Source organism: Aerococcus sp. 150760013-2, assembly GCF_053627715.1.
Window position 1 is genome coordinate 57,672 of record NZ_JBSEYI010000003.1, and the last position, 101,315, is coordinate 158,986.

General features: G+C 39.6%; 87 protein-coding genes, 4 tRNA genes and 5 pseudogenes (1 of these 96 only partly in view). 24 read left to right on the forward strand and 72 right to left on the reverse strand.

The window, feature by feature from the left end; translation table 11 throughout:
- Nucleotides 1-1,566: the 3' portion of an alpha,alpha-phosphotrehalase gene (gene treC, locus ACUW85_RS02245; RefSeq protein WP_182023207.1), read on the forward strand. 105 nt of this gene lie to the left of the window's left edge; only the last 1,566 of its 1,671 coding nucleotides appear in the window; its start codon lies beyond the left edge, outside the window; it ends in the stop codon at nucleotides 1,564-1,566.
- Nucleotides 1,567-1,858: 292 nt separating this feature from the next.
- Here the strand turns inward: treC and treR are convergent, their stop codons facing one another.
- The 15 genes from treR to ACUW85_RS02320 form a co-directional block, all read right to left on the reverse strand.
- Nucleotides 1,859-2,575: a trehalose operon repressor gene (gene treR, locus ACUW85_RS02250; RefSeq protein WP_182023206.1), complete on the reverse strand. Its 717-nt coding sequence runs from the start codon at nucleotides 2,573-2,575 to the stop codon at nucleotides 1,859-1,861.
- A gap of 51 nt (nucleotides 2,576-2,626) precedes the next feature.
- Nucleotides 2,627-3,622, reverse strand: a complete 996-nt coding sequence (locus tag ACUW85_RS02255; protein WP_149255893.1) for a nucleoside hydrolase — start codon at nucleotides 3,620-3,622, stop codon at nucleotides 2,627-2,629.
- Between the two features lie 105 nt (nucleotides 3,623-3,727).
- Nucleotides 3,728-4,579, reverse strand: a complete 852-nt coding sequence (locus tag ACUW85_RS02260; protein ID WP_016898043.1) for a prephenate dehydratase — start codon at nucleotides 4,577-4,579, stop codon at nucleotides 3,728-3,730.
- A 132-nt stretch (nucleotides 4,580-4,711) separates the two neighbouring features.
- Nucleotides 4,712-4,990: an arginyl-tRNA synthetase gene (locus ACUW85_RS02265; RefSeq protein ID WP_225968899.1), complete on the reverse strand. Its 279-nt coding sequence runs from the start codon at nucleotides 4,988-4,990 to the stop codon at nucleotides 4,712-4,714.
- Between the two features lie 215 nt (nucleotides 4,991-5,205).
- Entirely contained in the window at nucleotides 5,206-7,743 is a 2,538-nt protein-coding gene (locus tag ACUW85_RS02270; RefSeq protein WP_182023205.1) for an ATP-dependent Clp protease ATP-binding subunit, read from the reverse strand.
- Nucleotides 7,744-7,760: 17 nt separating this feature from the next.
- The gene (locus ACUW85_RS02275) at nucleotides 7,761-8,219 is read right to left on the reverse strand and encodes a CtsR family transcriptional regulator (protein ID WP_026465186.1); all 459 of its coding nucleotides are present in this window, start codon (nucleotides 8,217-8,219) and stop codon (nucleotides 7,761-7,763) included.
- Between the two features lie 403 nt (nucleotides 8,220-8,622).
- A complete protein-coding gene (locus tag ACUW85_RS02280) occupies nucleotides 8,623-9,630 on the reverse strand; it encodes an isocitrate/isopropylmalate dehydrogenase family protein (RefSeq protein ID WP_182023204.1) in 1,008 nt (335 codons plus the stop codon).
- A gap of 51 nt (nucleotides 9,631-9,681) precedes the next feature.
- Nucleotides 9,682-10,998: a CitMHS family transporter gene (locus tag ACUW85_RS02285; RefSeq protein ID WP_048726188.1), complete on the reverse strand. Its 1,317-nt coding sequence runs from the start codon at nucleotides 10,996-10,998 to the stop codon at nucleotides 9,682-9,684.
- Between the two features lie 311 nt (nucleotides 10,999-11,309).
- Complete coding sequence (locus tag ACUW85_RS02290) at nucleotides 11,310-12,002, reverse strand: HAD family hydrolase (RefSeq protein ID WP_259345364.1); 693 nt, start codon at nucleotides 12,000-12,002, stop codon at nucleotides 11,310-11,312.
- A gap of 135 nt (nucleotides 12,003-12,137) precedes the next feature.
- On the reverse strand, nucleotides 12,138-13,199 hold the full coding sequence (locus tag ACUW85_RS02295) for a glycosyltransferase (RefSeq protein WP_259345363.1): 1,062 nt from the start codon (nucleotides 13,197-13,199) through the stop codon (nucleotides 12,138-12,140).
- A 6-nt stretch (nucleotides 13,200-13,205) separates the two neighbouring features.
- On the reverse strand, nucleotides 13,206-13,808 hold the full coding sequence (locus ACUW85_RS02300) for a TVP38/TMEM64 family protein (protein WP_149255887.1): 603 nt from the start codon (nucleotides 13,806-13,808) through the stop codon (nucleotides 13,206-13,208).
- Nucleotides 13,809-14,086: 278 nt separating this feature from the next.
- A tRNA-Pro gene (locus tag ACUW85_RS02305) sits at nucleotides 14,087-14,160 on the reverse strand.
- An 18-nt stretch (nucleotides 14,161-14,178) separates the two neighbouring features.
- A tRNA-Arg gene (locus ACUW85_RS02310) sits at nucleotides 14,179-14,252 on the reverse strand.
- Between the two features lie 12 nt (nucleotides 14,253-14,264).
- A tRNA-Leu gene (locus tag ACUW85_RS02315) sits at nucleotides 14,265-14,349 on the reverse strand.
- 40 nt (nucleotides 14,350-14,389) lie between these two features.
- Nucleotides 14,390-14,461 (reverse strand) — tRNA-Gly (locus ACUW85_RS02320).
- Nucleotides 14,462-15,354: 893 nt separating this feature from the next.
- Between ACUW85_RS02320 and ACUW85_RS02325 the strand changes: the two genes are divergently transcribed.
- From ACUW85_RS02325 to ACUW85_RS02335, 3 genes are read left to right on the forward strand one after another with little or no spacing between them, the layout of a single operon-like run.
- A complete protein-coding gene (locus ACUW85_RS02325) occupies nucleotides 15,355-16,098 on the forward strand; it encodes an ABC transporter ATP-binding protein (RefSeq protein WP_149255886.1) in 744 nt (247 codons plus the stop codon).
- Nucleotides 16,098-16,838, forward strand: coding sequence for a hypothetical protein (locus ACUW85_RS02330; protein ID WP_026465178.1), 741 nt, complete (start codon nucleotides 16,098-16,100; stop codon nucleotides 16,836-16,838). The genes ACUW85_RS02325 and ACUW85_RS02330 overlap by 1 nt, the downstream gene beginning before the upstream one ends.
- 1 nt (nucleotide 16,839) lies before the next feature.
- Nucleotides 16,840-17,538 (forward strand): hypothetical protein, encoded by a 699-nt coding sequence (locus tag ACUW85_RS02335; RefSeq protein WP_182023203.1) that lies wholly within the window; start codon nucleotides 16,840-16,842, stop codon nucleotides 17,536-17,538.
- Between the two features lie 77 nt (nucleotides 17,539-17,615).
- On the opposite strand, the gene ACUW85_RS02340 is transcribed toward ACUW85_RS02335, so the two are convergent.
- From ACUW85_RS02340 to malQ, 4 genes and pseudogenes are all read right to left on the reverse strand, one after another.
- Nucleotides 17,616-18,530 carry an ROK family protein gene (locus ACUW85_RS02340; protein WP_149255883.1) on the reverse strand — a complete coding sequence of 305 codons (915 nt, stop codon included), beginning with the start codon at nucleotides 18,528-18,530 and terminating at the stop codon, nucleotides 17,616-17,618.
- A 105-nt stretch (nucleotides 18,531-18,635) separates the two neighbouring features.
- Nucleotides 18,636-18,916: pseudogene (locus tag ACUW85_RS02345) on the reverse strand (PTS cellobiose transporter subunit IIB).
- Nucleotides 18,917-19,117: 201 nt separating this feature from the next.
- Nucleotides 19,118-21,385 carry a glycogen/starch/alpha-glucan phosphorylase gene (locus tag ACUW85_RS02350; RefSeq protein WP_182023202.1) on the reverse strand — a complete coding sequence of 756 codons (2,268 nt, stop codon included), beginning with the start codon at nucleotides 21,383-21,385 and terminating at the stop codon, nucleotides 19,118-19,120.
- A 63-nt stretch (nucleotides 21,386-21,448) separates the two neighbouring features.
- Entirely contained in the window at nucleotides 21,449-23,023 is a 1,575-nt protein-coding gene (malQ, locus tag ACUW85_RS02355; RefSeq protein ID WP_182023201.1) for a 4-alpha-glucanotransferase, read from the reverse strand.
- A 159-nt stretch (nucleotides 23,024-23,182) separates the two neighbouring features.
- Between malQ and ACUW85_RS02360 the strand changes: the two genes are divergently transcribed.
- Nucleotides 23,183-24,178: a LacI family DNA-binding transcriptional regulator gene (locus tag ACUW85_RS02360; protein WP_182023200.1), complete on the forward strand. Its 996-nt coding sequence runs from the start codon at nucleotides 23,183-23,185 to the stop codon at nucleotides 24,176-24,178.
- A gap of 300 nt (nucleotides 24,179-24,478) precedes the next feature.
- Here the strand turns inward: ACUW85_RS02360 and ACUW85_RS02365 are convergent.
- Nucleotides 24,479-24,838: pseudogene (locus tag ACUW85_RS02365) on the reverse strand (DDE-type integrase/transposase/recombinase); the annotation flags it as partial.
- Nucleotides 24,839-24,993: 155 nt separating this feature from the next.
- On the opposite strand from ACUW85_RS02365, the gene ACUW85_RS02370 reads away from it, so the two are divergent.
- The 3 genes and pseudogenes from ACUW85_RS02370 to ACUW85_RS02380 all read left to right on the forward strand — a co-directional run bounded on the left by ACUW85_RS02370 (nucleotide 24,994) and on the right by ACUW85_RS02380 (nucleotide 27,953).
- Nucleotides 24,994-26,193, forward strand: a complete 1,200-nt coding sequence (locus ACUW85_RS02370) for a DUF262 domain-containing protein (protein ID WP_182023199.1) — start codon at nucleotides 24,994-24,996, stop codon at nucleotides 26,191-26,193.
- The gene (locus ACUW85_RS02375; RefSeq protein ID WP_182023198.1) at nucleotides 26,186-27,094 is read left to right on the forward strand and encodes a hypothetical protein; all 909 of its coding nucleotides are present in this window, start codon (nucleotides 26,186-26,188) and stop codon (nucleotides 27,092-27,094) included. Before ACUW85_RS02370 ends, ACUW85_RS02375 begins: the two co-directional genes overlap by 8 nt.
- Before the next feature lie 197 nt (nucleotides 27,095-27,291).
- Nucleotides 27,292-27,953, forward strand: a pseudogene (locus ACUW85_RS02380) (IS6 family transposase).
- Nucleotides 27,954-28,136: 183 nt separating this feature from the next.
- Here ACUW85_RS02380 and ACUW85_RS02385 read toward each other — a convergent pair.
- From ACUW85_RS02385 to hxlA, 3 genes are all read right to left on the reverse strand, one after another.
- Nucleotides 28,137-29,477, reverse strand: coding sequence for an IS3 family transposase (locus ACUW85_RS02385; RefSeq protein WP_182023197.1), 1,341 nt, complete (start codon nucleotides 29,475-29,477; stop codon nucleotides 28,137-28,139).
- 334 nt (nucleotides 29,478-29,811) lie between these two features.
- Entirely contained in the window at nucleotides 29,812-30,369 is a 558-nt protein-coding gene (gene hxlB / locus ACUW85_RS02390) for a 6-phospho-3-hexuloisomerase (RefSeq protein WP_182023196.1), read from the reverse strand.
- Nucleotides 30,370-30,377: 8 nt separating this feature from the next.
- Nucleotides 30,378-31,013 (reverse strand): 3-hexulose-6-phosphate synthase, encoded by a 636-nt coding sequence (gene hxlA, locus ACUW85_RS02395; protein WP_182023195.1) that lies wholly within the window; start codon nucleotides 31,011-31,013, stop codon nucleotides 30,378-30,380.
- 118 nt (nucleotides 31,014-31,131) lie between these two features.
- Between hxlA and ACUW85_RS02400 the strand changes: the two are divergent.
- Nucleotides 31,132-31,395 (forward strand): annotated as a pseudogene (locus ACUW85_RS02400) (DDE-type integrase/transposase/recombinase); the annotation flags it as partial.
- Nucleotides 31,396-31,551: 156 nt separating this feature from the next.
- Here ACUW85_RS02400 and ACUW85_RS02405 read toward each other — a convergent pair.
- The 17 genes from ACUW85_RS02405 to ACUW85_RS02485 all read right to left on the reverse strand — a co-directional run bounded on the left by ACUW85_RS02405 (nucleotide 31,552) and on the right by ACUW85_RS02485 (nucleotide 53,044).
- Nucleotides 31,552-32,592 carry a Gfo/Idh/MocA family protein gene (locus ACUW85_RS02405; RefSeq protein WP_048729568.1) on the reverse strand — a complete coding sequence of 347 codons (1,041 nt, stop codon included), beginning with the start codon at nucleotides 32,590-32,592 and terminating at the stop codon, nucleotides 31,552-31,554.
- Nucleotides 32,593-33,561: a sugar phosphate isomerase/epimerase family protein gene (locus tag ACUW85_RS02410; protein WP_048729566.1), complete on the reverse strand. Its 969-nt coding sequence runs from the start codon at nucleotides 33,559-33,561 to the stop codon at nucleotides 32,593-32,595.
- A gap of 40 nt (nucleotides 33,562-33,601) precedes the next feature.
- On the reverse strand, nucleotides 33,602-34,315 hold the full coding sequence (locus tag ACUW85_RS02415; RefSeq protein ID WP_182023194.1) for a ThuA domain-containing protein: 714 nt from the start codon (nucleotides 34,313-34,315) through the stop codon (nucleotides 33,602-33,604).
- Between the two features lie 10 nt (nucleotides 34,316-34,325).
- Nucleotides 34,326-35,420, reverse strand: a complete 1,095-nt coding sequence (locus ACUW85_RS02420) for a Gfo/Idh/MocA family protein (RefSeq protein WP_048729562.1) — start codon at nucleotides 35,418-35,420, stop codon at nucleotides 34,326-34,328.
- Nucleotides 35,421-35,531: 111 nt separating this feature from the next.
- Nucleotides 35,532-36,635 (reverse strand): ABC transporter ATP-binding protein, encoded by a 1,104-nt coding sequence (locus ACUW85_RS02425; RefSeq protein WP_048729560.1) that lies wholly within the window; start codon nucleotides 36,633-36,635, stop codon nucleotides 35,532-35,534.
- Nucleotides 36,636-36,764: 129 nt separating this feature from the next.
- The gene (locus tag ACUW85_RS02430; protein ID WP_048729558.1) at nucleotides 36,765-37,613 is read right to left on the reverse strand and encodes a DUF1189 family protein; all 849 of its coding nucleotides are present in this window, start codon (nucleotides 37,611-37,613) and stop codon (nucleotides 36,765-36,767) included.
- A 63-nt stretch (nucleotides 37,614-37,676) separates the two neighbouring features.
- Nucleotides 37,677-38,534, reverse strand: coding sequence for a sugar ABC transporter permease (locus tag ACUW85_RS02435; RefSeq protein ID WP_154837477.1), 858 nt, complete (start codon nucleotides 38,532-38,534; stop codon nucleotides 37,677-37,679).
- Nucleotides 38,535-38,537: 3 nt separating this feature from the next.
- Nucleotides 38,538-39,875, reverse strand: coding sequence for a carbohydrate ABC transporter permease (locus tag ACUW85_RS02440; RefSeq protein WP_048729554.1), 1,338 nt, complete (start codon nucleotides 39,873-39,875; stop codon nucleotides 38,538-38,540).
- Between the two features lie 168 nt (nucleotides 39,876-40,043).
- Complete coding sequence (locus ACUW85_RS02445) at nucleotides 40,044-41,318, reverse strand: extracellular solute-binding protein (protein ID WP_182023193.1); 1,275 nt, start codon at nucleotides 41,316-41,318, stop codon at nucleotides 40,044-40,046.
- Between the two features lie 153 nt (nucleotides 41,319-41,471).
- Nucleotides 41,472-43,289, reverse strand: coding sequence for a glycoside hydrolase family 13 protein (locus tag ACUW85_RS02450; RefSeq protein WP_182023192.1), 1,818 nt, complete (start codon nucleotides 43,287-43,289; stop codon nucleotides 41,472-41,474).
- A gap of 136 nt (nucleotides 43,290-43,425) precedes the next feature.
- A complete protein-coding gene (locus ACUW85_RS02455; protein ID WP_182023191.1) occupies nucleotides 43,426-45,654 on the reverse strand; it encodes a PTS transporter subunit IIBC in 2,229 nt (742 codons plus the stop codon).
- A 307-nt stretch (nucleotides 45,655-45,961) separates the two neighbouring features.
- Nucleotides 45,962-46,798, reverse strand: coding sequence for an endonuclease/exonuclease/phosphatase family protein (locus tag ACUW85_RS02460; protein ID WP_182023190.1), 837 nt, complete (start codon nucleotides 46,796-46,798; stop codon nucleotides 45,962-45,964).
- Nucleotides 46,799-46,929: 131 nt separating this feature from the next.
- Nucleotides 46,930-47,421 (reverse strand): hypothetical protein, encoded by a 492-nt coding sequence (locus ACUW85_RS02465; protein WP_182023189.1) that lies wholly within the window; start codon nucleotides 47,419-47,421, stop codon nucleotides 46,930-46,932.
- Nucleotides 47,418-48,209 carry a MurR/RpiR family transcriptional regulator gene (locus ACUW85_RS02470; protein WP_154837469.1) on the reverse strand — a complete coding sequence of 264 codons (792 nt, stop codon included), beginning with the start codon at nucleotides 48,207-48,209 and terminating at the stop codon, nucleotides 47,418-47,420. Before ACUW85_RS02470 ends, ACUW85_RS02465 begins: the two co-directional genes overlap by 4 nt.
- A gap of 72 nt (nucleotides 48,210-48,281) precedes the next feature.
- Nucleotides 48,282-49,625: a 6-phospho-alpha-glucosidase gene (locus ACUW85_RS02475; RefSeq protein WP_182023188.1), complete on the reverse strand. Its 1,344-nt coding sequence runs from the start codon at nucleotides 49,623-49,625 to the stop codon at nucleotides 48,282-48,284.
- A gap of 145 nt (nucleotides 49,626-49,770) precedes the next feature.
- Entirely contained in the window at nucleotides 49,771-51,462 is a 1,692-nt protein-coding gene (locus tag ACUW85_RS02480) for an alpha-glucoside-specific PTS transporter subunit IIBC (protein ID WP_182023187.1), read from the reverse strand.
- Nucleotides 51,463-52,123: 661 nt separating this feature from the next.
- Entirely contained in the window at nucleotides 52,124-53,044 is a 921-nt protein-coding gene (locus ACUW85_RS02485) for a tRNA dihydrouridine synthase (protein WP_182023224.1), read from the reverse strand.
- A 357-nt stretch (nucleotides 53,045-53,401) separates the two neighbouring features.
- Between ACUW85_RS02485 and ACUW85_RS02490 the strand changes: the two genes are divergently transcribed.
- On the forward strand, nucleotides 53,402-54,502 hold the full coding sequence (locus ACUW85_RS02490) for a glycerol dehydrogenase (RefSeq protein WP_149314959.1): 1,101 nt from the start codon (nucleotides 53,402-53,404) through the stop codon (nucleotides 54,500-54,502).
- A gap of 82 nt (nucleotides 54,503-54,584) precedes the next feature.
- Here ACUW85_RS02490 and ACUW85_RS02495 read toward each other — a convergent pair whose 3' ends face one another.
- Nucleotides 54,585-55,325: an alpha/beta hydrolase gene (locus tag ACUW85_RS02495; protein ID WP_149314958.1), complete on the reverse strand. Its 741-nt coding sequence runs from the start codon at nucleotides 55,323-55,325 to the stop codon at nucleotides 54,585-54,587.
- Between the two features lie 24 nt (nucleotides 55,326-55,349).
- Complete coding sequence (locus tag ACUW85_RS02500; RefSeq protein ID WP_182023186.1) at nucleotides 55,350-55,580, reverse strand: hypothetical protein; 231 nt, start codon at nucleotides 55,578-55,580, stop codon at nucleotides 55,350-55,352.
- Nucleotides 55,581-55,719: 139 nt separating this feature from the next.
- On the opposite strand from ACUW85_RS02500, the gene ACUW85_RS02505 reads away from it, so the two are divergent.
- From ACUW85_RS02505 to ACUW85_RS02515, 3 genes are all read left to right on the forward strand, one after another.
- Entirely contained in the window at nucleotides 55,720-55,917 is a 198-nt protein-coding gene (locus ACUW85_RS02505) for a hypothetical protein (protein ID WP_149314956.1), read from the forward strand.
- A gap of 16 nt (nucleotides 55,918-55,933) precedes the next feature.
- On the forward strand, nucleotides 55,934-57,208 hold the full coding sequence (gene uvsE, locus ACUW85_RS02510) for a UV DNA damage repair endonuclease UvsE (protein WP_149314955.1): 1,275 nt from the start codon (nucleotides 55,934-55,936) through the stop codon (nucleotides 57,206-57,208).
- 505 nt (nucleotides 57,209-57,713) lie between these two features.
- Nucleotides 57,714-58,442: a tryptophan-rich sensory protein gene (locus ACUW85_RS02515; RefSeq protein WP_149314954.1), complete on the forward strand. Its 729-nt coding sequence runs from the start codon at nucleotides 57,714-57,716 to the stop codon at nucleotides 58,440-58,442.
- A gap of 309 nt (nucleotides 58,443-58,751) precedes the next feature.
- Here ACUW85_RS02515 and ACUW85_RS02520 read toward each other — a convergent pair whose 3' ends face one another.
- The 6 genes from ACUW85_RS02520 to ACUW85_RS02545 all read right to left on the reverse strand — a co-directional run bounded on the left by ACUW85_RS02520 (nucleotide 58,752) and on the right by ACUW85_RS02545 (nucleotide 63,721).
- Nucleotides 58,752-58,970, reverse strand: a complete 219-nt coding sequence (locus ACUW85_RS02520; protein WP_048729869.1) for a hypothetical protein — start codon at nucleotides 58,968-58,970, stop codon at nucleotides 58,752-58,754.
- Nucleotides 58,971-59,053: 83 nt separating this feature from the next.
- A complete protein-coding gene (tsaD, locus tag ACUW85_RS02525; RefSeq protein WP_149314953.1) occupies nucleotides 59,054-60,064 on the reverse strand; it encodes a tRNA (adenosine(37)-N6)-threonylcarbamoyltransferase complex transferase subunit TsaD in 1,011 nt (336 codons plus the stop codon).
- A gap of 34 nt (nucleotides 60,065-60,098) precedes the next feature.
- Nucleotides 60,099-60,593, reverse strand: coding sequence for a ribosomal protein S18-alanine N-acetyltransferase (rimI, locus tag ACUW85_RS02530; RefSeq protein ID WP_149314952.1), 495 nt, complete (start codon nucleotides 60,591-60,593; stop codon nucleotides 60,099-60,101).
- 3 nt (nucleotides 60,594-60,596) lie between these two features.
- Nucleotides 60,597-61,220 carry a ribosomal protein S18-alanine N-acetyltransferase gene (gene rimI / locus ACUW85_RS02535; RefSeq protein WP_149314951.1) on the reverse strand — a complete coding sequence of 208 codons (624 nt, stop codon included), beginning with the start codon at nucleotides 61,218-61,220 and terminating at the stop codon, nucleotides 60,597-60,599.
- The gene (gene tsaB / locus ACUW85_RS02540) at nucleotides 61,189-61,947 is read right to left on the reverse strand and encodes a tRNA (adenosine(37)-N6)-threonylcarbamoyltransferase complex dimerization subunit type 1 TsaB (RefSeq protein WP_182023185.1); all 759 of its coding nucleotides are present in this window, start codon (nucleotides 61,945-61,947) and stop codon (nucleotides 61,189-61,191) included. Before tsaB ends, rimI (ACUW85_RS02535) begins: the two co-directional genes overlap by 32 nt.
- Nucleotides 61,948-62,287: 340 nt before the next feature.
- The gene (locus tag ACUW85_RS02545; protein WP_149314949.1) at nucleotides 62,288-63,721 is read right to left on the reverse strand and encodes an MFS transporter; all 1,434 of its coding nucleotides are present in this window, start codon (nucleotides 63,719-63,721) and stop codon (nucleotides 62,288-62,290) included.
- Between the two features lie 396 nt (nucleotides 63,722-64,117).
- On the opposite strand from ACUW85_RS02545, the gene ACUW85_RS02550 reads away from it, so the two are divergent.
- Genes ACUW85_RS02550 through ACUW85_RS02560 form a run of 3 tightly spaced genes read left to right on the forward strand, consistent with a single transcriptional unit; the run spans nucleotide 64,118 to nucleotide 65,972 of the window.
- Nucleotides 64,118-65,044: a VOC family protein gene (locus ACUW85_RS02550; protein ID WP_149314948.1), complete on the forward strand. Its 927-nt coding sequence runs from the start codon at nucleotides 64,118-64,120 to the stop codon at nucleotides 65,042-65,044.
- A gap of 14 nt (nucleotides 65,045-65,058) precedes the next feature.
- Nucleotides 65,059-65,676, forward strand: coding sequence for an alpha/beta hydrolase (locus tag ACUW85_RS02555; protein WP_149314947.1), 618 nt, complete (start codon nucleotides 65,059-65,061; stop codon nucleotides 65,674-65,676).
- 23 nt (nucleotides 65,677-65,699) lie between these two features.
- Nucleotides 65,700-65,972, forward strand: a complete 273-nt coding sequence (locus tag ACUW85_RS02560; RefSeq protein ID WP_016898092.1) for a DUF896 domain-containing protein — start codon at nucleotides 65,700-65,702, stop codon at nucleotides 65,970-65,972.
- Between the two features lie 156 nt (nucleotides 65,973-66,128).
- Here ACUW85_RS02560 and ACUW85_RS02565 read toward each other — a convergent pair.
- The 5 genes and pseudogenes from ACUW85_RS02565 to ilvB all read right to left on the reverse strand — a co-directional run.
- Nucleotides 66,129-66,407 (reverse strand): annotated as a pseudogene (locus ACUW85_RS02565) (PTS transporter subunit EIIB); the annotation flags it as partial.
- A 573-nt stretch (nucleotides 66,408-66,980) separates the two neighbouring features.
- Complete coding sequence (ilvA, locus tag ACUW85_RS02570) at nucleotides 66,981-68,240, reverse strand: threonine ammonia-lyase IlvA (protein WP_182023184.1); 1,260 nt, start codon at nucleotides 68,238-68,240, stop codon at nucleotides 66,981-66,983.
- Nucleotides 68,241-68,279: 39 nt separating this feature from the next.
- Nucleotides 68,280-69,290 carry a ketol-acid reductoisomerase gene (gene ilvC, locus ACUW85_RS02575; RefSeq protein WP_149314945.1) on the reverse strand — a complete coding sequence of 337 codons (1,011 nt, stop codon included), beginning with the start codon at nucleotides 69,288-69,290 and terminating at the stop codon, nucleotides 68,280-68,282.
- 64 nt (nucleotides 69,291-69,354) lie between these two features.
- On the reverse strand, nucleotides 69,355-69,609 hold the full coding sequence (locus ACUW85_RS02580) for an ACT domain-containing protein (RefSeq protein WP_016898098.1): 255 nt from the start codon (nucleotides 69,607-69,609) through the stop codon (nucleotides 69,355-69,357).
- Nucleotides 69,606-71,306 (reverse strand): biosynthetic-type acetolactate synthase large subunit, encoded by a 1,701-nt coding sequence (gene ilvB, locus ACUW85_RS02585; protein WP_165702999.1) that lies wholly within the window; start codon nucleotides 71,304-71,306, stop codon nucleotides 69,606-69,608. Before ilvB ends, ACUW85_RS02580 begins: the two co-directional genes overlap by 4 nt.
- A gap of 385 nt (nucleotides 71,307-71,691) precedes the next feature.
- On the opposite strand from ilvB, the gene ACUW85_RS02590 reads away from it, so the two are divergent.
- Nucleotides 71,692-72,489 carry an ABC transporter ATP-binding protein gene (locus ACUW85_RS02590; protein ID WP_259345359.1) on the forward strand — a complete coding sequence of 266 codons (798 nt, stop codon included), beginning with the start codon at nucleotides 71,692-71,694 and terminating at the stop codon, nucleotides 72,487-72,489.
- 113 nt (nucleotides 72,490-72,602) lie between these two features.
- On the opposite strand, the gene ACUW85_RS02595 is transcribed toward ACUW85_RS02590, so the two are convergent.
- The 9 genes from ACUW85_RS02595 to ACUW85_RS02635 all read right to left on the reverse strand — a co-directional run bounded on the left by ACUW85_RS02595 (nucleotide 72,603) and on the right by ACUW85_RS02635 (nucleotide 82,531).
- Nucleotides 72,603-73,634 carry a serine hydrolase gene (locus ACUW85_RS02595; RefSeq protein WP_149314944.1) on the reverse strand — a complete coding sequence of 344 codons (1,032 nt, stop codon included), beginning with the start codon at nucleotides 73,632-73,634 and terminating at the stop codon, nucleotides 72,603-72,605.
- Nucleotides 73,635-73,836: 202 nt separating this feature from the next.
- On the reverse strand, nucleotides 73,837-75,297 hold the full coding sequence (gene proS / locus ACUW85_RS02600; protein WP_149314943.1) for a proline--tRNA ligase: 1,461 nt from the start codon (nucleotides 75,295-75,297) through the stop codon (nucleotides 73,837-73,839).
- Nucleotides 75,298-75,650: 353 nt separating this feature from the next.
- Nucleotides 75,651-76,160 (reverse strand): acyl-CoA thioesterase, encoded by a 510-nt coding sequence (locus ACUW85_RS02605; protein ID WP_149314942.1) that lies wholly within the window; start codon nucleotides 76,158-76,160, stop codon nucleotides 75,651-75,653.
- A 15-nt stretch (nucleotides 76,161-76,175) separates the two neighbouring features.
- Nucleotides 76,176-76,772: an ECF transporter S component gene (locus ACUW85_RS02610; protein WP_016897275.1), complete on the reverse strand. Its 597-nt coding sequence runs from the start codon at nucleotides 76,770-76,772 to the stop codon at nucleotides 76,176-76,178.
- 83 nt (nucleotides 76,773-76,855) lie between these two features.
- Nucleotides 76,856-77,497: an NUDIX hydrolase gene (locus ACUW85_RS02615; RefSeq protein WP_149314941.1), complete on the reverse strand. Its 642-nt coding sequence runs from the start codon at nucleotides 77,495-77,497 to the stop codon at nucleotides 76,856-76,858.
- A gap of 45 nt (nucleotides 77,498-77,542) precedes the next feature.
- The gene (gene fsa, locus ACUW85_RS02620) at nucleotides 77,543-78,196 is read right to left on the reverse strand and encodes a fructose-6-phosphate aldolase (RefSeq protein WP_048729820.1); all 654 of its coding nucleotides are present in this window, start codon (nucleotides 78,194-78,196) and stop codon (nucleotides 77,543-77,545) included.
- A 65-nt stretch (nucleotides 78,197-78,261) separates the two neighbouring features.
- A complete protein-coding gene (gene tkt, locus ACUW85_RS02625; RefSeq protein ID WP_048729818.1) occupies nucleotides 78,262-80,256 on the reverse strand; it encodes a transketolase in 1,995 nt (664 codons plus the stop codon).
- A gap of 127 nt (nucleotides 80,257-80,383) precedes the next feature.
- Complete coding sequence (locus ACUW85_RS02630; RefSeq protein WP_048729816.1) at nucleotides 80,384-81,190, reverse strand: Cof-type HAD-IIB family hydrolase; 807 nt, start codon at nucleotides 81,188-81,190, stop codon at nucleotides 80,384-80,386.
- Nucleotides 81,191-82,531, reverse strand: a complete 1,341-nt coding sequence (locus tag ACUW85_RS02635) for an alpha-amylase family glycosyl hydrolase (protein ID WP_048729813.1) — start codon at nucleotides 82,529-82,531, stop codon at nucleotides 81,191-81,193.
- A 298-nt stretch (nucleotides 82,532-82,829) separates the two neighbouring features.
- Here ACUW85_RS02635 and ACUW85_RS02640 point away from each other — a divergent pair, with 298 nt between their 5' ends.
- The 4 genes from ACUW85_RS02640 (at nucleotide 82,830) to ACUW85_RS02655 (ending at nucleotide 86,730) form a co-directional block, all read left to right on the forward strand.
- A complete protein-coding gene (locus ACUW85_RS02640) occupies nucleotides 82,830-84,293 on the forward strand; it encodes an NCS2 family permease (RefSeq protein ID WP_048729872.1) in 1,464 nt (487 codons plus the stop codon).
- Between the two features lie 284 nt (nucleotides 84,294-84,577).
- Nucleotides 84,578-85,702, forward strand: coding sequence for an L-lactate oxidase (lctO, locus tag ACUW85_RS02645; protein ID WP_048729811.1), 1,125 nt, complete (start codon nucleotides 84,578-84,580; stop codon nucleotides 85,700-85,702).
- A 207-nt stretch (nucleotides 85,703-85,909) separates the two neighbouring features.
- Complete coding sequence (locus ACUW85_RS02650) at nucleotides 85,910-86,056, forward strand: hypothetical protein (protein WP_165695905.1); 147 nt, start codon at nucleotides 85,910-85,912, stop codon at nucleotides 86,054-86,056.
- A 26-nt stretch (nucleotides 86,057-86,082) separates the two neighbouring features.
- A complete protein-coding gene (locus tag ACUW85_RS02655; RefSeq protein ID WP_149314940.1) occupies nucleotides 86,083-86,730 on the forward strand; it encodes a DsbA family oxidoreductase in 648 nt (215 codons plus the stop codon).
- Nucleotides 86,731-86,816: 86 nt separating this feature from the next.
- On the opposite strand, the gene ACUW85_RS02660 is transcribed toward ACUW85_RS02655, so the two are convergent.
- Nucleotides 86,817-87,590, reverse strand: a complete 774-nt coding sequence (locus ACUW85_RS02660) for a hypothetical protein (protein ID WP_149315448.1) — start codon at nucleotides 87,588-87,590, stop codon at nucleotides 86,817-86,819.
- Nucleotides 87,591-87,803: 213 nt separating this feature from the next.
- On the opposite strand from ACUW85_RS02660, the gene ACUW85_RS02665 reads away from it, so the two are divergent.
- Nucleotides 87,804-88,697, forward strand: a complete 894-nt coding sequence (locus ACUW85_RS02665; RefSeq protein ID WP_149314939.1) for a putative RNA methyltransferase — start codon at nucleotides 87,804-87,806, stop codon at nucleotides 88,695-88,697.
- Between the two features lie 47 nt (nucleotides 88,698-88,744).
- Here the strand turns inward: ACUW85_RS02665 and ACUW85_RS02670 are convergent, their stop codons facing one another.
- The 9 genes from ACUW85_RS02670 to ACUW85_RS02710 form a co-directional block, all read right to left on the reverse strand.
- Entirely contained in the window at nucleotides 88,745-89,104 is a 360-nt protein-coding gene (locus tag ACUW85_RS02670) for a hypothetical protein (protein ID WP_016897290.1), read from the reverse strand.
- A gap of 47 nt (nucleotides 89,105-89,151) precedes the next feature.
- Complete coding sequence (locus ACUW85_RS02675) at nucleotides 89,152-89,934, reverse strand: SDR family NAD(P)-dependent oxidoreductase (RefSeq protein ID WP_048726146.1); 783 nt, start codon at nucleotides 89,932-89,934, stop codon at nucleotides 89,152-89,154.
- A gap of 129 nt (nucleotides 89,935-90,063) precedes the next feature.
- Nucleotides 90,064-90,948: a VOC family protein gene (locus ACUW85_RS02680; protein WP_048726144.1), complete on the reverse strand. Its 885-nt coding sequence runs from the start codon at nucleotides 90,946-90,948 to the stop codon at nucleotides 90,064-90,066.
- A gap of 94 nt (nucleotides 90,949-91,042) precedes the next feature.
- Nucleotides 91,043-91,900, reverse strand: coding sequence for a MetQ/NlpA family ABC transporter substrate-binding protein (locus ACUW85_RS02685; RefSeq protein WP_149255841.1), 858 nt, complete (start codon nucleotides 91,898-91,900; stop codon nucleotides 91,043-91,045).
- A 26-nt stretch (nucleotides 91,901-91,926) separates the two neighbouring features.
- Nucleotides 91,927-93,111, reverse strand: coding sequence for an aminotransferase class I/II-fold pyridoxal phosphate-dependent enzyme (locus ACUW85_RS02690; RefSeq protein WP_182023183.1), 1,185 nt, complete (start codon nucleotides 93,109-93,111; stop codon nucleotides 91,927-91,929).
- A gap of 216 nt (nucleotides 93,112-93,327) precedes the next feature.
- Nucleotides 93,328-94,464 (reverse strand): mannitol-1-phosphate 5-dehydrogenase, encoded by a 1,137-nt coding sequence (locus ACUW85_RS02695; protein WP_149314937.1) that lies wholly within the window; start codon nucleotides 94,462-94,464, stop codon nucleotides 93,328-93,330.
- Nucleotides 94,465-94,908 (reverse strand): PTS sugar transporter subunit IIA, encoded by a 444-nt coding sequence (locus tag ACUW85_RS02700; RefSeq protein WP_149314936.1) that lies wholly within the window; start codon nucleotides 94,906-94,908, stop codon nucleotides 94,465-94,467.
- A 134-nt stretch (nucleotides 94,909-95,042) separates the two neighbouring features.
- The gene (locus ACUW85_RS02705; RefSeq protein WP_149314935.1) at nucleotides 95,043-97,115 is read right to left on the reverse strand and encodes a BglG family transcription antiterminator; all 2,073 of its coding nucleotides are present in this window, start codon (nucleotides 97,113-97,115) and stop codon (nucleotides 95,043-95,045) included.
- A gap of 35 nt (nucleotides 97,116-97,150) precedes the next feature.
- Nucleotides 97,151-98,962 carry a PTS mannitol transporter subunit IICBA gene (locus ACUW85_RS02710; RefSeq protein ID WP_182023182.1) on the reverse strand — a complete coding sequence of 604 codons (1,812 nt, stop codon included), beginning with the start codon at nucleotides 98,960-98,962 and terminating at the stop codon, nucleotides 97,151-97,153.
- Between the two features lie 193 nt (nucleotides 98,963-99,155).
- Here ACUW85_RS02710 and ACUW85_RS02715 point away from each other — a divergent pair, with 193 nt between their 5' ends.
- The gene (locus ACUW85_RS02715) at nucleotides 99,156-99,863 is read left to right on the forward strand and encodes a glucosamine-6-phosphate deaminase (protein WP_149314933.1); all 708 of its coding nucleotides are present in this window, start codon (nucleotides 99,156-99,158) and stop codon (nucleotides 99,861-99,863) included.
- Between the two features lie 353 nt (nucleotides 99,864-100,216).
- Nucleotides 100,217-101,107, forward strand: coding sequence for an SDR family oxidoreductase (locus ACUW85_RS02720; RefSeq protein ID WP_149314932.1), 891 nt, complete (start codon nucleotides 100,217-100,219; stop codon nucleotides 101,105-101,107).
- The last annotated feature ends 208 nt before the right edge of the window (nucleotides 101,108-101,315 follow it).

Consider the following 101,315-nt stretch of genomic DNA (forward strand, 5'->3'; position numbering starts at 1 on the left):
TTAGACTATCTAGAAAAGTTAGGCATCGATATGATTTGGATGAACCCCTTCTACCCATCGCCTCAAAATGATAATGGTTATGACATTTCAGACTACACAGCCATTGACCCACGTTTTGGGACTATGGATGATTTTGAAGAATTAGCCCGTGAAGGAAAAAAACGTGGCATCGACCTGATGCTGGATATGCCTTTAAACCACTCTTCTACTGAACACGAGTGGTTCCAAAAAGCCCTAGCTGGCGACGAATACTACCAAGACTTCTATTACATTCTCCCCGCTCAAGAAGACGGGTCTTTGCCAACAAACTGGGAATCTAAATTCGGCGGCCCTGCTTGGGAACCATTTGGCGACACTGGCAATTACTATATGCACCTCTTCGACGTGACCCAGGCTGACCTAAATTGGCATAATCCAAAAGTGCGCGAAGCCCTATTCGATGTTATCCGCTTCTGGATCGACAAGGGGGTTTCCGGTATCCGCTTCGACGTTATGAACGTGATTGGTAAGAGCGAGGTCCTAGAAGACTCTACTGGCGGCCCAAGTTCTACCCAAGAGAAACGTTTGTATACAGATACAGAAAATTCACACGCTTGGATTCGAGAAATGGCCCAATCTACCTTTGGCGATATTGAAGGCTTTGTCACAGTGGGTGAAATGTCTTCTACCACAGTTGAAGATGGTGTCCGCTATACCAATCCTGATGAAGAGAAATTAGCCATGATCTTCTCCTTCCACCATTTAAAAGTCGATTACAAAGACGGCGAGAAATGGTCTAAAGTTGATTTCGACTTCCAATCTTTAAAAGACATTTTAAACGAATGGCAAAAAGGCATGTCAGATGGCAACGGGTGGAATGCCCTATTCTGGAACAACCATGACCAACCACGCGCTAACTCTCGTTTCGGCGACACCGAAAACTATCCATACGAAACAACTACCATGCTTGCCCAAACTATTCACATGATGCGCGGTACCCCCTACATCTTTGAAGGGGAAGAAATTGGTATGACCAACCCAGATTTCGACGACATCAACGACTACAACGATATCGAAACCTTCAACAACTACCAAATCTTATTAGATAAAGGTGTTTCAGAAGAAGAAGCGATGGAAATTATTAAATTTAAGTCCCGCGATACTAGCCGGACCCCAATGCAATGGGATGATTCAGAAAATGCTGGTTTCACTACCGGTACACCATGGTTAAAAGTTGCCGACAATTACAAGGACATCAATGTTGCGAAGGAATTAGAGAACGGTAAAATATTCCCTTACTACCAAAAGTTAATTGCCTTACGTCATAAACTACCTATCATCCAAGACGGTGCTTACCACGAATTATTGGCTGACCACCCAGAAGTATTGGCTTACTACCGGACTTACGGCGACCAAATCTTGTATGTCTTCTCACACTTCTACCCAGGTACCAGTCAAGTTGACCTACCTGAAAGTGTTGATTTAACCCGTAACTATGACAAGTTATTAGGGAACGGTGATTTAGGCAAAATGACAGCCTCATTCGAGCTAGGACCATATGAAACAGTTGCATTCCTTTCGAAATAGGGTACATAACATCCCTTTAAAATGGGTAAATGAAAAGGAGTTGGATTTTTCCAGCTCCTTTTTTGCGACGACCATTACATGTATACTTTTATCTGCTTTTGAGCGTTTTCTGTGGCAAAATGGCAAATAGACGTGAGCATACTGTACATCATCATTCAAGTAGAGACGATGGCAATCAATAGCCTAAACTGGCATCATCTAAACATTCGCTATCGAAGAAAAACACCCTCAACTTGGCCAAACAAGGCTGGTTGAGGGTGTTTTTCCTATCTATCCCACATTAACGCACGGGTTATTGGGCTGTCCGGCGCGCAAATTCTGCAAATCTAAATTTATCGATACGGTGGTGGGATGAGGTATATTGAAAGAAGGTGGCATCTTCTAAGTACACATGGCTGTTGACCTGGATGATAAAATCATCCGGGCCAATGGCCATTTCTTTTTGATCTATATCATCCGCCTTTTTGGCCACAATTTCCTTATTGGCAAAGGATATTTGCAAGTCCAATTCTTGTTCAAAGTATTGATAAATGGACACTTCCGCAATTTCATCTGGCACCCCGTCTTGGATAACGGATACGCGGAGGTAGTCGTGGTCAACAATGACCGTTTCTCCTTCCATTTCACGGGACCGAATCAGGTGGATGAAGGGTTCGCCCGCTTCAACACCGTCTTCACCGACGAGAAAGTCAGGTGCCGGCACCCGTTTATTACTCAAAACTCGAGTTGCAGTATGAAACTGCTGCGACTCTTGCAATTCCTTGTAGGAAGTTAAACCGGATATGGGAAAAGAAAATCGAGCAAAGTCGAGCACAATCGCCCCTTTACCTTGTTTCTTCTGGATAAAGCCAGTGTCTTCCAATTTTTTCTGTGCTTTTCGAATAGTTTCGCGCGATACGTCGTAAGTCTTGGCCAAGTCATTTTCACTCGGAAGTAACCGGCCTACAGGGTAGATACCCTGGTGGATTTTATCTTGAATGTCTGCGGAAATAAATTCGAACTTGTACATTTCCGTCACCTACTTATCTAGCTTCATTTTGTGTGTCCTTTTCGCTAGAAGTTAATCCAGCATGTCTAGGTATTGATGGTATTTGTCTTCGCCAAATAGGGTTGAAATCACGTGGGCTTTATAAGCTTCAAGGTCGAGATCCATTGCGATGTAGACGTTTTTTGGTCGGTCAGTACGCTCGTCAAAGTCAATGACGGTCTGTCCGTAAGTATACTCACCTTTGGTTTCAATGACCAAGTTAGTATGGTAGACTTCGGTCAAAATTTCTGGGTGCAGGTAGCCAACAACTGCTACTAAGTCATGGATGACGATCCCGATTTTGCCTTCGTTTTCAAATGAGTTCAGGACATAATCATCAAACATTTCACGTATCATCCCGCCTAGTTCACCGCCTGCTTGACGTATAAATTCTAAGTCGTTCATATCTAGTAAGGATGGTCCGGTAACATCTAAACCAACCATTGTAATCGGGACAGATTCACCCAAAGCTTGATAGACGATATCGACTGAAACTGGGTCAAACCAGTAGTTAAATTCCGCTACCGGGTTGGTGTTCCCGTCAAAAGCAGCTCCACCCATAGACATGATTGACCGGACTTGTTTCATGGTCGCTAAGTCTTTTTCAACTGCCAAAGCAATATTCGTTAGTGGTCCTAAGGTAATCAAATCGATTTCACCAGGATATGCTTTAACTTGCTCAAGAATGAAGTCAACTGCATGTTGATCTTGAATCAAACTTTCATCATAAGGGAAATCAACGCCACCCATTCCGTTCGATCCATGGATATTCCCAGTCGCATTCTCTCTTGGTGGTTTGTTCTCTTTTAAAGAGGTATAATCGTTGTCAGCGCCTGGATAGATCTTCACGCGACCATCAAAATAAGTAGATACCCGAACCGCATTCGTGGTGGTCATATCCAATCCCTTATTCCCGGCAACCGTGGTGAAACCTAAAATTTCTAAGCTATCATCCGACAAAGCCGTCATCAAGGCCGCTGCATCGTCAATTCCTGGGTCCGTATCAATAATTACCTTACGTTTATCCATGAAAATTCCTCCTATATCCTATCTGTCTATACAAGTTTATTGTAACATGTAAGCGGTTTATTTTATAATGATATTCTTTTGGAAAAAGGAACTCGTGTCGTTAATCTAACGATTTTGTTTAAATTGCGCTACCACTTGAATGTGGGTTGATAATGCTTTTAAAATTTTCTCTAATGACTCTAAGTCCCCAATCATATTGCTTGGGTCTGCTTCAATAAAGAAGCCGTAACGGAAGGGTTTCATCGGAATTGGACGGGCATTTAATCCTTCCAAGTTGATCCGGTAAACATCTAATACCTGTAGTAACTTGGCCAAAGCACCTGGTTCATGCGGTGTTTCAATATATAACATGATTTTGTCATGGGTATTGGTCATATCGATATTGTCATATCGTTCAAAGACTAAAAACCGCGTCATATTCCCTGATTCGTCGTATGCTGCTGGTTCTAAAGCTTGCAAGCCGTGTAAGTCACCTGCTCGCGGACTGGCAATCGCTGCGATAGTAGGGTCATCTTCTTGCACAATAAATTCAGCAGAAACAGCTGTATCGATATAAGCTACGGGATCCATATTAGGATAGCGGTCAAATAATAATTTACATTGGGTCAAAGCTTCTGGATGAGAGTAAACTTTCGTCACTTGATGAATGTCAGCACCTGGTAACCCCCATAAGACATGGTTCACTGGTTGGTAATGTTCATATTTTGCTAGGACGGGTTGGTAACGGATAATATCCATTGTTCGAGCAATCAATCCTGTTGTCGAATTCTCAATTGGCATGACAATTCGGTCTACTTTTTCAGCCACTAAGTCATCTACCATGGGTTTAAAGTCATCGTAAGAGATGATTTCTAAACGTTCATCATCAATCTCAACATGCAACTGTTCGCGCACAAAAGCAATCGTTGCTGCCTCGCTATAAGCCCCCGGTATGCCTTGATAACCAATTCTCATCATTATTTCACCCTTCTTTTTGAAATCTCATATTTATAAGTGTACCAGTTTCGACAGTTAATGTCATTCTGGACAAAATAAAAAAATACCCCCAACCACTATTAATCATAGCAATTGGAGGTATTTATTTTCGCTTTATTTTGTAAATGATTTCGCTTGGCCTACAGCATAGTCGTAAGCGTCAGCTGCTGAATCTTTTACGCGATCACCGAGTGAACGGTTTGGTAAAAATGATACATCATCAGCACGACGAGCTAAGTCACGACCTGTATGGCGTAATTGGCGACCAGCATCATCGATGAAATCACTGACTACTGAGTTTTTATCTTCTTGGTATAATGCGACAGCGGCAATACCTGCGATTGCAGCAATTGCACCTAAAGCAATTAAACCTTTTTTAGTTGATTGTTCCATGATATCACTCCCCATAATTATTATATACATTATATCATATCCACTACACCAGCGAAAATAATATGGTTACTGGTCAAGCCAGTAAATTAGGCTAAATTTCATACAATTTTGGTGGCTACTCCTAATTCACGTTCATCAGGAGACATTCCAAAAGTATTTAAAAAAGCGGACTGTATCAACGTTACAGTCCGCTTCATACGACTTGTTGTGAAAGCTTATTGACCTGCACTAATCAAGTCTTTGACGTCGTTGCTTTCTTCTTGGCCATCTGGGTGTTGTACACGGATGTATAATTCACCTTGGCGGGCACCGACTGTGACAACGTCGCCTTCGCTTATTTTATCAGCGATTAACATTTCAGCGATTGGGTCTTCAACTTTTTGCTGGATTACACGGCGTAATGGACGTGCACCGTACTCTTTATCAAAGCCTTTACTTGCAATTTCTTTATTAGCACCTTGTGTCACACGTAGTTTCACACCTTGCTCTGCTAATAGTTTGGTTAAGGCTGTAGTAAATTTCTGTACGATTTCAACGATTTGCTCTTCCGCTAATGTATGGAAGACGATGATTTCATCCACACGGTTTAAGAATTCTGGTCTGAAGGCAGACTTCAATTCTTTACGGATACGACTATCCATTTCTTCATGACTATCTGTGGCTTGTTTGGCACCGAATCCGACGTTTTTATCGTCACGGATGGCAGTTGCTCCCAAGTTAGACGTCATAATCATAACTGTGTTACGGAAGTCTACTTTACGGCCTTTAGAGTCCGTAATATAACCATCATCTAAGACTTGTAGTAGCATATTGAAGACATCCGGGTGGGCTTTTTCAATCTCATCGAATAGTACCACTGAGTATGGGTGTTGACGAACTTGTTCAGTCAATTGACCACCTTCATCATAACCAACGTAACCTGGTGCTGAACCAATCATTCGACTTGTTGAGTATTTTTCCATGTATTCAGACATGTCTAAACGGATGATATTGTTGTCTGAACCAAACATTTCACCTGCTAGAGATTTGGCTAATTCAGTTTTACCAACACCTGTTGGTCCAAGGAACATAAATGAACCAATTGGACGGTTTGGATCTTTAATGCCAGACCGCGCACGACGAACTGCACGGGCAACACTTCTCACTGCTTCATCTTGACCTTTAACACGTTTGTGTAAATGGTCTTCTAGATTAATCAGCTGTTGGTTTTCAGTTTGCGTAAGCTGTTGCATTGGCACACCTGTCCACATAGCCACAATATCCGCTACGTTTTGGCCGTCAATTTCAATATCAAACAGCTCATCTTGAACAACTTGTGGGTTGTTTTGTAGGTCGAATAATTCTTGACTTAAACGTTGTTGTTGTTGGTGAACACCAGCAGCTTTTTCAAATTCTTGGGTATTTACATAGTGTTTCTTCAATTCTTCTAGATCAGTTAATTGCTTACGAATGCCTACAATGGTTTGTTGGGTAGTATCTTTATCACTATTGTCTAAACGCGCTGTAGCTGCAGCTTCATCCATAATATCAATTGCTTTATCTGGTAAGAAACGATCAGCAATATAACGGTTACCTAGACGAACAGCAGCTTCAATAGCCTCATCTTTAATCGTCACTCGATGGAATTTTTCATAATCTTTTCGGATACCTTTAAGAATTTCAATAGCATCCGCTTCGCTTGGTTCATCAACTAGGACTTTGGCGAAACGACGTTCTAAAGCAGCATCTTTTTCGATATATTTTTGGTACTCATTTAAGGTTGTAGCACCAATCACTTGTAGGTGACCACGGGCTAAGGCTGGTTTCATCAGGTTAGAAGCATCGATAGCCCCTTCTGCTGCACCGGCACCGATTAGACTATGCAACTCATCAATGAATAAGATGACATTACCAGCTTTTTCCGTTTCCTCTAGTAAGTTTTTCACTCGGTCTTCGAATTCCCCACGGTATTTAGTACCTGCAACAAGGGACCCAACATCAAGAGATACGACACGTTTATTGGCTAGGGTTGATACGACATCGTTGTTTGCAACTGCGATGGCAACTGCTTCAGCGATGGCTGTTTTCCCAACACCTGGTTCTCCTACTAATACAGGGTTATTTTTAGTTCGACGGCTAAGGACTTGCATGATGCGACGTAACTCTTTCTTACGGCCGATTACTTGGTCCAACTGCCCGTTACGTGCTTGCTCAGTTAGGTCTCTAGTTAGTGAGTCTAAGGTTGGCGTTGCACTTTGTGGGCGTTTGCTGCCGCGGTTTGATGGTTTATTATTATTCTCGTTGCTGCGGTTGCGCACTGGGGGACGCTGGCCAATTGAACGGTAGATGTCTTTACGTAATTTCTCGATATCCACGTCCAAGTTTTTCAGAATTCGAACAGCTAGTACTTGGTCAGCGATTAAAGATAGCAAAATGTGCTCTGTGCCGACTAAAGTGACTTGTTGGCGTTGCGCTTCTTCACCTGCAATATATAAAACTTTTCTTGAACGCGGTGAATACACCACGCGATTCAAGTCTACGGGGGCGTCTTGGACTTCATCCTTACCGTATCCGATGACAAATTCAACTTCTTCTTTCACAGCCTCGTAACTTGGCAAGTGGTCAACTAACACGTTATGCGCAACACCCTCGGGCTCACGGTAAAGTCCTAGCAGCAAATGTTCTGTTCCAATGGCTTTATGACGAAATTGTTTGGCTTCTTCGGCGGCGAACAATAAGGCCTGTTTTGCTTTCTCTGTATAAATTTCGTTCATAAGGTCCTCCTATCTGGTTACCTATATTTCAGCTTCACAAGCATCGATCTTAATATTAAGGACCGAACTTCATCAGCGTTAACAATTTTACCTAGGGCATCCTTGTCGACTGCTGAGTGCATGATTTGCGCTTCATTTTCGGTAACAATCTCGTTGACTAATAAATTTTGAATGATGGCAGTAGCATCTCGTAATGTCGTTTTTTGGTGGACAAGGTCAACCATAGCATCAATTAAATCTGCTTCTTCGACAATTTCCAATTTCATAATACGGATATAGCCACCGCCACCACGTTTACTTTCTACAATATAACCCTTTTGTGGGGTAAATCGTGTGTTGATAACATAATTAATTTGGGATGGTACACATTGAAATTGATCTGCTATTTCGCTACGACTAATCTCAACATGCTCTTCTTGTTGTAAGATTTGCTTTAAATAAGATTCAATAATATCAGACATATTTCTATTTTTCATATTCATCACCTCAAGCCTGATTCTTATTTTGACTAACTTTGACTAATTAACCATATCATACGATAACCGCAGTCAAATAGTCAATTCAAAAGCTTGGTAATTGGAGGTGTGACAAAAGTCGTTTAGACTCGACGCACTAGACCAAAAGCCGAATAAACACTGCAAGTGTTTAGCATATTTTGGGAAGTGTCGGAAGCGTTGGACTTTTGGAACCTGGTTTGAAGACGTATCTTAACGAGCGTTATACGCTGTAAAAGAAAAAATTTGAAATATCGCATCTTTATATAACAAAAAGGCAACGCAAAGGAATTGCTGGTCAACTCCTTTACGCCACCCTCAAGTCAAAGCGTGCTTATCTCATTATTCAAATCAAAATCATTAGACGGTTTTAAGATACGCCATCTTATGCTAAGGATGCGATAACCTTGTCGGTGAAGGCTGCTGTTGTTAAATCGCCGCCTAAGTCTCGGGTAAAGTTACCTGCATCGGACAAGACCGTATTCAAAGCGTCGCGCAAACGAATGGCATCCGTCTGTAAACTAATATGGTCTAGTAGGTCTGCAAAGGCTAATAAGATGGCTGTCGGGTTGGCAATACCTTGACCAGCAATATCTGGTGCTGAGCCATGAACGGCCTCAAATATCGCCACATCGTCGCCCAAATTGGCACCTGGCACCAATCCTAACCCACCGATTAAACCGGCCATCAAATCAGATAAAATATCGCCGTATAAGTTTTCGGTGACAACCACATCGTATTGTTGAGGACGCATAACCAATTGCATGGCCATATTGTCGACTAAAACTTCTGTCGCTTCAATTTGCGGATATTTAGCAGCAATTTCGCGAGCGACTTTTAGGAATAAGCCGTCCGATAATTTCATAATGTTGGCTTTAGTGACGATAGCGACCGTCTTGCGGTCATTAGCTACGGCATACTCAAAAGCTGCTGTAACAATCCGTTCTGTTGCCTTTCTAGTGATAATTTTGATGGAATGGGCTTCGTCAGGTGAAATCTGCTCTTCTACGCCCGCGTATAAATCTTCTGTATTCTCCCGGAATAAAACGATATCCACGTCCCGGTGAAGTGCAGGAATTTGGCCTAATACGCGGATTGGGCGGATGTTTGTATGTAATTGATAATGTTTTCTAAGTGATACGTTGACCGATCTAAAACCCTCACCAATTGGTGTTGCAATGGGTCCTTTCAAGGCAACCTTGTGTGTATCGATGGCGTCGTAAACGGCTTTGGGAATCAGTTCACCCGTTTCATCAATGGCGTCTTGGCCAGCGACCACTTCATCCCAAGCAATTGGACTGCCTAGGGCTTTTGCCACTTGTTTGACAACTTGTGTAATTTCTTTTCCAATCCCGTCCCCAGGAATTAAGGCGATTGTATGTGTATTCGTCATGAAACCACTCCTTTTAAAGTCGATAATATAATAGCTTTAATTGATTCATCATTATTGGAAAATGGGTAACAAACCAAAGATGGCAGCAGTAATCACGTAGACAATGAAAATCCCAAGTGATACGACCAAACCTTTTTTCTGCCAGTCGCCCCATTCCACGCCGGTTAAACCAAGTAGTACGTATGAGAAAGGTACTAATGGGCTGAACAAGTGGAAAGATTGACCGATTAGAGACGCAAATGTCAGTTGTAACGGGGTAAATCCGTAAGCATAGCCGGCTTCTGACAAGATAGGCATCATGCCGTAGTAGAAGGCATCGTTATGTAGGAAATAAGTACCTGGCGCTGAAATAATGGCTACGATTAGACCGTAGAAACCACTTAACGACTCAGGGATGATAGCGATTAGGGATGTGGCGATGGCATCTGACATACCGGTCGCGTTTAAAATCCCCATGAAAATACCGGCACCAAATACGGTCATAACCACCTGGTTGGCTTCAGATGCGTTGCTGTCAATTCGCGCTTTTTGGTCTTTAGGATTAGGATAGTTGACTAGTAAGGTGATCACTGTACCTAACATAAAGATAATCGCTGAAGGCACAGACCCTTCAACCAATAAGGCAATGGCTACAAGGACGATAATTGAGTTGATCCAGACATTTTTAGGTCGACGTAATTCAAGGGTTTCTGGGTCGTCGATGACCATCATGGCCTGCATTTCTTGTTCAGACAAGTTGACCACACCAAGCGTCTTCCGTTCTTGTAAACCAAAAACCCAAGCGATGATAAACATATAAATCAAACCAGCTACCATCATCGGCACTAGTCCGCGCATGACATCATTGGTTTCAACCCCCATAACAGCGATAGCACGGGCAGTTGGACCACCCCAAGGTAGTAAGTTGACGATTGAGTGCGACGTCATGGTTAAAACAGCTAGGTTTAGCATGGACATATTTAGTTTCTTGTAAATTGGCACCATAGCGGTACAGACAATGATCATAGTCGCCGTCCCGTCACCATTTAAGGAGACCGCGGCAGTTAAGGCAACAGTTGCCAAGGCGACTTTTAAGGGGTCCCCTTTGGCAAAACGAATCATCGCGTTAGACAAGGGATCGAATAGACCTGCGTCAATCATGATGGTAAACATATATATTGCGAAGAATAGCATAATCCCGGTAGATGATGTGGTCCCCAAGCCATCCATAGCCGCTTGACCAATATCAATTTGCCACAAATTAAGGACTTGTCCAATTATCGCCCATAACAGTGGCAAGAACACCAAACCAATGAAGGGTGACATCTTCTTACGCATAATAACAAACATGAAAATAACAATCAGGGCGTACCCCATAAATGCAATCATTAAAAAAACCTCTTACTTTCTCATCATTTTATATGTGTTTTATCATGTGCTAAATACAATCAATTGTCAATGAAATTTCCGCAAAAATACAAAACGTGTTACATTATCTTACATATTATGATAGTTATGTTTTATTAGGTGCCAAATAAAAAAGCCAACAAAATATAGGCTTTTGCTGGCTTTCTCAAAAATCGAATCGTTCACATCATTTTTTGTCTTTATAATAAATTAAAAACACTTTATTTCTTTAGGTATATTTTCTACCGAAATCCCTCACTCATATCAAGATACCTGACATGACAAGTTGGATTCTATAAATTCCCTAACAAAGTCCGCATTTCTAAGAAATCGTCTGTTGTACAGGTGGCTACTGTGTTTGGGACTTCTGTTTTACTGTAGTGAATGGCTTGCCATCCGGCTTGTATTGCCCCTTCGATATCATTTTGGTAGTCGTCACCGACGAACAAGATTTCTTGAGATGCAACATTTAAATCAGCAGCAATGGCGTCAAATACCTTGCGTTGTGGTTTTGACCCGCCCATACTTTCTGAAATATACCATTTGTCTCGGTCGATCAATTGGTCGACACCTAGGTTGGCCAATTTGTCGATTTGAGCCTCTGTCGTCCCGTTGGTTAAGACAAATAAGGTCATCCCTTTAGATAAGGCTGCTTCCATCAAGGCTACTAAGTCTTCGCTCAAACTTAATTGTTCTTGATAGTGGTTTTTCAGTTGGTTGAATTCTTTTGCAGTTGCTTGGTCAATTTCATGACCGAAATGGGCGTAGGTTTCAATGACCCGGTCGTTTTTGAAGGCAGCTTCTGTCTTTTTGCCAGCCATAAAGGCTTGATATTCTTGCTCGGAGAATTCAGCGTAGACTTGATTGAATGTTTCAAAATCAACGTCTAAATGGTGGTCTGTCGCCTGCATATCTCGGTAGGTTTCCTCATAGATTGTTAATCGGTTGTACAAGGTATCGTCTAAATCAAATCCAATTGCTTTCATATCTATCCCCTTTTCAATCATTTTCATATGATAACAAATGGTGGTCTTAAACGCACATATTACGAAAAAATACGACCCTTGCCTGAAGTTAGACTGGACCGTCAATTTATCTGCATTTTTTAGTAGATTTTGTCATTATATTTTAAAATTTGAAAAAAGGATTTTGCTGAGTTTCTTATCGCTTTGCTTTTCTACTTGGCAGGCACGGGCATATTGGTACTCATAAATGTACTGTTGGCCAATATTTTGAATACTTTTCAAGCTGGCTTGTTGGTAACCATTTTCACTAAGACTCGCTAAATCACCACCTAAAAGTCCTTCTAATTGCACTTTAAAATCTTCAAGTGCATTGGCTTTATAAACATCTCGGTCAGCTTTTAAATAATCAAAGACAGGTAAATCAGATACAATCGTGTTCACCTTGCTTGCTAATGCTTCAAGTAAGACGATCCCTTCTGTTTCCTCGTGGGTCATGAATAAATAGACATCTGCCATTTGATAAGCAACGCGGACCTGGTCACGCGGGATATAGCCGGCAAAAATTAAATTGGGCAACTTGGTGGCAATGGCCTTTTTAACATCTTTAGGTAAGGCGTAAGGATTTGAATAGCCAAACCAAATAAAGGTAACCTCTGGCATTTGCTTGGCCAACTCGACAAATTCGATAATCCCTTTACGCTCAATTTGTAGACCCACTGAAATGGCTACTTTCTGGTCCGGGCGCAGATTAAACCGCGCTCTCATGTTGGCCACTTCTTCTTGGCTAGCTTGCCAATAAGCTAGGTCAATTCCGTTTGAAATGACATGGATTGGTTTATCGATATCGTATTTTTCAAGCAAGTTTTTAGCATACTGACTTGGCGTCAGGATCAGGTCTGCCGAGTTGTAGCAGGTATTGAGCCAATATTTAAAACCGAGTGACGCTTGGTTAGAGAATGTGTAGGAATTCTTGAAATCTTCCATAGTTGAATGGGCATGGTAGATGACAGGTTTACCAGCGGCTTTTGCCTTTCTGGCAACGACAAGGGAATGCGGAAAGACGGTATTGATATGAACCATGTCGAAGTCATCCTTGTAGTTGGTTGTATAGGCAATGCCCGCAGATTCAAGGGCCATTTCCTGGTGCAACTGGGCGCGCCCTACCCCACTTTGTTGAATTGATTTCTTCATATCACTGTGCAATAAAATTTTCATCATAGACTCCTATATCCACTTACTCACTAATTCAACTAAAAAGATGGTTGAATAAGAGTAAATCAAAATGGTAATGGGTTTCCCTACTGCTAAGACTTGAACGAAACGCGACAGAGACAAATTGGTTAAACCAGCCACATAGCAAATCACATCAGCCGGCATAAAGGGCAAAATCAAACCTAAAATCAAGACCCGTTTAAAGCCCGACCGGTCATCCAGCCAACTTAAGGCCTTATTATAGTACTTGTCTCCCACTAGCATATGGACCAAACTTCGGCCATACTTGCGGGCTAAGTAGAAGTTGAATATGGACCCTAGAAAAATGGGCATCAAGTTCCAAATAAAGCCCCAGACATTCCCAAACATGTATACGCCAAGGGGGATGGTAATCGAACCAGGTATGACGGGCACAACCGTTTGGATAAATTGAATCACCACAAACATCAACGGTGCGGCAATCCCAAAGTGGCCCATAAACCTTAAAAAGGCCACCTTATCTATCAACAAACCATTCCGCCATGCCCAAACAATAAAGATTATAGTAGCAACCGTACCCACAATATTCAGTAAATGAATCAATCGCTGTACGAATTGTTTACGATGCATGTCCATAGCCAATCTCCCCTCAATAGTCTACACTATTGTCTGAAATTTTAATCACCTTTAGTATAACCTATTTCTTCAATTTTTATTGTAAACTTTTTATAAGGTAGAATCATAGGCCAAAAGTACTATTATAGATACAGAAAATGAAAAAAGGCGCAAGCATCGACGCCGAGATAGGAAGGTTAATCCCACTCCTGTCTGAACGCCATGTCTCGCACCTTTTTAAAAATACACGAAATTTAAAAATAAACAAAAAAGATAGCCCTATTGAGCTACCCCATTAGTCGGGAAAACAGGATTCGAACCTGCGACCCCTTGGTCCCAAACCAAGTGCTCTACCAAGCTGAGCTATTTCCCGTTATTAAAAAAATAAACATGCACCCAGCAGGATTCGAACCTGCAACCGCCTGATTCGTAGTCAGGTACTCTATCCAGTTGAGCCATGGGTGCATAAATATAAAATGCCGAGGACCGGGGTCGAACCGGTACGAGGTTAACCCTCGCAGGATTTTAAGTCCTGTGCGTCTGCCTGTTCCGCCACCCCGGCATATTATAAAAGTATTTAAATGTTTTGTCTTTGCAGACAAAGCGGAAAACGGGGTTCGAACCCGCGACCCCCACCTTGGCAAGGTGGTGCTCTACCACTGAGCTATTTCCGCGTGTTTTTGTTGTCATCAACTGACGACTAGATAAGAATATCATTTGATAGCAGAGAAGTCAATAACATTTCTGAAAAAAGTTTAAAAAACATGAAAATTTTTTTCTCTATCCGAAAACACACAAAAAAATGTGAACGATAAGAAGATTTCAGTTCGTCTTCTTTCAAGTTATCGCCTTGGAAATGGATTATTCCTCGATCATTTTGTATTTACTTGCTGTTAGATCTACCCTAGTAAACAGGTCTTCCCCTAACTCCTGTCGCACTTCCTCGCAATTGTGGTGGTGTGTATTGGATAAGGCCTTCTTGGAAATAAATTTACCACAATCCTTCAGCCCTTGAATATCCACAATTTAATTCACTTATGCTAAAAACCGAAATTCTTTATTCTATTATAGCAAATTCCTTGATAACGTTACCTTGGATGGTCATTATTCTTTTAAATTCATCCAAATTGTACTGTATTTATTTTTAATCCATATTAACCCCCCCCCGTTAAATCAGCATTTTATTGAGAATTCACATTTTCTTCAATATTTTATCTGAAATCTTCACGGGAAATTCAAAGGTACACGCTATTATATAAGCATACCCAATATAAAAACTTTTCTTCATAAATCTTTCTCCTCCCAAACGAAAGATTATAAAGTAAACCACCTACCGCCTCCCAACGGTAGGTGGTTTTTTTGTGTATAACAAAAAAACCTTTTGATTCATTTTTTGTGTTAAAATTTAGCCAATATAAGTTGATCTGATCAGTTAGCAACCCAATGCGATTCAGCCGCGGCCAAAGACCAGAATGATTTATGGTCTTTTTTCAAAATTGCGTGGCCAATGAATTCCTTAATCTCCTTCCAACAGATCAGCATTTCAACAAAGAAAGTGAATGGATATATGAATACTTTAACTGTTAAAAATCTATCAAAATCTTATGGCAAAATAACGCCCTTTCAAGCAGTCAAAGATGTTTCTTTCAACATTGCCCCGGGTGAAATTGTTTCACTTGTTGGACCAAATGGCGCTGGAAAAACAACCATCGTTTCAATGATCGGCGGTTATATCGAGAAAACTGCCGGGGAAATTTGGGTAAATGGTAAACAAGACCACTATAAGAATGATATTGGCGTTTCTTTTGGAGGCGATTTAGGTTTCTACGGAAATGTTTCGGCCTATGATAATTTAAACTTCTATGCTGATCTTGCAAATGTACCATTTCGACAGCGTAAACATGAGGTCCATAGAGTTTTAGATATCGTTTCGCTGACTGATGTAAAAAATAAACAAGTAAAATTTTTCTCTAAAGGAATGAATCAACGATTACATATCGCTAAATCGCTATTAAATAAACCCTCCTTACTCTTACTAGATGAACCTACTAACGGGTTAGATGTGGAAATCGCTAAAGAAATAAGAGATACAATCAAAAAATTAACTGTAGAAGAAAATGTGAGCATCTTATTGACAAGCCACATCATGGGGGAGATAGAAACCCTATCTAATCGCATTATACTTATTGGTGGTGGCAGCCTAAAATTTGAGGGTCCTGTAGCAGATATTATTCGCTATTCTGGCTTACCTAAAGGCTCCACCTTAGAAGACGCCTACTTATCTATTGCGCCAAGTTTAAGGAGGTCATAATGTTTCGATTTTTACGTTTATTTTTATTCCATATGAAAGTTTATATTAGAAATCAATATTTTTTATGGCTACCCATCATTTCAACAACGACCATCTTTCTCTTACAATATCTTACAGCACATGGCTATGACCGGTTAGATGATCCTTATTTATGGACACGAAGTGCAATATTTGGCTTATGGGCTTCTGCTACAACAGCAACGGGTTCAATCGGATTCCAGAGACACCAGGGTACCTTGACTTATTTAATCAATACGGGCATTAACGATTTTATGTCACTAACCGCGCTCATTTTACCTGCCTCAACTTTTGGATTGATTTCCTTCCCACTTTCTTATGGTTTAGCACGCATTTTCCATGTTCAGGTGACTGACTTAAATTTTGAATTTGTCCTTTTAGTATTGTTGCTATGGCTGAGTGTAGCTGTAATGGATATGTTGATCGCTGCTTTCTTTGTGTTAACACCTAATGCAATTGTCTACGAAGAGCTTATCCATATACCCCTTCTTTTATGCAGTGGTTTAATTGGACAAGGAAAATTTTTTGATCACCTATCCATGTATACTCAGTGGGGGCTCCCGCTAGTCTATCCTATTCGAAAATTACTCTCCAACAACGACGCCAGTTATAACTCGTGGAGCTATCTGCTGTCCTTAATGATCTGGCTAGCCCTTGCAGTTAGCCTAGGGAGCATTCTTTTACGTTGGGCGAAAAAAGACGGTCAAGGGAGGTTGGTATAAATTGCGTATTCAATTTTCATCATTAATCTACCTTCGTGATATCAAAACTTTTATCACTTACTTCTTTATCACACCCATTATTCAGATGATTTTGTTTGTACTCATTAACCAACAATATTCCAGCACCATTGACTATAACATTGCCTTGAGTTCAGTTTTTATTTCTGCCAACGCGAGCGCAATCAATACGATTAATCAACTATTGGTAACAGATAAAATATTAGGCATCCATACTGAAATGATTGTTCATAAGCCTTATGCCATAAAATATTGGTTTGACAAAATAGCGACCGTTTATTTTAGCTCGCTACTTTTATTTTTGATCAATATTTGTATTCTAGCGATATTTGGCGTAACGACCGATCAAATGTATAGCGCAATCGCGTTGTTACCTTTTAGCATTCTCTATAGTTTACTGATCGGAGTCATAGCTTTTTATCTGGCAATCAATATGAGTAATATTTATTTTTTCAATAATATCTTTATGAATATCCTGCCTATCATTTCTGGATTAGCGATTCCAATTGCCACCTATCCATCCATCTTTAAAAATTTCTCTATGCTATTTCCGTATGACCAATTGCTAACTGCTATCCACACCAATCAAGTTGTATTTGTTCCGTTGTTGACACATTTTGTAATTGTCGGGCTAATTAGTGCGCTACTTTATAGATACCGAATTGCCTTTCAGAAAAAGTAATCCGATAGCGCAACGCCTATAACCGTTTATATTAAACCAAAAAAACCGTCCATCGTAAGATAGGCGGTTTTTCAAATCTATTCTTCTATCAACAATTGATATACGGCTCCAATCAGGTTGGCTTCACTACCATATTTACACAAACCAATCTCAATCGGTTCAAATGAGTCGTTAAACCATGGTACGTCACGGCGTAGTGCATCATATTTGTCTTGGATCCCTTTTAACACCAGTGGTTGGGCTGAAATACCCCCACCCAAAACGACCCTGTCTAGGTCTAGCGATATCTGTAGGGTATGGACGATATAAACGATATCTTGGCAATATTGGTCAAATAAGGCTGTAACTTCAGGATTAGTCCCCTTTTCTAAGACTTGGAAAACTTCCTCACCGTCACCAGGCGCTAGCCCTAATAGTTCTCTAGATTTATTCACGAAAATAACCGCAGATCCTCGCCTACCCATAGCATTCTCTGTGGTCATATCGCTAGAAGACGCATACATATAGGACAATTCGCCCGCTTGGAAATGACTGCCTTGGTGCAGTTGCCCATTTAAGACAATCCCTCCACCGACACCTGTCCCCAATAGTAAAACTAAGCCGTTTTCAACATCTGTTAAGTGTCCTTGCCACAATTCAGCTTGAGCTGCTGCCTTGCCGTCGTTAATAGCCGCCGCTGGTAGGCCAAAATTTTCTTTAATAAAGTGTTTGAAATTTAAGCCATCGATAAAAGGAATTGCGCCCCCAACATGGACGACACCTGTTTCTGAAACCACCTGCCCTGGTGCAGAAAAGCCAACTCCTTTTAGCTGGTCGCCCACCTGTGCCTGTGCTTGATTAACAATATCAATGATAGCTAATTTTAAATCAGGCAAGTTCTGTGGCGTTTTCCGCTTATATTGGTTGGTAATCTGACCCGATTTGTCTACCAATCCGGATTTAATATTTGTCCCGCCAATATCAATGCCTAAATATAGTGCTTGTGCTGTCATTAACCCGCCTCCAAAAAATGTAAGTGCTTACGATATATTGCAACCATTTTACGCTAACATGCAGCAAAAAACCAGAAAATACATTCTGGTTATGATCACACACCTTTAAATATGCGCTTCTATCAGGTCTGCCAACATTTGCGTTTGATTGGGTAGTGGTACGTAAGCTTGGGGTGGGATTTTTACAATAGGTTTGGCCATCCGGTGGGCAAATTTGGCTAAGTTGTCAAAATACATCCGGGTCTGTGGGCTGACTAGATATAAATCAAATTGATCCTCTTCAACTGCCTTTTGTCCGGCATAGATGGAGGTGCGGCGACCTCGATGTCTTTACCCTGTGTTTGAAATAGTGCGGTTGCCTTCTTAGCGACTAGTGACGATGACATCCCACCTGCGCATACAATTAATGCTTTTTTCACTTATATACCCTCCAGTCCTACTTGTGGCAAAATAGGTTTTACCCTAAAATGAAAGCCTTTTTATCATTATCCACTTCCCACCCAGAGATACAAGAAAAACCGAGCATGGATATTTCCTACTCGGCTTCTTTTGATTATGCAAATGTGTTCAGTATTTGACAGACAGAATTATTGGTCTAAATGCCAAATATCTTTATTGTATTCTGCAATCGTACGGTCAGCTGAGAAGTAACCAGCGTTCGCGATATTGATTAATGAACGACGGGTCCAGTCGCGACGATCTTCATAGTCGTAGTAAACTTTTTCTTTCACATCAATAAATTCTTCTAAATCAATTAAAGCCATGAAGTAGTCCTTGTTGGTTATGTCGTTATATAGACGGTTCAGACGTTCAGGAATACCGTAAGCCATCAATTCATCTGAGATAATGAAATCAACGATTGGTTGAATACGTTCTTGTTTGTAGTAGTCTTGTGGGTCGTAACCATCTGTTGCGTATAGGTTTACGATTTCCTCACTTGATTTACCAAATGGATAAACGTTCTCTTCACCTACTTGTTCAGCGATTTCAACGTTGGCACCATCCCAAGTCATGATAGTTAATGCCCCATTTAACATGAATTTCATGTTACCAGTACCAGATGCTTCTTTGGAAGCTAATGAGATTTGCTCAGAGATATTGGCTGCTGGAATTAAGTATTCCGCTTCAGACACGTTGTAGTTGTCTACGAATACTACTTTCAAGTGTGGTGCCACGTCTAAGTCATTTTCAATTAATTCTGATAACGACAAGATTAAATGAATAATATCTTTAGCAATTGTGTATGCTGGTGCTGCTTTACCACCGAAAATAATGGTAATTGGCGTTCCAGGAATGTTCCCTGCTTTAATTTCATGATATTTGTAGATGATGTATAGGGCCAACATTTGTTGGCGCTTGTACTCATGAATACGTTTAATTTGAACATCTACAATTGAATGACGGTCAATATTAATGTCACGTGTACGTTGCAAGTGGTCTGCCAAGGCATTTTTATTTTCTCTCTTAATGCGACGTAATTCATCTAATGCCTTATCATCATTTTCGAATGCTAATAAGTCTGTTAAGTCAGCATCTTCACGCCATTTTGTCCCAATGTGTTCATCAATAAAGTTTGTTAACGACGGGTTAGATGCCATTAACCAACGACGGAAAGTAATCCCGTTTGTTTTATTTGAGAATTTTTCAGGATAAATCTCATAAAAATGGTTTAACTCGTTATTTTTCAATATTTCTGTATGTAAAGCGGCAACCCCGTTGATTGAGAATCCAAAGTGAATCGCAATCGATGCCATATGAACTGTACCCCATTTGTCAATAATTTGCACCGCTGGTTTATCCGGAAATTCATCTTTAATGATTTCGTCTAGCTTCGTAATGATTTTAGCAATCTCTGGTATAACTTCATGAATATCAGATAATGGCCATTTTTCTAAGGCCTCTGAAAGAATCGTATGGTTTGTGAAAGCTACTACGTTACGAGTGATTTCCACAGCTTCTTCAAAATCAATACCATGTTCTGTTGTTAATAAGCGAACAAACTCTGGAATAATAAATGTCGGATGCGTATCGTTAATTTGTACAACAACATATTCTGCTAAGTCATGGATGTTAGACCCACGCTCGATCGCTTCTTGAATGGCTAATTGAGCACCATTTGAGACCATGAAATATTGTTGATAGATACGTAATAAGTTCCCATTACGGTCAGAGTCATCTGGATATAAGAATAAGGTCAAGTTCTCTTCGATTTGAGTCTTGTCAAAATTAATAGAACTTTCTTCGATAATTTCTGGATTTACTGTGTCTAAATCAAATAAGCGTAATTTATTGACGTTTGGTTGGTTGTAACCAGGTACATCGATTTCATATAAAGTAGATTGTAAGGTAAATTTACCAAACGGCACCTTGTAAGAAATGTCCGATTTGTTTAGCCACGTTGGATGGTCTAACCACTCATCGGGTTTATAAGATTGTTTATTATCCTCAAAGTATTGGCGGAATAGCCCGAAGTGGTAGTTTAATCCTACCCCGTCACCGTTCAACCCTAAAGTGGCGATTGAGTCTAGGAAGCAAGCTGCTAGACGGCCCAAACCACCATTTCCTAGTGACGGCTCTGCTTCAGCTTCTTCAACTTCAGCAAGAGAAGTCCCATTTTCCGCTAATTCAGCGGCTACATCATCGTATAAACCTAAGTTTAATAAGTTATTTGATAGTAATTTACCAATTAAAAATTCGGCAGAGATATAATAAAGTTTACGTTTACCTTCATTTTGTGGCATTGCGGCTGTTTTTTCTTGAACAAGGTCTAATAAAATTTTGTAGATTTCCGCGTGTGACAACTCGCTTAGCGGTTGATTAAATTGCGCTTGAGCACGTTCGTTTAAATTTAACATGATTGTCTCCTTATCTTTAACTGTGTATCAGTAAGTTCAAAATTTTCCAATTATTACATTCAACTAATCATTGTCTTCAGGTAAAAAGGCCGCCTCCGCTGCTATGCTATTTATACCATTATTTTTATCATCTTGGCTAATGAAAGCTTGATTTACTCTAAAGTATGTTTCAGTGACTGAAAGCAAGCGTTCTTCAAGGTCGACCGTAAAGTCTTCTTGACGGACTCGCCAGTCCCAGTTGCCGCCAATTGTAGACGGGATATTAATCCGGCCTTCAGGTCCCAACCGTAACAAGTCGTTCATCATATAGATAGCTAATCTTGACGGCGATGCAGCGATTCCTCGAACAAAGGCGTCTGAAGGATGTTCGCCCACGCGTCGATTAAGATATTGGTCAGCCTGGTCTCTTTCCGCTTGTGTTGCCTGGTTCATATACCAATCATATGCTTGCATAGAATCATGTGTTGATGCATAGGCAACTGAGTTGACAGGGTAGTGGTGTGGTAAGTCTTCTGAATCTTGACCGTAAAATCCATTTTGCAAAACTTTCATACCAGGATACTCTGTATGATCGCGCATATCATGCACAGCTTGCGTCATAAACCCTAAGTCTTCCGCAATCACTTTGATATCGCCTAATTCTTGCTTGAATTGGTCGAAAATCTTATTGCCCGGCCCCTTTTGCCATGAACCTGAAGCAGCTGTTGGCGAACCAAACGGTACTGCCCAGTAGCTTTCAAAGCCACGGAAGTGGTCAATTCGCACCACATCGTACAACTTGAAGCTTTCTTTCATCCGCAAAATCCACCAAGCATAATCAGTTTCTGCCATATAATCCCAGTCATATATAGGATTACCCCAATACTGGCCAGTAATTGAATAGAAATCAGGTGGTACACCAGCAACCAAGGAAGGGTTCCTCTTCTCATCTGTTAGGAACAATTCTGGTTGGGTCCACATCTCAACAGAATCGCGGGCCACATAAATTGGAATGTCTCCAATGATTTCGATGTGGTTATCATTGGCATATTCTTTTAAAGCTTTATACTGTTGATTAAACCAAAATTGAGTGACTAGATGATAATCATACCGATCTGCATGCGCTTCACAAAATCGATTAATGACAGCTTCATCATAGTTACGTAGATTTGCTGGCCAATCGTACCAAGGTTTTTGCCCATTTTCTTCTTTAACAGTCATATATTGGGCAAAAGGTATCAACCAAAAGCTATTTTCCTCATAAAATTGAATAAATTCCGGATTACTGTAAGCATTTGTTGACACAAAGTTAGCTACAGCCTTTTCAAGTATAGGTCTTCTGTTTTTAAAAAGAATATTATAAGCTACCTTCTTCGGGTTATTACCAAAATTAACCCCTTGATAATCCGTTTTATCTAGGTAACCCTGTTTCGCTAACAGATCAAAATCAATAAAATGGGTGTTCCCAGCAAATGCTGAGAATGATTGGTAAGGCGAGTCTCCAAATGACGTTGTGGTCAATGGAAGGATTTGCCAATATTGTTGTTTGGTTGCGACAAGAAAGTCAACAAATTCATAAGCTGATGCACCAAATGAGCCGATACCAAATTGACTTGGTAGGGAAGATATGTGTAAAACGACACCGCTTGCTCTCTCCATGATGAAACCTCCTATTTTCACTATTTCTTCGTTAAGTCACTTACATTTTACATAAAGCGCTTCCACAATGCAACCGATTTCGTAAACTTTTTAAATAAATTTGAAAGCGGTCCCAATTTTCAGTATAATAAATGCAACAAGCAGAGAGGATAACACTTTATGGCAATTACAATTCGAGATGTTGCTAAAAGAGCGGGTGTAGCGCCTTCCACCGTTTCACGGGTGATCGCTGACAACCCTTCAATAAGCGATAAAACCAAAAATAAAGTGCGTACTGTGATGAAGGAAATGAATTATTTTCCAAACATTTATGCGCAAGGGCTTGCAAGTGCACACTCTAAAACATTCGGCCTTGTCCTACCCCTAGCCAGTGACGCCTTTTACCAAAACCCCTTCTTCCCGACCGTCTTACGTGGGATTAATTTTGAGATGGCCAAACATGATTACTCTATTCTGCTTTCCGTTGGTTTAGATGATGATCAACGGCAAAAGCACATTGAAAAAATCGTGAATGGCAAGCAAGTTGAGGGCCTGATTTTTCTATATGCTTCAAAAAAAGACCCCCTATTGCGCTTCGCTCAAGAGGTCAACTGTCCAGCCGTTGTCATCGGGTCGCCCGACAACACTAAAGTTCATTTCGTGGATAATGACAATGAACTGATTGGTTACCAAGCTACTAAGTCTCTGATTCAACAAGGGTGTGACCGGATTGCCTATATTGGTGGGGATATGAACCAGTTCTTTATCGCCGACCGTCACAAGGGCTACAAACGGGCTTTGGAAAGTGCGGGTATTATTTATGACCCTAGCTTGATTTATAACGATATCAACTTCTTACCAAGTGATGGTTATGAATTAGCTCAGCATAAAATTGATTTTAGCCAAATTGACGGATTAGTTATTTCCGATGAGTTGGTTGCTGAAGGGATTCGGAATTATCTGGATACCCAGGACATTCAAGATGTCCATCTGATTACTTTTTCAGCCTACCGCCAAGGCAATACCCAGTCGATGAATAAGACTTCTTATGTCAACCTGAATTCCCATATTATCGGTTCAAGGGCCGTGGATATTTTATTTGAAGCCTTAGATCCAGACCAAGCTAGCACACGATTCATTCATGAATATGTCGACGCTGACTCACATACAACTTAATCAAACAACGTTAAAGACTGTGATTACTTGCAGTCTTTTTATTATGGTTAGTGACTTAATACTTCGTATTTTTTGAACTTCCAAAATTATTAGATTTTAAGAATGTATTGCTAAGTTTCCTAATTATGGATGTCTTTAATAAAGCTATAACGCAAAAAAAGCCATGAAAACGAATCATGACTTCTTTCGAATTACCCTTATTTAAAACACTAATCTTTGAGTCTTTTTTCAAATGATAAGTTTAGAGGTTCTGTTGCAAAGTTTAAAAACAAATCATACTACTAAGTGTTTTACAATAAATCATGCTGGGATACCCATTAAAACTTTAATTTCAGTACAGACTGAAAAACCGAAGAGATTTCTTTCTTTTCGGCTTTCTTTATATATTCCTCGAATGGTTTCCATGCCCTTAATCGTGGTAGAGGCCGTACGGAGGCTTTGGTAAAATTTACTGCGATGTTTAATTGGACGATAATCTTGTTGAATGAGATTATTGAGATATTTAACCGTTCGATGTTCTGTTTTTAGATAGAATCCGTTTTTCTGTAGCTTTTTAAACGCACTACCTATAGATGGGGCTTTATCTGTAACGAGAACCTTTGGCTCTCCGAATTGCTTCTTTAATCGTTTTAAAAACGCATATGCTGCTTGTGTATTTCGACATTATGTCTACTAACTAATTAAATAACTAAAATATCTGAATTGTATTTTTATTTAAAGTATAAAAATTATGCATTTCTATTTAACTATCTTTAATACTCAATGTATTTGGTATAGAATAAAAGAAATAATAAAAAATCATTCAGGAGGTAGTAATGAGCAATATATCCGTTTCGTTTAAGAAAGATAAATCATATAATTTTATTCCACATTATTCTAGCGATGAAATAGATTATAAATATAAAGCGGGAGAAAAAAGACTTGTTACAGAACAAGGACGTTATCCGCTTGATAGCTTAGATACAATACTAAATAAAAGTATTCAACTTAATCCAGAATATCAGAGAAGTTTTGTTTGGGATAATTTACAAAAATCAAGATTAATAGAATCGTTTATTATGAATATTCCCATTCCACCAGTATTTTTATACGAAGTTGAATTTGCAAAATATGAAGTTATGGATGGTCGTCAAAGATTGACAACTATTAGAGATTTTTATTCAGATGCATTTGTTTTAGAGGGATTAGAAATTTGGAAAGAATTAAATGGTATGACATATAGTCAATTACCTGAAAATATTAAGTTAGGAATTGATCGTAGATATATTTCTACTATTGTAATTTTAAATGAAACTGCTCAAACTGAGGAAGAAGCGTTTGAATTAAAACAATATGTTTTCGAAAGATTAAATACAGGAGGAACTAAACTATCTGATCAGGAAATTAGAAATGCTATCATGAGAGGTCCAATGAATGATTTTTGTAAAAAAACCGCTTTAGAATCTGAAAAATTCCATTCTATTTGGAATATAAAAAAATTAGATGACTATTATTTAAAAGAAAATGAAAATGATAAATACATTCGTATGGAAGATGTTGAATTGATTTTAAGATTTTTTGCGTATCGACAACTTGATGAAAATCCTAGAACTACAGTTAAAGAAATCTTAGATTTATATTTGAAAGAGGCTAATGAACAAATTAATAAATCTGAACAATTTGATGAGATGAGATTATTATTTGAAAAAACTTTAGAACTGCAATTGAATATTTTTGGTGATAAATTATTTAAACTATATACGTATAAAAAGAATGTTGGTGAATTTACTTGGAACAATAAAATCACCAAATTACTGTATGATCCTATGAATATAATATTTAGTAGATATATTCAAGACAATAAGAATGTGTTGATTAAAGCTGATATAAACTTTGAGAAAGAACTTGAAAATTTATTTAGAGAAAATCAAGATACTTTTAACGGAAGGAATAATTCTAAATTAAATGTTCTTGATAGGGTAAAATTATTTGAAGATTTTTTCAAACTTACACTTCAGGTAACAACCAATGAATGATTTTAAAAAATTAAATGCAATAGTACAAGATTTTTATAGTTACTATAGTTTACTAAGGGAATATATAGATTTTAATTTTTCCAATTCTCAAAGTTGTAATTACAGCAAATATAGAAATATAATATATCCCTCTTTAATAAATTCTATGTATGTTGGTTTCGAACATCATGTAAAACAACTATATATATTAGTTTATCAGCATTTAAAGAGCACAAATACTTTTACTTTTAATCCAAAACATTTTAGTTTGAAAGATCTCCCTGCCTATACTGCAGAAGACTTTACTATACAAGATGATAAACTATTACTTAATATGACCGAATCTGTCGTTTCATATACAAAACAAAATATGGATAAAGAAACGATTAATTCGTTGTTCAAAAGGATAGGAATAGAAGATATATTTTCTAAAGTTTCTACATTGGATACTCAAAAATATAATTATATAGAATTTATTTCTGAGGATAATATAGAAAGTAGATTAAAATTTTTTATCAGACATAGAAATACTTGTGCTCACGGGTTAATTGAAGAATACATGGGAAAAGAAATATTAATTGAATGGATAATATTCCTTATCGATTGCTATAACAAAATTTTAAATTCAGTTACTTCAAAAATATTTTCTAATTCCACATGGAATTCATATTTTTTTATCAAAAAAATATATAAAAAAAATATTATCTGTTTTGATAATGATCATAATTTAGATATTACTACAAATTCTATTTTATGTTGTAAGAAAAATAGTAATTTTATGTTTTATCGAGTAAATAGTATTTCACATTTAAATTCAATGATAACTTCAACTAAAAATTATAAAGAGATAGGATTAGATATTAGTTCTTATTATGATAACGATCTTCCTAGAGAAAAAAATCAAATTTTTATCATAAATTAGTTTAGAAATATCAAAATTTTTAGGCTTATTATGTCAGAAAAACACATAGAGGGAAACAAGCGCATCAATTGACGCGCTTGTTTTTTTTGAGTACATACTATAACTCTAAATATAATAAATTAGGTTCTGTTGCAAAGTTTTCTGATAAACCCATTTTAGGATAAACTAGAGTAAAAAGATAGCTTGGAGGGAAGAAGCTGGATCACTTTAAAGGCAAACAATTTCAGAAAGATGTAATTATTGTCGCTGTAGGTTACTATCTTCGATATAATCTCAGTTATAGAGAAGTCCAAGAAATTCTTTATGACCGTGGGATCGATGTTTGTCATACAACCATTTACCGTTGGGTACAGGAATACGGTAAAGTCCTGTATCAAATTTGGAAAAGAAAAATAGACAGTCTTTTTATTCATGGAAAATGGACGAAACCTATATCAAAATCGAAGGAAAGTGGCACTATTTATACCGAGCGATTGATGCAGATGAGCTAACTTTAGATATTTGGTTACGAAAAAAACGAGATACACAAGCAGCTTATCCCTTTTTAAAAAGATTAAAGAAGCAATTCAGAGAACCAAAGGTTCTCGTTACGGATAAAGCCCCGTCTATAGGTAGTGCGTTTAAAAAGTTACAGAAAAACGGATTCTATCTGAAACAGAACATCGAACGGTTAAATATCTCAATAATCTCATTGAGCAAGATCATCGTCCGATTAAACGTCGCAGCAAATTTTATCGAAGTCTCCGTACTGCTTCTACCACGATTAAGGGCATGGAAACAATTCGAGGAATAGATAAGAAAAGCCGAAAAGAAGGAACTCTTCGGCTTTTCAGTCTGTACAGAAATTAAAGTTTTATGAGTATACCAGCATAGTCAAAATAGTACATTAGGCCTTTTATACTCTTTTTTTTAATTTTGCAACAGAACCAACAGTAGTAAAAAAACTATCTAAATACTTTAAAATCTGATTCAGTCAAGAATAAAAAAATTCAATTAGTTATACTGAAACCCTACCGTTAAACTGAACAAATAAAAAAGAGAGTTACGCTACCCACAAAAGATGATCCCGATAAGCTGTCGGGGTCATCTTTTTTAATTTTTTCTGATAGCGACGATTGTTGTAAAATTCAATATAATCTTCAACTGCATACCAAAGATCTTGTAGTGTTTCTGTTCTTTCAGATAATACAACGTCCTTCATATGACCAAAGAATGATTCCATAGGTGCATTGTCCCAACAGTTACCGCGCCTTGACATAGACTGAATTAGCCCCATATTCTCAACTTTTTCCTGGAAAACAGGGTAGGTATAATGAACCCCTTGATCTGAGTGGATATACCTTTCCATTACTGGCATATCCTTAATCACATTATTTAATTTATCTAGCGTTTCATAAACTAAATTCATTTTTAAGCTAGTTGAGAAGTGATGTGCAACAATCTCGCCGGTAGCACCATCCTTAACCGCTGAAAGATAGGCCCATTGTCCACTTCCATAAGGAAGATAAGTGATATCTGTGAGAAATACTTTGTACGGGATACCTTGATCAAACTGACGATTGACAAGGTTTTTCTTGGTAGCATTTTCTTGGGTTGCCTTCATCATTTTACGGTATGGTTTCGCTGCTCGTATTGATGATATGATGTTATTCTTGCGCAAAATTCTTCTGATTTTTTTATGATTCATTACTACATCGTGTTCAGTTTCTAACGCCATTTTTATTTCATCAATCCCACACTTCTTCTTATCCAGAAAAATTCTATATAACAATTGGAAATCTTCCCAATCATTTCGATCACGCTCAGCACGTTTATCGCTACTATTTAGCCAGTAATAGTAGCCACTTTTACTTACCCCTGCAAGGTCGCATAAATGATTCACCATTCCAGCAAGTTGATTCTCACGAATAATTTGGTTAATTAATCTAAAGCGTCCTTGTTTACTTAAGTCGTTTCTTTTGTCGTTTTTCACGCTCCTCTCGTGCTGTTCTAATTTTTTTACTAGTTCAAGATTCCCCTCTAGATAGGCTATACGGGCATTTGCTTTGTCTAGCGCCTCTTGTAACGATAATTGTTCTCTTGGTCCATAGGGACCATTATTTTTTGAACCACGAGTCTCTTGTAACAATACATCTTCTCCGTGATCTTTATATAATCTTTTCCAACGTGATAGTGATTGATCGGATTTTCCTTTTCCGATTAAATGAGAAGGAAGTCCAGCAAGTTCAAATATCTGAGTGGATTTCATGCCTTGTTTGCTTTGTTTAATGGCCTTTATTTTGAATTCTGATGAATAGGTAATACTTTTCTCTGTCACACTTTTCACATTAGGATTGTTTCTTAAAGCTTGAATCTCAGCTTGGCTATATATCTTTTTACTCATCCTGTCCACTCCCTTCCGTATAACTCAAATAGAGTATACCGAAAATTTTGCATAAAAATAACCCGAAAACTTACAACACTCTTTTTTTGAGTGTTCAGTTTTCGGGTTGAGATTCATACTTTGGTATCATTTTCTTTTATGAGTTTATAAAGATAAAGATAAATTTGGATGTAGTATGTAACTTGAGACAACTTTTTTTATTTACCTACTTTTAGTAATAACTGTTTTTCTAATTAGAATTTCGTTTGTCAAATTAAGTTAGATAAATCCTGTCCGTTTGCTTTTATTCTAGTTATTTACTCTATTTGAGAGCAGTATGTGCTGCGTGTTCCGTTTATTCTAAATTAGCATGTTTTCCGTACATTTTATCGCTGTCCAGTTCTTTTTTCTCCATGTAACTTAAAATGATGGCATCATAAAACAGCAACATGGTTTGTTCGAATAAAGATCCCATCGGCTGAACAGTTTGAATGGTTCCTTCACTGTTATCTTTTGTCACACCAGGGAGTTCGACAATGATGTCAGCCAATTCTCCGATAGTCGAAGCGGGTGAAATGGTAACAGCAGCTACTTTTCCACCAATGTCCTTTGCTTTTTGAGCGACTGGAACCAATGTCTTCGTTTCCCCTGATCCTGTTCCAATAATCAGCAAATCATTTTCTTCAAACGTACCGGTGACGGTTTCCCCTACAACATAGGCTTCAATCCCCATATGCATTAAGCGCATGACGAAACTTTTTCCTATCAAACCGGAACGTCCAGCGCCAGCCACAAATATTTTTCCAGCATCCATGATTTCATCGACCAGCTTTTCAGCTTCCTCATCTGAAATTCTAGATGGTGTTTTCTTTAACTCTTCAATGATTGTTGCTAGATGCTCTGTTGTATTCATACTACCACTTAACCTTGTTTGATAATTTCAGATATCTTGCGTGCAGCTTCTTTAGGGTTATCCGCGCTTGCAATTCCACCACCAACGATGATCAAGTCCGGTTTTTGTTCTACAGCATCTTTTAGCGTCTCTAATTTAATGCCGCCTGCAATAGCCGTTTTTGATTTTTTGACTACCTTTTTGACTTTCTTCAAGTCTTCAAATGGGCTCTTCCCTTGCGCCTGTAAATCATACCCTGTGTGTACACAAATATAATCTGCTCCCATTTCATCCAGTTCTTTTGCACGTGTTTCAACATCTCGTACTGCGATCATATCCACAAGAATTTCTTTTCCGTGTTTTTTCGCTTCCTCGACAGCCCCTTTAATCGAAGCGTCTTCCGAAACACCCAGAACTGTAATAATGTCTGCTTTATAATCAACTGCTTGGCCAACTTCAAAATCAGTAGCGTCAATTAATTTTTCATCCGCCAACACTTGTAAATCAGGGAAGGCTTCTTTGACTTCTTTAACTGCTTGAAGCCCTTCTCTGTTGAGGACAGGGGTACCAAGTTCCACTACATCGATATACTCTTTAACCTCTTCCACTAATTCAATGGCTTCTGGTATATCTTTAACAAGGTCAATTGCTAGCTGTAATTTCATTTCAATACATCCTTTCTGGAAAAAAATATTTTTTTTATTATTCATATTAGTGTAAAGCGTACATTTTTATAAATCAAACTTTTCGGCTTGGCGTGTAGTTCTCTAGAGAGGCCTTTGCATAAATAGCGAGATGAGAAAAAAAAACGGATTCTATCTAAAAACAGAACATCGAACGGTTAAATATCTCAATAATCTCATTGAACAAGATCATCGTCCAATTAAACGTCGCAGTAAATTTTACCAAGGCCTCCGTACGGCCTCTACCACGATTAAGGGCATGAAAACCATTCGAGGAATATATAAAGAAAGCCGAAAAGAAAGAAATCTCTTCGGCTTTTCAGTCTGTACTGAAATTAAAGTTTTAATGGGTATCCCAGCATAATTTATTGTAAAACAATTAGTAGTATGATTTGTTTTTAAACTTTGCAACAGAACCGCCGAGTTCTTCAGGGCAGACAGGAAATACATCCTAATTTTAGGAAATGCTAGGAAAAAGCATAGACCTATGGCCTATAAATTAATTCAATTAGTCATGTACTTATTTCAAGATACTATCAATCAATTGCATGACTTGGCGGACTTCTTCGTTTTTAACGATGGGTTCTGCGCCTACTGTGACAACGTCATAGAAGTTGCGGTAGAAGGAAACGTCTGCTGGCTTGCTCTCTGGTAAAGGCAAGGTCTCTGTGACGCCATCAACTGGTGGTGCCATTGTTTTGGTCAAACCGACGCCTGCCCTAATCGGTGATGGTTTATTTTCCACATCATTACCGGTTGCTTTCACAATGCGCCCGTTCATTTCCCAGTCTTCAATGATAGCTGTTCCTTGGTTACCTTTGATATACCAACGAGGCAGGCTAATGAAGTTAGATGTCCCAACTTCAACATGGGCGCGGATGCCGTTTTCAAAGGTGATATAAGCCATGAATCCGTCGTCTACTTCGTCGCCGAGGATATAAGATAAGTCTGAGTGAACGGACTTGATTGGTGAATCTACTAGCCACAATAGTTGATCAAATAAATGGATTCCCCAGTCTAAGACCATACCGCCACCGTGGGCTTTTAGATGGCGCCAGTCGCCTGGAATGCCATTAGCGCCGTGGACGCGTGATTCAATCTGGAAGACATCTCCAACGGCTTGACGTTTTGTGAATATGTCTTTGACTTGTAAGAAGTCTGGGTCCCAGCGACGGTTTTGGTGCACCATGAGTACGCGTCCTGTTTCTTCAGCTACGGTTATCATTTCGTCGAATTCTTCGGTATTCATGGCGACTGGTTTTTCACAAATCACATGCTTACCGGACTTCATGGCACGGATAGCTAGTTCTTTATGACTGTCGTTTGGTGTAGCGATTAAAATTGCATCGACTTCTGGGTCGTCTAAAATAGCTTCAAAGGCTGGGTAGACGTAGGTCCCCGTTTCTTCCGCCACGTCTTTTCGTTCTTGGTCAATGTCATAAATCCCCACGACTTGTAGGTAGTCGGCTTCGGCTGAAATCAGGCCGTGGACATGGTAGGTCCCCATGCCACCGTAACCGATTGTTGCGATATTTAATTTATTATTCACTTGTTTTGTCATCTATGCCCACCACATTTCTTGGGGTTGGTCTCGCATCATGACAGATTTTAGATTGGTAATGGCACGGTCTAGTCCTTCATCTACAGACATAATTGGATCTTCGTGTTCAATTGAAAGCACGTAATCGTAGCCGTAAATGCGCAATTGGGCCAACATTTGTGACCATTCGGACATCGGATGGCCTTCACCAACACTTCTAAAGGTCCATGCACGACTGGCAACATCTTGATAAGGTTGCATATCAGTTAGGCCGTACATGTTGATATTGTCTTGGTCTAAGTAGGTATCTTTGGCATGGAAGTGGTTGATTGCGCCAGCTTTACCTAAAATTTTAATGGCTGCGACTGGGTCAATTCCTTGCCACCACATATGCGATGGGTCAAAGTTACAACCGATATTGTCCCCTGCTTCAGACCGTAAACGTAACATGGTTGCTGGGGTATGGGCTAAAAAGCCACCGTGCATTTCAATCCCGATTTTAACGCCCGCTGCCCCTGCTTCTTGGTTAATGTCCTTCCAGTAAGGGATTAAGACTTGGTCCCATTGGTAGTGGTAGGCGTCTGCATATTCCGTTGGCCAAGGAATGACCGGCCAGTTAACATGGGTATCTGTCGCGTTTCCGCCCCCGACACCTGAGAAGCCATTCACAACTGGCACGTTCATTAAGGATGCCAGTTTGATGGTTTTTCTAAGCAATTCATCGTGCGCTCGTGCTTGATTTTTATCTGGTGAAATGGGGTTACCATGCGCCGATAGGGCTGAAATTGACAGTCCGCGGTCCGCAACTTTTTGTAGGTATTCTTTTCTTGCATCACTAGATGCCAAAAGGGTATCGATTTTCAAGTGTGCATCCCCTGGGCTAGCACCGGTACCAATTTCTACCGTCTCAAGCCCTTTTGCTGCTACTTGATCTAACATCTCTTCAAAGGATAAGTCATTAAATAACGGGGTAAATACGCCTAATTTCATAAAATCCTCCTATACTCATCTAATTTCTTTATTTCAATTTTTAAACTTTACTATTTGTTTCAATAGGAAAGTGACCATATGTAGGCCTTTCAGTTAGGGGTGCTGCCCAGTGGACGGCATTTTTAATGACCTGCTGGATAGTTGGATGATAATAAGTTGGGAAGGTTTCATGCCCGGGCTGGAAGTAGAAAATCTTCCCGTTACCCCGGCGATAGGTCATGCCTCCACGGAATACTTCCCCGTTTGGATAACCGGTAATAAAAATCAGTTCATCCGGCGCCGGAACGTCAAAGTGTTCTCCATACATTTCTTCTTGGTCTAAATCAATCCACTCGCCCACACCCTGGGTAATTGGGTGAGACGGATTCACATTCCACACCTTGGCAGAAAGACCGTCCTCGCGCCATTTTAAGTCACAAGTCGTTCCCATTAATTTCTGGAATATTTTAGAAAAATGACCCGAATGCAAGACAATCAGTCCCATGCCATCCAAAACGCGCTGGTGAACCCGGTCAACAATCTCATCTGCCACTTCACCGTGCGCCATATGTCCCCACCAAAGGAGGACATCCGCTTGATTTAAGACTTCCTCGGTCAAGCCGTGTTCTGGCTGGTCCAAAGTCGCCATATTGACTTGAAAGTCTGCCGTTAAGAAACCGGCTAAAGCTTCATGAATCCCCTCTGGATAGACAGCTTTCACGTCCTCATCCGTCAATTCATGACGAAATTCATTCCATACTGTTACTCGAATCATCAGAATCCTCCTATTGATTTAGAATTACGGGTTGTCCAGTTTTCGCTGATTGATAAATGGCTTCTAGAATTTCAGTCACTATCAAAGCTTCTCGCGGTTTTACAACCGGCTCTGTATCATGAATAATGGCTTGAATCCACTGCTTTGCTTCCAACACTTCGGGGTCATCAGCATCCCCTTCAAAGAAGTCAACTGCACCTGGGTCAACAATGACTTGCTTGTCGAATAATAGGCCATGGTCTTCACCATTAATCGTTAACCCATCGTTCATATCCGCACCACCCTTAGTCCCGTGCAAGGTCGTTTTCGCCTCACCTGACTTAACGGTATTCAAGGCCCACGATGATTCTAGATAAATGCTCGCACCATTTTCCATGACGATATACCCAAAGGCTGAATCTTCAACGTTAAATTCTTTGGGATCCCAAGAACCAAAGGCATTTGCAGCATTTTCTGTATCAGCTAATTTTCTATAAGTATTTCCAACGACGTATTTGGGCTGATAATTGTCCATCATCCATAAAGTTAGATCAAGTGCATGGGTCCCGATATCAATTAAAGGGCCTCCGCCTTGCGCTTCCTCATCAAGGAATACACCCCAAGTTGGGACAGCACGACGACGAATAGCATGCGCTTTAGCATTGTAAATTTCTCCTAATTGACCCTCTTGGCAGATGGCTTTTAGGTATTGGCTGTCCTTTCTAAAACGGTTTTGATAGCCGATGGTTAATTTTTTACCGTTTCGTTCAGCCGCTTCGATCATCGCGCGACCTTCTTCAGCTGTTTTGGCCATTGGTTTTTCGCACATTACGTGGTTGCCTGCATCAAGCGCTGCAATGGATAATTCTGCATGCGTCGCATTTGGGGTACAGACATGGACCACATCTAAGCTTTCTTCAGCCAACATATTCTGGTAATCGGTATATACACTGGATTCGCTGGTCCCAAATTTGGCTTTTCCAGCCAAGGCCCGGTCTTCGACCAAATCACAGAAAGCCACCAATTCTACCCCTTCAACTTGGGCTAAGGCCGGTAAATGCTTCTGCATCCCAATGCCTCCGCATCCGATAATGCCTACCTTTAATTTTGTTACTGATTCTGTCATGTGAATCCTCCTTATAAAATGTCATCTCAAAACAATGCAACCGGTTTCTTTAATTTCTATAGAAAAAGGCACACACGGTTCTTGTTAAGATTCGCATGTACCTTGGTCGTGCTATTTAATCACTTTGCCTGTTTCAACATCGAAGAAGTGGGCCTTATTCATGTTAAAGGCAATCTTGATGGTTGAACCAACTTCATGGTAGTCACGGGCATCTACCACAGCGATGAACTCTTGTCCTTTAACATCTAAATATAGGATAGATGTTGCCCCTGTTAATTCGGATACCGTAATGGTTGGTTCGACAACCGTTTCTGGTGTAGCGTCTAAAGCCAATTGTTCAGACTGCATATCTTCTGGACGAATACCAAAAGTCACTGTTTTGCCGTCATAACCTTTCTCGTCTAAAATACGACGAGTTGGTAAGGTTACTTCAAGTTTCGTGCCACCCTCTAAATGGATTTGGCCAGCTTCATACTTCACGTCCACTAAGTTCATAGCTGGTGACCCCATAAAAGCAGCAACAAAGGCATTTTCTGGGTTGTTATAGACTTCAAGCGGTGTCCCTACTTGTTGGATTTCACCTGCATTCATAATGACAATCCGGTCAGCCAGAGTCATGGCTTCTGTTTGGTCATGGGTTACATAGATAATGGTTGTGTTTAAACGTTTATGTAATTTAGCGATCTCAGACCGCATGTGAACCCGTAATTTGGCATCCAAGTTGGATAAAGGCTCATCCATCAAGAAGGCTTTAGGTTGACGGACTACTGCACGTCCTAAGGCTACACGTTGACGTTGCCCACCAGATAAGGCGGCTGGTTTACGTTCTAATAAGTCCGTTATTTGCAGTAATTCTGCCGCTTCATCCACGCGCGTATCGATTTCTTCTTTGTCTACCTTACGCAATTTCAAACCAAAGGCCATGTTTTCACGCACAGTCATATGTGGGTATAGGGCATAGTTTTGGAATACCATGGCGATGTCACGGGTTTTAGGTGCCACATCGTTAACGACTTGTCCGTCAATGACCAGGTCCCCTTTAGTAATATCTTCCAAACCGGCTACCATCCGTAAGGTTGTCGATTTCCCGCATCCGGAAGGACCTACGAAAACGATAAATTCGTTGTCTTTAATATCTAAATTGAAGTCCGTTACCGAAAACTTCTCCGCATTGTCGTATTTTTTATAAATATGATTTAATTTTATTTCAGCCACAAGGCATTCTCCTATCTTCAAAAATGCACAGTTCAATTGTCATTTTCTTAAACTTGTTGAAGGTGGTACATGATCCATTTAAAGCATCTGGTCTAGGTTCAAACAGGCTTCAAAATCATACTGGATGGATTAAGCTTCCAACAGTTGAAATTCGTCCAAGGTTTGGTCGCGGAATCTTGTTTTCCACATGACTAAGAGCAGCATGGTCACTAGACCGATTGTTTGCAAGCTAGCAATTAAAGATACATCAAAGTTGTATAAACCGTAAGCCATAGCCAAGAAGGTTGGCAATGATAAGGCATTTAGGATTAAATTGATGGACTCTTTATAAGTTTCAATAGACGTAACCGGGCTCCCCTTGGTCATATAGAACATTAGGGCCGCAATCCCAACTAAGAATAGGTTCATGGCTAGGAATATCAAGCTGATCACACTCGAGAAGATCAAGACCACTAAGACGCGGTTTTGGTCTAACCATTGCTGGCTCAAACTTTCCTGAATACCTGCTTGGTCAAGCCCTGTCAAGTCGAAGTCTTTGGTATAAAGGACCGTTGCCGTTGGCGCCCCAGCTTCCATTAAGACGAATTGATTCTCTTGGAAAATGAGTGCCGTTTTCCCGCTAGCTGCCAGTGTCTCTAGCTGATCGTCTGCTAATCCAAAGGCGACGGTTCCTTCAGCGCTTTCTGAAACCACTGGTTGGCCGATCAGCATTTCTCCATTTTCAAAGGTGATTTGCTGGATCTCGGCTACCACTTGGTCATCTACAAGGGCCATGGCATTGGGATAGTAGTCAGTTACGGGAAACTCGGTCATATTGGCATAGTTTAAGGTTACTGGAACTGTCATCAATCCGTTTAAGAAGAGGATGACCAGCAACATTTGCCACCATTTGAGGTCATGGCGATTAAACCAAATTTTGCTTGGTGTCCAAATACTCTTAAAGTAATTGATGGGAAATATTGCTTTTAACACGTTCATCGCCTATCTTTCTATCTGCTAATTGCTTGCTTAATCCGTAAGTTACTTGTGAAAAATCATGTATTACCCTTTCGTACCACCAGCAGTTAAACCAGATACAAAGTTCTTTTGTAAGTAGAAGAACATGATTGAAATTGGTAAGGCGATTAAGAGCGCCCCTGCCGCGAATAGGGTTACCCGTTGTTCACGAGGATTGGTAATAAATTGTTGTAACCCGATGGCTACGGTGTAATTTTCTGGTGAACGCAAGATGAAACGGGCTAGCATGTACTCACCGAATGGGGTCATAAATGCCCATAAGGCTTGCACTGAAATCATTGGACGCACTAACGGTAAGACGATTTGTCCAAAGGTCCGTAAGTGGCCTGCCCCGTCTAATTTTGCGGATTCATCTAGGTCCATTGGCACGGTATCAAAATACCCTTTCATCAACCATGAGTTCATTGGGATTGACCCGCCGACATAGGCGAAAATCAAGAACCATAATTTGTCTAGCCCCCCAACTAGTAAGGCCATAACGTAAAAGGCGGTCAAGGCTGCTGTTGTTGGAACCATTTGAACGATGATGAAGAATTTTAGGGATTGTTTACGACCTGCGAACCGGTATCTTGAGTAGGCATATCCGGCTAAGGTAATAATCGTTACCTGTAAGGCCATGGTAATCACCGCAACGATTAAAGTATTAATATACCACTGACCGTATTGGGTTTCTGTAAACAAGCGTTCAAAGTTACTTAGGGTAAACTGACCTGAGAAGTTCAAGTTAAAGGCAATTAAGTTTCCACCCCTGAAGGCTGATGTAATGGTGATCAGTAAGGGATAGATGATGATGATTGCCATAAAGACTAAGAAGGCATAGGTAAAGAATTGGGTCCAAAAGCGGCCGCGTTTTTGCGTGTTAGCTAATTTTTTCTCAGCCATGGCTTAATCCTCCATTTCAAAAGCATTGCTGTATTTAAAGATGATCAATGAAATCACAATAACTATAGTTGAGATAATGATGGTAATCGCGGATGATACGTTATATTGTGGCGATTGCCCTGTTGTCAACTTGTAGACCCATGAAATCAAAATATCTGTAGTCCCGGCATTGTTCCCTACTGAACCAGGTCCACCTTCATTAAATAGGTAAATCATTGTGAAGTTGTTGAAGTTTCCTGTGTATTGCGTGATTAATACCGGTGCCGCAACTGACAAGATATGCGGGAAGGTAATGAATCGGAATTTTTGGATTGGTGAAGCCCCGTCGATTGAAGCGGCTTCGTACCACTCACCTGGAATAGATTGTAAAATTGACGTGGTCAATACGTAAATATATGGGAAACCAAGCCAACCCTGGATAGAAATTAAGGCCACCTTGGTCCAGAATGGGTCCGTTTTCCAGGCTAGTGCTGGAATTTCCAAGAATGGAATAAAGTTATTGATAAACGGAATGACCTGGGAGTTAATGGCTCCGGCAGATGGGTTGAACATATTTGAAAAGGTTAAGATTGAGATGAAGGCTGGTACCGCCCATGGTAATAGCAAGATAACCCCGAAAAAGCGACGGAATTTGATGAACGGTTGGTTCATCAGAATCGCTAGGAAGATGCCTAGACCTACTTGCAAGGTTGTAGCAAATAGGGTCCAAATGACGGTCCATGAGAATACGGCACCGAATGTTTCTCGGTAGGTTGTTAGGGTAAAGATTGAATTAAAGGTCTCAAACCCTGTCCACTCGATTAATTTAGCGGGTGGAATGTGTTGAAAGTCGTAGTTGGTAAATACGATTAGGATCGTTACCACTACTGGGAACACAATGGCAAATAACATTAAGATATAGGCTGGGATGGTTAATAGATAAGGGAAACCTGATTCGTAAAGGTTATTTAAGATATCCTTGGCTGATCGGTTGACCTTGTCTGGGTTGATGGCGTTTAGTTTAGCCACATTGCGCGCATCCCACATTTGTACGGCGTAGAAAATAAAAAAGATGACAGTTATTAATAATTCAAGTACCCCTTCAATTAATAAGAAGAGGGAATGATCTTCACGAGGTGTTACACCTAGGGTAATTAAGCCATTGAAGGCATCAAACCCAAAGCTGAATAAGTGGAGAATGTATAAGGCAAAAATCACTAAAAAGATGACGCCTTTAAGGACTTGCTTGTTTACAAATTGCCCACCACCAGGGATGATTGAGGCCAAAGTCGCTTGATTGATACGACTCTTTTGCTCAGAAGTGAAGTTCACTTTTTTTCTTTCTTTTGCAGTTTTAACCACTGCAACCAACTCCTTCACTAGAAAACCATGACAAGTATCATAGATTCTTTTTGTTTAATGGTTCATTACTTAAAAATTTATGCCACTTCTTATAATAAGAAGGATGGCTCAGCGATGATTACTAAACCATTAGCTAAACCATCCTCAAATTTTTTAAAGGGGTGTCACTTAGTATTTTTGTGCAATGTTATCTACAATCACTTGAACAGCGTCGTCTGCTGATTGTTGTGCAGATTTGTTGCCTGATACTGCATCAAACATCATTGTTTCAGCACCTGTCCAAACTTCAGCCATTTCTGGAATATTTGGCATTGGTACAGCATCGTTATATTGCTCGATAACAGCGATAGCTAATTCATTTTCACCGGCATCCACAATTGCCTGACGGGCTTGTTGGTTAGCTGGTACTTCTGAGTTAAATTCATGTAGGCTATTCATATTTTCTTCAGTCGTTACATATTCTAACCATTGTTGTGCGGCTTCTTCATTTTCAGTATAGCCTGAAACAATCCAGCCCTTACCACCACCGAATGTTTGGTAAGCTTCCCCATTTGGCAATGTTGGGATTGCAGCAACGCCGTAGTCAACGCCACCTTCTTGGTAAGAAGCTGCAGACCATGGTCCGCCGATTACTGCAGCTGTACTGCCAGAGATGAAGGTTTCATCTACGAAGCTACCAGCTGAAGTTGTATCTAACATACCTTCTGGCCATTTTTCGTACCATGTTTGTGCGTATTCAATCCCTTCAACAGCACCTTCAGTATTTAAACCGATGTCAGCTGTATCAGTACCATCTTGCCCGAAGATGTAGCCACCGTGACCAGCAATTAAACCGTAAGCAGAGTAGAAGTCTACCCAGTTTGCTAAGAAGCCAGTGTTTTTGCCTGATTCAGAAGAGTAGTCATATGCTGAATCTTCTGATAAGGCTTCCAATTCTTCAAATGTTGTTGGGGCAGTATCGATTAATTCTTTGTTGTAGTAAAGGACTAAGGCTTCAACTACATAAGGCATACCGTAAATTTCGTCATTAGCTGTTACTTGACGCTCGTCTGTTTCGTCATAACGACCATCATCTGGCAGTGTTACTGGTAATAAATGTCCTTGAATACCTAGGTTTCCAATCCGGTCGTAAGGGGCGATTGTCACGTCTGGCGCAATCCCTGCTGGACCATCTAATGAAAGTGAATCTAAGGTTTCGAACATTTCACGTTCAACAACTTCAACGTCAATCCCTGTCTCTTCTTCAAAGGCTGGGGCAATTTCGTTTACGTAATCTACATAGTCAGCACCAACTGATACTTGTAAGGTACTACCGCTTGCGCTATCTGATCCGCCATCTGAACTAGCAGATTCTTCACCACCATTCCCACATGCTGCAAGCACTAAAGCAGCTGACGCTGTTACCAAACCAAAGGCTGTTTTCTTCCACTGCAATTTACTCATTTACTTTTCCTCCTAAAATATAAATACCCATTATGTAATCGCTTGCACAGATTATGGCACATGATTTTAATCTTTGCAACCGTTTTCGTATAAGTTTTAAAAATATTTTTTTACTTTTAATATATTGCAAGGTATCTCTTACTGTCGACTAGCTTAATTTACACTAACCATGTAGGTTCCCGGTCTCACTTGAATGTAACCGCCTTCAACTTCTGCAATATTGGTTAGGACAATTTTTGTATTTTTATCTAGACCAATCTGCAGGTCTTGATTACCCTGGTTAAAATAGGCGCGCAAAGTTTGTCCATAATAATCCTTTTTAAAAGCTAATATTCGATCACTTGGCAAGTCGCGTGACCAATCTATGCTGGCAAAGTGAATGAGATCACTATAGGTTTGACGCACTTTTATGAGATCTTTAGTGAACTGTAACATCGCTTGATCTTGCTTATCCTTTTCCCAGACCATACATTTGCGATTATCTGGGTCATTACCGCCATCTAAGCCGATCTCTGTCCCATAATAGATGCAAGGTGTACCCGTTTGTAAGAACATAAAAACGAGTGCCGATTGCACCTTATCTCTGTCATAGTTAGCCCTTGACAGGATTCGGTCTGTATCGTGGGAATCCAGTAAGTTAAATTGAACCTGATTGGTTTGTGCCCGATAAAGCATTCGCTGGCTGGTTATCCTGTCTATAAATTGTCGATTAGTCATAATGTTTTCAATTGTATAATCCTTTACTACTGGTCCAAAGAAAAAGTCTTTGATTTGGTCTGTCAGCGGATAATTCATAATGGCATGGAATTCATCCCCTTCAAGGAATCGTTGAGCTGAATGCCAAATTTCACCTACAATATAGAAATCTGCCTTCAAGTTAACGCAAGTCCGATGGAAATCTTTCCAAAATTGATGGTCTACTTCATTGGCAACATCTAATCGCCAGCCATCGATATCAAAGGTTTGAATATAGTGACGAGCAACCTCTAGTAAGTATGCCTTAACTTGTGGATTGGCTGTATTTAATTTAGGCATATGTGGTTCGAACGCAAAGGTTTGATAAGTTAATTGGTGACGGTCAAACTGTTCACCACCACTGTAATCAACTGCTTCAAAGGCTTTAACAGGGAATTCTTGAACATAAAACCAGTCGCTATAAACCGAATCAGCTTGATTGGTTAATACATCCTGCCATTGATTAGAGGTATAGCCAATATGGTTAAAAACAGCATCTAACATAACCCTCATACCGCGAGCATGAGCTTGACTAACCAGTTCCTTCAATATTTTAGGATGACCAAATGCTGGGTCAATTGTCATATAGTCATTAGTATCATATTTATGATTCGTGTCACCTTTAAAAATAGGCGTTAAATAGATACCCGTAATCCCCAAATTCTCCAAGTAGTCCAGATGATCGATAATACCTTGTAAGTCACCACCGTAGAAATCATCGTGACGCGGATGTTTTCTAGCTCCCCAGGGCAAAGTGTTTTCTGGATCATTGGTAGGATCTCCATTCGCAAACCGTTCAGGAAAAATCTGATACCAGACCGTATCCTTCACCCAAACTGGTGTTTTTACTCGGTCAATTTCATGGAAGTATGGCAGACGAAAATATGCATTTACTTGTTTCAAAATATCATGATCATCTATTGGATAAACCCCTCGATCACAATAAAATACTTGCTCGCCATCATTACCTTGAACACGAAAAGCATATGCCAAACGATTAGGCGCTAATTGCCATTCACACTGCCAATAGTCATGTATATCACTAGTAGCCACCTTAGTCATAGCTTGACCTGTCTGATACCAAGCTTCTGAATAATGTAAATAAGTATCTCCCGCTAATAAATTTACTTTTACCACATCATCTTTCTTTGTACGCAAGCGGATATGAACAGTATCTTCCGTATATAAATAAGCAAATTCACTTTCTGGACGATGGTATAAAGCTGCTAAATCCAATAGTGTCCCTCTTTTCTCTACCCTACTTTGATTTTAATTATTTTCTATTTTAGAAAACGCTTACATTTGTGATTAGAAAAATAGCTAATGGCCTGTTAACCATTAACTATCTTACTACTGTATGTTGATTACTATCTTAAGAAAGAATCTCTCCTGCTTTCTGGCCCCCATCAATTTGTTGATCAGTTTCAGACAAGTCAATTCGATCAATAGCATCTGAGTTGGTTACCACTACGATAACTGTTTTTTCTTTACCTGCTTCTTCAACCGCTCGTAAGTTAATTTCACCAATCACTTGTCCAGCAGTTACTTCTTGATCTACCTTAATTGTTAGACCAAAAATTTCCGGGTCAAAATCATTTGTATCAATACCCATATGCACTAATACTTCTAGACCATTACTTGTTTGAATACCAATTGCATGATGACTTGGGAAAATCGATACAATTTTACCAGCAACAGGTGCGTAAACTTTCGCTGAGGTTGCGCCCTCTTTAGGCTCGACAGCGTAACCATCTCCCATCATTTTTTCTGAGAATACTGGGTCATTTACAACAGAAATATCCAATAATTGCCCAGATACTGGTGCAAAAATAGCTGTTTTTTGACCAGACGCCGTACCTTTTCCAGTATTATTAGCCGGTTTGTTGACCTTTGTTTTCCCTGTCACCTTGTCTGAAGGTTCCGGAACAGGTGCACCTGCCTCTAACAAGTCGTTGATATCAGATTTTAGAATGTCTGATTTAGGACCGTAGATGGCTTGGACTCCGGTACCGCGAACCATTAAGCCCATAGCACCAGCTGCTTTCCAATACTCATCGCTAGCTACTTTTTCAGTGTCCTTAACTGTCACACGTAAACGCGTCATACATGCATCTACAAAGTCGATATTTTCTTTACCACCTAATAGGTAGATAACATCGGCAATTTGTTGCTCGCTCGCATTTGAGGCAATGGCTGAAGTTTGGCCGTCAGCTGCTTTATCAGCTTGTTCAGCCCCCAATCCCTCTTCGTAGTTACCTAAACGACCAGGTGTTGCATATTTAAATTTCTTGATCATGAAGTTTGCAATAAAGTATGTTAATACACCAAATACCAGTGTCACCAAGATGAAGTTGATCACGTCACCCATAATACCGGCTTGCGCTGATAATGGGATACGGGTCAAGAATTCAATAGTCCCGAATGAATGCACCCGTAGGCTTAACACATCTGCCATAGCAAATGCCGCCCCTTGAATCACCGCATACACCACATATAAAGGCATAGCGATGAACATAAACATGTATTCCAATGGTTCAGTCACCCCAGTTAGGAAAACGGCAGCTGCAGCTGAAATAAACATTGGTTTATATTTCTCTTTCTTATCTTGGTCAACATTGCGGTACATTGCGTAGGTTAACCCCATCAAGATACCTGAGGAACCAATCATTTGCCCAACTTTGAAACGAGCAGGCACCCAATTTTCTAGTACAAATTGATAATTTTGCGTGTCACCAGCATTGTTGAAGTTTGCTAAGTCAGTTGCCCAAGCTAACCATAATGGGTCTTGTCCAACTACTTGTGCACCCGCTTGCGCACCCGTTAAAATTTCATAAGTACCACCAAGTTCGGTGTAGTTAATTGGAATAGTTAACATGTGATGTAAACCAAATGGTAATAGTAACCGTTCTAATGTACCGAAGATAAACGGTGCTAAAACAGGCGCAGTATCTTGAGATGTTGCAATCCATTGACCAAATGCATTAATACCTGATTGAATTACTGGCCAAACTACAGCTAATCCTAAAGCTGTTGCTAAAGACCATACAATCACAACAAATGGTACAAAGCGTTTCCCATTAAAGAAGGACAACACTTCTGGTAATTTACGATAGTTGTAGTATTTATTGTAAGCGCTCGCCCCAATAAAACCTGAAATAATCCCTACAAATACCCCCATGTTTAAAGCTGGCGCTTCTAGAACACTAGTAAAGTAGCCATTTATAGGAATCGTTTGACCAAATACCGTGCTTGTCACAGCAGCAGGATCAGCTAACATTTCAGCTGTAACGCCAAACAAGGCACCTGTAATCCGGTTAATTAAGACAAAAGCAACAGCTGCCGCAAAGGCCCCACCAGCACGGTCCTTAGCCCATGAACCACCAATTGCAATCGCAAATAATAAATGCAGGTTACCAATAATGGCCCAACCAATTGACTCTAACACGCCGCCCGTAGTGACTAAAAAACTAATATTTTCAGCAAACAAGGGAATGGTCTTACCAATTGAAATCATTAAACCTGCAGCTGGCATAACTGCAATAACAACCATCAAAGCCTTCCCAAATTGTTGCCAAAATTCAAACGTAAACAGTCTCTTCATTTTTTTCGCTCCTTCATTTACACCCTTTTGATAACGGTTTCATAACTCAAAACAAATTATACACTGTAAATCACTTTTGTGCAACCGTTTGCACCTTTTTTTAACTATAGCAAAAAAAGCCGCGAGAATTTCCCACTCTCACGGTCCTTTTAAATGTTTTATTTAATTAAAAATACTGCTCTTCTTGCTACTTCTAACATTTGTTAGCCTTAAATATTGTAGATAAATCAGAAAATCTAGCTAGTGATCATTCTAATATTGCCATATTTACATACGTAGTTTCAATATTTATCTTTATATTCAGCTTCTAGTCAATAGTTTCTACCAGTACACCTGAGTGGTCTGATACGGATTGCTGACGTTCGCCATCAAAAACAACTTCAGAGGTCTTGACTTTTACATCTTTTGGTACAAAAATGTAATCGATTCGAATTTGTTCTTTAAGCCCGGTCCAACCACCGATTTCTTTCAATACTGTCGGTCCACCGACAGTTTCTTCTGCAATCATATACGAGTCTATGATTGGAATAGCCGTTGACACCATGTAGTCATAACCATCTGTCCCGGCAGGATTATTAAAGTCACCCATAAAATAAATTGGCAACTTAGTTCTAGCCAGGTATTTTTCAGTTTCTTGCCATTCATAATGAAATTCTTCATTATTTTTCCCGTGCCACCATGAGAAGTGACCAGAAACCGCCATAAAGCTTTCGCCATTTGGTTTAGTGATCTTAGCCGTAAGAATACGCCGTGTTTTATAGTCATACCAATTATGACTTTTTGATACGTTATAGCTAGTGACGCTATCAATTGGATATTTTGATAAAATCGCTACACCCTCTTGCATTGTGTCATGCGCAATATGAGTCATAGCCCACGCCCAATAGTAGGTTTTGCCTAATTCCGCTAATAATGCTACTAAACGCATAGCAAAATTATCTTCTTTAACATTCACTTGCCCATCCATAGGGACAAAGTTCACAATATTTTTAACGTCTACTCGATGTCCAATAATTTTCTGATTAACTTCTTGTAAGCCCACTACATCGACATCCCACTCAGCAATCGATTGCGCAATAAAAGCTAATTTTTGATCTTGATCATCTTCACCATAAGAATGAGTATTTAATGTTAACAGTTTCAACTAAATTAACGCTCCTTTTTATTCATTTTGATATCAGTAACTTGTCTGTCTAATTCGATTATAACTCAAACCATTTAATTCACAAAAACATAATGTGAAGTGAAGTCGAATCCTCTATTAACACTCAGACATTAGCTGCCCGTACTAATCCGCCAGATAGCAAAACGAATAAAGGCTGCAATCAATAGCATGGCCATTTCACCAGCAAAGTGGCTAATATTGTGCTTCGGTGATTTGAAAAGGACTTGGAAGGCATCTCCTAGTCTCACTTTTAAAATCACAACACTAAAGGCAATTAAAATAAAAATCAAGATGGCCATTCCGGTGTTGCCAATCAATAAGAAACCAATCAAGATAAGTAATAAACTGATATAAAATTGCCCTAGACTATCTTGTGTTTGGTCAATTTGATCCCACTTAGATTTGACTAAAAAGCCCGCAAAAGGCAGGATACATACAGACATTAGTGAAATCACTGTAGAGACATTCGTGGTCAAGTTTTCTAGTAAACCCAGTCCTTGCGCGTTGCCTTGGAAAGTTAATAGGGCAACATATAAGATGGGTGCAATAACCAGTAATATAATCACAAAATGTACCATTCGACTTAAATTTTTTCTGGTCATAGGTCACGCTCCTCATTTTCTTTCTGTAATCGTTCTTGTTTTCGCACATATTCAAAATAGGCGATTGCTAATAAGTTGGTGGCTTGGTGGATAGGTAACATAGATGCAAAGGCTTCATCCTTATAATCAAAGCGTGTTGTTTTAAAATAGATTGTATAATCGGCTAAGCTAGCTAATAAACTGGTATGCATTTCACTCACCGCAATCAGGATGGCCCCTTTACTCTTAAAGATTTTCAATTCTCGTTCAATCAATGCCACATTGCCGCTAAAAGACGCCACAATCAGCACATCTCCAGGTTTAATAGATGCACTCGCAATTTTCAGCTCCAAAGGTGCTGAAATATCGATAGAAAATTTATTGTTCAATAAAATACTTCTTCTAAAATCGTTTAAAGCGTTCTTTTGCGCCCATCCAGTCCCATATAAGAAGACATTATCCGCATCAAAAATACTTTCAACAATGGGTTCAACCTGCATATTACTGAACATCTTAAAGGTATCTTGGGTATCGGCTGCTAACTGCCCCATTGGATCAATTTCACTATCATGCCGTTGATTATCTGCTTCATTGTTGAGGTAAAACTTAAATTCCGCATAACCTGAAAAGCCAATTTTTTGGGTAAAACGTGAAATCGTCGATTTTGAAACAGCCAAAATCGTTGCTAATTCAGTGATAGACATCTTCCTAACCGTCTGACTATGCTTCATGATATAGTCAAAAATATAGATTTCATTTTCAGTTAATTTACTATACAAGTCGTTATAGATATTTTCTATAGGTTTCATAAATGCCTCCAAAATAATAAGAGTGGACCTCGGCCCACTCCTATTATATCAAAAGCGTTTACATTTAATAGATTAAGATAACTCAGGCCAGTATGATGTGTTTGCCTCAATTAAATCATCCAGAATTTGTTTGGCTACGCGTGCATTTGGCACGGTTCTTGATAAGGTAATAGCTTGCCATAATTTTTGATAAGAACCTTCGCTCCAAGCTTCAACCACTAATTTTTCAACGGCCACTTGTTGCTCCATTAAACCTTTTTGGAAGCGCGGAATTTCGCCCGTTACCAATGGTTCAGGTCCGTTTGATGTAATGATACAAGGGATTTCTACCATGGCTGTCGGATCAAAGTTCACGATTGATCCATTGTTTGGCACAATCAACAACATTCTTTCACGCGTATTATACGCCAAGGCTCTCGCTAAATCGACAATATATGAGGCGTGATCATCTGCTTTTAATGTCGTTTTGGCACCTGACCCATAATTCACTACTTGGTTACATTCTGAGAACACTTGTTTTTCACGATGGTCCATTACTTCATTGGCACGCGTATAGTCTGGATTAGCTACTGCTACTTCATCTTGAGGGTATAGGTAGTATTTTAGATAGGTATTTGGCAGGGTATCTTCATCCAGCCAAGACACTTCCTTTGCTTTTTCATAGGTATGCATCCAACTTTCTTCCACTTCCTCTTCAGAAGCATCAGCCAATTCTTCTGGCGTTACATAACCATGTTCATGAACCCACTCTTTTAATTTTGGCATTAAATCGTTGCCTTCATGGTCACGGATATCTGTCCACCAACCAAAGTGGTTTAATCCATAATAACGAACAACGAAGTCTTTACGAGATTTAAGGCCTAAAATATCCGCCATCCGGTATTCAATCCCTACAGGCATATCACAAATGTTGATAATACGGCTATTCGGACGTAATTTTCTAGTCGCTTCTGCTACGATTGCTGCTGGGTTAGAGTAGTTTAACATCCAAGCATCTGGAGAGTATTCTTCCATATAGTCAATCAATTCAAGTACGCCACCGATTGAACGCATACCGTATGAAATACCACCTGGTCCACATGTTTCTTGACCAATTACTCCATATTTTAATGGAATTTTTTCATCTTGTTCACGCATGGCATATTTACCGACACGAATGTGGGCCATCACGAAATCAATGTCTGTAAAAGCTGTAGCTGGATCGGTTGTAGCCACGAATTCAATTTCTGGTGCGCGTTCATTTAGGATAATTTCACAGGCATCGGCAATTTGTTTTTGCCGGTCCCCGTCATTATCGTAAAATTTGATTTGACGGATTGGGAAAGTATCTAAATTATCCAGTAACATCATGATGATACCTGGTGTAAAAGTTGAACCCCCACCTGCTACGAGAATCGATTGTTTCTTTAATGTCATTATGAATTCCTCCTAATGCAATTGTTTAACCGCTACTTTTCTATACCTCTATGCTAACAGAAAATTAAGCGTTTTCACTAACCGCTCAACCTTCTGTTCGCATTTCAGTATTTATGAACTTGTTCCAACTTACGGAAATTGTTCCTTAATTTTTCGCTTTACCTGTCCGTTTAGCAATTTCAACGTCCACTTCATCACGAACTTGTGGGACATCTAGTCCAACGATAACTTGAATCGCCTGACCCTTACGTACCACTCCATGCGCTCCGTTTTCTTTAAACTCTTTATCAGTGGCTAATGCATTTGGGTCTTTAACTGTTAACCTCAATCTAGAGGCACAGTTATTAACATCAGTAATATTTTCTGGACCACCTAACAAGTCAACATAGTTTGAAGCTGTTACTGCGAAACGTCCACGACTAGGATCATTAGCTGCTTCTTCTGCGTAGTTTGTCATGGCTTTACTACTTGCTTTCGACTCTGACGGATCATGACTCGTATCGTCTGGGTCAAAACCTGCTGCCTCTTGTTTCTTTTTATCTTTATAGTCTTGTTTAGAGTACATTTTCACTTCTTCTTCGTCATCTTCACGTCCAGGTGTTTTCAAATCAAATTTATTAATCATCAAGCTGAAAACCACAAAGTAAATACCAGAGAAGATTAAACCAATAACTAGCCAAGTGATAATTGCACCAAAATGATTAGACCACATTGGAATAATAAATTTAGAAACAACTGAAATTAGACCAGAACCTATATCTCCTGCTAGTCCGAATAAGTACATAGTTGTTCCTAGTGAAGCTGCAAGTAAGGCATGGATAAAGAATAGTTGTGGGGCGATAAATAGAAAAGTAAATTCAAACGGTTCTGTAATCCCAGCCATAATCGCTGTGAAAGCTGTTGGCAATAGTAGGGATAATACTTCTTGACGTTTTTCTTTTTTCGCTGTCGCATAGAAAGCTGCTGAAATACCAATCGGTGCGAAAATTTTTGACATATTATGCAACCCAAATGCGCCTTCAGGGAATTGTTCACGTAAAGGTGCCGGATTTGAAGCAATTACATTTAATTGATTTAACCAGGCGCGTTCAATCCCGCCTTCTATCACTGCAGGGCCATAGGTAAATGGTTGGTATACAAAATGATGCAGTCCTGTTGGAATTAAAATACGTTCTAAGAATACATATACGAATACACCGAAGGCACCTGAACTCGCCAACCAACCCTGTAATGTTGCAATACCACCTTGAATAACTGGCCAACCCCAAGCTGTTAGGAAGGCTAATGGTAACATGATGAAGAATCCTAAAATATAAACGAATGTTGACCCTTGGAAAACACCCAACCAGTCTGGTAGTTTAGTATCAAAGTACCGGTTGTGTAGCCAAACAACAATAGCCGCTACGGCAATGGCACCAATAATATTGGTATCCAATGTTTTTACACTACCGATCAGTTTTAACCCACTGACACCACCTGGTTCTGCGGTATAATCTACCCCAAAGTTCGTCCCCCAAATTTCAAGGATTCTAGCCAGAAAACTTTGAAAAGTCATGTAAACAATAAATGACTCCAAGCTGGCACGACCAGCCGCTTTTGTTGCTAACCCAATAGGTAAACCAATTACAAATAGCAATTCAATTTGATTAAATACTGTCCAACCACCAGATTCTAAAACCGACCAGATATTTCGCCAAAGACTGCCCTCGGATGCGAGACCACCCATAATCAATTCATTTTGGAAAAGAATCGAGAAGGATAATACAATACCCGCGAACGAGAATAACAGCACCGGCACAAACATTGCGCCCCCAAACCGTTGTAATTTCGCCATCATAATTTCTTCACTCCTTTTTGTTGAATATTGCTTCCAATACTGTCATCTTAGCATTGCTTTTTTCTATATGCAAACGCTTACATGTTTATTGAGACAAGTTTTCTAACCCGCACCCTGTTCCGAAATTAGGAAATCGGCCCAAGAATAATCAAAAAAAGACAGAGGCCTTAGGTAAATAGGCTTTCTGTCAGCTTAGATGTGTTTCTTTATTTTGCAAGAAGTTATGGCAATAATACGCCCGAATAGATCTAGACCCGAATTATAATGGCGACGAGTAAGATAAGCCCTTCTCCGGCTAGTTTCCGAAAAATTTCTGGTTCTCGAAGTCTTGCGAAGACTTCTGAATATCTAATGGCTAAAGGTAGTTTGGAGGCTAGGAAGAGGAAGAGCATGAAAATGATCATAGCGTAATCCCCCATTAAAATCAGTGTTGCGGTGGTTAGAAATAGGAATAATGCGATGAGGTTAATAAGCCAACCCAATATCCGTATAGTCATCTTCATACCGTCTTATCGAATCAAGTTTAGGACCTGATACTTTTCTTCTATAAATATCTGCTATCATAACTGCTTCCGTGTTCACCCTTATAATATCCAAAATTTTAGAAACCACCTAAAAAAGACCACGTGAAAGTGGCCTTTTTATCATATTCGCAATTATATTATGCATCCGCTAGGTATTTTTCTTCAAATTCATCTAGCAATGCGCGTGCTTCTTCCGTTGATTCAGTTTCCATTAGGCCAATCCGTAAGTCGTTGGCACCACGGAATGAGCGGATGTAGATTTTAAAGAAACGACGTAATGGTTTATATGGACGACCGTCTTTGGCAGCATTTTCGTCGAACAAATCCAAGTGGTATCTGAATAAATCCAACAATTCTTTTGGCGAGTGGTCACGTGCTTCTTCTTCAAAGGCGAATGGATTATGGAAAATCCCACGACCAATCATGACGCCGTCAACACCGTATTTATCCACTAATTCTTGACCGACTTGACGGTTTGGAATATCACCGTTAATGGTTAATAAGGTTTGTGGTGCGATTTCGTCGCGTAGTTTTTTGATTTCTGGAATCAATTCCCAATGCGCATCCACCTTAGACATTTCAGTCTTGGTCCGTAAATGAATCGATAAGTTGGCAATATCTTGTTTTAACAACAGACTAAGCCATTCTTTATATTCTTCTGTATTTTGATGACCAAGTCTTGTTTTCACTGAAACGGGTAGGCCACCTTCTTTAGCTGCTTGAATTAATTCAACCGCTACATCTGGACGGAGGATTAACCCTGATCCTCGACCGTGTTTAAACACGTTAGGTGCTGGGCATCCCATGTTAATATCTAAACCAGCATAGCCCATTTCGTTCATCCCTTTAGCCATAGTCGCAAAGTGATCAGGATTGTCTCCCCAGATATGCGCTACGATAGGTTTTTCATCTTCTGTAAATAGTAATCGTGAATTTAATGAATCGCGACCTTTTGGATGTACATATGACTCTGAATTGGTAAATTCAGTAAAATAAACATCTGGTTTAGCTGCTTTTTGAACTACATGACGAAAAACAGTATCTGTTACATCTTCCATTGGCGCTAAAATAAAAAATGGTCGTGGCAATTCTTGCCAAAAGTTTTTCTTTTCTTCCACAATAAATTCCTTTCTCTTTTTCTTATATATTGAATACAAAATAAAAAAGCTATTCGCTTTTTTACTTACTTTAGAATTTTTGCTTACAGCGTTACATTATCTCAAATCTGAACCACAATTGGAAGCAAAATATCTTATATCATCATTACATTTTATTCTCTCAAAACTTAACCTAAAATAGTACCCTTTCTTTTTTATTTGTGATATAATTCACATGTAAATAGGAATAACAATTTTCCTACTTTTATATATGCGGTTTCAATTGTGAATTTTGTGACATAAACTAGGAGGTTTATTATGGTTAGGGTATTTGCAAGTCCGGCACATTATGTTCAAGGTAAAAATATTTTAACAAGTCAAGTAGCTGTAGACTACATTCAAAAGTTAGGTGATAAGGCCTTACTGCTAGCAGATGATGTTGTTTGGGAAATTGTTGGGGAAACCCTAACTGACTCATTGACAGCAGCTGGCATGACCATTATCCGTGAGCCCTTCCAAGGTGAAGCTTCTACTGCAGAGATTGATCGCGTGACAAAAATTGGCCAAAATAATGATGTAAATCTTGTTTTAGCACTAGGTGGCGGGAAAGCTATTGATGCTGGGAAAGCCATTGCGGATGACCTACAGTCACCAGTAGCTATTTTACCAACAGTTGCTTCTACAGATGCACCGACTTCTGCGTTATCTGTTATTTACTCTGAGGAAGGCACATTTGAGAAATACCGATTCTACAAGAAGAATCCCGATCTAGTCCTACTAGATAGTCAAATTATTGCGCAAGCACCAGCTCGTTTCTTCGCTTCAGGAATCGCTGATGCACTGGCAACTGCAGTTGAAATGCGCCCAACTATGACTGGTAATCACGATACCATGGCCGGTGGGAAAACAACTTTAGCTGCTCAAGCAATTGGAGACAAGAGTAAGGAAGTCTTGTTTGCTGACGGAGTTAAAGCCTTTAAAGCCGTTGAAAAACAGGCAGTCACACCAGCAGTTGAGAATGTTATTGAAGCCAACACACTTCTTAGTGGACTTGGTTTTGAATCTGGTGGTCTTGCTGCTGCCCACGCTATTCATAATGGTTTCACAGCTTTAGAAGGTGACATTCATCATCTAACCCACGGTGAAAAAGTTGCTTATGGTACGCTAACGCAACTCTTTATGGAAAATCGTCCAACTGAAGAGATTGATGCCTACATCGACCTATATCAAGCTTTAAGCTTACCTACTACCCTAAAAGAATTACACTTGGATCCTGAAGACCGTGACGCCTTGCTTCGCGTGGGGAAACAAGCCACAATTGAAGGGGAAACAATTCACAACATGCCCTATACCGTCACAGCCGAAGACGTTGCAGATGCTTTGATTGCTGTAGATGCGTACGTAACCGGCCGCAAATAAGTATAAAAATGACCAATTCCAACATTGAAAGCGACTGAGATAAACTCAGTCGCTTTTTTTACATATTCCTTAAAAAGATGGGTTAATGCCATAAGAAGTCCATGTATAGGCGGTTTTGTGCTGCCCATGTAGCTTCTGAGTGGTCACCACCTGCTTCTAAATGCATATAAGTTTCACCACCACGATCTAAGAATGCTTGCTCAAGATAACCGGCTTGATCTAAGCGACCTTGACTAACTTCCTGGTCACCAAAGGACAAGTATAATCGGGTATCTTGGTCGATAGATTGGCGTGCCAATTCAGCCACTAATTCATCAAAACAAAAACCAAAAGCTGGTGATAATGCGGCAGCTTTAGAAAAAGTTTGGTTATAAACAACTGCAGCATAATAAGCCATCAAGCCACCCATAGAAGAACCAGCAATTGCTGTTCCCACGCGTCCCGCGATAGTTGGATAGTTATCATCAATAAATGGTTTTAGTTCATTAACTAGCCAATCCATAAAATGATCGCCATAACCCTCAATTTGACCAAAATGTTCAGTATCTACTGAATAGGGACAATATTCACGGAGACGCTCCCCGTCTTCATGGCTGCACTCAACCCCTACAACAATCAGCTCTTTATTGTAGGTACCCAGAAAATCCAATAAATCCCAAGACCTTCCATAAGTCGCCATCTCGTCAAAGAATAAGTTATGCCCATCAAACATGTAAAGAACAGGATAGCGTTCTTTACTTTCTGATAGACGATCTGGTAAATACAAGTGGACTTGTTTATCCACATCCTTAAATGGAAAATGAAAAGCAAATTGTTCAAACATAGCCGCACAACTCCTTATTGATACTTACTTTAATACACCGTGTAGAAATAGATGAATGACTTCACTTAAATTCATTAAATGATATTTCTCCGCATCCGGGAAAATATAAGGCGCAATCGTCATAAAATAATAACTAGCAATTGAATTAGTATTGACTTCTCCGGTTAATTGGCTACTAGATGATTGGAATTGACATAAATTTTCCGTGTGCAACTGCAATAATTCTTTGCCTGGTTGTCGGATTTTTTTTCTCATAATGAAGCCATTCCTTTTAAATATTCCATTTCATTATAAGGCAAAAAAACTTAAACAGGTATTGTTAATTACTTTTATTAGCTTTATACTAAACGAAACTTATCAATCGATAAGTTTATACTTTTTAAAAGTGAGCGATATGAAGAAATTCATAACCATATCGAAGCACTTCACCTCGAAAGCTCGTCTACCACTTGTGGCATCAACTATTATTTACCAAAGTATTGAAACGGTTATTCGAGAAGATGGCTACAATTGTTTCACTAAGCGCCAGTACGCTAGCAAATTAAAAAGAACACAATTAATTCAACAAGCTTACCAAACTATCAAGACATAATGAGAAAGAAGGTCATATGATGAATTCAACAATAAAAGTTGGCTATGCCTGCTTGAACCTAGACTTAGATCGAGGGTTTAAAACTTGTCGTTTTGCTAATTTAACTAATGAAAAATGGATTGAGTTAATTAGCTGGAATTTAGAGACACTTAAACAAATGTTGATTTACACTGCAGACCACAACATTCAAATGTTACGGTTATCAAGTGATTTAATTCCTTTTGCAACTAAGGCTAAAGATGATGTTAATTTAGACTGGCAGGTATATTTTCAAGATGAATTCGATGCACTAAAGAAGCTCATAAAGAATTTAGACATCCGCATATCCTTTCACCCTGGTCAATATACTGTGCTAAATTCACCAAAGGAGGATGTAGTAGAACGCGCAATTGCTGATTTGGATTATCATGCCGATTTGTTGGCGTTATTGGGCGGTGATCAAAGTAATAAAATGGTGATTCATATTGGTGGTGTGTATGGCGATAAAGACGCTGCAATTCAACGGTTTATTCAAGTAGCTAATAGCCTTTCTAGTAAGATTCGTCGTCATTTAATCATCGAAAATGATGAACGCTTATTTAATATTGAAGATGTCTTGTATATTAGTCAACTCACTCACTTACCTGTTGTATTTGATAACCTACATTTCAATATATTAAAACCCGAAAATAGCCGTAGCATGAAAACCTATATTGAATTAGCCGGTCAAACTTGGACTACTAATGATGGTAGACAGGCTATACACTATAGCCAACAAGCGCTAGGTAAAAAACCGGGTGCGCATACTAAAACGACCGCACTTAACCCTTTTATCCATTTCATTCAAAATGAATTAAGTGGTCCTATAGATATCATGTTAGAAGTAAAAGATAAAAATCGTTCTGCAGAAAAAATCCAGTTATATCTTGACCAAGATATTGGGGCTGCTGAAAAGTTATGGGCACGTTATAAATATGACGTGATGGCAAAGTCTTTAAATATTTATCAAGCAATTAGAAACCTTTTAAAAGATAAAGAGCACACTGATTTTGAAGCCTTTATCCAATATCTTGAAACTGCTGAAAACTTACCAGAAGATATCGGTAATGAAATAAATGCTGGACAACATATTTGGGGATACTTTAAAAAACAAGCCACCGATACTGAGCGTGGTAAGTTTAAACGCAATCAAGAAAAACTACAAAACCAAGAAATATCGATTACACAATTCCGTCGATACTTGAATCAATTACTGAAAAAGTACCCAAATCCATATTTAACTGACAGTATTTACTTCAAGCCATTCAAATAGCCACTTGTGATAGGAAGATGATAATAAAAATGACAAAACATGTAATCGTAGTTGGGGCAGATATAGACGATATATCCGCTAGCCGATTAGGACATGCAAGCCATTAAGTAGATATCCACGAGAAAAATGATTAACCAGTTGGTAAGATGCCCCAATCCAAAAAGGATGATGATATCTTCAGACGTTTCAGAAATTATAATTGAAGGAAAACACGCTACACACCAGAAGATTTCAAAAGTAAATTTAATGTATACCATGGAGCGACTTTTGGCTTAGGATCTTCTTTGGGGCAAAGTAATCACTTTAGGCTATCTTTAAAGCAAAAAAAAGGGCAACAATTTATACTTTGCTGGGTCAAGTAGCCCTCCAGGTGCCGGTGTAGCGATTATACTCTCCTCATAAAAAATTACTGCCGATGAAGTCATGTTGGATGATGGTATAAAACCCTCCTCATCATCAATTGTTGCAACATTACTATAGAAACTAAATTGAAAGGAAGATATTCATGAAAAAATATACCCAATGGCCCGTAATTTATCTCATCGCATTTGCTGTAATGATTTTTCTAAATTACTGGTCTGCTACTAATGTTGGGATTGTCGCAAATCAAGACCCTGCACTCATTCAACCTGCCGGCTACGCTTTCTCCATTTGGGGAATCATATACATATTCACTTTTATTTGGATCATTCGCTTATTCTTTAATCGACAACAAGCGCAACAAGTAGTAGATAGATTAAGTTTTCTGCCTGTTATCAATTTCTTACTGAACGGTTTTTGGATTATTGCATTTACCCAAGAATGGTTGCTTGTTTCTACAATCATTATTGCTTTATTACTCATCAACTTAGTCACCATTTATATAAGATTATCGGATATAAATAGCCGATACTGGCTTGATCGTTTACCATTCTCTATTTACTTTGCTTGGGTAACTGTTGCAACAATTGTCAATATATTCACCTGGTTTATCGGTGCTGATATTGATTCTTTCATTGGACTTTCCGAGTTATCTTGGACCAATATCATGCTAGTGGTAGCTAGTCTATTAATGGGTTACATCGCCTTTAGATATAAAGACATTGCCTTTCCATTAGTATTCACTTGGAGTTATGTAGCGATTTTAATAGAAAATCAGTTTAACGACATTTCTTTAGCGGTTATCCTTATCATCTGTATCATTGCACAGTTGGCTAGTGCCAGTTTATTGATGAAACAGCACTTAAGCAAATAATCACCTAAATTAAAAAGCTCCCTAAGTGCACGCTTAGAGAGCTGAGACAAAAAGTATTCGCGGTTAGCAGATGGACCTGGCTAACCTTTTTTGTGCATCCCAACAACAAACGACACACCTAGTATAAACCGGATGCAAGTAAAGCTAGGCATGGTTAAATTGTAATTGCTAGCTAGGGTGATTTACAAGTGAAATGTTTCACATTTGTAATATAAGCCCTTTTTATCGCCTTCCCTACAAGGTTTTTACAAAAAAAAGCACATTTCTGTGCCTTTCATTTAATCATCTTAGAAGAAATATAGCCGCTTCCTAAAGACTAAAGGCCCAGTATAAAAAGACTAATCCTGTTATTACAGCAATAATCAAAAGAAAGATAATAATGTCAACGAAAGTATCCCTAGGATTATCACGAATCCGATCTGGTTGTTCTTTAAACCGCTCTTTTCGTCGTTGCCTAGCAGAAAGTTGTTCTAGGCGATTTCGGTCTCCATGTTTATCTTGCGCATTCATTTTTCTTCTATTAAACATTGCCCCACCACTTTCTCTTTCTCACTCGATTATAAATTGTCTTCTATTATAAAGAAAACTTACCTCGCTTCAAAATATTCTACCTATGATAAGCTCATACCTGGTTTAGCATCTAAAGCTAAAGAAGCAAATTGCTGTGTTTGGTATAAAGACTCTGCTGCAGCACCTATCATCGCCGCATTGTCACCGCAAAGGCTTAATGGCGGGAACTGTAAGGTGACTGGACGATCTAATCCTTCAACTGCAGCGGTTAATTGGCTACGTAAACCTTTGTTGGCTGCTACACCGCCTGCAACTAGTAAATGGTTGATTTCTGGGTATTGGTTTAAGGCAGAAATTGTCCGACCCACTAATTGATCAAGGGCTGCTGCTTGGAATGAAGCTGCTACATTGTTCATATCAAGCGTTTCATTCTTTTGTTTGGCATTATGCATATGGTTGATTACAGCAGACTTTAAGCCTGAAAAAGAAAAATCTAATGTATCTTCTCCCTTCATAGCTCGCGGATATTGATAAACACCTTCCCCTTCATGAGCCATCTGGTCAATGATTTTCCCACCTGGGTAAGGCACTCCGATGACACGGCCGATTTTATCGTAAGCTTCTCCTACAGCATCATCACGCGTATCTCCAATTGTTTCAAAATCATTTTCTCCGCGCATAATAACTAGTTCAGTATGACCACCGGATACAACTAATGCCAACAATGGATAAACCATTGGTGAAATCAGTTGATTGGCGTATATATGACCAGCCATATGATTAACCCCGATTAAAGGTTTTTGATGAGCAAATGCTAAAGCTTTTGCTGCCGTAACCCCAATTAATAATGAACCGACTAGGCCGGGTCCTTGGGTTACTGCGACAGCGTCCACATCTTCCCAGGTCGCCTTACCTTCAGTCATAGCTAGGTCGATGATTTGAGTAATTTGTTCTACATGATGACGGCTGGCGATTTCAGGCACGACACCGCCAAACCGCATATGACTTTTAATTTGACTTGCGACAACGTTGGACCGCATGTCTGTCCCGTTTCGGACGATGGCTGCGGATGTTTCATCACAAGAAGATTCGATTGCTAATATTGTTGCCATAGCGAGATGGCTCCTTTCACTTAGTTGTTATCATTTAATTATTGTTTTCTAGAATTCGTTGGTAAATAATGGCGTCGTCTAAGTCTACAGGATAATAGTTGGGACGACTAGCAATTTGTTTGAAGGCTAGTTTTTCGTATAGTTGTCGCGCAGCTTGATTACGGCTGCGGACTTCAAGGGTCACTATTTTACCTTTATTTTGGGCAAAATAAAGCAAAGCCTCTTCAAGCAACCGGTAGCTAAGTCCTTGTCTACGATAATCAGGCAATATGGCAATATTGAAGAGCTCTACCTCATCAAAAATCAATTGAAAATGCGCTAGTCCAACAATCTCTAAGTTTGCTGGATCGCGCATAATAAAGAAATGATGGTATGGGTTATGGAGACTTGCATCAACGGCTTTTGCTGACCAAGATAAATCCGTTGAAAAGGCTTGGTGTAGGCTAGCGTGGAGATCAGTAGCCATTTTGCCTAAATCTTTAGAATCTTGAGTTTTAGCCCATTGATAGTCTAGATGGTCGATTTGCACGGGTTACACCCCTTCGACAATTTCGATTTGCTCTACATTAATTAGGGGCGCTAACCGCATTTCGAAAGCATCTTCGTCATTATCAGAGTAATAATTCTCTTTGGTGTCACTTTCGTAAAATCCAAAACGTTGATAAAAACGTTGTGCACCGTGGTTGGAGGCTCTGACTTCAAGGGACATAGCGTTGCGGTCGAGCTGTTTGGCACAGTCGATGGCCCGGTCCAGTAAGGCGGTCCCAATCCCGATTGATTGGTAATCTGGATTGACGACGAAGTTTGAAATATGGACATCCGTCCGGTCACGGCGACAGCCAATAAAGCCTACTAATTCTTCACCTAAGAAGGCTTGGATGTAATAGGTGTTAGGATTTTGGGTCATATCATACAGGAAGTCGCGGGCTGTCCAAGAAACGACTTGATGGTAAGCACGGTATTCGACGTCAACCATTTGATGAATCACTGTCGTATCTTGCACAACAAAAAAGATAGATTGTCCATCTGGTAAGGCGATTGATTGTTTGTCTAATGTTAAATCAGCTACTAGAGATTTTTTCATGGTAAATAACACCTGTCGATTAAAATTTTTGAAAAATGCTTTAATTTGTTCTCTCCACGTACGTGCCTTCATCTGCCTTAGCCTCCTCAGGATTTTGAGCGACCCAGTTTTCTTCAGCTTCTGATAATTTTGCGTAATCCGGAATAAATGTCTCGACGTCCACTTGTTTCAGTGGTAGCGCGCCTAAATGTCCTGCATGTATTAAACCAAATTCATTTGGGAAAATGATTGCCCGGTCGCCAAATTGGGATTCAATGTCTTGGCGGAAGGCTTCAATATCAGGGCTGACAAAATTCAGCGGTAAGCTTTGTAAGTCCGGATTGTCTTTTAAGTAGGCCTCAACCTGGTCTAAAAACTGGATAAATTGGCCGTGTGATGTTGTGAATAGTGGCGTAAAACGGTTGCCTTCTCTAAGGTAAACAGTCGCAAAAGCCGTCTTTCTTCTGGCATCGATGAATGGGACGATTAAAGCTGGGCCACTTGTTGCTTGCACGTTGCCCGCTAACGCCATCAAGGTTGGTAAGGTAAACAGGGGAATGTTTAGAGTGTTGGCCATGGTTTTGGCTGCTGTTACCCCAATCCGCAATCCTGTATAAGAACCCGGTCCCTCTGTAACAACAATGCCTTCAAGGTCAATTGGTTGCCAACCGATTAGTTTGAACATACTGTCAATTAAAGGGAGCAACTGGGTTGAATGTTTAATTTTGGTATTGGTGGTCGTTTCTGCCACAACCTGGTCCCCATCACGTAGGGCGACGCTAAGAGCTTGAGTTGATGTATCAATTGCTAAAGTTTTCATAAAACCACCTTTTTAAATTTGGAGGTGCGAGAAAAGTCGTTTAGACTTGCACCCTTTTTTCGCACTTGGTCGAGTTCGATTCTCGCACACTGACGTCAGATCTCGCACCCTTTTTAGTTGAGCTCGCCAGGGCAGACAGGTGTCCGCTTCAGAATAGTTTGTTTCACACTTTGTGTGATACGGCACTATTCTTCCATCGTCTCCTGTCTAAACGCCCTGTCTCACATCCTTTTTCTTAGTATATCAAATTCTACCTTTTAAATGTAAAAACAATTGACGTTCTTATAGGTTTTACCCTATTTGACCGTCAATTGTTTTCATTTTTATTTGTATTTAAGGCTTAACCATTGTCAATTGTATGACCTAGGTCTTTTTGCATTTTGTGGTAGTCTTCTTTTGAGATGTTGAATACTAATAAGTAAGCAATAAATACCAAACCAAATCCAAATAATGGGAACAGGATTGACATGTTGTAGATTGCACTCACATTTGATGCGGTCCAAGTTGTTGCAATATTCAACTCTAATGAAGGTGCTGAGAATGCAATTAATAATGGTACGGCTGCAGATGAGAATGCTGTACCGATTTTACGACAAAAGATATATGAAGAATATAACGATCCGTCTGAACGGAAGCCTTGTTTCCATTCGTTGTAGTCAATTGCATCTGAAATCATTGCCCATGATAGTAATTGGAAACCGAATGTAAACATATTCGCGACTGCCATCAAACCAATCCAAAGATAAACATTTTCCACTGGGAATAATAACATTGTTCCGTAGATTACCAAGGTACCAAGTAAAGGTGCGATGATGACTTGGCGTTTACCAAACTTACGTACAAGTGGCGTAATCATTAATACCCCAATCGCTAAAGGTGCGATTTCAATAAGGGTGAACCATGAGAATAGCGATCCGTCGTTGTATTTAACTTGTAATGTCATTTGGTGTAATTGTGATGCTGAGTAGATGAAGATTGTTTGTGCTGTACCGGCAATAATTTGGGCGATTAAGGCACGGTTTGAGAATAATGTTTTGAACGTTTTGAAGATTGACGGTTGGTTTTTGATTTTTTCAATATCTGGCTGTACACGTTCTTCTACATTTAAATATAACAAGAAGAATGAGATTAAAGCGACAACCCCTAAACCTAACATTACTGGGAACATTAATTGTCCTTGGAATTGTGATACGACTTGTCCGTCGACTACTTTATCTTGATATACGATTAATGGAATAATCGCCACTGGTAATTTGGCAACCCCAGCACCAATTGAACGTGCTGTAGAAAGTTTTGTACGACCTTCAGATGAGTCAGTTACTACTGAGTTTAAAGTACCATAAGGGATATTTACTAAAGTATAAGCAAAGTCCCAAGCCACATAAGAAATGGCACAGACAGCTAACTGCACACCGTAGCCCATTGATGAGGTATCAAAGTACATAAAGGCTGAAATGATGGCTAATAATGGACCCCCAACTAAAATGAATGGTTTATACCGGTTACCTTTATAAGGTTTAATCCGGTCAGAGAAATAGCCAACCAATGGATCATTCACAGCATCAAATACACGTGTCAGAATCATTAAGGCAGCAAAGTGTGTCGCTTCAATTCCAATGTAAGATACATAGAAAATTGTAAGGTAGTAAGTTACAACAGAATAACTTAGATTACAACCAAAGTCTCCAAAAAAGTAACCAATAATATCACGGAAGCCAAATGGGCGCTTATCAGTTGCATCCATCGTCGCCGAACTTTCGTACGAGTTGCTCATTCTATTCCTCCTGTGTTTGCGAAATTTATCTTCTTCACATTGTTACAAGGCTATTTTAACAAATAAATTTGATAATTTTATTAAATATTGCAATTTTACATAATCTTCACAAGAAACTAATATATATAATAAAGTGTATGGTTTGAGAATTTTTTTATCTGTTTGAACATACGCTTATGAAACTCAAAGAAAAGATTTATTGTTAAGCAATACAAACTTATTATTTGCCTATATTCTTGAAGTTATCATATAAATGACCTATTCCTTACTTGATTCGAATTCGAAAGGATGATATACTCAATTTGTAAATTAATTCGAATTAGAAATACCAACCTAAAAATGATGTTTTATTTTTCCATTGATAACACAAAACCCTACTTTTAAGGAGGATTTCCTGTGACTGAAATCATTGAAAAATTGCACCATATCACTGCTATTGTTGGAGCCCCTAACCAAGTTTTTAAATTTTACCGTGACATCCTGGGTCTTCGTTTAGTCAAGAAAACCCTAAATTATGACGACCCTTACACTTACCATTTATATTTCGGTAACAATGAAGCTGACGGCGGGACCATCATTACCTTCTTCCCTTGGGAAAATAACCACCTTGGTCAATTGGGTGACGGTCAAGTGGCGACCACTTCTTTTGCTATTCCAGCTGGCAGTTTAGATTTCTGGGCTAACCGCTTGGAAGCCAAAGGCATTCAATTTGCCCGCGGTAGCCGTTTTGACAATGAAACAATTCTCGTCAAAGATTTCCATAATTTAAATATTGAGCTGGTTGAAAAGGATTGGGGTAAGGCCAATACTTACGCAGTCGACGACATTACGCCTGAAACAGCTATTCAAGGTTTTGCTGGTGCGGTTTTATATAGTCACCGCCCTGACCATACGGTTGAATTGTTCGACCAAGTTTTCGGTTGGCATAAGGTGGGCGAGGACAGCCAATATATTCGTCTACAAGCACCTGGTGAACGGAAGGAATGGCTAGATATACGAAAAACTGCTGATTCTTTTGGTAAAATGGCTATCGGTACAGTTCACCACATCGCCTTTGAAGTGGCGGACGAAGAGGCCTTAAACTATTGGCTAGAAGTGGCCAAACAACGTGGTTACCACACTAGCGATATCAAGAACCGTGACTATTTCAAATCCTTATACTTCCGCGAGCGCGGTGGGATTTTGATTGAATTGGCGACTGCTGGCCCAGGTTTTACTTGGAACGAGACGTTTGAAGAACTTGGTAGCCAATTATTCTACCCAGCCAAACATGAAGCGATTATCGACCAAATTAAAGCCAACTTGACACCCCTAGATTTCTAAAAAGGAGTTCATCTATGAGTTACGAATATATTTATCAAGCAGCAGAAAACCAAGCTGAAGCCAACACCCTACTACTTTTACACGGTACAGGCGGAACTGAGCACGACCTACTAGACATTGCCCAATTTATCGATCCCAATGCCAACATCCTATCATTGCGCGGTAACGAGCCTGAAGGACCCATGAATCGTTTCTTCAAACGCCACGGTGAAGGCAACTTAGACATCGAAAACTTGAAATACCATGCCAAAGACCTGTATAATTTCATAGGAGCCTTGGCAACGGAAAAAGGGTTCGATCCAACTAAAGTAGTGCCAATTGGTTATTCAAATGGCGCAAATATTGCTGGCGGTATTTTATACCTATTTGACAACCCTTTTAAGGGCGCGATCTTACTCCACCCTATGGTGCCATTTAGAGATGAAACGATGCCGAACTTGACCCATACACCTGTCTTTATTGGTGCTGGTACCAACGACCCAATCTGTGCACCAAGCGAAAGTGAAGAACTTAAAACCAGCCTAGAATCAGCTGGTAGCCCAGTTACCCTTCATTGGGAAAACTATGGCCATTCCTTATCTATGCCTGAGTTACAAGCAGCGAAAGGATGGTACGCTACCGCTGTTGGCTAATACAAAAAAAGGAATGATAATCAATGGATTCTGATCAATTATTAAAACGCATTAACGAGCTAGCTGCTAAGAAAAAAGCTGGCACGATCACTGAAGAAGAACTAGTTGAACAAAAAGAGTTGCGCCAAGTTTACTTGAAACAATTCCGTTCAGCCTTCAACGACATTATTTTAAACACGCGGGTAATCGATCCTGAGGGTACTGATGTGACACCGCAAGCCGTTCGCGACGCCAAGAAAAAACAAGCCCATGAACAAGAAACAAAAACTGAAGATTCAACAAATATAGATAAATAAAGGCTAAATATCAAAAAGATGGGTATCACCTAGCAAATCGGTGATACCCATCTTTCTATTAAATTAAGCTAAAATATTAGCACCATTTGATTGAATGACGTCACGGTACCAGAAGAATGAGTCTTTACGTGAACGGTCGAAGGTACCGTTTCCTAGGTCATCTGCGTCTACTTCACCACCAGTAGCAAAGTTAACAACTTTCAAGACTTCTTCATATACCTCTGGTACGTGGTTCCCAATGACTACTTGGTATTATCCACCAGCTTGCATGACTGTTACCACACCATCACGTTTCTTCAAATACTCTGTATTGGCTTTGCTTTCGTCTTTTAAATAGAAACGCAAACGCGTCACACAATGTCTAACTTCCTTAACATTTTCCCTGCCTCCGACTTTATCGACAATGTCTTCTGCTAATTGTGTGTATTTCGCCATTTTCTCTACTCCTCTTCTTTTATAAAACCTAACTGACTATACAAAAAAGACCAGAGCATAAAAGTATAGCTATTAGTCCCAAGACTAATTTGCGATAACTTTGATGCCTGGTCTTGCCGGCCGAGCCGTAACTAATCCAGTATACAGAGTACTTGTTCTTTATCTAATTGCAATAGCACCTCGAATTGAAAACGTTGTCAACATATTCAGAAAACGTTTTCTTAATATTTTAAAAAATGATAAATTCGGTTGACACGAGCAGCATAGAACATTACTTACATTTTTATACCTAGATAACGTGCAAGTTCATTTGACATATATTTTTTTCATTGGCTACCTTTAAAACTCTGAGTCCGATTGTCTTCTGTCACATTTTAACAATAAAAAACACCCTCATCGCTTTGAGGGTGAAAAAGGAAAAAACAAAAATGAAAGGATGATGCAATCTATTAGAGGTCTAGATTGCCTCAAAAACATTATAGCATGGTTCAAATAAAAATGAAAGCCTTTTTATGAAACGTTTTCAACGTTGCTATTATAGGATTTCTCTATCATTTGTGACCTAGTGCGTCATTAGACTAAAAATTCATATAATGTCGGATTTTCAGATACCGAAATGTAATTGGCATCAAAATTCTTCAACCGGTCTAATAAACCGGGTAGGGTTTCGTAGTCACCCAATAGGATCCCAACAAGGGCTGGTCCATTTGACCGGGAAATTTTCTTGGTATATTCAAACTTAGCGATATCATCGTCGGGGCCTAAAACGTCCGTTACAAATTCTCTTAATGCGCCTGGTCTTTGCGGGAAATTCACTACAAAGTATTGTTTGGTTCCAGAATAGATCAAAGCTTTCTCCTCAATTTCCGCCATGCGGTTGATGTCGTTATTACCACCAGAAATGATGCAGACAACTGTTTTGCCAACAAGGTCTTCGGCCATATTATCTAGGGCAGATACGGTCAAGGCACCTGAAGGTTCGGCTACGATGGCTTGCTTGGTGTACAAGTCAATAATAGTCCCCGCAATCTTACCTTCTTCGACTATTTCAATACGGTCGATATTGTCTTTCGCGTATTGGAAGGTGATGTCCCCTACCTTACCAACCGCTGTACCATCTGCGAATTTGTTCACTTTCGCAAGTGCTGTCGGCTGACCTTGGTCAAGGGCTAGTTTCATGGACGCTGCACCGGCTGGTTCAACGCCAACAATTTTGGTTTCAGGCATGGCTTCACGGACATATGCAGAAACACCAGAAATCAATCCACCCCCTCCGATAGGCACTAAGACATAGTCTGCAGTTTCCCCGTCGGCAGTTAGGCTTTGGTGGATTTCAACTGCTAGTGACCCTTGCCCAGCGATGACATTTTCATCATCGTAAGGTTCAATAAAGGTCATCTGGTTTTCAGCACCATATTCGTGCGCAGCTTGGCTACACTCATCGAAGGTATCTCCTTCAATGACAATATTCACATAGTCGCCACCAAAATATTTTACTTGGTTAATTTTTTGAGCGGGTGTCGTATTCGGCATATAAATCGTCGCCATTACTTGCTTTTCGTTACATGCAAAGGCTACCCCTTGGGCGTGGTTGCCGGCTGAGGCACAGATAACACCTTTAGCTAAATCATCTTCACTGAGTTCACTAATTGAATAGTAGGCACCTCTTAATTTAAATGAACGTACAACTTGTAAGTCCTCACGTTTCAAATAAATGTTGGCCTTATACTTCTCAGATAAATATTGATCGTATTGTAAAGGTGTCTGCTTGACGACCGACTGTAATTTTTTGTAGGCACTCAATACCTTCTCCTTATTGACGCTTTTGACCATGTAGTATCCCTCTTTCGTTTTGACCCTTTTTGTATAGCTTTAGTTGTTTGTGTCTACAGCATTCTCTTTAACGAACGGCATCATTTCGCGTAAGCGACCACCAACTTCTTCAATTTGGTGCCCTTGCTCTTTTTCACGCATTGTATAGAAGTCTTTAAAGCCGTTATCGTAATCATCTGTGAAACGTTTAGCGAATGAACCATCTTGGATATCATTTAAAACATCCTTCATACGTTCTTTCACATCCGGTGTAATTAAACGCGGTCCTGATACGTAGTCCCCATATTCAGCAGTATTTGAACATGATTTACGCATGTGGTCCATACCACCTTCATACAATAGGTCTACGATTAATTTCAATTCATGCATTACTTCAAAGTAAGCAATTTCTGGTTGGTAACCAGCTTCAACTAAAGTTTCAAAACCTGCTTGAATTAAATGCGTGGTCCCACCCATTAATACAGTTTGTTCACCGAATAAGTCAGATTCAGTTTCTTCACGGAAGTCTGTTTCGATGATTCCTACACGAGTTGCCCCGATACCATCAGCCCAAGACATGGCTAAGTCGCGCGCATTACCTGTTGCATCTTGATATACTGCAAATAATGACGGCACCGCTGAACCTTTCGTAAATTCACGGCGTACCAAGTGTCCGGGTCCCTTAGGCGCAACCATGAACACATCAATTGAAGGATCTGGTTGGATGTTTTTGAAGTGGATGTTGAAACCATGGGCGAAGGCTAAAGCATTTCCTGCTTCTAAGTTCGGCGCAATTTCATTGGCGTAAGTATCTTTTTGAATTTCATCTGGTAATAAAATCATGATGATATCCGCTTTTTTCGTCGCTTCGGCAACTGAATATACATCAAATCCATCGTTACGCGCACGGTTTGCAGAGCTACCTTCACGGATACCGATAATGACATTTTGGCCATTATCTCGTAAGTTTTGCGCATGCGCATGCCCTTGTGAACCATAGCCGACTACAGCGATTTGTTTACCTGATAATGCATTACTGGTCATATCTTTTTCGTAGTATACTTTTGCCATATTTTTTGCCTCCATATATGTTCTGTCGAGTGTTCTTGTATCAATTCTTTGAAAAATAGCTATCCTAGCCAAGCTCAGATGGGTCTAACAGTGTTGCACTCACCACATCCACTTGCTTCAATAATTGTCTGGTCAAAAGAGTCGCCGCTTCCAAATCTTGGAAATTAATCCCTATCGTAATATAGGAAATCGCCGGATCGTCCGTCCCTGCTAGGGTTAAAGTGTCAATGTTATAACGCGGTTTAAGGACAACTTGTGTCACCCGGTTTAAAACACCAGGCCTATTCACTACTTTTAATCTGATAAATTGAAAGATCATGACAAGCCCTCCATTTCATTATTTGCCTTACCAGATGGCACCATCGGGGTAACCCGTTCGTACTTATCAATCAAGACTTCTAATACATAAGCCCCGTCATAAGCCAACATCTCATCTACCGCCGCCTGCATATCCGCTGGGGCCGTTACCTTAGCCGCCTTCACGCCTAAAGCTTCCGACAACTTCACGAAGTCTGGCAAGCTCGATCCAAATTCAGAATGTGAATAACGGTCTGAATAGAAAGCATGTTGCCACTGATGCACCATCCCAAGCACCGTATTATTTAAAATAATAAATTTCGGTTGAATGCCATAATGTTGGATGATATTCAATTCCTGGTTGGTCATTTGGAATCCTCCGTCACCGATGATCCCTACAACAGGATGTTTCTCATCCGCCGCAAATGCCGCCCCAATCGTTGCCGGCACCCCATATCCCATAGTACCCAGTCCACCTGACGTTAAGTTTTGGCCAGGGAATTGGTAAGGATAATACTGAGCAGCCCACATTTGGTGTTGGCCAACGTCGGTCACGATATATGCTTGACCGTCCGTCGCCTTACCTAAGTAATCCAGTACCGCTTGTGGTCGAATCGCGTCTGTCATCTCAGGCACCCGAGTAGGATGTAAGGCTTGGTGAGCCGCTTGGTGAGCCAACCAGTCCGTCTTATCAGACCAGCCTGCGATAGCTCCTTGTAAAAGGGCCCCCAAAGCCGTTTTAGCATCTGCCAGTAAGGCAATATCTGGTTCCATAATCTTGCCAATCTCCGCTAGATCAATATCCACATGGATAATCTTGGCATCCGGCGCAAAATTGTCAGGATTAGAAGCCACCCGGTCGTCGAAACGGCTACCAATATTTAAGAGACAATCTGTCTCCATCAAGGCCATATTGGCTGCATACGTTCCGTGCATCCCTGCTAGCCCTAAGTTTAGGGGGTCATCACTAGCAAGTAAGCCAATCCCTAGTAGGGTATGGGTCACCGGGATATTGTACTGATGAGCAAAGTCGCGTAGTTCTTGGTGGGCTTCAGATTTCACCACACCGTTCCCTACTAACAACAAAGGTTTTTCAGCTTGAAGCAAAGCTTCCTTAATCGCAGCAACCGCTCCCAAGTCTACCTCATGATCCATGTTGTAACCTGGTAAATAGAAGCTATCATCAATATCTTCTAAAGCTACTTCCTGCACGCCGATATCTTTCGGAATATCCACTAAGACAGGTCCTTTACGGCCGGAATTCGCTAAGTAGAAAGCTTCTTTGATGATACGTGGAATATCTTTAGCATCTTCAACTTGATAGGCATATTTCGTGATTGGCGTCATTAAAGAGACAACGTCGGTTTCCTGAAAGGCGTCTTTCCCAATACCAGATGTCGTAACCTGGCCCGAAATGACGACTAGAGGCACCGAATCCATCTGCGCTGTCGCCACCGCAGTGACAATATTTGTCGCTCCCGGTCCACTAGTTGTCACCGCTACACCCACTTGGCCAGCCACACGGGCGTAACCATCGGCCATGTGACCAGCACCTTGTTCATGACGAGCTAAGACGTGATTGACATTCTGGCGGAAAAATTCATCATATATATGTAAAGCTGCACCACCAGGATAGCCAAAAATAATCTCTGCACCTTGATTTCGCAAGGCATTGACGAGCAATTCCGTTCCTATACTGGTCTTCTTCGTTCTCTCCACATGAGCACCCCATTTCTTTAAAATTTCATTTCCTTGGTATTGAAAGCAATAAAAAAGGCATCCCACAAACAGTATGTGGGATGCCAAGTCCCACTCAACATCGAATAGGACTCAAATTAACAGTAGTTAATTCCAGTCCTACGTCACGATAATGACTACAATATTAAAATTCGCTGCTTTGAACGCTTTCATAATGAGTGAAACTCCTCTCGTCTTTTTTAATGATTCAATAACGAAAGTATACTGAGAACTCTTTAACTTGTCAATGGGTATTTTTAATTGTTTTCTCATTTATATATCTGTGATTCGCCATATTGACTTTCTTACTTGGTATGATAAGTTTAATTTAATAGAATATTCTACTACATTTAGAAAGGATACGCCCATGACATCAACCACAGAAAAAACCATCATCGAACTCGACAATGTCTGCTTCAACCGCCAAGATAAGGCCATATTAAAAAACATCCAATGGACCATCAACCAGGGGCAACACTGGGCCCTACTTGGTTTGAATGGGTCTGGTAAGTCGTCCATCATCAACATTCTAACCGGCTATCATTTTCCCTCTAGCGGTCAGGTGAAGGTCCTTGACCAGTTATTTGGCGTATCCTCAATCCCTGACCTACAAAGACGAATCGGTATAGTTTCTGCTTGGATCAACCAAGAAAGCCCAAGCCACTTAACTGTATTAGACACCATTATTTCGGGTAAATTTGCCAGTCTAGGCCTTTATCAAAAAGTAACGGATTCTTTAATCCAAGAAGCTGAAGACCTCTTAGACACCTTTAATTTCGCCGCATTTAGGAACCGCAGAATGGCAACCCTATCTCAAGGTGAACGACAAACCGTTTTGATCTTACGGGCCTTAATGACCCAACCTGAATTATTAATCTTAGATGAACCAACTAGTGGACTAGATTTATTTGCCCGCGAAAGTCTCTTAGCCATGCTGGACAAATTGGCCAAAGAAAAACCAGAAGTCACCCAATTAATGGTGACTCACCATACTGAGGAAATTATCCCACTTTATCAAAAAATTTGTTTATTAAAAGATGGGGAAATTTTTGCCAAAGGTGATCGGCCCTTGATGTTAGACCCTGATAGACTGCATGATTTCTACGGCCAGCCAGTACTTTTACGTCCCTTTAAAAAAGGCCGCATCTTGGTAATGCCAAAATAATTGGCTAATAAAAAAGATAGTTTCAATTCAGTATAGCTGAATTGAAACTATCTTTTATTTATTGTTAAGCTATCTAAGTCAACTATTCTTGCTCTACAAGATAGCCCGATAATCTATGTGTAATTTGCCCGGTAGTATTGATTTACACGCAAGTTTAAGTTTTCCAAGAAGCTCGTTCCATCAGATAAGCCATCTGTTAGGACAACTAAGCTATATTGCGCTTGATCATTTTCGTAATAGATACCACCATCATTTAAGGCAGTGCCGTAGTTACCATATTTATTCGCCATCAAGCTGCTGTTCACGTATGTTGTAAATAAACGGTCTGGTGATGCGTCCAATAGATAATCCACAAGTGGTTGATAGGCACCATCCGTTGCTAATAAATCATAGTAAGCTGATAGCAGTTCAGCAGAAGCAACGTTGTCGCTATAGAATGCCTCATCAATTGCGACATCCACACTACTAGCAATGCTTGTTTTATATGTTTCTGATCCGTAAAGTTCATTATAGTATCTAATCAACATATTCGTTGCTGTATTATCTGAATACATCAAGGCGTTAGCGATTAAATCTTCGATAGTATAGGCTGCTTGACCTGTGCCGCTAGCAACTGCTGCGGTAATAGTTCCATCACCCTCCTCATAATCAGCATATGTATAAGTCACTTCTGTATCCCAATCAATGGTACCTTCATCAATCGCATCTACATAAATAACTGACAATGGTAATTTGATAGTAGAAGCGGCTGTTTGAAAGTTATTTTCATTAACCGTGTAACTTTCACCTGTTTGGTAATTGATGAATTCTAATGAAATTTGACTTTCATCTACACCAAATTCGACCATTGTATCTTCAATGACATCAGCCATTGAGTCATAAGAAATTGGGTCAATCATGGCTACACCATTGGCCTGCATCAAATCAATATTGTAAACTTCTTCATCACTTAGAGATAAAGCGATATTGTTGGCAGATTCTACTGCACTTGAATCATCCACAGTAGCCGTCAAAGATTCATCTGCTTCTCCTTTATCCTCATCATTATATTTAAATATAGCAATTAATACTGCTATTAAAGCCACTCCTAGAACGAAGAAGGGCACTAGCGGTTTAATACTAGATTTTTTTCTGCTTTTCGACATGCATTACTCCTTATTCATTTTTAATATTCTATGGTTCTCATCCCATGCATATGAATTTTACCAAGAAAATATGATAATACTGTGACAATTTCCCACTTATTGTGAATGAATGATGTTTTATATTTTAAGAGTATGTTAATTCTATGCCTGGTTCTCATATAAAACGAGACAAGATGGTTATCCTGTCTCGTTATGGTAGTTATTAATAAGCACGTGCATACCACACAGTGTATTTAGCAGGTTTACCAGAATATAGGTCAACCGTTTTTTCTACTGGTGGGTTGAATGGGATATTACGTGAAGTAAATCCTGTGGCTTCTTTGATGGCTGCTTCTGATTCATCAGTACCATCCCAACCAGCTAAAATCCAACCTGGACGTTCGCCATTTTCTTCACAAGCTTCAAGGTGAGCGGTTAATTGATCCATTGTATCAATGTCAAAATGTTCATTCTCAGCACGGAAAGCTATCGCTTTATCGTAAAGACGTTGGTGCATGTCATCAAAGCGTGTGTTGATTTCAGCAAGTAAGTCTCCGTCTAATGAGAAGGCTTCTTTACCATCAACATCACGCATTTTAATCATGACTTGATTATTTTCCATATCACGCGGACCAAATTCAATACGCAATGGCACACCATGTACTTCAGACTCGTTGTATTTGTAACCTGGTGAGTTATTTGAGTCATCAAGACTTACACGTAATCCAGCCTCTAATAATGTTGCTTTGATTTCTTGTAATTTCTCAAGTACTTGTGGATTTTTCTTGATGTTCCCAACAGGGATTAGCGATACTTGTGTACCGGCAACACGAGGTGGTAAAACTAACCCTTTTTCATCACCGTGGATCATGATCATGGCACCGATTAAACGGGTTGATGAACCCCAAGATGTTGTATGTACGTATGTATGCTGGTTGTCTTCATTCAAGAATTTAATATCAAAAGCTTCTGCAAAGTTTTGACCTAAATAGTGAGAAGTTCCCGCTTGAATTGCTTTTGTATCTTTTGTCATCGCTTCAATCGAGAAGGTATCTACCGCACCAGCAAAGCGTTCTGATGGTGTTTTTTGTCCCTCATAAACTGGCATTGCAAATACTTCTTTTACTAAGTCAGTATAGTAGTGCAACATTTTCATCGTACGTTCGCGTGCTTCTTCTTCAGTTGCATGCGCTGTGTGACCTTCTTGCCATAAGAATTCTGATGTACGGATAAATGGTAATGTCCGTTTTTCCCAACGGAAGACATTAGCCCATTGGTTTAATTCCATTGGTAGGTCACGGTATGAATTGATCCAGTCAGACATAGCGTTTCCGAATAAAGTTTCAGAAGTTGGACGTAATGCCAATGGCTCTTCTAATTTTTCTTCACCTGCTTCAGTTACCCATGGTAATTCAGGCGCGAAACCTTCTACGTGGTCAGCCTCTTTTTCAAAGAAGTGTTTTGGAATTAACATTGGGAAATAGGCGTTACGAATACCTTCCTTCTTCAACATTTCATTGAAGGCATCTTTATATGATTCCCATAATAAAAAGCCATCTGGTTTAAAAATCATTGTCCCACGGGCAGGACCGTAATCCATCAAATCACCCTGTTGAATTGCTTGTAAATACCATTTTGAAAAATCTGTTTGTTGTAAATTTTCTGTTGCTTCTTGCTTTGCCATTTTCATACTCCTTTTAAAAAAATATTCCTTCAACCAAAAAGAGCATCCCATCCATAAAGGACGAAATGCTCGCGGTGCCACCTTTTTTAGTCAGAGATACAAAAGGTCTCCAACTCTCTCAAAGACGATAACGGCGCCACCGTGCCTTTTTCAAGGCAATTTTTTACATGTAGTAGGTTCATGTAGTCAGTGGGGATATGCTTACACCTGATCATATCTCGCTTAATCCTTAACAACATTACTCGTCTACAAATCGTTTGTTTATTCGCTTAGCTTACAGCTTATATTTTGCTTGATTAGCTAGTAAAAGTCAATATCTCTAGTCTTTTTCCCAAGAGAAAAAACTTGTTTCATTAATCAAGCAAGTCAACTGTTAAATGACTAACCAATTCTTTCGTTAAGATTCGTTTTTGGGCGTGACCTGATTTTCGGCCTTCATAACCGTTACATAAGTAGACTTCTTCATCTGTATGTGCAATAACTTCCGGTAAATGATAGTCAGGGTCTACATAGTCTTTCAAGACTACATAGGTTAGAAAGGCCGTTGCAGCTAGATAACGCTCACCGGTATGTTTCTCACCAATGACCTTCGCAAAAATTTCCATCGAACGTTTACCTGCTCCCGTTACATAGGTTTCAACATGGGCAATATCGCCTTCTGGCAAAGGCGCTATGAAATGAATATCGTCCATATTAGCAGTCATTGTACCATATGGCGTCAAACGACCTGCAGATACAGAAGCCACATTATCCATGATATATAATATTTGGCCACCATATAAATTCTTATAAAAATTGGTTTGATTAGGCATAATTCGATGTGATTGTACTGCCTTAGTTCGTTTACAAGTTACTTGTGTCATAAATCTGACCTCCATTTAATCATTCATTCCGGACCTTTTAAGTGATTTACTTAAAGGTAAGGATAGAATAGGCGTTATAATCCCTGAAGTGACAGCTTCTAATAACCCATTACCACCAATGGTAACTAAGAATGTAGCAATTAAAGCAGATGTTGGGATATTTAGCGCATTCGCATAAGCTTCTGCTGAAAATAGGTAAATCGCACCTAAAACAGTAACTGTATTCACTATAGAGCCGATAACACCTGTAATGATAAATTTTGTTCTATCTTTCACCTTACCATCAAGGTATACAGCAATCCATCCTGAAATAAAGCCAACTAGCATCCGAGGCATAACAGATACTAAGGGGTTTAAGAAAACTACTGACATGATATCGGGCACAATTGCTGCCTTGATCATCCGCAAAATACCCCAAGAAGCACCGAGGATAAGTCCTGTTTGTGGCCCAAATAAACTAGCACCGATAATAACTGTTACATGAATAATTGTTGCCTGGACTGGTCCAATCGGGATATAGCCTATTCCAGGAACAAAAGTTTGAATAATTAAAATCGCCAACATCAAACTAATCACAGTTAATCTGGCGGTCCGTTCTTTTTGATGATCCATAATAAACCTCGATATCTAAATTTATAATATATGTGGCGTTATCATACCACGAATCCGCCCAACAATAAAAGGCTAACATTGAGCTAGCCTTCCTTATCATCCTGATCAAATGAAAGATGTTTACCCTTCAGTATATCCACGAAACGGGCAGTTAATTTAGCAGTCATTCCCCATAAATGTTCCCCTTGAATATTGTAAAAAAGAATTTCCCGTTGTTCAGATCGACTAAAATTATATTGTTTCCCACCTGGAATTAGGTTAAAGGGGAAATCATCCGCCACTTGCTGGTGGTGGACTACATAATGGACGTCAGGCGCCATGGTCTTCAACTCATGCAAAGGGATGGTAAAAACATGGTCCACTTCATACTTGTTGAGGGTCAAATCATCCAAACTTTCAATGGCTAATTCACCCACATAACAACCGATAATTCGTTTGCCCATGACAATATAATCCATTTCACCAACCACGTCGATCTTATCAGGGCTTAGCCCCAACTCCTCCGTCGTTTCACGGACCGCGGCTTGCTCAAACCCTTCGCCCGCTTCTACCCGACCACCAGGAAAAGCGGCATCCCCAGCTTGGGAAATGCCGTTTGCCCTGTGTTCGAATAAAATATGCCATTCCCCGTCCAATTTGGCTAGAGGGATTAAGACGGCATATGCTTTTTCAACGTCGAGAGGGCGTGGTTCGTAGGTTTGAAAGATACGTCTAACCTCATCCATCACAATCGCCCTTCCTTCAATTGATGTTGATCTTTTGATAATAAATTATTTGTCGCGGTTTTGGTAAGCTTCCCAGTCAGCTGTAAAGCCTTCGATACCTTTGTCAGTTAAGACGTGACCCCATAATTTAGGGAATAGGCTACCTGGAATAGTACCAATGTGAGCGCCCGCTAAAGCAGAACCTTCAAAGTGGGCAATGTGACGGATAGATGCCGCAATAATTTCAGCTTCGTAACCGTAGATATCTAATACTTCACGTAATTCAGCAATTAATTTCAAGCCGTCTTGACCTAAGTCATCGATACGACCGATAAATGGTGAAATGTAAGTTGCACCAGCTTTAGCCGCCATTAATCCTTGAGAAACAGAGAAGATTAATGTGACATTTGTTTTAATGCCTTCTTTAGAAAGTGTGTTTACAGCCTTTAAACCAGCTTCAGTCATTGGAATTTTAACAACAACGTTGTCAGCCCATTTAGCGATTGCATGTGCTTCTTCAACCATTTCTTCGTAGGTTAAACCAGTAACCTCAGCAGAAACTGGACCATCAATTGTACCAGCGATGTCTTTGATTACTTCTTCAAAATCGCGTCCTTCTTTAGCTACTAGAGATGGGTTAGTGGTTACACCGTCAACTAAACCCAAGTCATTAATTCGTTTAATTTCATCAATGTTTGCAGTATCTAAGAAAAATTTCATTTTTTCAAAAGCCTCCTGTTGGCTAATTCATGACTGACGTAGTGACAAAGGTGGTAGCTGACGAATTAGTCAGCTAAACCTTTATAAGTATTGGCAACATTTTCAGCTGTAAAGCCGTATTCTTCTTGAATTACGGCACCTTTACCTGAAGCACCAAAACGGTCGATACCAACGATTGCACCGTTTAAGCCAGTGTATTTAGCCCATCCGAATGAAGAACCCATTTCAACAGCTACACGTTTAGTGATTGCTTTTGGCAATACAGACTCTTTGTAAGCTTCGTCTTGTGCATTGAAGATTTCTTGAGACGGCATAGATACAACAGATACGTTGATGCCTTCTTCAGCTAATTGCGTTTGCGCTTCAATCGCTAAGCTCACTTCAGAACCAGTCGCGATTAAGATACCTTCTTGTTCGCCAGCAGCTGGTGAAATTACGTAAGCACCTTTACGAACGCCTTCTTCAGCGTTTTCTTTAGTCCCTTCAATAACTGGTAAGTCTTGACGAGATAAGACTAACATTGTTGGTGTTTCTTCTGATTCTAAAGCTAATTTCCAAGCCACACCTACTTCGTTTCCGTCTGCAGGACGAACAACATTTACGTTGTGCATTGCACGGAATGAAGCTAATTGTTCAACTGGTTCATGTGTTGGACCATCTTCACCAACACCAATTGAGTCATGGGTAAATACATAAGTCACTGGTAATTTAGAGATTGCCGCTAAACGAACTGCTGGACGTAAGTAGTCAGAGAATACGAAGAATGTACTTGCGTATGTTTTAGAACCACCGTGTAAAGCAATACCGTTCATAGCTGCAGCCATTGCAAATTCACGCACACCATACCAAATGTTACGGCCTTGGTATGAACCTGCTTGGAATTCTTCGTCTGCATCGTTCATTGTGTTGTTAGATGAAGATAAGTCAGCTGACCCACCCCAGAATTCTGGTAAAGCTTTACCAATTTCTTGAATAGCTGCTTGAGAAGTTTTACGGCTAGCTGCTGCTTGGCCAACTTCGTATACAGGAATATTTGCTTCCCAACCTTCAGGTAATTTACCAGCATAAGCGCGCTCGTATTGGGCTGCTAATTCTGGATAAGCTGCTTTATAGTCAGCGAATAATTGGTTCCAAGCTTCTTCTTCGGACTGGCCACGAGACGCAACAACTTCATTGAAACGGTCGTAAACTTCTTGAGGAATATCGAATGCATCGTAGTCCCAACCAAATTTTTTCTTAGCGAAAGTAGAACCTTCAGCACCTAATGGCGCACCATGAACACCAGAAGTACCTTGTTTTTCAGCACCGAAACCAATAATTGTTTTAATTTCAATCAATGTTGGTTGATCAGTGTTGGCTTTAGCTTGTTCAATTGCAGTGTTAATGGCATCTAAGTCGTTACCATCTTTCACTAAAATGTGTTCCCAGCCGTAAGCTTTGAAACGATCACCAACATTTTCAGTAAAGGCTTTAGAAGTAGGACCATCTAATGAAATGTCGTTTGAATCGTATAAAGCGATTAATTTGTTCAGTTTTAAATGACCAGCTAAAGATGCCGCTTCTTGCGTCACACCTTCCATCAAGTCACCGTCACCAACTAGGGTGTAAGTAAAATGATCCACAACGTTAAAACCGTCTTTATTGTAAACAGCAGCGTCATGCGCTTCTGCCATTGCCATACCTACTGCATTAGCAAAACCTTGACCTAATGGACCTGTTGTTGCTTCTACACCGTCAGTTTCGTGTACCTCTGGATGTCCAGGGGTTTTCGAACCGAATTGACGGAAGTTTTTCGTATCTTCTAAAGATACATCAAATCCTGATAAGTGAAGTAAGCTATAAAGCATTGCAGAACCATGTCCAGCCGATAATACAAATCGGTCGCGGTTAGTCCACTTACTGTGTTGTGGGTTTTGACGTAGGTGTTTTGACCATAGGGCATATGCCATTGGTGCAGCACCTAAAGGTAAACCTGGGTGTCCAGAATTCGCCTTATCCACCATATCTGTGCTTAAAGCACGAATAGCGTTTGTTGCTAAAATATCCGTGTTGTCAAACATTCATTTCACTCCTTAAAATCTGTTCAATTTCTCATTTAAAGCTGACAGCTTGTCATACTAACAGTATAACAAAAAATCTCTAAAATCACTATTTATAGGCGTTAGAACTTACTGGTCACGCAAAATTTTATTCTGCGACGAACACCAGTTTTTCTAATGCTTTTGCAATCCCTTCATCATCATTGCTTGCTGTAACGTATTGCGAATTGTCCTTCAAGTCGTCAATTGCGTTACCCATAGCCACACCACAACCAGCCCATTTAATCATGGATAAATCATTCGCTTGGTCACCAAAGGCCATTGTTTCACTTTGATCAATCCCTAAACTTTCTGCTAACTTAGCTAAAGCTTCTCCTTTATCAACGCCTTTTGGCATAATTTCTAAGAAGAATGGCTCAGATTTCATAATCGAGTATTTTTCGTACAATTCAGGGTCCAATGTTGCGATAAAGGCGTCTAACTTCCCAGGTTCAGCCGTAATCATGACTTTTGGTGCCGTAATTTCACCATCATAGAAATCGACCGTTCTGATTGGCATTTCATTTAAAGTAGATTCAACTTCTACGTATTGGTCTTTTGGTTCATCTTGAACAAGCACATATTCATCGTCATGGGCATGCACATCTAAATCATATTCCTTAGCCAAGTCAACCCAACTTTGTAATTCATCGTTGGTTAAGGCATGTGAAAAGACGGTACGATCAGTTGCTACTTCTTTTACTAAGCCACCATTAAAACAAGAAACAAATGGTACGATTTCACGGCCAACTAAATCTGCATTTAATAGTACGCCTTTATAAGGTCGACCCGATGAGATAACTACATGGATACCCGCATCATGCAATTTATGAAGCGCTTCTTTGGTCGCTTGAGATACCTCTTTTTTCGAATTTACTAAAGTCCCATCAATATCAAATGCAATTAATTTATACATCTATGCATTTCCTCCATCTTTTTTAAAATATTCTGGCAGCCTCATATCACCTTCATATGAAATGACAACTGGCTTATCCCCAAACGTTACACGACCATTCACAACCTGATAACTAGCTTTAGAAATTTCATCTTTATATTCTCCATCAGGTATGCCCAATTCAATTTCAGCAACTTGTTCTTCTTCTTTCAATTTGAAAATACCAAACAAATGCTGTGTGTAATAATGGTAAGAAAGTACCACTGTTGAATCTCCAGCAGGCATAGTCGTATAATAGCCACTCTTACATACTTCCCGTTTCTTAATTTGTGACATACGATTAATCAACGGGGTTAAATCTTGATTAATAGCCCAGTTGATCGTTTCACCGCTTTGGAAGTTAAATCGTTCTTTTGATCCATACTCCTGTCCCATAAATACGCTGGCTATCCCTTTTTGGAAAAAGGAAAAAGCTGTCCAATTTTCTAGTTCACTACCTGGTTTAACACATTTTGCAAAGCGTGGGAATTCCTCAAATTCTAAAGAACGCATACTTACGTATGTATTTGGCAACATCAACTCTTGGTAATTTAAGGTACCAACAAAGTCTTCCAAGGACAAATCTCCATGATAAAAACGATTTTTATAGAAGGAACCTGGAATTTGATCAACTACGTCAAAGTTAGGATATAATTCCCCTTCTGTCCAATAAGGCATATTCATTTGTTGTAACTTCGTTAGGATTGATAAAGGCATGGTCGCAGCCACCCAATAGAAATATGGATGAACATCTTCCACTTCAGCCCGTGCTGACGCCCAAAATTCAGGACGAACCAGTTGGGCATGGTTTGCCGCAAAGCCATCCACAAATTTAGCCCAATATTTTAGATTTTCAATGATGTAATCCCATAATTTAGGGTTGGTATAGTCTAAATCGTATGAACTATCATAGATGTCCAATCGAGAAATCATTTCGCCCTGTTCATTATGTAAGAAATATTCAGGATGTTCTTTAACTAACTCCGAATCCTTTGCCAAATGGAATAATTGTAGGTTTAACATCACTTGCATACCCATCTCATGGATACTGTCCACTAATTCTTGAAAATCATCTAGGCTCCCATACTGCTGGGAAACCTCAGAGATATTTTTCACAATCATTGGATTACCTTCCAAATTATCGGCAACCCTCAAGTCAGTAGTTGGAAAGATAGACTGCAGTAAAATAATGTCTACGCCCAAATCTTTCAAACGTTGAAGCTCTGGAATAATTGATTTGAAAGTCCCTTCCTTTGTAAAATTGCGAACAAATAACTTATACAACGTTTTGTGACGTAACGTTAAATTCGTTACTTTAGCCATGGCTGACCTCCTATATTAACTGCGACTCTTTTTGCTATCTTCATTCTAGCATACGTGCATCAAATTACTCACCATAATCATCCTTATCACTAGTAAAAATGATTTTATTAGTTTAACAACCTGTAAAAGGCTTTTTTTGCCCGTGAATAAGCGGAATTTATACATAAAAGGTTTTTGCGAACGATTGAAAAATAAATTAACTAAATATTCGTGTTTAGTATTGATTTTTACTCTCGAGTCTTTATAATGATAGAAGTAGTTAATTAAATTCATAAAAGGAGCAAGAAAAGTGAAAAAAATAGAGGAATTTTTCCAATTGAAGGAAAATGGGTCAAACTTTTCAACTGAATTGATTGCCGGTTTATCAACCTTCTTTGCAATGAGTTACATTATTTTTGTAAACCCAGCAATTTTATCTCAAACAGGTATGCCTTACCAAGGAGTATTCTTAGCGACCATCATTTCATCAGCTTTAGCGACATTATTTATCGGATTATTTGCTAACGTACCTTACGCATTGGCACCAGGTATGGGATTAAATGCTTTCTTTACTTATACAGTAGTTTTCTCACTAGGCTTTACTTGGCAAGAAGCATTAGCAATGGTATTTATCTGTGGTTTATTCAACATCTTCATCACAGTAACTAAATTCCGTCAATTAATTATTAAAGCAATTCCAGACTCATTACAACATGCAATTGGTGCTGGTGTTGGTTTATTCGTTGCTTACATTGGTGTTAAAAATGCCGGTTTCATCAACTTTACAACTGAAGCAGCAAACATCACAGCTGTTAACGGTCAACCATTTGATGCCACTCAATCTGTATTCGAAGGCGGTCTAGCGACAATCAACTCTACTGGGTCAACACTACCAGAAATTTCTACTTTTACAGACCAAACTTCATTGTTAGCACTATTCGGCCTAATCCTAACCATCATTTTATTATTGAAAAATGTAAAAGGTGCGATCTTAATTGGTATCATCGCGGTTTCAACTATCTACGTTATTTTAAACCCTGCTGCTTTAGCCACTGTGAACTTCGACCAATCTGGTTTAGGCGCTGCCTTCCAAGACTTGGGTGTTACTTTCGGAGCAGCCTTTGGTAAAGAAGGATTACTATCACTTTTCGCTGATCCATCCCGTTACCCATTAGTAATCATGACAATCTTTGCTTTCTCTTTATCTGATGTATTCGATACAATTGGTACCTTCATTGGAACAGGTCGCGCTTCGGGTATCTTTACTAAAGAAGACATTGATAATATGGATCAATCAAGCGTCATGAACACTAAATTAGATAAAGCACTTTTTGGTGACGTTGTTGGTACCTCATTAGGTGCGGTCTTCGGTACTTCAAATACAACTGTATATGCTGAATCTACTGTAGGTATTTCATTAGGTGGCCGTACAGGTTTAACATCTGTATTTGTTGCTATTGCTTTCTTCTTATGTGCTTTCATCTCACCTTTCGTTGGTTTAGTGCCAAGTGCTGCAACTGCACCAGCCTTGATTATCGTTGGTATTATGATGATGTCAGCTATTCGTGAGATTGATTGGACTAGCTTAGAGGTTGCAATTCCTGCCTTCTTTGCTTCAGTATTCATGGCTTATGCTTACTCAATCTCATATGGTATTGCAGCAGGATTCATCACTTACTGCATCGTGAAAGTAGCACTAGGGAAAACAAAAGAAATTCATCCAATCTTATGGGCTGCATCATTCTTGTTCTTAGCTAATTTTATCATCTTGGCCATGATCTAAATCACTAAACTAATATTATTAGCTATACCTAAAGACCAGGTTCTCTGGTCTTTTTTCTTGCTTTTTAGAAACATTTTTGTATTCTTTTTTCATTCAGCCTACTACAAAATTACTTTGAATACTTATAAAAACGCAACAATTCAAGGGTTTTTAAGAATACTTTGCAGAAGTTGATTTTAAAACGATTTATAAACCATTCCCTTTTGATATAATAAGCGCTAAAATAGGAATGTTGATAGATTTGTCTTGCTATATTTATTCTACATTTAGGAGGAAAGAACATAATGAATAACATTGACATTGAATATAATGCACCTAGTGAAATTAAGTACATTGATGTTGTCAATACTTACGACTTAGAAGAAGAAGCAAGTAAAGTGGTACCACATGGTGGTTTTAACTATATTGCCGGTGCATCTGGTGATGAGTGGACTAAACGTGCTAATGACCGTGCTTGGAAACATAAGTTACTATACCCACGTCTAGCGCAAGATGTTGAAGCGCCTGATACAAGTACTGAAATTTTAGGTCATAAAATTAAAGCCCCATTCATCATGGCCCCAATTGCTGCACATGGTTTAGCCCATGCTACTAAAGAAGCTGGTACTGCACGTGCAGTTTCAGAATTTGGTACAATCATGTCCATCTCAGCTTATTCTGGTGCAACATTTGAAGAAATTTCTGAAGGCTTAAATGGCGGACCTCGTTGGTTCCAAATCTACATGGCTAAAGATGACCAACAAAACCGTGATATCTTAGACGAAGCTAAATCTGATGGTGCAACTGCTATCATCCTTACAGCTGACTCAACTGTTTCTGGAAACCGTGACCGTGATGTGAAGAATAAATTCGTTTATCCTTTTGGTATGCCAATTGTTCAACGTTACTTACGTGGTACAGCAGAAGGTATGTCATTAAACAATATCTACGGTTCTTCAAAACAAAAAATCTCACCAAGAGATATTGAGGAAATCGCCGCTCATTCTGGATTACCAGTATTCGTTAAAGGTATTCAACACCCAGAAGATGCAGATATGGCAATCAAAGCTGGTGCATCAGGTATCTGGGTATCTAACCACGGAGCTCGTCAATTATATGAGGCTCCAGGTTCATTTGACACCCTTCCAGCTATTGCAGAACGTGTAAACAAACGTGTACCTATCGTCTTTGATTCAGGTGTACGTCGTGGTGAACACGTTGCCAAAGCTTTAGCTTCAGGTGCAGACGTTGTTGCTTTAGGTCGCCCAGTCTTATTTGGTTTAGCTTTAGGTGGCTGGCAAGGTGCTTACTCAGTACTTGACTACTTCCAAAAAGACTTAACACGTGTAATGCAATTAACAGGTTCACAAAATGTGGAAGACTTGAAGGGTCTAGATTTGTTCGATAACCCCCACGGTTATGAATACTAGATTTTAGCAGTAATTTTATATATAAGATTAGGTCAAAGGAAATGTAGATATTTTCTTTGACCTTTTTGTTATCGCTAATAAAGGCGAATATTTAAGCACCTGTCCCAGTATTAGCATCCCCCTTCACCTTAGATCTTAGACTTTGCATTCCTTAACAGACACACTTATAATACTTACTATAAGTAAATTGTAGAGAGGAGCGTTACCATGGGTATCGAAAACCGCAAATCTACTGAGTTAGAAGACTTATTTGCCTCTATCGTTAATATTGACGGTGATGGAGATGGCGATAAGGAAAAAGATCATCAAGAAAAGGATACAAATAATGATCAAACAACCAAAGATCACAAATAAACAATTATAAGGAGCGATTTACCTTCATGGAAATTACTATTTGGTCTGACTTTGTATGTCCCTTCTGTTACATTGGACAAACACACTTGGAACGCGCAATGGATAACTTTGACCACGCAGATGAAATTACGATTGAACACAAATCCTTCGAATTAATGCCTGGTGCAAAATATGACCCAAGCAAAAACTTCTATGAAGCTTTTGCAGATTTAAAAGATACAACTGTTGAACAAGCAGAACAAATGAATAATCAAGTCACACAAATGGCTGCAGCCACTGGCTTAAACTTCAACTTTTCTGGTATGAAAATGGCAGACACCATGCCTGCACATCGTGTATTCCAATATGCGAAAACACAAGGCAAAGATGACGAATATTTTAAAGCATTCTATGCAGCCTATTTCGAAGATGGCGCTTTAATCAGCGACGAAGATACAATCGTTGCGCTGTCTGAGTCAGTCGGATTAGATGGAGACAAGGTCCATGAAATTTTAGCCAGTGAAAATCAATTCCAAGCTGAAGTTACTGCTGATATCTTCCGCGCAGGTGAAGTTGGCGTTCAAGGTGTCCCTTTCTTCGTATTTAATAATAAATACGCGGTACAAGGTGCCCAACCTGTAGAAGTATTCCAACAAGTTTTAGACCAAGTATACACAGAAGAACAAGAAGCATAATACAACCTTAATGCCCGCAGCTTATTAGCGGGTATTTTTTTGTAAAAGAAAAAGGCTAGGACAACTGGACCCTAGCCAATAATTACTTATATTTGTGAATTTGTATCTAATGGATATACAGGTGTTCGTTCATTGATTTGCCAATGGAGAACGATAAAGGTCGCAATCCAAACAGCTGCAATATCCAAACCTAAACGAGCTAGTAAGTCAAAAATGCCGACATCATACCGTAGATACATCATGGCATAATTGGCTACTGCAATCCAAGCAAAGAACTGTAGGGCAAACTGATTGGTCTTGCCAATATGGTTTTGCCGGATGATATAGCGTTGTATTGCACCAAAAGATAAGCCAATTGAAAGTCCCATAATACCGGACCAAAGAATAGCTACTGGTAACTGCCCATCATCCGCTCCATAAATATCTAGGCCTAGATAAGCCACTAGCCTCATGATCGCAAAAACTAGTATATAAACACGTAGGCCTCTAGTATAGAAAAAAGGTTTTGGCTTATACATTAACCGTTGGCGAGCCATTAACCGGTAAATCAACTGACCTTGTATCATGAAAATCAAAATCGCTTTAACCGGATTAATCATCCAGTCCGTCTCTACTAAATGCGGCATGGGTTCAGCTCGGTAAACTAAGAAAACCAATAACTCTGAAATAACATAAAGCATTACCTTAGTTCCTTTGGTTCCTGGCAAGCGAAAATCGACTAGATAGTAAGCATAAGTCATGAATGTATAAATCAAAAAATAAATTATAAATAAAGTTGGATAATAAATCCCTTGTTGAACCGCTATACCATCTCCAAGAATTGCTTGAAAACTTGGATTTGGGAACCACATCTCTAACATCACATGCAACAGGCTCATAACACTCGCTATAAATGCGCTATATAGCCATCTTTTATTTCTATTTCGCATATTCCCTCACTTCTCAAACCATTATGAATAGCTAGCATGAAAAAAAAGACAGCCAGCATTAAACACATGAATCATCGTTAATAAGTCTATTCTAACATGCTATAATAAAAGTGAGAACTATGACAAATTCAAAAAGGGTGACCTATGGAATCAAAACGAACACAAGCAATTCAAAAATTTAATTACTGGACAACGCACATGACCTGCCCTATCTGTAAAAGCAATCTTTCTTTTAGCCATAATCAAGTCCGTTGCGATCACAATCACAGCTTTGACATCGCTAAACAAGGTTACATTAACCTTGCACCTAATCACCAAGAAGCACACTACAACAGCGACCTATTCACTGCTCGCCAACGAATCATGCAAGACGCAAATCTATACGCTAACGTTTACCAACAAATCTTAGAACTGTTAATTGAAAAAGGGGTAGACTTGACGCAAGTTATCAACCTAATTGACTTAGGCACTGGAGAAGGTAGTCACCTCAATCAGCTAGCACAAACTTGGCAGGCACATGTGGGCAACGATCAAGATCAAATGCCACAATTCCTAGGCTTAGACTTAGCTAAAGATGGTATCCTTTCTGCTGCCAAACACTATACCAACGCCCTTTGGGTGGTTGCTGATTTAAGTCAATTACCATTTAAAGATGGACAAGTAGAGGGTACGATTACCATCCTTTCACCCTCTAACTACGCTGAACTAAACCGAGCACTTTCAGAACAAGGTTGGGCCCTAAAAATTGTACCCGGCCCTAACTATTTAAAAGAATTACGGAAAATCATTCTACCAGTGGATGAACAAAAACACGACTCTTCTGCGTCCATTGCTAAATTTAAAGCAGCCTTCAATGACTTTGGTCAAAGCCACTACCAACAATATCGACCATTAAATAAAGAGCAGATACGCGATTTAATTCAAATGACACCGTTAATGTGGCATGCCAACGAAAGTCAAATGACAGAAGCTATGGCATTAGATGGTATTACTATTGACTTACAAATTCTATTTGGACGCAAAAAGGAAAAGGGTTAACCCTTTTCCTTTTTTTAATCTATCTCGCTGATAATCAACCTAGACGTTTATTCTTTTGCATCCTCAAACACATAATCTGGGAAATACTTTTCTAAAATAACCGGTAAATCATAGTCATCCGGGAAAAATCTACTATATACCTCTTGTCCTTCATCAAATTGACCTTCAAGTCCTAAAACCTCAAAAACATCAATAACTTTAGCAACCGCCCATTGGATTGAAGTGCCTTCAACAACTTCGTATGGTTCTTCCAAATTATCCGCTTTAATAAAACGAATCAATTCTTCTTTTTGGATGTTTTCATCCAAATGATAGAGTAGGATCTGGTTTTCATAGGAATGACGTGGACGCCCATCATCCACATTATACGCTTGTTTGATAATATTGATACTATATACATTCTTCATGTATTTCAACATCCTCTTCTACAAAGCTTGTTACCCGTAAAACATATTTACATGACTGAAGCCGCACCACCATCAATATTGAGTGCCACACCCGAAATATAAGAAGCTGCATCAGATACTAAGAAAGTAATGGCATTGGCAGCTTCCACCGTTTCACCAATACGACCTAAAGGTGTATTTGCTGATTGACTTTTAGAAAATTCTTCCCAAGTTTGATCAGCAGCGTTGTCTTGCCAACGTTTTTCGATTTGCTCACTACGCACTAAACCAATAGAGACAGCATTCACACGAATATTATACTCACCTAATTCTTTACTTAATTCCTTTGTTAAGCCAAGACCAGCAGCACGGCTAGTTGACGTTGGCAATGAATTAGCTGGAGGTGTTTTTCCGGCGATAGCGGTTAAATTCACAATAGCGCCTGAATTTTGTTTCTTAAAATGTGGCAACACTTCACGAGTAAAATTCACTACACCAAAAACTTTAATATTCAAGTCTCGTTGCCATTCAGCATTGTCGACTGCATCGAAACTATGGGCAGACGATCCACCCGCATTATTAATTAAAATATCAATACGACCAAATTGATCAATTGTCTCAACAACTACTTTTTTAGCATCTTCTTCGACAGTTACGTCCCCAACGACATAGTGGACTTTTCGACCTGTGATTTCTTGAATAGCTCTTTGCGCATCGACAAGACGATCCTCACGGCGGGCAACAATTGTCACGTCAGCCCCCTCGCTCGCTAATGACTTAGCTGTCTCAAATCCGATTCCACGGCTGGCCCCTGTAATAATAGCTACCTTTCCAGATAAACCTAATTCCATCAAAAGACCCCTTTCTAAATTGTATTTCTATATATATTATAATCGAAATATTTTTAAACCAAAATAAAAACCCTTACAATCAAAAAGACCTATGACACGATAGGCATAGGTCCACTTCCGTATTGCTTGTTAGCCGATACCAAATTTGGCATTTTCTAAACGGGCTACATCCATTTTTTTCATTTTAAATAATGCATCTAGGACTCGTTTCTTTTGTTCTTCATTGGCTGTTTCCATGATTTGTAAGTAGGCTTGTGGCACTACTTGCCAAGAAATACCGTGACTATCTTTCAACCAACCCATTTGTTCAGCTTTTTCATCTGCTGATAATTTTTCCCAGTAATAATCTACTTCTGATTGTGCACCAGCAATGATCTGGAAAGAAATAGCTTCAGAAAACTCTTCATCACTACCAAAACCATGGTCCATAAAGACTAATTGTTGGTCGCCAACATTTAACTCGGCATAATTCACCTTAGCACGCGCATCTTGAGCTTCACCTTCTTGGTAATAATTGATGTGGCCTGGCGCTGCCATTTGAAAAATAGCTGCATAATCCTTTAAAGCTTGCTCTGCTTGACCACAATACTGACCGGCAAACAATAGAGATACACGGATTTTATGGTTTTTTGGCACGTCTGGTGCCAGCATAATTTGCCATGATAAACCAAATTGATCTTCTACCCAAGCATAGCGGTCGCTAAACGGATAAGCATCCAACGGCATCAAGTCTTTTCCACCTTTTGCTAATTTAGCATATAAAGTATCTACCTCTTCAGCAGTATCTAACGATATCATCAAAGAGAATGAGGGGTTCATTTTAAAATCACTATCCCCATTAAAAGCTGCAAATGCTTGATTTTCGATCGTAAAATCGTAAGCAACAGCTTCACCTTTAGCCATTGGATAGTGGATTTCACGAGTAATCTCACTTTGACTAAAAACTTCAGTGTAGTATTTAACTGCTTCTTCAGCTTGGTTGTTGAAACATAACTGGATCGCAATTTGTCGCATATTTATCGCTCCTTCAATATTGAACTCTTCCAATACTTATATGTAAAGAATAAGCTAAAAACCAATGAATGTCGAATAAAAACGGCTGTACTTTTTACCAAGAAGCAACTACTGCACCTTTGAATGTTTCTTCGATAAAGGTTTTAACTTCGTCTGTCTTATAATATTCTTCTAGTTGTGCGATAACGGGATCTTCGGCGTCCTCAGTACGTGATACAATCCAGTTTACCCATGTAGTATCTTCAGGATCTTCCATAGCAATGGCCAACTCTTCTGCACTCAAACCGGCGTCTAAAATATAATTTGAGTTGATACCTGCCGCAGCCACATCGGGTAATTGAGCGATAAATTGGGCCGGATCTCCTGTAATAAAGTTTAAATTCAAATGATTTTCTTCAATATCATCCACTGTAGCAGCAATGCCTAACCCTTCAGGCAAAGTAATCACACCAGCTCGTTCTAATACTAGAAGTGCACGACCTTCTTGAGAAGGGGTATTTGGTACTGCAATCGTATCGCCTTCTTGTAATTCATCTACTGTATCGTACTGTTCAGAATATATCCCCATTGGAATCGTGATATTTTCAAAGGCCTGTGTAAATTCATAGCCTGTATCTGCGATCACGGTTTCTAAATAAGGGCCAGTTTGGATAGAGTTAAGATCTAATTCACCATCCGCTAAGGCGGTATTTGGTGCAATATAATCATTGAACACTACTAATTCAATATCCAAACCATCCGCTGCTGCCCTTTCTTTTACTAATTCAAAAATATCTTCGTGGGGACCAGCTGTGACACCAATCTTTAGAACGCCATCTTCTAACAAGCCTGACGACGTTGCCGTCTCATCTTCACTTGTAGCTGTTGATTCACTTGCTTGATTAAAGCACCCTCCTAATGCAAGTGTCGCCGCCCCTAATACCGTTAGTAACCCTTTAGTCCGTTTCTTCATCTGTTATTCTCCTCCATATATAATGATTAGTTATTGAATTGCTTGTATACTCGAGCAATCCTACTAGCCGCTTCTTGCAAAATAACTGTATCAGCAATTAAGCCGATTCGGATATACCCCTCTCCTGCACTACCAAAACCATTACCCGGCGCCACTGCCACATGCGCCTCTTCGGCAAGCAGATGTGCAAAAGTCTCGGCATCTAGACCACTTGGCGTCTGCATCCATTGGTAAATTGTTCCCTTTGATGGCACTACTTCAATACCCACCTGGTCAAATTCCCGAATGACCGCGTCCCGTCTAGCTTGATAAGTAGCTTTCATTTCATCAATAAAATCTTGATTTTCTTCTACCATTAAAGTAGCAACCGCTTCTTGCATAGCCCCGTACATACCGACTGTCGTATGGTCTTGTAGGCTATTTAGATAGCCCACTACCTGGGCATTTCCCACTGCAAAACCAATCCGCCATCCTGGGATATTGTAAATTTTAGACAAAGAAAATAATTCAAGTCCCACTTCCTTAGCACATGGCGTTTCCAAATATGATATGGGCTTCTCGTGATCAAAAACATACGGCCCATAAGCAAAATCATGAACCACAAAAATATTGTTGTTTTTGGCTACTGCCACTGCTTCTTCAAAAAAAATTTGCGTTGCTAAGGCGCCTGTTGGGTTGTTGGGATAATTTAGGTACATTAGCTGGGCTCTATCAAGATCTACGTGACTTAGTTGGTTAAAGTCCACTAGAAAGTCGTTCTCTTCTAATAGGTCCATAAAGATGGTTTCTGCTTGTGTTAAACCAACAGCGGATAAATAGTCTGGGTAGGTGGGGTTGGGTAATAAAATACCATCTCCTTGGTCCACCAGCACTTGACTCACCTTCATAATAGCTTCTTTAGACCCATGGAATAAGGCCACTTCAGTTTTTGGATCTACTGTAACGCCAAACTGTGACTGATAAAAATGTGCCACCGCTTCCTTAAAAAAATCCTCCCCTCGGTAAGCTCCGTATCGGTCATATTGTGACTTATCAATAGCTAACTTCAGAGCCTCTTTCAAAGCATTGGGTGCTGGTAAGTCCGGAGTGCCTACTGCTAGATCAATTACATCATCATAGCGATTTTTGAGGTCAGCAATCGTCTTTGTCAAACTCGAAAAATATTGCCTTGGCAAGGATTGCACCGCTTTTGATGGTTGAAAATCACTCATCTACTACCGTCCTTTCTGAAAAATCTTTCATCGATTTTATCTAACTAGTTATGGCAACTTTACCTTTTATTCCTTTTCATATCAATAAAACGGACATATCGATTTCCGTCTTCTTTTGAACGAAATTTCCAATCACAAAAGATAAAAAAGGCACTGCAATTCGATTGAACTGCAATCCCTTTTTCAATATTGTTATTTATCATCTTTCAATATGAACTATTGAATCTTGCCTTCAATTTCAGCAATTAAGTCTGTATCTTCAAGTCCAGTGACCGTTTGAATAACTTGGCCAAGTGGTTGATCTGCTAACATTTTTTGTAATTCTTGGCTTTGCTCGTCTCCAGCGTCATTATATTCAAAGATATAAGCTACAGTTGACAATAAGGCATCGTAAGTTAACCCACGTTCTTTCGCCTCACGAATTGGACGGATAAAGCGTTCGTCGTAACCTAATTTACGGATTGGTGTACGGGCAACACGTGTAATAGCGTCTGAAATGTGGCTGTTTTGGAAACGGCCTACGATTTTGTTGGCATAAGCTGCGTGTGCTTCTTGGTCAAATCCCCATTTTTCAACTAATAAGGCACCAGTTTCTGCTAGCACTGCTTGTAATTGTTGTAAGACATTGTCGTCTTCTAAGGCCTGGTCAATTGTTTCATATCCGAAGTGCTTACCAGTATAGGCTGTTGTGGCATGACCAGTATTCACAGAGAATAATTTGCGTTCAATATAAGGAAGTAAATCTTCTACATACAATACACCCTCAAGTTGGATTTGAGTACCTTTTACATTTGTTTGGTCAATTACCCATTCACTGAAAGGTTCAACAGATACAAACAGAGGATCTTCATGACTTTGCATAGGAACAATACGGTCAACTGCTGCATTAGGGAAACCAATATATTGGTCAACGTAGATACGATCAGCCTCATCGAAATAAGCTGACACTTTCTCATTTAAGAAATCAGTCCCACCAATCATGTTCTCACAAGCAACAATATCCATTGGACGTGTATCGTCATTCTCCCGACGTAATTTAATGCCATTAGCAATTAATTCAGCAATATAAGGTAAGATATTAGGTCCTATAGCAGTTGTCACAATATCGGCTTCAGCTACCGCTTGAGCTACCGCTTCAGGTTCTTTACCGTTGTTTAATCCACTGAAACCAGAAATAGTTAAACGTTGATGCGCATCATCAGCATATTCAATTTCGTAACTATCACGAGCGTTTAAGGCATCGATTAATGTTTCATTAATATCTACAAAAGTGATGTCGAAACCATTCTTATGTAAGATTTCACCTATAAATCCACGACCAATATTGCCAGCACCAAAATGTACAGCTTTCATTTACGCTTCAACCTCCTTCAACATATCAATAACTTCTTCAGCCGTTTTTGCATCTCCTAGACGGACAACGTTGGCCACATCTGAACAGTAGACTGCAATTTTAGACAATAAATCTAAGTGATCATCACCAACGCCAGCAATTCCAAAAATAGCCATAGCTAATTTCTCTTCTTTATTATTATCAGAGAAGTTAACGCCCTGTGGCACTTGCACAAAAGAAATTGCCGTATGGTTGACGTGTTTTTTACTATCGTCTGTACCATGTGGGATAGCGACAAAGTTGCCCATGTATGTAGACACAATACTTTCACGCTCAATCATACCCTCTACATAATCAGCATCTACCGCACCATCTTGTACCAATAATTGGCCGGCAGCGCGAATGGCTTCCTTTTTTGTTGTAAATGTATTATTCAACTGTATTAACTCTTTTTTCAATTCCATTCAATCACATCCTTTTTTTGCTTGAGCTGAACTGTAAAGTCCAGACTCGGTTTCCTTGCGCTCACCCAATATTGAGTTCGCACCCTTTTTAATCTCACTTGTAACTTAAAGTTATGGGCTCTCGCGCCCTTTTGTTATTCAAATGTGGTGGTTTCTTCTACAAACAATGCACTCAATAGTTGTAATACGATGGCCTTTGTCCCACTTTTATAGATTTCCGTATTCAAATCATTGTCAATAATGGAAGAGGATATCTTACCCAGCAACAGTTCATTTTCCCTAGATAATGGTTCTGGGGCTAGTAATAACAAGATTCGTTTCAATTTAATTGTCGTCCGGTCCATGCCCAATATTTCAAACGGTCGGTCTAATTCATATATGGAGAAAAAGGCTTCCTTGACTTGTGGGTTGGTCGAGTGGAATAAGGCAATGTTTGAATGCGGAATCCCAATGGGCGCTTCCAGATAGCGCTCAATCACTCGTTTCGTCACTTGGTCAGGATCCTCCACCACTTGGTCAGATAATCCGTGGATGATTTCTAACAAACTAGCTTCAACTGTTTCCTTAGATTGAACTTGGTGAATATCAAATTTCTCGAGAATCTTATTGGCCGTGTTGACCAATTGATAAAGTCGTTCAAACTGCATGTCCGCTGACCCATTTGCCTGTTGAATCGCCTGAGTACGCTCTTTTGACTGCGATAAGTGTTTAATTTCTTGGCGAATCGCCATAATCTCATCATCCAAAAGTAAGGGCGAAATCACCTGATATGGATAATTAAAGCCTGCCAGGAAACTAGTCGATAAAATCAAATCATACTGGTCATAATCGACCTTGGACATCTGCGAAACCTTCACAATATCCAAATGCTTCACTTCTGGAATCTTATTGGAAAAACGGCTCTCCAAGATTTTGCTGGTACCAAACCCGCCAGCACTTAGGATGACAATCTTCAAGTTGCGGGAGATCGGCTGGCGCTCAATAGACGAGGCATAATGGATAATAATATAAGCCATCTCTTCCTTAGTAAAGGTAACATCCGGAAAGACCTCTTTCAACGATAGGTCCACTGCTTCATGTAAATTAGGATAGCCCGCAATCATTTTATCTAAGATAATATCATCACTGGTAATCGCTTGGTCTAAACGTTTTAAGGCCGCATTTAAATGGGTCAATAAGTCTTCAAACAAGCGGTTGTCCTGTCTAAAATCGTAACCTGTTTTGGCCGAAATTTTCCTAGTTAACTCCGCCACTCGATAGGACAATTCCGTATCAAAGTTGTTGGAGAAGATATTTTGTGGTCGGTTGAAATTCATCCCTTCCAACTGACGCGCAAACATATGGCGTTCATTGAAATCAATGGCCAGCTTCATTTCCTTGGCAATAATCTCATACATTTGATGAGACAAGCGGATGAAATGACTCGACTGATCTTTAGCTAGGATTTCACTATGAATACTGTGCCCTTGTTGGATACGGAAAATATTTACCACAAAACTCAGAATAATCATCTTCAATTGGTTATCTGGTAAGTTGGACAACTTTTGGTGAATCAAGTTCGACTTAAATATCTGGTGGGCAATTTCATATATCTCACTCGGGATCAACTGGATAAAAAAGGCATCCTCTAAATGGGGCATTTGTCCTTGTTCAGTCATTTGGTTGAAATAGAGAAAGAAATCAATTTCCTTGATATTGTAATCCAACAAATTGACAATTAATTGGCGGATAACCGTCTCTTCACCCTTTACCTTCATGTTAGAATGACTAGAGCTTTCAATTTGAATATCATATTCACTCAAACTGGCTTTTACACTAGCCATATCCGTATTGAGCGTCCGTACACTGACGGAAAAATCATAGGCCATGGCTTCAACTGTGCTAATCCCTTGACCCGACAAGACCATTAAGGCAATGGCATTTTGTCGTTGGGCCTTAGATAAATCACCATAAGGATGGGCATTGAGTTGGTCCCTCAACGCCGCCTTATCCTCATCACTACCAATTAAGTAATACCCTTCATTTCTTGGCTTGTCTAACCGCAAATTCAGCTGTCTGAGCGACTCTTCAATATGGCTAATTTCACGATACACTGTGCGTTTGCTTATATCGAGTTCATCTTGAATGTCTTTCTGGGTCACACCTTTTGGATAGGCCAGCAATAAATTCAAGATACTCTTTTCTCGCTCTGTAAAATACACTTCCATCGCTCCTTAGTCAAACTCTACATGTTTCGATATGACTAATTTACCTTATCTAACAGCTTGTTGTACTGGTTTTGCTCATATAATTTCGAAACTTCTTCAAATTGTGCTTCCGGAGCCACTTCTTTAGCAGGGTGAACCGTGTCTGCATCAACGATAATCAAGGTTTGCGAGTTATTTTGTAATTGTGCAAAAGGTACTGCTTCAGCAACAAGGTCTGAGCCCGCTTTTTTCAATTCATTTCGTAAGTTAGATGCTGCCATGACTGAAGCAGACGGTTTATCTTCATGGAAAGGTACTTGAATTAACCGTATATCTGCATGAACATCACCTCTTGTAGTGGCTGCTGGACTTTCCTGTGCTGCTGGACTAGCCTCTTCTTCAGATGCTGCCTGCATTTTACCTAAAATTTCATCATAACGATCACCGTCTAAGAAGTTTCCAACTGATACGTGAGAAGCTAGAGGCGCTTGTCGTTTAGCACGGTCCGTTAATTCTTCTTGCGTGATAACTAAGACACCCGCTTGATTTTTCAATTTAGAAATGGCTGTGTTGGTAATCGACATGTCGTAACCTAATTTTTTCGCTTTCTTACGTAATAGAGAAGCTCCCATGGCACTTGATCCCATACCCGCGTCACATGCAAAAATAATGCTGTTGATATCTTCTGTCGCTGGAATTTCACCTTCTACTGATGCTGAACCAACATTTGTATGTTTAGTTGATTGACCTTTTGAATCTGCTTTGGCTGCTTTAGCCGCCGCTTGGCTTTCTTCAAAGTTGGCTTGGTCTTGTTCACGGTCCATTTTAATAATTGGTGCCGCTACCAAGAATGAAACAAGTGTTGCAACTAATACCCCACCGATAACACCGATGTATGCACCTGGTGCTGTCATACCAAGGATGGCAATGATTGACCCTGGTGATGCTGGACCAGTTAAGGCTGCGTTTAATAGTTGGAAAGTTAATGTACCTGATACCCCACCAGCAATAACGGCTAGGAATAATAAAGGTTTCATCATCACATATGGGAAGTAGATTTCATGAATACCACCTAGGAAGTGGATAATAATCGCACCCGGTGCTGATGATCTTGCTGACCCTTTTCCAAATACGGTAAAGGCTAATAGAATACCTAGACCAGGACCTGGGTTGGCTTCTAATAGGTAAAGAATTGAACGACCTGTTTCTGCTACTTGTTGTGACCCTAATGGCGTTAAAATACCATGGTTCAATGCGTTATTAAGGAATAGAATCTTGGCTGGCTCGATAAATACATTAGCCAATGGTAGTAATCGTCTTTGAATAATCCAGTCTACACCTGTTGCAAAGATGGTTGTCATTCCTGAAACGAATGGCCCAACTGCATAGAAACCAACTAATACTAATAAGAAACCGATAATCCCGATTGAGAAGTTGTTAACCAACATTTCAAAACCTGACGGGATTTTATCTTGGAATTTCTCATCAAATTTCTTGATGGCCCAACCACCTAAAGGACCTAAAACCATTGCCCCAATAAACATTGGCACTGTTGCTTGACCTGTTACAATTTCTGAGGCCCCTACAACCGCACCCATTGTGGCGATGGCACCAGTTACAGCCCCACGTTGACCATAAACCATGGAACCACCGGTATAACCGATTAAAATTGGTAGTAGGTAGTCACGCATTGGACCTACTAAGTTTGCTAGTGCTTCATTTGGCATCCACCCATCTGGAATGAATAGTGCTGTAATAATCCCCCAAGCAATAAATGACCCGATATTGGGCATAACCATACTAGATAAATAAGAACCTAATTTTTGAACTGATGCCTTTAAACCTGAATCTTTTGTTTTCTCCGACATAAGCGTTCTCCTCCTTTGTTTAATTCATCTATAATCTTATTCGTAATCGGAAGCGGTTACAATGATTTCAGCATGTAAGTTTGGCACACTTAAGCATGACACTTTTTCTTTGTTCCTCTTTCTACCTTTCTATGATAGACTGACAGTAAAGTTCAGATTTTGATCAAAAATTCACATTTTAGGAGGATTATTTATGGATATCAAGATTTTTGATACCGCAAAAGAAGCATCTAAAGAGGTTTTCCATGAATTTGACCAGGCATTAGCCAGCGGTGCAACAACTTTTGGTTTAGCAACGGGTTCAACACCAGAAGATTTATATGAATATTTAACATCTTCTGACTTAGACTTTAGTAATGCAACTGCTTTAAACCTAGATGAATATTTTGGCTTGCCGGCTAACCACCCAGAAAGCTACGCAACTTTTATGGACAAGCACCTTTTCAGTAAGAAACCTTTCAAAGAAACGTTCATCCCTAACGGTTTAGCAACAGATGTTGAGGCAGAAATTACTCGCTACAATGCACTATTAGATGAGCATCCAATTGACTTACAAATTCTAGGTATTGGACAAAATGCGCATATCGGTTTCAACGAGCCAGGTTCTTCTCGCCATACGAAAACGCAATTAGTAGACTTAGCAGAAAGTACTATTCAAGCAAATGCTCGTTTCTTCGATTCTGTAGAAGATGTACCAACCAAAGCTTTCTCCATGGGCTTAGCATCTATCATGCAGTCCAAACGTATACTACTACTCGCTTTTGGTGAATCTAAAGCTCAAGCGGTTAAGGATATGGTTGAAGGGCCTGTGTCTGAAGATGTACCTGCAAGTCTGTTACAAGAACATCCTAATGTGACTGTTTACCTAGATAGTGCTGCTGCAAGCCTCTTAAATAAATAGCCACCGAGTTACTTTAAAATAAACAAATAGCCTATGATACCGACTCCAAGTCTGTCATAGGCTATTTGTTTATAAATACCTTATTACTCCAATTCTTCCTTTAGTTAGTGTATGCAACTTTCACTCATTTTGCCTTTCAATGATTCATTGACTTATTCATACTTATACTATATCCTGTGTTTCTTATTTATTATATCTTCCTTTTACAAAACTTTCGTATGCATATCGGAGATTAATAGAGGGTATCGCACAACGCTTTTTAAGATAATGGTAAATATTTGCAAATCTAATAGAGCGTTGTTATAGTGAATAATATAACTAATATTGAATAGATTGAATAGGAGGAATTTTATATGTCTAACTTAAAAAATCCAAAGGAACTATATCATAAAGATGGATTCCCCAAGCAAGACCAAGAGGGACCGGCTCTGCAAAATAAAATGAACCCCGTACCTGACTGTGGTGAAGACACTTATAAAGGTTCAGGAAAACTAACCGGTCGTAATGCGCTAATTACAGGAGGAGATTCTGGTATTGGTCGAGCGGTAGCTATCGCTTTCGCAAGAGAAGGTGCCAATGTGGCTATCCATTTCTTACCAGGCGAAGAATCAGACGCTGAGGAAGTAAAAGAGTTGATTGAAAAAGAAGGTCGTAAAGCACTCTTATTACCTTACGATTTTAAGGAAGAGGGAAATGGCGCTAAAATTGTGTCAGAAACAGTTAAGGCCTTTGGTGCACTAGATATTTTAGTTTTAAATGCAGCGCAGCAAATTGCTCATGAAAAGCTTGAAGATCTACCAATGCAACAAGTGAGAGACACCTTCCAAGTAAATATTATAAGTATGTATGAATCAGTGAAAGAAGCTGAAAAATACTTAGCGCCTGGAAGTACAATTGTTACAACTTCTTCCGTGAATTCATTTAATCCTTCAGTTTCTTTCTTCGATTACGCCGTAACTAATGGGGCAATATCAACTTTCACCGCCCTCTTATCTGGATACTTTGCACCAAAAGGCATTCGGGTCAATGGTGTAGCACCTGGTCCAGTATGGACACCTTTACAATTAGATGGTGGACAACTAGAAGGTGGACTCGAAAGTTTTGGGCAAGATACTCAACTAGAACGTTCCGGTCAGCCTGCTGAACTTGCGCCGACTTATGTTTTTCTTGCTTCAAATGATTCTTCTTATATCAGTGGAGAAATTATTAAAGTTACAGGTGGTAGCACCATCTCTACTGAATAATCAATGTGCTTCATTAAGTAATTATGACAAATAAAGGTTCTATAATAAATAGTGTTGGTAAATAATTTCAAATATCGCGAATACGTTATTTAGTATTTATTAATATGTAAATGAGCTTCAAAGAGAAAAGCTATACACGATTATGTGTATGGCTTTTTTTTGCCCTTAGGCAAGAAGATTATTATGTTGTAGCAACAAGGACTACGAA

What these genes read in the sequence shown, in the direction of transcription:
- ACUW85_RS02630 (WP_048729816.1), bottom strand. Translation starts at nt 81,190, where the DNA reads ATGTATAAATTAATTGCATTTGATATTGATGGGACTTTAGTAAATTCG.
- ACUW85_RS02360 (WP_182023200.1), top strand. Translation starts at nt 23,183, where the DNA reads ATGGCAATTACAATTCGAGATGTTGCTAAAAGAGCGGGTGTAGCGCCT.
- ACUW85_RS02675 (WP_048726146.1), bottom strand. Translation starts at nt 89,934, where the DNA reads ATGGAATTAGGTTTATCTGGAAAGGTAGCTATTATTACAGGGGCCAGC.
- ACUW85_RS02545 (WP_149314949.1), bottom strand. Translation starts at nt 63,721, where the DNA reads ATGAGCAACTCGTACGAAAGTTCGGCGACGATGGATGCAACTGATAAG.
- ACUW85_RS02715 (WP_149314933.1), top strand. Translation starts at nt 99,156, where the DNA reads ATGGATATCAAGATTTTTGATACCGCAAAAGAAGCATCTAAAGAGGTT.
- ACUW85_RS02520 (WP_048729869.1), bottom strand. Translation starts at nt 58,970, where the DNA reads ATGTTTAATAGAAGAAAAATGAATGCGCAAGATAAACATGGAGACCGA.
- ACUW85_RS02705 (WP_149314935.1), bottom strand. Translation starts at nt 97,115, where the DNA reads ATGGAAGTGTATTTTACAGAGCGAGAAAAGAGTATCTTGAATTTATTG.
- ACUW85_RS02325 (WP_149255886.1), top strand. Translation starts at nt 15,355, where the DNA reads ATGAATACTTTAACTGTTAAAAATCTATCAAAATCTTATGGCAAAATA.
- ACUW85_RS02685 (WP_149255841.1), bottom strand. Translation starts at nt 91,900, where the DNA reads ATGAAGAAACGGACTAAAGGGTTACTAACGGTATTAGGGGCGGCGACA.
- ACUW85_RS02580 (WP_016898098.1), bottom strand. Translation starts at nt 69,609, where the DNA reads ATGATCTTTCAATTTATCAGATTAAAAGTAGTGAATAGGCCTGGTGTT.
- lctO (WP_048729811.1), top strand. Translation starts at nt 84,578, where the DNA reads ATGAATAACATTGACATTGAATATAATGCACCTAGTGAAATTAAGTAC.
- ACUW85_RS02430 (WP_048729558.1), bottom strand. Translation starts at nt 37,613, where the DNA reads ATGAACGTGTTAAAAGCAATATTTCCCATCAATTACTTTAAGAGTATT.
- ACUW85_RS02270 (WP_182023205.1), bottom strand. Translation starts at nt 7,743, where the DNA reads ATGAACGAAATTTATACAGAGAAAGCAAAACAGGCCTTATTGTTCGCC.
- ACUW85_RS02415 (WP_182023194.1), bottom strand. Translation starts at nt 34,315, where the DNA reads ATGATTCGAGTAACAGTATGGAATGAATTTCGTCATGAATTGACGGAT.
- treR (WP_182023206.1), bottom strand. Translation starts at nt 2,575, where the DNA reads ATGTACAAGTTCGAATTTATTTCCGCAGACATTCAAGATAAAATCCAC.
- ACUW85_RS02690 (WP_182023183.1), bottom strand. Translation starts at nt 93,111, where the DNA reads ATGAGTGATTTTCAACCATCAAAAGCGGTGCAATCCTTGCCAAGGCAA.
- ACUW85_RS02595 (WP_149314944.1), bottom strand. Translation starts at nt 73,634, where the DNA reads ATGTCGAAAAGCAGAAAAAAATCTAGTATTAAACCGCTAGTGCCCTTC.
- ACUW85_RS02665 (WP_149314939.1), top strand. Translation starts at nt 87,804, where the DNA reads ATGGAATCAAAACGAACACAAGCAATTCAAAAATTTAATTACTGGACA.
- ACUW85_RS02435 (WP_154837477.1), bottom strand. Translation starts at nt 38,534, where the DNA reads ATGGCTGAGAAAAAATTAGCTAACACGCAAAAACGCGGCCGCTTTTGG.
- rimI (WP_149314951.1), bottom strand. Translation starts at nt 61,220, where the DNA reads ATGAAGGCACGTACGTGGAGAGAACAAATTAAAGCATTTTTCAAAAAT.
- ACUW85_RS02255 (WP_149255893.1), bottom strand. Translation starts at nt 3,622, where the DNA reads ATGGATAAACGTAAGGTAATTATTGATACGGACCCAGGAATTGACGAT.
- ACUW85_RS02635 (WP_048729813.1), bottom strand. Translation starts at nt 82,531, where the DNA reads ATGGCTAAAGTAACGAATTTAACGTTACGTCACAAAACGTTGTATAAG.
- proS (WP_149314943.1), bottom strand. Translation starts at nt 75,297, where the DNA reads ATGGCAAAGCAAGAAGCAACAGAAAATTTACAACAAACAGATTTTTCA.
- ACUW85_RS02260 (WP_016898043.1), bottom strand. Translation starts at nt 4,579, where the DNA reads ATGATGAGAATTGGTTATCAAGGCATACCGGGGGCTTATAGCGAGGCA.
- ACUW85_RS02555 (WP_149314947.1), top strand. Translation starts at nt 65,059, where the DNA reads ATGAGTTACGAATATATTTATCAAGCAGCAGAAAACCAAGCTGAAGCC.
- ilvC (WP_149314945.1), bottom strand. Translation starts at nt 69,290, where the DNA reads ATGGCAAAAGTATACTACGAAAAAGATATGACCAGTAATGCATTATCA.
- ACUW85_RS02470 (WP_154837469.1), bottom strand. Translation starts at nt 48,209, where the DNA reads ATGAAACCTATAGAAAATATCTATAACGACTTGTATAGTAAATTAACT.
- ACUW85_RS02485 (WP_182023224.1), bottom strand. Translation starts at nt 53,044, where the DNA reads ATGGAAGATGTAACAGATACTGTTTTTCGTCATGTAGTTCAAAAAGCA.
- ACUW85_RS02385 (WP_182023197.1), bottom strand. Translation starts at nt 29,477, where the DNA reads ATGAGTAAAAAGATATATAGCCAAGCTGAGATTCAAGCTTTAAGAAAC.
- ACUW85_RS02495 (WP_149314958.1), bottom strand. Translation starts at nt 55,325, where the DNA reads ATGTTTGAACAATTTGCTTTTCATTTTCCATTTAAGGATGTGGATAAA.
- ACUW85_RS02720 (WP_149314932.1), top strand. Translation starts at nt 100,217, where the DNA reads ATGTCTAACTTAAAAAATCCAAAGGAACTATATCATAAAGATGGATTC.
- ACUW85_RS02480 (WP_182023187.1), bottom strand. Translation starts at nt 51,462, where the DNA reads ATGATGGCGAAATTACAACGGTTTGGGGGCGCAATGTTTGTGCCGGTG.
- ACUW85_RS02420 (WP_048729562.1), bottom strand. Translation starts at nt 35,420, where the DNA reads ATGACAGAATCAGTAACAAAATTAAAGGTAGGCATTATCGGATGCGGA.
- ACUW85_RS02700 (WP_149314936.1), bottom strand. Translation starts at nt 94,908, where the DNA reads ATGGAATTGAAAAAAGAGTTAATACAGTTGAATAATACATTTACAACA.
- ACUW85_RS02680 (WP_048726144.1), bottom strand. Translation starts at nt 90,948, where the DNA reads ATGCGACAAATTGCGATCCAGTTATGTTTCAACAACCAAGCTGAAGAA.
- ACUW85_RS02670 (WP_016897290.1), bottom strand. Translation starts at nt 89,104, where the DNA reads ATGAAGAATGTATATAGTATCAATATTATCAAACAAGCGTATAATGTG.
- ACUW85_RS02375 (WP_182023198.1), top strand. Translation starts at nt 26,186, where the DNA reads ATGAATGATTTTAAAAAATTAAATGCAATAGTACAAGATTTTTATAGT.
- ACUW85_RS02290 (WP_259345364.1), bottom strand. Translation starts at nt 12,002, where the DNA reads ATGAAAGCAATTGGATTTGATTTAGACGATACCTTGTACAACCGATTA.
- ACUW85_RS02590 (WP_259345359.1), top strand. Translation starts at nt 71,692, where the DNA reads ATGACATCAACCACAGAAAAAACCATCATCGAACTCGACAATGTCTGC.
- uvsE (WP_149314955.1), top strand. Translation starts at nt 55,934, where the DNA reads ATGATGAATTCAACAATAAAAGTTGGCTATGCCTGCTTGAACCTAGAC.
- ACUW85_RS02695 (WP_149314937.1), bottom strand. Translation starts at nt 94,464, where the DNA reads ATGAAAGCTGTACATTTTGGTGCTGGCAATATTGGTCGTGGATTTATA.
- ACUW85_RS02560 (WP_016898092.1), top strand. Translation starts at nt 65,700, where the DNA reads ATGGATTCTGATCAATTATTAAAACGCATTAACGAGCTAGCTGCTAAG.
- ACUW85_RS02445 (WP_182023193.1), bottom strand. Translation starts at nt 41,318, where the DNA reads ATGAGTAAATTGCAGTGGAAGAAAACAGCCTTTGGTTTGGTAACAGCG.
- ilvA (WP_182023184.1), bottom strand. Translation starts at nt 68,240, where the DNA reads ATGGTCAAAAGCGTCAATAAGGAGAAGGTATTGAGTGCCTACAAAAAA.
- ACUW85_RS02615 (WP_149314941.1), bottom strand. Translation starts at nt 77,497, where the DNA reads ATGGATGAGGTTAGACGTATCTTTCAAACCTACGAACCACGCCCTCTC.
- ACUW85_RS02610 (WP_016897275.1), bottom strand. Translation starts at nt 76,772, where the DNA reads ATGGATCATCAAAAAGAACGGACCGCCAGATTAACTGTGATTAGTTTG.
- ACUW85_RS02280 (WP_182023204.1), bottom strand. Translation starts at nt 9,630, where the DNA reads ATGACGAATACACATACAATCGCCTTAATTCCTGGGGACGGGATTGGA.
- tkt (WP_048729818.1), bottom strand. Translation starts at nt 80,256, where the DNA reads ATGTTTGACAACACGGATATTTTAGCAACAAACGCTATTCGTGCTTTA.
- ACUW85_RS02660 (WP_149315448.1), bottom strand. Translation starts at nt 87,590, where the DNA reads ATGTTAGAGATGTGGTTCCCAAATCCAAGTTTTCAAGCAATTCTTGGA.
- ACUW85_RS02340 (WP_149255883.1), bottom strand. Translation starts at nt 18,530, where the DNA reads ATGACAGCACAAGCACTATATTTAGGCATTGATATTGGCGGGACAAAT.
- ACUW85_RS02505 (WP_149314956.1), top strand. Translation starts at nt 55,720, where the DNA reads ATGAAGAAATTCATAACCATATCGAAGCACTTCACCTCGAAAGCTCGT.
- ACUW85_RS02605 (WP_149314942.1), bottom strand. Translation starts at nt 76,160, where the DNA reads ATGACACAAGTAACTTGTAAACGAACTAAGGCAGTACAATCACATCGA.
- ACUW85_RS02370 (WP_182023199.1), top strand. Translation starts at nt 24,994, where the DNA reads ATGAGCAATATATCCGTTTCGTTTAAGAAAGATAAATCATATAATTTT.
- hxlB (WP_182023196.1), bottom strand. Translation starts at nt 30,369, where the DNA reads ATGAATACAACAGAGCATCTAGCAACAATCATTGAAGAGTTAAAGAAA.
- ACUW85_RS02275 (WP_026465186.1), bottom strand. Translation starts at nt 8,219, where the DNA reads ATGAAAAATAGAAATATGTCTGATATTATTGAATCTTATTTAAAGCAA.
- hxlA (WP_182023195.1), bottom strand. Translation starts at nt 31,013, where the DNA reads ATGAAATTACAGCTAGCAATTGACCTTGTTAAAGATATACCAGAAGCC.
- malQ (WP_182023201.1), bottom strand. Translation starts at nt 23,023, where the DNA reads ATGGAGAGAGCAAGCGGTGTCGTTTTACACATATCTTCCCTACCAAGT.
- ACUW85_RS02490 (WP_149314959.1), top strand. Translation starts at nt 53,402, where the DNA reads ATGGTTAGGGTATTTGCAAGTCCGGCACATTATGTTCAAGGTAAAAAT.
- ACUW85_RS02710 (WP_182023182.1), bottom strand. Translation starts at nt 98,962, where the DNA reads ATGTCGGAGAAAACAAAAGATTCAGGTTTAAAGGCATCAGTTCAAAAA.
- ACUW85_RS02515 (WP_149314954.1), top strand. Translation starts at nt 57,714, where the DNA reads ATGAAAAAATATACCCAATGGCCCGTAATTTATCTCATCGCATTTGCT.
- ACUW85_RS02410 (WP_048729566.1), bottom strand. Translation starts at nt 33,561, where the DNA reads ATGAAATTAGGCGTATTTACCCCGTTATTTAATGACTTATCCTTTGAA.
- ACUW85_RS02265 (WP_225968899.1), bottom strand. Translation starts at nt 4,990, where the DNA reads ATGGAACAATCAACTAAAAAAGGTTTAATTGCTTTAGGTGCAATTGCT.
- ACUW85_RS02465 (WP_182023189.1), bottom strand. Translation starts at nt 47,421, where the DNA reads ATGACCAGAAAAAATTTAAGTCGAATGGTACATTTTGTGATTATATTA.
- ACUW85_RS02650 (WP_165695905.1), top strand. Translation starts at nt 85,910, where the DNA reads ATGGGTATCGAAAACCGCAAATCTACTGAGTTAGAAGACTTATTTGCC.
- ACUW85_RS02475 (WP_182023188.1), bottom strand. Translation starts at nt 49,625, where the DNA reads ATGACATTAAAGAAACAATCGATTCTCGTAGCAGGTGGGGGTTCAACT.
- ACUW85_RS02405 (WP_048729568.1), bottom strand. Translation starts at nt 32,592, where the DNA reads ATGACAAAACAAGTGAATAATAAATTAAATATCGCAACAATCGGTTAC.
- ACUW85_RS02655 (WP_149314940.1), top strand. Translation starts at nt 86,083, where the DNA reads ATGGAAATTACTATTTGGTCTGACTTTGTATGTCCCTTCTGTTACATT.
- ACUW85_RS02500 (WP_182023186.1), bottom strand. Translation starts at nt 55,580, where the DNA reads ATGAGAAAAAAAATCCGACAACCAGGCAAAGAATTATTGCAGTTGCAC.
- ACUW85_RS02285 (WP_048726188.1), bottom strand. Translation starts at nt 10,998, where the DNA reads ATGATTGCATTTATGGGGTACGCCCTGATTGTTATTTTCATGTTTGTT.
- ACUW85_RS02455 (WP_182023191.1), bottom strand. Translation starts at nt 45,654, where the DNA reads ATGAAGAGACTGTTTACGTTTGAATTTTGGCAACAATTTGGGAAGGCT.
- ACUW85_RS02300 (WP_149255887.1), bottom strand. Translation starts at nt 13,808, where the DNA reads ATGGACATGCATCGTAAACAATTCGTACAGCGATTGATTCATTTACTG.
- ACUW85_RS02295 (WP_259345363.1), bottom strand. Translation starts at nt 13,199, where the DNA reads ATGATGAAAATTTTATTGCACAGTGATATGAAGAAATCAATTCAACAA.
- ACUW85_RS02350 (WP_182023202.1), bottom strand. Translation starts at nt 21,385, where the DNA reads ATGTTAAATTTAAACGAACGTGCTCAAGCGCAATTTAATCAACCGCTA.
- tsaB (WP_182023185.1), bottom strand. Translation starts at nt 61,947, where the DNA reads ATGAAAACTTTAGCAATTGATACATCAACTCAAGCTCTTAGCGTCGCC.
- fsa (WP_048729820.1), bottom strand. Translation starts at nt 78,196, where the DNA reads ATGAAATTTTTCTTAGATACTGCAAACATTGATGAAATTAAACGAATT.
- ACUW85_RS02330 (WP_026465178.1), top strand. Translation starts at nt 16,098, where the DNA reads ATGTTTCGATTTTTACGTTTATTTTTATTCCATATGAAAGTTTATATT.
- tsaD (WP_149314953.1), bottom strand. Translation starts at nt 60,064, where the DNA reads ATGGCAACAATATTAGCAATCGAATCTTCTTGTGATGAAACATCCGCA.